Source organism: Sphingomonas sp. NPDC079357 (assembly GCF_044901155.1).
Lineage (GTDB): Bacteria > Pseudomonadota > Alphaproteobacteria > Sphingomonadales > Sphingomonadaceae > Sphingomonas.
This window is the reverse complement of sequence record NZ_JBJDOM010000001.1, coordinates 114,078-223,067: the sequence shown is the minus strand read 5'-3', so window position 1 is coordinate 223,067 and position 108,990 is coordinate 114,078. Positions and strand designations below refer to the sequence as shown.

Sequence of the window (108,990 nt, the reverse complement as noted above, 5' to 3'; positions counted from 1 at the left end):
TTCTTCATGCCCCGGACGGCAAGAAGAAGTGGGGCCCCGGATCAAGTCCGGGGCGACGAAGCACGGATCAATGCTCGCGGAACGACGACCAGAACGCGCCCACCAGCGGCTCCAGCGCGTAATCGAGCGCGGTGCGCTTGCGCAGCGGGATCAGCACCTGCGCGGGCATCCCGGGGCGCAGCTTGAACTGTTCGCCGCGGAATTTGGCGAGGACATGCAGCTCCTCGGGCGGCACGGTGATCTCGGCGGTGAAATAGCTGACGCCGGTCTTTTCGTCGGTGAAGCTGTCCGCCGACAGTCGCGTCATCGTGCCGCCCAACGGCGGGATGTCGCGTTCGTGGAGGCTCGGGAATTTGACCGTGGTGTGCTGCCCGACCTTCAGGTCGTCGGCGTCGTCGGGCGAGATGCGCGCCTGAATGCGCAGCGGGGCCTCTTCGGGGACGATGTCCATCAGCTTCTGCCCCGGCTGGATCACGCCGCCGGGGGTGAAGACGGTCAGTCCGACGACCGCGCCGGTCGCGGGGGCACGGATCTCGGTGCGCGCAAGCTGTTCGCGCGCCGCGCCCAGCTTCGGCATCAGCTCGCCGAGCCGGACCTCGACATCGCGCAGGTCGGCGGCGGTGCGTTCGGTGAAGGTGCGCTCGGCCTCGAGCCGCTGGATCTGGCTTTCGCGCGCCGCCTCACGGGTCTGCGCGACGCTGGCGGAATATTGCCCGCGCTGGCCCTGCAATTCGGCACGCATCCGTTCCAGCTCGCGGAGCCGGGTCTGCGAAACGAAGCCCTTGGCGGCGACAGGGCGCAGCGCGTCGAGCTGGGCGTCGAGCAGCTTCAACTGCTCCTGTGCGGACAGCACCTGCTCGCCATAGCCGCGGCCCTGTTCGTTCGACTGCGCGGCGCGCTGGCCGAGCGCGTCGCGCTGCGCGGTGAGCGTCGCGGTGCGTGCGTTGAGTTCGGTCTGCTGGAGTCGCATGGCGAGCGCGGCCTCGGCCCGATCCTCGGCGTTGAGCGTCGCGAATTCGCGTGGGGGCGCTATGTGCGACTGGCCGAGCTGTTCCGCCTGAAGCCGCGCGCGCTGCGCGAGCAGGCGGATGGTCTGCGACGCCAGCGCGCGCTCGCTGGCGAGCACCTCCGGCGAGCCGAGGCGGATCAGCAATTGCCCCTGCTGGACGCGTTGGCCGTCGCGGACGAAGATCTTGTCGACCACGCCGCCGTCGCGATGCTGGACGGCCTGGCGCTGCCCGGACACCGCGAGCACGCCCTCGGCATAGGCCGCTGCGTCGAGGCGCGCGAACGCGGCCCAGCCGAGGAAACCGATGAAGAACAGCGCCGCGACGATCAGACCGGTGCGGATGTCGCCGCGTGGATCAGCGGGCAGGTGGACCGCGTCGTCGCCGGTCAGGGCAGGGGGGGAGGCTAGGGGGAGGGTGGCCATGGCTCAGGCGCTCGCGCTGGGGGCGGTGATCGTGGTGGGCGTGCCGGGGCGCGGCACCGCGCGCGGGCGTTGCGGCGCGATCTTGGGCAATACCTCGTCGCGGGGGCCGAACATCTCCACGCGTCCGCCGCGCATCACCAGCAGTTTGTCGACGACGGGCAGGATGCCGAGCTTGTGGCTGACCACCAGGATCGTGTGCCCGGCCTTCTTGTAATGATCGATCGCGGCGAGCAGCGCGCTGTCACCCTCGGCATCGAGGTGCGCATTGGGTTCGTCGAGGATCAGCACCGCCGGATCGCCGAACATCGCGCGCGCCAAGGCGACGCGCTGCGCCTGACCCGCGGAAAGGCCACGCCCGCCGGGCTTCAGCTCGTGATCGAAGCCGCCGGGCAGTCGCTGGATCAGCTCGCGCGCGCGGGCGCGCTCGGCGGCCTTGATCGCGGCGGCGTCGATCGCGGCGGGATCATGCGCCAGCTCGGTGCGGAAGCGGGCGATGTTTTCCTTCACGGTGCCGGCGAACAGCGACGGGTCCTGCGGCAGATAGCCGATATGCTCGGCGAGCAATTCGGGGTCCCAGTCGGTCACGTCGGCGCCGTCGATGCGGACGCGGCCGCGATCGGGGCGGATCGCGCCGGCGATGATCCGGGCCAGCGTCGACTTGCCCGCACCGCTCGGCCCGACGATCGCGATCACCTCGCCGGCCGCGATCGGAAGCGAGACGTCGCTGACGATCGTGCCGTCGCGCGTGTCGTTAAAGAGCGTGACGTTCTCGAGCCGCAGCGCGCCCCTTGGGGCGGGAAGCTGGGTGACGACGCCGGTGGTCTGCGTTTCGGTCAGCAGCTTGTCGAGTCGCAGGTAGCTGCCATGCGCCTGCGCAATGCTCTTCCAGCTGCCGATCAGCATTTCGATCGGGGCCAGCGCGCGCGAGATCAGGAAGGACGCCGCGAAGATCGAGCCGCCCGATATCTGGTTGTCGATCGCCAGCAACGCGCCGAGCCCGAGCGCGAGGCTTTGCAGCGCGAGGCGGACGAACTTGGTGGCGGTCATGTAATTGCCGCCGGTGAAGCCGGCGCGGGTCTGGAGCGCCAGCATCGTCTCGCGATAGCGGAGTTGGCGCGTCACCATCGCGCGCCGCATCCCCAGCGCGCGAACCGCCTCGGCGCCGCCGAGCATCGACTCCTGGCTGGCGTAGCTGGTGGTCGCGGCAATCTGCGCCCGCTCAAGCGCGGTGCGCGTGCCCTTTTCGTTGCGCCAAGCGATCACGGGCAGGATCGTGCCCCCGACCAGCGCGACGATCCCGAGCACCGGATGAACGAGGAAGCAGACGGCGACATAGATCGGCGTCCAGGGCGCATCGAACAGCGCCAGCACGCCGGGCCCGCTCAGCGTCTGGCGGACGGTGTCGAACTCGCGCAGTGCCTGGCGGGCGACCGGCTGATCGGGGCGGCCAAGCGTGGCGTCGAGCAGCACGGGTGCGAGCGTCGCGTCGAGCCGGACCCCGGCGCGCACCAGCAACCGGGTGCGGATCCGGTCGAGCATCGACAAGGTGACGAGCGCGAACAGCAGCACCGCGGTCAGGAACCACAAGGTCAGCCGGCCGTGCGTCGGTACCACCCGATCATAGACCTGCAGCATGTACAGCGTCGGCGCGATGTAGAGGATGTTGACCAGCGCGCTGAACCCGAACGCCGCCACGATATGGCGGCGGCACAGCGACAGCGCCGCCCGCATCGGACCTTCGGCACCCGGATTCGTGGTTATCATCATGGAACCAACGCCTAGCATCAACGTTTCGTCAAAGCGACCGGGTACGTGCGGACTCCGTCAGCTGACTGAGTGGCCCCGTGCGACGGTTTGGTGATCCCTCTCCCGCCGCCCATATCGCAGAAATGGTTGAAGAAATTACTACCATTGCGACCGGCGGGAAGCGCCGGTGCGATGCGGGATCATCGCGGACATTCGGTATGTCGGGCATTTCGGCCAACCAGTCAGCGAATCGGTAACCCAGCGAAAATTCCGCCCTACTATTGCTAGTCAGTCGCAATCGCTGGTATAGCGGTGCGACGCGAGGGCAAGGGGAAGGTGGCGAATGCTGATGCAGCGGGTGGGACCGCCCATGACGTCGGCACCGCGCACGCGCCGCCTCCGCGGTGCTGCGCTGGCGATGGTGGCGCGCTGCTTCACGGCGTTCCTCGGCGGTTATGCACTCACCGCGATCGTCGCGACCCTGATCGCGCGACTGCTGCCGATCGCGCGAGTCGAAGCGACCGTCTGGGCGATGATTCCGGCCTTCCTGTTCTATGCGGTGGTCGGCCTGTGGTGCTTTCATGAGCCGCGGCTGTCGCGCGTTGCCGGCTGGGTGTGGGGCGCGACGATCGTTGCGGGCGGGGCGGTGTGGCTGCTGGGCACCCGTCCGTGATCCGTTCGCTGCGTCAGTCGATGGCGTGGATCCACAGCTGGCTGGGGCTGCTTGCCGGCTGGATCCTGTTTGCGATGTTCCTGACCGGCACCGCGAGCTATTTCCGTCCCGAAATCACGCGCTGGATGCAGCCCGAGCTGCCGATGAACCGTACCGCCCCCGCTGATGCGGCGCAGACTGCGGTCACCAGCTTGTCGCGTGATGGCATCACCGACCAACAATGGTTCATCCAGCTGCCGAACGACCGTGATGTCGTGACGCGCGTTTATGCAACACCGAAGCACGACACCCCCGACGCCGGGCCGGCCAAGCGGCGCAAGCGCGCGGCGGAGCAGGTGCTCGATCCCGCGACCGGCGCTCCGGTCCACGCGCGCGAAACGCGGGGCGGCGAGCATTTCTATCGCTTCCACTTCCAGTTGCAGCTGCCGCATCCGTGGGGGCGCTGGCTGGCGGGCATCTGCGCGATGTTCATGCTGGCGGCGATCATCTCGGGCGTGGTGACGCACAAGCGCATCTTCGCCGACTTCTTCACGTTGCGCTGGAACAAGGGGCAGCGCAGCTGGCTGGACGCGCACAACGTGTCGGCGGTGCTGGCGCTGCCGTATCATGCAGTCATCACCTACACCGGTCTGCTGACATTGGTGCTGATGTATCTTCCGTATCCCATTGCCATCAATTACAAACAGCCGCTGGATTTCGGGCGCGAGGCTTATGGTCTGCCGCGCGATGCCGAGGCGAGCGGGCGGGGCGCGTCACTGGTGCCGATCGCGCCGCTGGTGCGGGATGCCGAAGCCCGGCTGCGCATGCCGGCGGCGCGCGTCTTGGTGCAGCAGCCGGGCGATGCGGCGGCCATCGTCGCGGTCAGCGGTGCGGCCGACACGCGCCTGAACGCACGCGCGGGCACGGTCGTCTATTCGGGTGCGACGGGTGCACTGCTCCAGTCGCCAAGCGGCACCGGAGCCGCGGTATCGACAGCCGGCGTGATGCTGGGATTGCACATCGCGCATTTCGCGGCGCCCGCGTTGCGCTGGGTATTGTTCCTGCTTGGCCTGACCGGGGCGGCGATGGTCGGCACCGGATTGCTGCTGTGGACCGCGGCGCGGCGCAAGCCGGGCATGGCACCCATTTTCGGATTGCGGCTGGTCGAACGGTTGAACATCGCGACGATCGCCGGGCTGCCGCTTGGCATGGGGGCGTTCCTGCTTTCCAACCGCGTCATCCCCGCGGCGGCCGAGGGGCGTGCCGATGTCGAGGTAGCAACGATGTTCTACGTGTGGGGCGTTGCGGCGGTGCTGCAGTCGCTGCGCCCGGCCAAGCAGGCGTGGGCGATCCTTTTCGCGACCGGGTCCGTCGTTTACCTGGCGATCCCGATGGCGAATGCGCTGACCACGTCGCGGGGGCTGCTGGCATCGTGGCGAGCGGGTGACGGGCTGTTCATGGGCTTCGATCTCGCGATGCTCGGCATCGCGGCGCTGCTGGGGATCGCGGCCTGGCGCGCGGCACGGCCGCAGAAAGTGCGCGCTGCGCGACGGTTACAAGAGGTGGTGCATGTTTGAGGGTGTGGTTCTGTGTGCGCTGGCGTTCGTGCTGCTGGCCGCGGCGTCATACAAATTCCGTCGCGAGGCGGGGATCTCCGGAGAGCGCGCGGTGCGGGCGCTGCGTAGCGGCGCGGCGGTGCTGATCGCGCTGGCGCTCGTCCGGGTCGGTACGCCGCTGGACGGCGAGCGCTGGGTGCGGCTGCTGACCTGCGCGTCGATCGCGGCGGTGGCGGTGGTGCTGGCGCTGTCGATAGCACCCGGCGCGGTCTTCTATCCGGTCCGCCGGGTGCTTCGCCGCTCCTGATCCTGTATTAAGGCGATCGGCACGCGCGCCGATCAGGAGCGCGCCTGCCGCGGCACGGGCGCGGCGGCCTCCTCGTCGAGCACGCCGAGTTCACCACGGGCGCGGGCGCGGCGACCGTACACGAACTCGAACATCGGCGAACTCATCAGCGTCGTGGCGATCGCCATCAGCACCAGCATCGAGAACAACGCGGGCCCGATGATGCCGCGCGCCAGCCCGATGTTGATGATGATCAGCTCCATCAGCCCGCGCGCGTTCATCAGCGCGCCGACGCCCAGCGCGGTCGCATTGTCCTGACCGGTCAGCCGCGCCGCCGCCCAGCACGCGCCACCCTTTGCGACGACCGAAGCGACGAGCACGACCAGCGCGACACCGAACAGCGCCGGGTTGGCGACCAGCGCAAGCTGGGTATTGAGCCCGCTGAAGGTGAAAAAGCACGGGAGCAGCAGGAGGACGGTCAGCGGCTCGAGCTGGCGCTTCAGGCCGTCGGCAAAGGCGCCGCGCGGCATCGCCGCACCGAGCAGGAACCCGCCGAATACCGCGTGCATCCCGACCGCATCCATCGCGAAGGCGGCGAGCAGGAACAGCATCACGGCGATGCCCGTCTCGGTTTGACCCACGATCCCCGTCCGCTCGGCGCGGGCGCGCAGCGGGCGCAGCAGCCGCGGGCCGAAGCCGAGCACGACAACCGCGAACAGTGCCGCGCCGCCAATCGCCTTGATCGCGACGCCCGCACCGTCGCCGAACGTCGCCAGCACCACCGCCAGTACCGTCCAGGCACCGGCATCGTCGATCGCGCCCGACGAAAGCGACAGCGTGCCGAGCGGCGTGCCCGACAGGCCGCGCTCGTGAATGATGCGCGCTAGCATCGGAAAGGCGGTGATCGCGATGCACGCGCCGAGAAACAGCGCCGCCTGGGTCGCGGTGACGGTCGGTCCGAACAGACCGGGGATGGAGCGAAGCCAGGGGGCGAGCACGACCGCGACCGCGAACGGCGCGATCATGCCCGACAGCGAGACGGCGGCGGCGCTGCGCGCGTTGCTGCGGAAATGGTCGGCGCGGAAGCCGAGCCCGACGATGAACATGTAGAGGCCGACGCCGAGTTGCGCGACCGCATAGAGCAACCCGCGCGTCTCCGTCGGGAACAACAATGTCTGCCACTCGGGGGCGACCAGCCCGAGCAGCGACGGCCCGAGCAGCACGCCGGCGATCATCTCGCCCACGACCTGCGGCTGACCAAGATAGCGTTTCGCCAGCCACCCGACCGCGCGCGACACCGCGACGATCGCGAACAATTGCATGAAGAACAGCACGCTGAGCTGCGCCGGTGCCATGTCGAATCCTCCCCCGTTTTTCGAACGCTAACGGGTGAGGCGTGTGCGCTCAACGAGGATGTTGACGCTACCGGCCGCCCGCCCGGCGGTTCAGCGCGGCGACGCAGCTGGCGCGATCAATGCTGTTGCCGTCGCGCTGACGCGCATCGACCCAGGTGACGTGCGGCTCGGCGCGGTCGGGGGTGGGGTAGAGATAGGCGTCAAGGATGCAGATCGCGCTGGAGAATTGCAGCTTGCGGGCGGCGCCCTCGCGGACATCGGCGTCGGGTTGCCCGAAGGTGCGCGTCAGATGCGCGGCATCTTGTCCCATCACCGCCTCCAGCCCCAGCGTCGGCAGCGCGACCGGGATCGCGCGCGCCACGGCGGGGCGTTGTGCGGTGGTCGTGGCGCATCCCGCCAGCACGGGCAGGAGGAGCAGCGCGGCAGAGGCGAGGGGCTTCATCGGCGGGTTCCGTGGAATAGGTGCGTCGCCATCGCCGCGCCCAGTACGGGCGCGAGGATGTTGAGCAGCGGAACCACGAACAGCCCGGTCGCGGCAAGTCCCAGCACGAAGCGCCGACCGGCGGTCACCGCGCGCCAGTCTCGCATCGCCGCAGCCGGCAGGTGGCGCGCCGCGACCATCTCCCCGAGGTCGCGCCCGAGCAGCCAGCCGTTGACGACGAAGAACGCCGCGGCGGTACCGACGCCGGTGACGAGCAGCGCGACATAGACCGGCGCTGCCAGCAGGTTGACCGCGATGAACCGCCCCGCCGAGGCGAGCCCCATCCGCAACCCGCGCGCCAGCGAGACGGCGCGCGCACCCGCCAGCGCCTGCGGGTAATGCCGCCGCTCGACCGCCGCGACGATCGTGTCGGCGAACAGTCCGACGACCAGCATCGCCACCCCGCGAAACAGCAGCCAGCCGCCGAGCACGGTCAGCAACGTCGCGGCGAACCCGGCGAGCGCGCCGTGCCAGACGATGCCGTTCAGCGCCGTGTCGATCAGCCACCACGCGCCGGCGCCGAGCGCGACGAAGATGCCAAGCGTGATCGCCAGCGACAGTGCGAGCACCCGCAGGATCGCGGGGTCGCCGAGTTGCTGCACCGAAAGCCAGAACGCGCGCGCCATCGCCGGGGGATGCGCCACGCTTGCCCGTTGCGCAAGTGACGGACGCGCTCTAGTCGGGCGCTTTCCGCGCTTCCAGGAAGTACGAACTTGACCGAACCCCGCTATGACGTGGTCGCGATCGGCAATGCCATCGTCGACATCCTTTCGCCCGCCGCCGATGCGTTCATCGCCGACAACGGCATGACCAAGGGCGCGATGGCGCTGGTCTTCTCGCCGGAGGAAGCCGACGCGCTCTATGCCAAGATGGGGCCGGGACAGGAAGTGTCGGGCGGGTCGGCGGCGAATACGATCGCGGGGATGGCGGCGTTGGGCAGCCAGTGCGCGTTCATCGGGCAGGTCGCCGATGACCAGCTCGGCGAGGTGTTCGCGCACGACATTCGCGCGGCGGGCATCCGCTTCGACACCGCCGCGCGGGCGGGGGCGCCGACCACCGGCCGCTGCCTGATCTTCGTGACGCCCGACGGGCAGCGCACGATGAACACCTTCCTCGGCGCCTCGCACTATCTGCCGGCCGAGGCGCTGGACGCCGGGCTGATCGCGGACGCGCGCTATCTGTATCTCGAAGGCTATTTGTGGGACCCGGAAGAGCCGCGCGCCGCAATGCGCGCCGCGATCGACATCGCGCGTGGGGCCGGGCGCAAGATCGCCTTCACGCTGTCGGCCGAGTTCGTGATCGACCGGCATCGTGACGCCTTTCACGCGCTGATCGATCAGGGGCTGATCGACGTGCTGTTCGCCAATGAGACCGAGATCATGTTCCTGACGCAGACCGATACGGTCGACGCGGCGGTGGCGGCGGTGCAGGGCAAGGTGCCGCTGGTCGTCGTCACGCTGGCGGAGCGCGGCGCGATGGCGGTGGCGGGCGAAGAGCGCACGGTGGTGCCTGCGCAGCCGATCGACAAGGTGGTCGACACGACCGGCGCGGGCGACCTGTTCGCGGCGGGCTTCCTCCACGGGCAGGCGCAGGGCAAGTCGCTGGAGGCGTCGCTGACGCTCGGTGCGATCTGCGCGGCCGAGGTGATCCAGCATTTCGGCGCGCGGCCGATCGTCGACCTGAAGGCGATCACCGCCGGGGTTTAATCGGCGATCCGTCTCGCCGCCCCTGCCTGCGCGGGAGCGACGATTGGGGTAGCGGTTCTCAAGCGCACGCCGATCTGCCACAGGCCCGCGCGTGACTTCGCTGCCGATCCATGCCGTCCTGCCCGACCTGCTCGCTACGCTGCGCGAGCGGTCGTCGGCGGTGCTTGTCGCTCCGCCGGGGGCGGGGAAGACCACTGCGGTCGCCCCGGCGCTGATCGGTGAGCCGTGGTGTACCGGGGAAGTGCTGGTCACCAGCCCCCGCCGGCTGGCCGCGCGCGCGGCGGCGGAGCGGATGGCGGCGCAGGCGGACGAGTCGGTCGGGCGCACCTTCGGCTATGCGACGCGGCTCGATACCAAACGCTCGGCGGCGACGCGCGTCACCGTGGTGACTGAGGGCATCCTGACCGCGCGGTTGCAGGACGATCCCGAACTGAACGGCGTCTCCGCGATCCTGTTCGATGAGGTTCACGAGCGCAGCCTCGACGGCGATTTCGGCCTGGCGCTGGCGCTGGATGCGCAGGGCGGGTTGCGCCCCGATCTGCGCGTGGTGGCGATGTCGGCGACGCTGGACGGCGCGCGGTTCGCGGCGCTGATGGACGATGCGCGGTTGATCGAGAGCGAAGGCCGCAGCCATCCGCTCGAGTTGCGGCACATCGGGCGCGCTGCCGAGGCGCGGATCGAGGATGCGATGGCGGCGGCGGTGCGGCGCGCGCTGGCCGAGGAGACGGGCGGGGTGCTTGCCTTCCTGCCGGGCGTCGCCGAGATCGAGCGTACTGCCGAGCGCGTCGGCGATCTGCCCGGCGTGCGGCTCCACCGACTGCACGGCAGCCTCGACCCTGCGGCGCAGCGCGCGGCGATCCGCGCCGAGTCCGATGGCGCGCGCAAGCTGGTGCTGGCGACCTCGATCGCGGAGACGAGCCTGACGCTCGACGGCATCCGCGTGGTGATCGACAGCGGGCTGGCGCGCCGCCCGCGCTACGATCGCGCTGCGGGGATGACGCGGCTGGTGACCGAGCGTGCGAGCCAGGCAGCGGCGACGCAGCGCGCCGGTCGCGCAGCGCGGCAGGGCCCGGGGGTCGCCTATCGGCTGTGGGAGGCGGCGGCGACCGCCGGCATCCCTCGTTTCGATCCGCCCGAGATCCTGGAGGCCGATCTGTCGGCGCTGGTGCTGGCGTGTGCGTTGTGGGGCGTCGCCGATCCGCGCGCGCTGCGCTGGATCGACGCGCCGCCGGCGGTGGCGATCGACGAGGCGCGCGCGCGGCTTTCGGCGCTGGGGGCGATCGACGGCGACGGGCGTCCGACCGCGCATGGTCGCCGGATCGCGCGGCTGCCGATGACGCCGCGGCTGGCGCACATGCTGCTGCGCGCGGGCGACAAGCGGCTCGCAGCGGAGATCGCGGTGCTGTTGCAGGAGCGTGGGCTGGGCGGGCAGGATGCCGACCTTGAACTGCGGCTGCGACGCTGGCGGGGCGATCGCTCGCCGAAGGCGGAGACTGCGCGCGGGCTGGCGAAGCGCTGGGCGGCGATGGCGGGGCACGACGGCAGCGGCGACACGATCGCGGCGTGCGTGGCGCTGGCCTTCCCCGACCGGGTGGCGCGGCGCCGCGATGCGAGCGGCGAGCGCTGGGTCTCGGCGGGCGGGCGCGGGTTCCGGCTTGATGCGACGTCGTCGCTGGCGCGCGCCGAATGGCTGGCGGTCGCGGAAACACAGGGGATGGCGGCGGGGGCGCGCATCCTGTCGGGCGCGGCGATCGATGCCGCCGAGGTCGAGACGCTGTTCGCAGAGCGGATCGAGACGCGGCGGACCGCGGTGTTCGATCCGGCGACCGGCGGCGTCCAGCCGCTGCGCGAACGGCGCATCGGCGCCATCCGCGTGTCAAGCGGCCCGGATAGTCAGGCGGACCCGGCGGTGGTGGCGGCGGCGCTGGTCGAGGGGGTGCGCGTGCATGGCGTCGATCTGCTGCCATGGTCGGAGGGCGCGCGGGCGCTGCGGACGCGTGCGGCCTATGCGGGCGTAGCGCTCGACGATGCGGTGCTGACCGAGCGGCTCGACGAATGGTTGCCGGCGCTGGTGGCGGGCAAGCGGCGGCTCGATGCGGTCGCGCCGGGCGCGCTGACCGAGGCGCTGCGTGCGTTGCTCGGCTGGGACGCGCTGCGCCAGATCGACCGGCTCGCGCCGGCCGATTTTACCAGCCCGGCGGGATCGACCCACGCGATCGACTATGCCGCCGAGGCGGGACCGACCGTCGAGTTGCGCGTGCAGGCGTTGTTCGGGCTGGCCGAGCATCCGGTGGTCGGCGAGCGGCGCGTGCCGCTGGTGCTGTCGCTGACCTCACCGGCCGGGCGTCCGATTCAGACGACGCGCGACCTGCCCGGCTTCTGGCAGGGGAGCTGGCGCGACGTCGCGCGCGAGATGCGGGGGCGCTATCCGCGGCATCCGTGGCCGGATGACCCCGCCGCGGCCGCGCCGACGCTGCGGACGAAGAACGCGGATGCGCGACGGAACAGGTGACCTGCCTTCCGGTGAGGCGGCGACGCTTGCCGGATCGTCGTCAAGGTGCTGGATCTGGGCGCAGTCGCACCATGCTTGCCCGCGTCGTGGGGCGATCGTACATCCGGCGGCGTAAGGGAGAGGACGACCATGCGGCGTTTGATAATGGCAGTTTCGATCCTTGCGGCGGGATGTTCGGCGCAGACAGCGGTGCCGGTGGCGAACGATGCCTATGTTCGTCTGGCGGCGGTGCCGGGACGGCCGGCGGCGGGCTATTTTGGGCTGCGCGGCGGGGCGAAGGACACCACGCTGGTAGGTGTTGAAGCGCCGGGGGCATCGCGTGCCGAGATGCACGGCAGCCGGATGACCGCCAACGGCATGGTGACGATGGAATCGCTGGCGAAGGTGCCAGTGCCGGCGAAGACCGAGGTCGCTTTCGCGCCGGGCGGTCGACACGTGATGCTGTTCGATCTGCCGCAGAGCGTGCGGGCGGGGTCGCTGATGCCGTTGACGCTGCGCTTCGCCGATGGTGCGGCGGCGAAGCTGGAGGCGAAGGTAATCGCGGCGGGCGATGTCGCCCCGGAGTGAGCCGGGGCTCCGGCCAGTGGATGAGGCGCTGAGCGGAGCCCCGGCGGCTGGTCGCTTCGTTCTGACGCTTCTCGCCGAGCTTGCGATCGCCGCCGTCCTTGCGGTAATTGTGCTTCATTACGCAAGTCGTGAGACGATCGACGTGATGGCGGCGCTGGGCATCGCCGTTCCGATCGTGATCGGCGGATCGTCGATCGTTTGGCTGGAGTTGTCCTGCCATTGGCGAGCCGGGTACAGCCCGGTCGGGCTGCTATTGGAGATCGCCTTGTGATCGCGCGACGCTGTCTCACCGACGGCGAGGTCGCGCTGGCGCGCTCGATGTACGGCGGCGCGATCGACTATTCCGCAGTGTCGCTGGCGAACCGCAAATGGGCGTTCTTCCAGCCGCGCGACGTGGTGATGGCGCCGCGCGGCTGCATCCACTTTCACCCGCGCGGCGATTTGTGGTGTGAGGACTTTGCCGCCGCTTCGCTCGATCGGCAGGGGCTGTTCATCCATGAGCTGTGCCATATCTGGCAGCACCAGCGTGGTGTCTTCCTGCCGTTGAAGCGCCATCCCTTCTGTCGTTACGATTATGCGATCCGGCCCGGCTGGCGGCTGGAGCGCTATGGCATCGAGCAGCAGGCCGAAATCGTCCGTCACGCCTTTCTGTTGCGGCATGGTGCAATCGTGCCGGGCGCGCCGGCGCTGGCACGCTATGAGACTATTCTTCCGTTCGGAGATCACGCGTGAGCATCTGGCATTCCCCCCTCGATCTCGATGCGATGACCGCTGCCTGTGCCGGGTCGATGCCGGGCCTGCTCGGGATCACGTTCGTCGACGCCGGGGACGACTGGTTGCGGGCGCGGATGCCGGTCGATCAGCGGACCCGGCAGCCGTATGGGCGGCTTCACGGCGGCGCCTCGGTCGCGCTGGCCGAGACAGTGGCGTCGGTCGCGGCGATGGCGACGCTTGATCCGGCTATTGCCGCCGCGGTCGGCATGGAGATCAACGCCAACCATCTGCGCCCGGTCGGCGAGGGGTTCGTCTATGCGACCGCGATCAGCGAGGCGCGTGGGCGGACGTCGCAGGTGTGGACGATCCGCGTGACCGACGAGGCGGAGCGGCTGGTGTGCCTCGCGCGGATGACCGCGGCGGTGATCGCGGCGGGGCGGGGTGGGGTGGGGTGACCCCGCCGCGTCCGTCACCGCCGCGCTGACGGTTTACTTCAGCAGCACCAGTTCCTCGGCCATCGTCGGGTGGAGCGCGACGGTGGCGTCGAACTGCGCCTTGGTCAGCCCGGCCTTTACCGCGACCGCGGCGGCCTGGATGATTTCGGGGACGTCGGGGCCGATCATGTGGATGCCGACGACGCGATCGGTTTCACCATCGCAGACCATCTTGTAGAGCGCGCGCTCGTCACGGTCGGCGAGGACGTTCTTCATCGGGCGGAAGTCCGACGAATAGACCTTCACCGAGCCGAGCTTCTGCCGCGCCTGCGCCTCGGTCAAGCCGACGCCGGCGAGCGGCGGGTGGCTGAACACCGCCGAGGGGACGCAGTCGTAATCGACCTTGGTCGACTTGCCGCCGTACATATTGTCGGCGAACGCCTGCCCCTCCCGGATCGCGATCGGGGTGAGCTGGATACGATTGGTGACGTCGCCGACCGCGTAGATCGACGCGCAGGTCGAGCGGTTGTCGTCATCGACCTTGATCGCGCCGTGATCGTCGAGCTCGACCCCGGCGGTCTCCAGCCCGAGGCCATGGGTGTTGGGCTTGCGCCCCGTGGCGAACATGACGAGGTCGACCGTCACCGGCTCATGATTGGACATATGGACGGTCAGGCAGCCGTCCTCGCCCTTGTCGATCCCCTGGAAGGCGGCGTCGAAGCGGAACTCGAGTCCCTTCATCATGCTGATCTGAAGGAGCCGGTCGCGGATCTGCAGGTCGTAGCCGCGCAGGATTTCCTTCGTGCGGTTCATCAGGATGACGTGCGCGCCGAGTTGATGGAAGACGCCCGCGAATTCATTGGCGATATAGCCCGCCCCCGCGATCAGGATGCGCTTGGGGATGCCGTCAAGATGGAACGCCTCGTTTGACGTGATGCCGTGTTCGTGGCCGGGGCATTCCGGAATGGCGGGATGCGCGCCGACCGCGATCAGGATCGTCTTCGCGGTCTTCTTCGTGCCGTCGGCGAGCGTGACCTCGTTGGGGCCGGAGACGATGGCGCGCTGGTGGATGATCTCCGCGCCCGAGCTTTCGATCGTGGTGGTGTACGCCTTGTTGATGCGATCCACCTCCTTCAGCACATTGTCGCGTAGCCGCGGCCAGCTGAACGCGCAGTCATCAGGCACGTCCCAGCCGAAGTGACGCGCATCGCGCAGATCCTCGGCGAAGTGCGCGCCGTAGACGAGCAGCTTCTTGGGCACGCAGCCGCGGATCACGCAGGTGCCCCCGACGCGATATTCCTCCGCCACTGCCACCTTCGCGCCGTGCGCCGCCGAAACGCGCGCCGCGCGCGTGCCGCCGGAGCCTGCGCCGATGACGAAAAGGTCGTAGTCGAAGTCGGACATGAACAGGCTCCGTTGGGCGCGAATGTTGCGAATGTTGAGACGATCGCGCGTTGCATTTGGGTGGTGAACCAGCGGCACGCCGGATGGTGCCGCTGTTAGCAGGACGGGGCGGAGTAGGACAGGTGAGGTGTCAGGTCATGGCGGAGCGAAGGCCGAGATGTTCGACAAAGGGATCGAAATCGCGGTCGCTGTAGAGAAGCGGGATGTCGTCGATGATGCAGCGCGTGGCGATCAATGTGTCGATCGTCTTGCGGATCGTGATGCCGAGCGCGCGCAGCGTCTGGTAGTTGCGGGCGGCCTGGATGGCGACCGGCTCCGACACGACGGCGAGGCGATCGAACAGGACCAGCCGGGCCCGCTTGCGCTCGAAGTCACGACGGTCGCGTGTCCCTTGCAGCACCTCGGTCAGAACGAGGTCGCCGACCAGCAATCTGTCCGCTCGTGCCGTGATCTCGCGCAACGCTCTGATCTGTAGCGTGTCACGATCGGCGAAAAGGTCGATCCAGACACTGGTGTCGACGAAAACGTTCACGCGGCCGGAATATATTTGCTGGTGCGCATGTCGTCGAGATCGCCTTCCCAACCGCTGCCGCGCAGCTCCTCCAGCGCGCGAAGTTGCCGTTTGATTCGCACAACTTCCTCGAGTGCTTTCGTCACGGCTTCGCGCTTGGTCTTTACACCCAGCGCTTCAATGGCTTCCGCCATGAGCGCGTCGTCGATGTCGATATTGGTCCGCATGTGTATGGCTCCGCAGAGCCATACACATAATCGGCGTCGCGTGCTTATGCCAGACCGGCGCGCGCGATCAGATCGGTGGTGGAGGGGTCAAAGTCGCCGCCGCCCTTCGCCGCGGCCTTGGCCATTTCCTTGCCCAGCTCGACGCCGAACTGGTCGAAGGAATTAATGCCGAGCAGCACGCCGTTCACGAACACGCGATGCTCGTAAAAGGCGATCAGCGCACCGAGCGTGCGCGCGTCGAGCCGGTCGAGCAGCAGGGTCGAGGACGGCCGGTCGCCGGGATAGCTGCGCGCGGGATCGTCGACCTGCTTGCCCTTCATCAGCGCCGCGCCCTGCGCGAAGGCGTTGAGCAGCAGCTGGCGATGATGCTCTGCGGGGAGCGTGTCGCCCGCCTCGATCACGGCGAGGAACTCGACGGGGACGAGGTGCGTGCCCTGATGGAGCAGCTGGAACACCGCATGCTGCGCGTCGGTGCCGACGCCGCCCCAGGTGATCGCCGCGGTGGGGCGGCCGACCGGCTGACCGTCGACCGTCACACCCTTGCCGTTCGACTCCATCTCGAGTTGCTGGAGATAGCTCGGGAGCAGCCGCAGCCGTTCGTCATAGGCGAAGGGTGCGCGGGTCTCGGCATGGCGGACCTGCGTGTAATAAAGGTCGGCGAAGGCGGCGAGCGCGGGGGCGTTCTCGTGCAGCGCGGTCAGGCGGAAGTGGCGATCCATTTCCGCCGCGCCATCGAGCAATTCCTCGAACTGTTCCCAGCCGAGCTTGATTGCCGCCGGAAAGCCGATCGACGACCACAGCGAATATCGTCCGCCGACCCCTTCGGAGAAGGGCAGGATGCGCGTCTCGTCGACACCCCATTCGATCGCCTTTTCGGGCGAGGCGGTCAGCGCGATGACGCGACCATAGGGATCCTCGACGCCCGCACCGGTCATCCACGCGATGACGCTTTCGGCGTTCATCATCGTCTCGGTGGTGGTGAAGGTCTTGGAGGCGACAACCAGCAACGTGGTGGCGGGATCGAAGCGGTCGAACACGTCGTCGAGCGCCATGCCGTCGACGTTCGAGACGATCGCGACGTCATAGCGGTCGCTGTCGCGGCCGAGCGCGTCGATCAGCAGGTGCGGCCCGAGCGCCGAGCCGCCGATCCCGACGTGGAGGACGCTGCGGATCGGGCCGAAGGCGTCGGCCTCGATGGCGTCGATCACCGCGCGCATCCGCGCGTGATAGGAAGCGGCGCGCGCGACGCTCTCGTCCTGGCCCTCGCCGCGCTCGGCGGTGTGCTCGACCGGGCGATCCTCGGTGACATTGACGTTCCGGCCGCCGAACATCGCCTCGCGCTTGCCGGCGAGATCGGTTTCCTTCGCCAGCGCCTCGAACGCGGCGACCGCATCGGAGGTCAAATGCGTCTTCGACCAGTCGAAGTGGATGCCGGCGACGTCGAGCGACAGCTTCGCCAGTCGCTCCGGATCGTTTGCGAACAGTGTCTCCAGCCGCTCCTTCGGGAGCGCTTCGATCTTCGACCAATCCGCCATGTGCGTCTTCCTTCCGAGCAATTGCGGGTCACAACCGTTCGCGCAAGCCAAGGCTCCGCTTGACGAAGGCGAGCGGTTGCGCGACGCGGTGCTTCATGGCCACCCCTGCTGCCCCCGGCAAGCCCGCGCGTTCCGAAACCGGCGAGACGGTCCGCTTCCTTCTGAAGCTGGCGTTGTTCGTGTTCATCCTGCGCAGCTTCATTTTCTCGCCCTTCTCGATCCCGTCCGAATCGATGCTCCCGCGCCTTCTGATCGGTGACTATCTGTTCGTGTCGAAGTGGAATTACGGCTATTCGCGCTGGTCGCTGCCGGGCGGTATCCCGCTGATCCCGGGCCGGATCTTCGCGAGCACCCCGACGCGCGGCGATACGGTGGTGTTCCGCTCGCTGGGGCCGGACGATCATGACGTCATCAAGCGCGTGATCGGACTGCCCGGCGACACGATCCAGATGCAGAATGGGCAGCTGTTCCTCAACGGCAAGGCAATTCCGAAGCAGCGCGTCGCCGACTTCATCGTCCCGCTGACGCCCAATTTTCCGGCCGAGAAATGCGGCGCGCAGTTCCAGGACGTCGACAAGGCGGGGCAGCCGATCTGCCGCTATCCGCGCTTCCGCGAGACGTTGCCGGGTGGGCGCAGCTATGAGGTGCTCGATCAGGGCAATCTGCCGATCGCCGACGACACCGACCTGTACACCGTGCCCGCTGGCGATGTGTTCCTGATGGGCGACAATCGCGATGACAGCGCCGACAGCCGCTTCGCGCCGCCGGAAGGCATGGGCTATATCCCGATGGAGCGGATTCAGGGCAAGGCGCTGGTGACCTTCTGGTCGACCGACGGCTCGGCGGAATGGATCAAACCGTGGACCTGGGTGTCGGCGGCGCGGTTCAGCCGGATCGGGCACGGCTTCTGAGCGTGAGCGACGACGTCGCTTCATGGGTGAGCGAGGTACTGGGGGTCCGGCCGGAGGACCCCGAGCTGTTCAGGCGGGCGCTGACGCATTCGAGCCACACCGGCGAAAGCTACGAGCGGCTCGAATTCCTCGGCGACCGCGTGCTCGGGCTTATCATGGCCGAGTGGTTGAGCGAGGTCTTTCCCGACGAGCCCGAAGGTCAATTGTCGAAGCGCTTCAACGCGCTGGTAACGGGTGCGGTGTGCGCGGAGGTTGCGCGCGGGATCGGCGCGGTGGCGCATGTCCGGCTCGGCAAGCAGGCACGCGATGATGGCGCGCAGCATGGCGACAATCTCCTCGGCGACGTGATGGAGGCGCTGCTCGGCGCGCTGTATCGCACCGCCGGGCTCGATGCGGCGCGCGCTGCGGTGCGGCGGCTGTGGGCGGATCGCATCCACAGCGACGACAAGGCCCCGCAGCACCCGAAGTCGGCGTTGCAGGAATGGGCGGCGGCGAACCGGCGCGCGGTGCCCGGATACGAATTGCTCGACCGGTCCGGGCCGGGGCACGCGCCGCGCTTCAAGGTGCGGGTAACGGTCGGCAAGGACGAGGTGAGCGCAGAGGGCGCGAGCAAGCAGGAGGCGGAGACCGCGGCTGCGCAGGTGCTGCTGGAAGTGCTGAGCGCGCAGGCGGCGCCACGGCGCAAGCGACGGCGGTAGGTCCGACGGTCGCGATAAGGGCCCGAACGTCATTTTACGCTATAGAGTAGAATAACCTGCCTGCTTTTCCTGCCTCATTTTCAATGAGGAAGGAGAGACAGGGAGTGGACGGTCATGGCGCTGATCATCCGGGCGATCAGGACAAAACACCAGAGGTGGAGACGCTTGAGCGTGTCTAGGGGTTCGTGCCCGCCGTCACGATCCGCCGGATCGCTGCCGTTGGCCACTGAGTGCAGCAGGTAGAAATTGCGAAGGGCAGTCGGGCCTTCGCGCGAGGCCGCCGGGTTGCCGCTGACACTCGCCCGAACATGGAAAAGGGCGAGGCCATCCGGCCCCGCCCTTTCTCCCCGCACGAAACGCAACTGGTGCGGTCCGGTCGCCTGGTGCTCCCTTGGCGACCGGAAACTCGTTCGTCAGCGCATCAGAAGTGCGCGACGATGCCCAGCGTCGGGCGGAAGCTGTTCGTCCAGCCGAAGCTCGACACTTCACCGCGCAGACGGATGCCCGAGTTGCTGGTGATGCCGCCCAGACCGATGTCCTTCGGGCCGACCTCGAAGCCGATGCCGTAGGTCACGTCATGGAAGTCACGCGTGGTGTCGACACGCTTGTCGAAGTTGACCCACTGGTAGCCGACCTTGCCGTAGATCAGGCCGCTGTCGCCCGCGCGGAAGCCGAAGCGGCCGGCGGCGCCATACTGCCAGTCGATATCGCCCGATACGCCCTTGGCGACATTGCCCTCGGCGCCGACGAACACCGGCCCGAGCGGAATGTTCACGCCGGCGAGACCTTCGACCAGCGAGCCGTTCAGCTTGTTCTGGCGCGGGGCACCCGGAACGCTGTCGCTCTGAAACTCTTCCCAGCCGCCACGAACGGCGACGTAGGGCTCGATCCCGAACGCGCGCGTGCCATCCGGCGCCGTCGCGGTCGTGGTGTCGGTGGTCGACATGTCCTGCGCGAGCGAGGGGGTGGCGACGAACGCGGCGGATGCGGCAACGGCCGCAAGAACGAGCTTACGCATAATAGAACCTCAATACAGTTTCGTTGCCCGGTTTGTCGCAGCACCAGATGCGGCCGGGCCGGGGACTGCTCTAACCACGCCTCCCCGGCTTGGTTGCGCGGAAAAGCGCCAGTCTGGCATTGAAAATTCTTACTGTTGCGCAAAAGTCACGCAATCTGGCGAGAACATGAACGATCGTGCCGCATCGCGGCCACACTCCATGATAGTCGCCGCAAAGAGGCCTTATTGCTACGGCTCGCGGGCGCGACGGGTCGGCGCGTGGAAGTCCGCGGGCTTGTCGGCGATCCAGCGCAGGAAGCGACTCAGCGCCGGGATGGCGCGGATGGCGTCCAGTGTTCCGGCACGAGCGAGCGTGGCATTGTCGGCAGCGGCATGGATGGCGCGATGGCAGATCGGGTGCAGCGGTGCGGTATCGGTTCCACCTTCGCTGCGCGGAATGACATGGTGCCATTCGGTACGGGTGCCGAGCGGACGACCACACAGGGCGCAGGTGACGGGCGCGACGTCAGCCTGCTGCGCAAGCGCCGCGGCTTCGGCGAGCCCGGCCTTGCGCCTTATGCGTCCGACCATGCCGTGGCCGTCGGGCGCGACAGAATGAAAAGTGCGGATGCCATCATCATTGCCGCGACGGCCGCGGCAAGCGGCCAGTGCGGGCGACCGGTGGCGACAAAGATCGCATAGCCGACGGTGATGCCGATGCAGGCGAGCCACTTGGCCCTGCGTGGGATGGCGCGCTCACGTCGCCACGCCCGCAGCGTCGGGCCAAAGCGCGGATGGTCGAGCAGCCAAGCCTCAAGGCGCGGCGACGAGCGTGCGAAGCAACCAGCGGCGAGGATCAGGAAGATCGTGGTCGGCATCAGCGGCAACAGCGCGCCGACGACGCCGAGCGCGACGAAGAAGAAGCCGATCGCCAGCCAGCCGTAGCGGGCGGCGGCGTGGAGGCGACCGGGCTTGATCGGGTCGGCGGGGAGATCGGTCGCCATCGTCTCAGTTCCTCCGTGGTGCGAGGGGAACGTCTCTGGTGGTGGAACGGTGCCGTGATGGGGGCGTAGCGATCGCCAACACCATCATTCCGGCGCAGGCGGGAATCCAGAACCTCCGACGTTCCGGCTCAATCGCCGGACCTGCGCGTCTGGATCCCCGCCTGCGCGAGTATGACGGATTGTGCATTGAATTTCGTCACTCGGCCCCGAGCCGGAGTTCCGCTTCTTCAACTTCGGTCGGGCGAGAGAAGCGGGGCGCCGGATCAGGTTCGGGGCGACGGAAGCGTCCTTACTCCTCGCCCGTCGCACTGGCCGGCTTCGCGCCGGCGCCGTGCGCGTCGCTGCTGATCGGCGAGAGGGTGAAGCCATAGCGCAGCGGCGCGACCTTGATGCGATATTGCTCGAGCGGACGACCCCAGTCGCTCCATTGCGTGTCACCACCGATGCCGGATTGCACCGCATCGACCAGCAGGCTGCCGTTCGCGCCGGGAACGATGTCGGTGCTCTTGCGCGTGCCGGGGGTGCGGCGGTTCAGCTCGGTGTACGGGAAGGCCAGCGCATTCATCGACAGCGGCTGGTCGCCGGTGACGCGCAGCCCGCCGTCGGACCCCCGCACCAGCTCCATCCAGCGCACGTCGACCTTGTTGCCGGTCTCCTGCGGGCGGAGATAATCGTGGTTCTGCGCCGCGATGTCGCCGCGCCACAGACCGATCGGGGCCGAGGTTTTGCGGTCGCTGTAGCTTTCATGCGGCCCGCGCCCGTACCATTGCACAATCTGGTAGTCGCGCGGGGTGACGTAGGACAGGCCGACGCGCAACGGGTCGCCGAGCGTCGTGTCGAGCGGCTGGAAGTCGCCGGTCACCGCGACGCTGCCGTCCGCCGCCATCTGGTAGCGGGTCGAGAAGCGCGCGACATTGCCGCCGGTCAGCCAGCGCACCGTCACCGCCGCGCCGCCGCCCGGCAGCTTCTGCGTGTCGATGCCCTCGACGACGCGCTCGTCAGTGGCGCGCTGCCACGGCACGTTGCGCTTCTCGCTGCCGACGCCAAGGTCGTTGTCGGTCAGCGCGCGGGTGAAGTTGGGTGCGCCGCCCGACAGCAGCATACGCCCGCCGGTCGCATAGCGATCGACCAGCCCGGTCTTGCGGTCGATCACCAGCTCGGTGTCGCCCGCCGAGAGACGGACGGTGCCGCCGCGATTGTCAAGCTTGACCGGGCCGTTGTCCGCCGCCGCGACGGTGGCCGGCATCGCGCCGAGCGGGAATTGCTCCCAGCCAACCAGCGTCCCCGCGGCGACGCCGGGGGCGGTGCCGGCCTTGGCGCGGTAGCTGACGGTGAGGAAATATTCGGCATCGGGGCGGCGGGTGAAGCCGGTCGGGGCGAGCGCGACGCGCGCGCTCTGATGCGCGGCGACGGTCGGGGCCGCCAGCGTGCCGCGCGCGACCGCGACGCCGTTCTCCAGCACTTCCCAGCTATAGTCATACGCATCCGCGCCGAGGAAGTCGTGGCGGTTGGCGACGGTCAGCTGGCCGGCGTTGGCATCGTAACCGGTGAACTGGACCGGGGCGTAGACCTTGCGGACCTCGTACAGCTGCGGGTTTGGAGTACGATCGGCCTGGAGCATGCCGTCGCCGAATTCGATGTCGCCGCCGGGGTTGGGGCCGTATTCCCCGCCGTCGCCCCAATAGCGGCGCCCGTCCTTGGTATAGCGATACATCGCCTGATCGACCCAGTCCCACGCGAAGCCGCCCTGCAGCTTGTCGGGGTGGGCGTAGATCGTGTCCCAATATTCCTTCAGGTTGCCGCCCGAATTGCCCATCATGTGCGCATATTCGCACTGGATCATCGGTTGCTTGTAATTCCAGTTGGTCGCGTAATCCTCCATCTTGGCGACCGGATCGTACATCGGCGCGTAGATGTCGGCGAACCAGTTCGGGCGGTGCTGCTGCACGCCTTCATAGGTACCCCAGCCGAGATAGCTGATCAGGCGGCCCGGATCGCGCTGCTTGGCGGCGGTGCCGGCGGTGGCGAAGTTGGGCCCGATCCCCGCCTCGTTGCCGAGCGACCAGAAGATGATCGAGGGATGGTTCTTGTCGCGCTCGACCATGTTGAGCACGCGGTCGACATGCGCCGACTGCCACGCCTTGTCGAAGCCGAGCTGGTAGACGCTGCGCTGACGGGGGTTGTTGTTGCCCGCCTCCATATAGGCGTGGCTCTCGATATTGGCCTCGTCCATGACGTACAGGCCGTAGCGATCGGCGAGTTCGTAGAGATACGGGTCGTTCGGATAGTGCGAGGTGCGCAGCGCGTTGATGTTGTTGCGCTTCATCAGCTGAATGTCGTGCTCCATCGACTCGCGGCTGACGACGTGGAAGGTTTCGGGATCGTGTTCGTGGCGGTTGACGCCGCGGATCGTGATCGGCTTGCCGTTGACGCTGACCAAACCGTTTTTCATCTCGACGGTGCGGAAGCCGATCCGCTGATAGGTCGACTGGATGATCGCGCCCTTGGCATCATACAGCTCGACGAGCAGCATGTAGAGGTTGGGCGTCTCGGCGCTCCACGGCTTGACGCCGCCGACGGTGGCAGAGAGCGTTGTCTTGCGATCGGCGTCACCGGCGGCGAGCGGCGCGCGGCCCTGCGACACGATGCGGTCACCGTCCATCAACACGTAGCGCGCGCTGACCGCCGCGCCCGGCGCGACGGACAGGTCGACCGCGAGCTTGCCATCACGGTAGTTCTCGTCGAGCCCGGCGTGGACGAAGAAGTCGCGGATGCGCGTCTTCGGCGCGGCCATCAGGTATACCTCGCGCTCGATCCCCGAGACGCGCCAGAAATCCTGATCCTCGAGATAGCTGCCGTCCGACCAGCGGAAGACCTGGATCGCGACGGTGTTCGCGCCCGGCTTGACGAAGCGCGTGACGTCGAACTCGGAGGGGAGCTTGCTGTCCTCCGAATAGCCGACCTGCTGACCGTTGACCCACACCTTATAGGCCGAACCGGCCGCGCCGATGTGCAGCACCACGTCCTGCCCCGACCAGCCGGCGGGCAGGTCGATCGTGCGGCGGTACGAGCCGACCGGGTTGGTGGCGTGCGGGATCAGCGGGCGGTTGGCGGGGAAGGGGTAGGTAATGTTGTTGTAGCGCGGCTGGTCATAGCCCTCGGTCTGCCAGTCGGCGGGGACCTTGATCGTCTTCCACTGCGAGGCGTCGAAATCGGGGCGCTCGAAACCGGTCGGGAGCTTGTCCGCGTCGGGCGAGAAGCTGAACTGCCACTGGCCGTTCAGCGACAGAAAGCGCTTCGATTCCGTACGATGACCCGCGAGCGCCTTGTCGCGCGTCTCGAACGGGAAGCCGGTGGCGTGCGCCGGCATCCGGCCGATATAGTTGACGCCAGGATTTTCCCAGTCGGGACGCTGCGGGTCGATCTGCGGCTGGAGCGGAACGGCGGGGCCGCTCTGCGCGGCGGCATGGCCCGAAACGCTGGCGAGTAACGCGGCGACAAGAACGGCGCTCCGGCGCTGGCCGACGTGATGCACGGATAATCCTCCCGATTAAGTCATTTTGTAAGACAAGTATCGGGTGGCTCCGCCTTTGCCAAGAGCGTGTGCGGGTTGACGGCGAACGCGCTTTGCGGTCCCTGTGCGCGACCGGGCCGCGCGGGGCGGACGATGCGGACGGAGCACGATCTTTTGAACACGACCTTGCTGCGCGGCGTGCTGGTGGGCGGACTGGCCGGGCTGTTGTTCGGCTTCGATACGGCGGTGATCGCCGGGACGACCGAGGGCATCCGCACCGCCTTCGCGCTCGATGCCAGCGGCGTGGGTATCACCGTGTCGGCGGCCTTGTGGGGGACGCTGGCGGGAGCGTTGCTCGCCGGGTTGCCGGGCGATCGCTATGGCGCGCGCAACGCGCTCAAGGGGATCGCGCTGCTCTATTGCCTGTCGGGGCTGGGGTGCCTGATCGCGTGGAGCTGGCCGGCGCTGATCATGTTCCGGGTGATGGCGGGGCTGGCGGTCGGCGCCTCATCGGTGCTGGCGCCGGTCTATCTTGCCGAGATCGCGCCGGCCGAGCGACGCGGATTGATGGTGGGAACGTTCCAGCTCAACATCGTGCTGGGAATTCTCGCCGCCTATCTGAGCAATGCGATCGTCGGCAGCTTCGATCTGGGCGCGGGCGACTGGCAGGTGAAGCTGGGCGTCAGCGCGGTGCCGGCGCTGTTGCTTCTGTCGTTGATGTTCACGATTCCCGACAGCCCGCGCTGGCTGGCGGCGAAGGGGCGCGAGGATGAGGCCGAAGACGTGCTGGTGCGGTTGGGCGTCGCCGATCCGCGCCGCGAGCTGGACAGCTATGCGCGCGCCGCCGCGGCGGTGGCGGTGGGCAGCGCGCCGCGGCTGTCGTGGGCGCGGCATCGCAAGCCGATCCTGCTCGCCTTCGCGGTGGCGTCGTTCAACCAGCTCTCGGGGATCAATGCGATCCTCTATTACCTCAACGATATCTTCGCGGCGGCGGGGTATGATGCGGTGTCGGCAGACCGGCAGGCGGTGACGATCGGGCTGTGCAATTTCGTGTTCACCGCGCTGGCGTTGCTGGTGATCGACAGGCTGGGGCGGCGGACGCTGCTGCTGATCGGGTCGGTGGGGCTGACGGCGGCGCTGGGCGGGACCGCAACGGTGTTCCTGACCGGGCAGGGGCAGCACTATCTGCTCGCGTTGCTGATCGCGTTCATCGCCTTTTTCGCGTTCAGTCAGGGCGCGGTGATCTGGGTCTATATCAGCGAGATCTTCCCGACGGACGTGCGGGCGCGCGGGCAGGCGCTCGGTTCTTCGACCCATTGGGCGATGGATGCGGTGATCGCCATGGCGTTCCCGGTGATCGCGGCGCACACGCGCGGACTGCCGTTCGTGGTATTCGCCGCGATGATGGCGGTGCAATTCGTGGTGGTGTGGGTGTTCTTCCCCGAGACCAAGCAGCGCTCGCTGGAAGCGATCGGCGCTGTTTGATATATTGATAATCATTCGCATCTAGCGTAAGGCTTACCTGGTCATGGAGGATCAGGGATGAGTGTCGTCGCGCTTCCGTCATCGTCGCCCGCGCGCGGCATGCTATGTCTGTTGCCGACGCTGGCGCGCGGCTGGCGCGCGGCGCGGGATCGTCATGCCTGTACGCAGCAGCGGCTGCACCGCTTGCTCGCACCGCATGGGGCCGGGATGCTGGCACCGGTGTTCGACAGCCTGATGACCTTGTTCGAAGTGGCGCTCGGGCGCGACTTCATGGTCGGGACGGAGGCGGCGCTTTCGACGGACGAGCGGATGTTGATCGACCTGCTCGACGGATCGCGGCCGCAGCGGGCGTGCATCAACTGCCCGGAGGGTGCGGCGCGCGCGCTGCATTGCTCGATCTGTTCGACGCGGATCATGCTGGCGATGGTGGGATGACGAACCCGGCGGATCGTCATCGCTTCACCGCGCGGGCGATGACCACAGCGGCGCTCAGTCAAGCTTCGGTTGAAGCTGCGCGCTGATCGTGCCGACCGCATCGCGGAGCAGCGCGCGGGTTTCATCGAGGGATACGCGTGCCGCCCGGCCGGCTACGAACGGTACTGTCAGCGCCGCGCGCGCCATGCCATGTTCGATAATGGGTGCCGACAGATCCGTGATCCCCTCCAGCATCGGGCTGGGCGTAACGGCATCGCCGACGGCGACCAGCGCATCGAGTTGCCCGTCGATCGCCGGGTCAACCTCGCCGCCGGATTCCCGGATGTCCGCCATCATCGCCGCGCGGATCGGTGCGGACTGAAAGGCGAGTAGTACCCGTCCCGAGTTCGAGCGATGGAGCGGGCGGCGATAGCCGACGCGTACCGCGAAGCCAGACAGACCGGGCGCCTCGACCCCGGCGATCACCACCATCTCCGCGCCCGAGGCGACAGCGAGGTGGCAGCTTTGTCCCGTGGCGCGGGCGAGCCCCTGCATCACCGGCAACGCGGTGACGGTGAGGTCACGCACCGGTGGCCGCCCCATGCCGAGCGCGAACAACCGGTTGGTGAGCCGGTAGCCGTCATCATCACGCGCGATATAGCGGTGCTCCTCGAGCACCTGAAGCATTCGGAAAATCTCGCCCACCGAGCGGCCAAGCGCTCCGGAAATATCCGACATCGTCAACGCTTGTTCGGATGTGGCGAGAAGTTCCAGTATTTCCAGCCCTTTCTTGAGGGCTGGCGCCTGGTAGCGGGGCGGGTTCGTCATGGTCGCCGTACCTAGCCGTCCCCACAGCTAGGCGCCAGCGCGAGCCGCATCGCGTCAATAAAAGCATTTTTCACATTTCAATTATCATACCAGCCGCTTAGATTGCAGCGCCGGCGATAAAACGACAGGGTGGCGCCGAGAGAGGAAGCTTGCATGTTCCAGCACTTGTCTCCGCGCGAGGCGCCGCTCGACAGGGATGGCGAGACGTTGCCGATGTTCGGCATGGGGACGGCGGCGATCGGGAATCTCTACCGGGCGATCGACGATGCAACGGCCGAAGCGACCGTATCGGCAGCGATCGACGCAGGACTGCAATATTTCGACACCGCGCCGCATTATGGCTTTGGACTGGCAGAGCGGCGATTGGGTGCGGCACTGGCGCGGTGCGATCCGCAGCGGATGTGCGCGGTTTCCACCAAGGTCGGGCGGCTGCTCGCGCCGACCGACGTGGCGGGTACGCGGCACGGCTTCGTCGATGCCGATTCGTTCGAGCCGGTGTTCGACTATACGGGGGACGGGGTGCGTCGTTCGTTCGATGCGAGCCTGGCGCGGTTGCAACGTGACCGGGTGGACGTGTTGCTGGCACACGATCTCGGGCAGCTGACGCATGGCAATGCGCACGAGCGGCACTTCGGCGCGTTTTTCGACGGTGGCTATGCGGCCATGGTGGCGTTGCGCGACGCAGGTGCCGTCGGCGCGATCGGCATCGGGGTCAACGAGGTTGCGGTGTGCGAAGAGGTGCTCGACCGCGTGCCGCTCGACGTCATCCTGCTCGCGGGGCGCTATACGTTGCTCGATCGCAGCGCGAAGTCCTTACTCGATCGCTGCGCCGCGCAGGGCGTGCGCGTCATCATCGGTGGCGCCTATAACAGTGGTATCCTGGCGCGCGATCCACGGGAGGCCGATCCGGCGCAGTCGCACTACGATTATGCGAAGCCGCCCGCCGCGCTCGTCGAACGGACGCGGCGGTTGGCGAAAGCGTGCGCGCTTGCCGGCGTGTCATTGCCCGCGGCTGCGATCCAGTTTCCGTTGCAGCATCCGGCAGTGGCGTGCGTGCTCGCCGGGCTCGGCTCGCCGGCGGAGGTCGCGGACCTATGCGAGCGGATCGCCGTGCCGATCCCCGACGATCTGTGGCCGGCGCTGGAGGCGCGCGCGCCGCAGCAACTGATCCTGCTTCACCCCGACGACAATGTGATGATCTGCGTCGCGCCGATCGCGGCGGGCGACCTGCTGCCGGTGTCGGGGGGGACGATCCCGGCGCGCGAGGGCGTGACGGTCGGGCACAAGATCGCGCGACACCCGCTGAAAGCAGGCGACAAGGTCATCAAATATGGCGCGCCGATCGGGTCGATGACCGACGCCGCGGCGGCCGGACAATGGGTCCATATGCACAATATGAAGAGCGACTATATCGCCAGCCACACGCGCAGCACCGTGACGGAGCAGCGCGCATGATCGCGGCATGGCAGCGCGCCGACGGGCGCAAGGGCATCCGCAATACCGTCGCGGTCGCCTATCTGGTCGAGTGCGCGCATCACGTGGCGCGCAAGATCGTCGACAAGGCCGATGACGCCGACGTGCACCTGATCGGCTTTCCCGGCTGCTATCCCAATGCCTATGCCGCGCGGGTGATGGAGGCGGTGACGACGCATCCCAACGTCGGCGGCGTGGTGATCGTGTCGCTGGGCTGCGAGAGCTTCGATCGCGAGCGGTTGCAGCAGGTGATCCGCGACAGCGGGCGTCCGGTCGAGCTGTACGTGATCCAGCAGACCGGCGGCACCGCGGCGACGATCGCCGCCGGGCTGGAGGCGGTCGCGCGCGTCAAGGCGCAGATCGCCGACGTGCCGCGCGTGGCGATGCGCGTCGACGAGCTGATCGTCGGAACGATCTGCGGCGGGTCGGACGGAACGAGCGGGATCACCGCCAACCCCGCGGTCGGGCGCGCCTTCGACCGGCTGGTGGCGGACGGCGCGACCTGCATCTTCGAGGAGACCGGCGAGCTGGTCGGGTGCGAGGGGATCATGGCCGATCGCGCGCTGACCCCCGAGCTGGGCGAGGAGATCGTCGCCTGCGTCCGCAAGGCCGAGGAATATTACACGATCATGGGCTTCGGCAGCTTTGCGCCCGGCAATGCCGAGGGCGGGCTGACGACGCAGGAAGAGAAGTCGATGGGGGCCTATTCCAAATCGGGATCGTCGCTGATCAGCGGGATCATCAAGCCCGGCGACGTGCCGCCGGCGGGCGGACTGTATCTGCTCGACGTCGTGCCGGACGGCGAGCCGCGCTTCGGCTTCCCGAACATCTCCGACAATGCCGAGATCGTCGAAATGATCGCGTGCGGGTGTCACCTGACGCTGTTTACGACGGGGCGCGGCTCGGTGGTTGGGTCGGCGATCGCGCCGGTCATCAAGATCTGCGCCAACCCCGAGACGGCGCGGCGGCTGGCGGCTGACATGGACATCAATGCCGGGCGCATCCTCGAAGGTGAGGCGACGCTCGACGAGGTCGGCACCGAGATCGTCGATGTCATCATGGCGGTGGCCGGCGGACAGCCGAGCGTGTCCGAGGCGCTGGGGCACCGCGAATTCATCCTGACCTACAAGGCGTTCGATCCGGTGGGACCGGCGTGCCTGCCGGTCGCTGCACGGAGCTGAACAATGGAAGGCCGGTTGAAGGGCAAAGTCGCGCTGATCACCGCGGCGGGCAACGGGATCGGGCGCGCTGCCGCGCTACGCTATGCCGCGGAGGGTGCGCGGGTGATCGCGACCGATATCGATGCGGGCGCGCTGGCGGGGCTGGACCGGTGCGAGCAGCACGCGCTCGACGTCACCGACGCGGCGCAGATCGCGGCGCTGGTCGGTGAGATCGGGCGGATCGACGTGCTCGCGAATATCGCGGGGATCGTTCACGCGGGGACGATCCTCGACATGAGCGATGCTGAGTGGGATCAGGCGATTGCGATCAACATGACCGCGATGATGCGGACGATCCGCGCTGTGCTGCCGGGGATGCTGGCGGCGGGCGGCGGCGCGATCGTCAACATGTCGTCGATCGCCAGCTCGGTGAAGGGCATCCCCAACCGCTTCGCCTATACCGCGACCAAGGCGGGGGTGATCGGGATCACCAAAGCGGTCGCGGCTGACTTCGTCGGGCAGGGCATCCGCTGCAACGCGATCTGTCCGGGGACGGTCGACACGCCGTCGCTCCAGCAGCGGCTGCGCGATACCGGCGACTATGAGGCGGCGCAACAGGCGTTTATCGCGCGGCAACCGATGGGGCGGCTGGGGCGCGCGGAAGAGATTGCGGCGCTGGTCGCCTATCTGGGCAGCGACGACGCCGCCTTCACGACCGGCGCGGTGCATGTCATCGACGGCGGCTGGGTCAATTGAGGAAAAGCGCATGAAGCTGGTACGTTACGGGGCGTTGGGCGCCGAGAAGCCGGGGATGGTCGATGCCGACGGTCAGGTCCGTGACCTGTCGGCGCATGTCGCGGATATCGCGGGGGCGGCGCTAAGTGATGCCGAGCTGGCGCGGCTCGCCGCGATCGATCCGGCGTCGCTGCCGGTGGTCGCGGTCGACCGCTATGGCCCGTGCGTCGGCGCGGTCGGCAAGTTCCTGTGCATCGGGCTCAACTATTCGGACCACGCCGCAGAGACCGGCGCCACCGTGCCGACCGAGCCGGTGATCTTCACCAAGGCAACCAGCGCGATCATCGGCCCCGACGACAATGTCGAAATCCCGAAGGGCTCGACCAAGACCGACTGGGAGGTCGAACTGGGGATCGTGATCGGCACCGAAGCCCGCTACGTCGACGAGGCCGATGCCGAGCGGCATATCGCGGGCTATTGCGTCATCAACGACGTATCGGAGCGCGCCTTTCAGCTTGAGCGGCAGGGGACGTGGGACAAGGGCAAGGGCTGCGACACGTTCGGGCCGATCGGGCCGTGGCTGGTGACGCGCGACGAGGTTGCCGATCCGACCGCGCTGGGCATGTGGCTGGAGGTCAACGGGCATCGCTATCAGGACGGGTCGACGTCGACGATGGTCTACAAGCCGGCGTTTCTCGTCAGCTATGTCAGCCAGTTCATGTCGCTGCAGCCAGGTGACGTGATCTCGACCGGCACCCCGCCGGGCGTCGGCATGGGCCAGAAGCCGCCGGTGTTCCTGAAGGCGGGCGATGTGATGGAATTGGGGATCGAAGGGCTGGGGCAGCAGCGCCAGAGCGTCGTGGCGTACAAGGCGTGACCGAGCGCCACGTCCTGCTGGTCGATATCGCCGACGAGCCCCAGGCGGTGGCGGCCTATGAGGCGTGGCATGCCGCCGGGGCGGTCCCCGCGCCGATCGTCGCGAGTATCCGGGCGGCGGGGATCGTGGCGATGGACATCTATCGCACCGGCGGTCGGCTGGTGATGGTGATGGAAACCGACGCGACCTTCGACGCCGCGCGCAAGGCGGCGGCGGATGCTGCAGATCCCGAAGTGCAGGCGTGGGAGGCGAAGATGGACGCCTATCAGCGACGTCTGCCGTGGGCCGAACCAGGGATTAAGTGGGTCGCGGCGCGGCGCATTTTCTCGCTGGCGGAGCAGTAGTTCACCCGTCGTCCCGGACCTGATCCGCCACCCCGCTTTTTGCGGCCCGCGTGATGAAGAAGCGGGGTTCCGGGGCGAGCCCGGGACGATCGGAGTTTACCGTCACCCCCGCAGGCGCCCCTCCAGCAAATCAAGCTCGCGGGTCAGCTTGCGGCCGGTCTCGCTGCCGATTGCGCGGGCGCGCTCCAGCCGAAACACCTCCTCGCGCTCCGCCCGGATCGCCGCCAGCCGCAGAAGTTGATCGATGCGCTCGTTCTGCTGGATCACCGCCAGTTCGGGCTCGCCGTCGACGCGGACGCGAATACGCTCGCGGTACAGGTCCATGATCCGTGTCGCCGCCTCGGCATAGACGTCGACGTCGTCGCGGTCGCGCGACAGGTCGTGTTGCGCGCCGTCGACCGCTCGGATCGCGGCGCGCGCCGCTGCGACACGGGCGCGATTTTCCTCCCCTTGTTTCGAGGGCTCGGGCGGGAGGGCAAGGCCACGTAGCACCAGCGGCAGCCCAATGCTTGCCGCGACCAGCGAGACGATGATGACGCCGGCGGCAAGTGCGACCGCGAGATCGCGCGCCGGGAAGGGCGATCCGTCGCTCAGCGCGAGCGGCAACGTGAGAACGCCGGCCAGCGTGATCACCCCGCGCACCCCGGCGAGCGACATTGCGGCAAACACGCGCCAATCCGGGCTGCGCAACGGGGAATCGTCCACCCCGCGCCGCAGCACCGTCAACCGGAATGACACCCACACCCACAAGAAACGCAGGCCGGCGAGCACCGCGACAATCGCCAGCACGTACAGCGCCAGCCACCACGGGCTGTCATGGTTGGTCAGCTTCACGGTCTCGCGCGCGCCGGCGATGATGCCTGGCAATTGCTCACCGAGCAGCACGAAGATGATGCCGTTGAGCGCGAACTGGATCGTGTCCCACACCGAATTGCGGCGCATTCGCGTGGCGGGAAGCGCCTGTCGGGACAGCTCCGCGAAGGTCATCGTCACGCCCGCCGCGACGACCGCGAGGATGCCGGAGGCGTGGACATGCTCGGCGGCGATATAGGCGATGAACGGGATCAGCAGGCTGACCAGAACCTGTGACCCGGTATCCTCGCCGAAGCGGCGCGATACCCACGCCTTTGCACGTGTGATCGACAGCGTCGTGACGACGCCGATCGCGATCCCCGCTGCCGCAAGCCAGATGAAGCTGGCGGCGGCATCAGCGAGCGAGAAGGCGCCGGTGAGCGCGGCGGCGATCGCGAAGCGCAGGCAGACGAGCCCCGACGCGTCGTTGAGCAGCGCCTCGCCTTCGAGGATGTGCATCATGCGGCGTGGGATCGGTACACGTGCGGCGATCGCGGACACCGCAATCGGATCGGTCGGCGAGACGACGGCGGCAAGCGCGAATGACACCGCGAGCGGCATCGCGGGGATCAGCCAGTCGATGAAGAAGCCGACGCCGACGACGGTGGTCAGGACCAGCCCGAGCGCCAATTCGACGACGGCCGGCACGTCCTTTAGCAGTTCGTCCTTGGGGATGCGCCAGCCGTCGATGAACAGCAAGGGCGGCAGGAAGACGATCAAAAAGACTTCAGGGTCGAGCGTTACGCGCAGGTCCGCCGCCATGCCGATCGCTGCGCCGAAGGCGATCTGGACGAGGGGAGCTGGGATATTGATCGGGAGAATGCGCGTGATCGCGCCGCTGACGACGACGGCGAAGAGTAACAACAGGACGACCGAGACGACTTCCAAGGCGAGCAACCTCCTTCGAGACGCGAATGGAGGGGAGATCGCCGGAAGTGGCGCGAGGCGCAACCGCTCATAGCGCTGATCTGGGTCGATGCGACGTTTTGTCTCGGGAACGCCACGTTGTTGCGAGTGCAACGAAGGAACCCAGGGTCGGATCAGGACGCCTTGGATTGCTTCGCTGCGCTCGCAACGAAGGTGTCACCCCAGATCAAGTCCGGGGCGACGGAAGGCTCAGCTCATCAGTTCGACCGCCATCGCAACGCCTTCGCCGCCGCCGATGCACAGCGACGCCACGCCGCGCCGCTGGCCAGTGGTCTGCAGCCCGCCAAGCAAGGTGGCGAGAATGCGTGCGCCCGAGGCGCCGATCGGATGGCCGAGCGCGCACGCGCCGCCGTTGATGTTCAGCTTCTCGTGATCGAGCGCGAGCTCTTGCATCGCCACCATCGCGACGCACGCGAACGCCTCGTTGACTTCCCACAGGTCGACGTCGCCGACTGACCAGCCCGTCTTCTCAAGCGCCTTGCGCATCGCGGGGACGGGCGCGGTGGTGAAGCGCGCCGGGGCGTGGGCGTGCGCGGCGTGGCTGACGATCCGTGCTACGGGTGTGATCCCGAGCTTTTCGGCGACCGACAGGCGGGTCAGGACCAGCGCCGCAGCGCCGTCGGAAATCGACGAGGCATTGGCGGCGGTTACGGTGCCGTCCTTGCTGAAGGCGGGGCGGAGCGACGGGATCTTGGCGGGATCGCTCTTGGTCGGCTGCTCATCGGTCGCGACGGTGACGACGCCCTTCCGCCCCTTTACCTCGACCGCGACGATCTCGCGATCGAATGCGCCCGACGCCTGCGCCTTCTGCGCGCGGGTCAGCGACGCGATCGCGAATTCGTCCTGCGCCTCGCGCGTGAATTGATACTCGCGCGCGGTGTCGTCGGCGAAGACGCCCATCGCGGTGCCGGTCTGATAGGCATCCTCGAGCCCGTCGAGCGCCATATGGTCGAACAGCCGGTCATGCCCGAAGCGCGCGCCGCCGCGATGCGCCTTCGAGAGATACGGCGCGTTGGTCATGCTCTCCATGCCGCCCGCGACCAGCAGGTCGATCGAGCCCGCGCCCAGCGCCTCGGCACCGAGGATCGCGGCCTGCATCCCCGATCCGCAAACCTTGTTGAGCGTCGTCGCCTCGACATGCTCGCCAAGGCCCGCGCCGATCGCGGCCTGTCGTGCCGGTGCCTGGCCGACACCCGCCGACAGAACATTGCCCATATAGATCCGCTCGATCGCGGCGGCATCGACACCGGCGCGCTCGACCGCGGCCCTCACCGCCGCCGCGCCCAGTTCGCTGGCCGACAAAGCGGCGAGACTGCCTTGCATCGAGCCCATCGGGGTGCGCGCATAGGACAGGATGACGATGGGATCGGTAGCCATGATTCCGCGGTTCCTCGCTTGATCTCGATCGGCGTGTAAGCGCTCGTGCGGCAGGGCGCAAACGACTACGCCAACCTTTATGCCGCCTCTCCACGAAGCCCTGAAATGGTATGCGGCAGCAAGCGGCGTCGCGGCGGCGTTCATGGTGTCGCTCGACAACGGTCGGCGCGTGACGGGCTGGGGGATGGCGATCTTCGTCACATCGTCGATCGCGTGGATTACCGGCGCGTGGCTGACCGGCGACGAGCCGCTGGGCGCGCAGAATTGCGTGCTGCTCGGCATCAACAGTTTCGGCGTGTATCGGTACCTGATTCGCAAGCAGGGCTGAGACGGTGGATGTGGGTGACGGCGTTTGGCGTGCTGGGTGCCATCATCGGCAGCTTTCTGGCCACGATCGCGATCCGCTGGCCACAGGGACGATCGGTAAAATACGGGCGTTCGTCGTGTGACGGTTGCACCAGAACCTTGCGCGGGAGCGAGTTGGTGCCGCTTTGGTCGTGGCTGGTCACGCGCGGGCGATGCCGGACATGCGGCGCAAGGATCGATCCGCTCCACCCGCTGATCGAGGCCGGCTGTGCGCTGGTCGGCATGGCGGCAGCGCTGGTCGCCCCGCCGGCGATCGCGCTGGCGGGTGCAGCGTTCGGATGGCTGTTGCTGGTTCTGGCGGTGATGGACGCGCGTGACTTCTGGCTGCCCGATCCGCTTGTGACGGCGCTGGCGCTGGTCGCGGCGGCGGGGGCGTGGGTCGCGCCACCTGCGCTCGGCGAGCGACTGATCGGCGCGGCCGGTGGGTTTGCGGTGCTGTGGGCGATCGGCGCGGGCTATCGACGCTGGCGCAGGCGCGAGGGGCTGGGCGGGGGTGATCCGAAGTTGTTTGGCGCGATCGGGCTCGCGCTCGGGTGGCGAATGCTGCCGGCGGTGCTGCTGGTGGCAGGGCTGGTCGGTCTCGGCTGGGTGGTGTTCCAGAAGGCACGCGGGCAGGCGGTCGCCGCCGACGACGCGCTGCCGCTCGGGACGCTGCTGGCGATCGCGGCTTACCCGGCGTGGCTGCTCATGGTAGGCATGGCGGCATGAAGTTCGCGTTTCTGCTGCTCGCGGCGCAGGTGGCCGCGCCATCCTCCGGTATCGACGGACTGCCGATCGGCGCGCTGCCGCAACAGGCGCTGCCGGCGCGGGGCTGTGCCGCCTATCTCTTCTCGACCGGCACGACGCGAACGCTGGCGGCGATGGCGACCGCCGACCCGGGAACACTGCGGCTGTCCGTCGACGGCAAGATGATCGACCTGCCGCGTACCGGGGCGACCGGCAACGCACAGCTCGGCCTCAACGCGGAGAGCGTCTACCGGCTGGGCGATATCGTCGCGACGGTGCAGATGACCGTGGAGTTGCGGCAAAACCTGACCGCGGGGGCGGCGGTGCCGGTGGCAACGCTGCGGCTGGATCGCGACGGTCGCGACACGGTGGTGGTGCCGCTCGCGGGGCTGGTCGGCTGCGCCGGCTAGCCAGAAACGAAAGCGCCCGGCGGAACGTGTCCACCGGGCGCCACCTTGCTCAGCCTAGTGCGAGGAGGTGATTTCCTCCTTCAACCGCAGTTTCTGCTTCTTCAGTTCCGCAAGCACGATCGTATCGGGCACGGGACGTTGCGACTCGGCGGCAATCCGCTGGTCGATCGTCGCATGCTTGGCCTCCAGGGCCGAGATGTGCGCGGTCTGCATGGCAGTCTCCTTCGTGGTTGAGAGGGAAAGGAAGGAAATCACGAAATGGGACATATGTCCCGTGACTTTTGCTTTCACGCGATCATCTGCGACTTTCGTACGACGGGTCGCGTCGATCGGATGCGGCGGCTATGCAGGCGCGACTCGGGGGCGGGAGTGCGGGCGATGAACGACATGGGCGATGATGCGGCGGTCGCGACGCGGCTGGAGACGTTGCGCGTCGAGCATCGCGACCTCGATGCCGCGATTGCCGCACTGGCGGAAGGCGGCGCGTCCGACCAGTTGCAGCTCATGCGGCTAAAGAAGCGCAAGCTGCGGCTGCGCGACGAGATCGCGCTGCTCGAGGATCAGATGATCCCCGATATCATCGCCTGACGGGCAGCACCAAAAACGGTGCATTTCGGGACGGTTTGACGGGTTCCCGACGATGGAAACGTGATGAACGCGCTTGGCGGTCGCCGACCGGTCGTGGCAAGGACGCCGACATGGCCGAGCACGCGCATGATCCACGATTGCACCGCCGCCTGATCGATTCCTTCTACACGGAGGCGATGGTGCTGGCCGACGAGGCGCGGCATTATTTCGACGAAGGCGGACGCGTGGAGCGTGAGGCGCTGCCGCCGATGGAGCGCGTGGCGTTCAGTTGCGAGTCGCTGAAGGTGACGACGCGTCTGATGCACGTCATCGCCTGGCTTCTGACGCAACGCGCGATCGCGGCGGGTGAGCTGCCGGCGGCTCAGGCGCTCGATCCCACCCGACGGCTGGGGGAGTCGCCGGCCAGCGACCTGGACATGCTCGCACGCTTTCCGGCGCAGGCGCGCGGGCTGATCGGCGGCAGCATCGATCTGCACCGGCGTGTCGCGCTGCTGGATGCGGCGCACGCGCGCGAGATGCCGGTCGTCAGCCCGGCGCGCTCGATGCTCGACCGGCTCGCAACCGCTTTCTAGGGTCGCTCGGGCGCATCAGCGCGCCATCAATCGCTCGCGTGCGGCGCGATATTCTTCGGCCAGTTGCGCGACCCGCTCCGCGGCGGGAAGGATCGTCTCGATCGCGCCGATGCCCTGGCCCGAGCCCCAGATGTCGCGCCATGCCTTCGCCGCGCCGCCCGAGGCGAAGCTCATCGTCTTCAGATCACCCTGCGGCAGATTGTCGGGGTCGAGCCCGGCGGCGACGATCGAGGCGCGCAGGTAATTGCCGTGGACGCCGGTGAACAGGTCGGAATAGACGATGTCCGCGGCACGTCCATCGACGATCGCCTGCTTGTACCGTGCGTCGGCATTGGCCTCGTCGGTAGCGATGAACGCCGAACCGATATAGGCGAAGTCCGCGCCCATCGCCTGCGCCGCCAGCACCGCGTCACCGCTGGCGATCGCACCCGACAGCGCCAGCGGGCCGTCGAACCACGTGCGGATTTCCTGCACCAGCGCGAAGGGCGAGAGCCGGCCGGCATGCCCCCCCGCGCCGGCCGCGACCGCGATCAGCCCGTCGGCGCCTTTCTCAACCGCCTTGTGTGCGAAGCGATCGTCGATGACGTCATGGAGCGTGATCCCGCCCCAGGCGTGAACCGCCTGGTTGAGTTCCTCGCGCGCGCCAAGCGAGGTGATCGTGATCGGCACCTTCCACTTGGCGCAGACCGCCAGATCGGCCTCCAGCCGGTCATTGGACTTGTGGACGATCTGGTTGACCGCGAAGGGCGCGGCGGGGGCATCGGGATGCACGCGGTCGTGGGCGGCGAGTTCCTCGGTAATGCGCTGGAGCCATTCGTCGAGCATCGCGGCGGGGCGCGCGTTGAGCGCCGGGAACGACCCCACGATCCCCGCCTTGCACTGCGCGATCACCAGATCCGGGTTGGAGATGATGAACAGCGGCGAGCCGATGATCGGCAGGCGCAGGTGCGACAGGAGCGGGGGGATCGACATGGCAACGGGTTATGTGGGGCGAGTCAGGGTGTGGCAAGGTTGACGCCACGTCACGCCAGACAGGTTTTTCGTCATGCCGCGCAATTGAGAACGCAGAACCGCTGACGTTGCGGTTCTCGGGAAGACCTGCGCGTCTGGTGCCCGCCCGGGCCGGGAGGACGGATGGACTATTCCACCCGTTCCAACCCCTCGGCTGCTGCTTGCGCATTGGCGACATAGTGCGCCGCCGACACCCTGAGCCCCGCGATGGTCGCATCATCCAGCTCGCGCACCACGCGCGCCGGGCTGCCGACGATCAGCGAGCGTGGCGGGAAGACTTTGCCTTCGGTGACCAGCGCGCCGGCGCCGACGATACAGTCCGCCCCGATTACCGCGCGGTTGAGGACGATCGCACCCATACCGATCAGCGTGCGGTCGCCGATCGTGCAGCCATGAAGCACCGCGTGATGGCCGATCGTACATTCCGTGCCGATCGTCAGCGGCGCGCCGGGATCGGAATGAAGCATCGCGCCTTCCTGCACGTTGCTGCGCGCGCCGACCGTTATCGTGGTGTTGTCGCCGCGGATCACCGCACCGAACCAAATACCGACATGCTCGCCGAGCACGACGTCGCCGATCACATCGGCGCTGGGCGCCACCCAGGCGGAGGCGGGTCGGGTCGGGCGGTGACCCTTGAAGGCATAGAGCGGCATCGCTTCTCTCCCTGATGTCCCGTCGCGACACATGGACGCCGACGGTCGGCTGTAGCCGGAATCGTAAACAGCGCGTTAAGACCTGGCTATGCAACGCCGATTGGTCCTGACGAACGAGGGTGCCGGACACCCCTTCCGCCGCACCCTGCCGCCGCCGCCCGTCGCTACGGAGGCGGAGACCGGGGATCATGACGTGCGACTGTTCCTGCTCAGCTTCGCGGCGTTCTTCGTCACCTTCTCGACGATGATCTTCTAGGCGCTCAGTCGCAGGCGCGGTGCAGCCGCTGCGCGATCATCGCCGATACCACGCACATTCCCGCTACCAGCAGCAACAGCTGCGACGGCGTGACGCCGAGCGCGGTGATCCCGGCGACCGCAATCGAGCCGAACGTCATCGCGCCCGCGTTGACGACATTGTTCGCCGCAACGGTCCGCGCGGTATGGTCCTTGGTGACGGTCGTCGTCAGGAAGGCGTAAAGCGGCACCACGAACATCCCGCCGAAGATCGCGACGCCCAGCAGCGCGAGCAATACCAGCACCGCATGCGGCTGGCGGATGAAGGCGGCCATGTCGAACAGATGCCCTTCGGGTGCAGCGGTCCACAGCCCGACCACCCACCAGAACGCCAGTACCGTCAGGCCCATCGCAATCACTGACGCGGGCGAGAAGCGTGCTGAAATCTGCCCCTTCAACATCAGGTTGATGACCACCGATCCGATCGCGACGCCAATCGAGAACACCGCCAGCACGAGACTGGCGACGCTGGCATCGGCGGTCAGCACGTTCTTTACCAATGGCGGGAAGACGATGATCAGCACCGACCCGATCGTCCAGAAGAAGCTGATCGCGCAGATCGCCAGGAAAAGACGCGGGATGTGCATCGTCTCGGCGATCAGCCGCCATGAGGCACGGATCGGGTTGTAGTCCAGCACCAGCTTCGGCCCGAGCCGCGGCGCAGGCGGCACCGCGCGCGCGGTCAGCCAGCCGAGCAGCGCGACCGCGAGCGTCAGCACGGTGACGAGCAAAGGCGATTTGTAGACGAAGCCGGCCAGGATCGTGCCGAGCAGGATCGACAGATACGTCCCCGCCTCGACCAGCCCGGTGCCGCCGAGCACATCGTCCTCGTCGAGATGCTGCGGCAGGATCGCATATTTGATCGGGCCAAAGAAGGTCGAGTGCACGCCGAGCCCGGTGACCGCAGCGAGCATCAACACCAGCGGCAGCGTCACCGCGCCGGTGCGCGCCAGCATCAGCCCGGCTCCGCCGACCGCCATGATCGCGATCTCGACCGTCTTCACCAACCGGATGATCCGTGCCTTGTCGCTCGAGTCGGCGAGCTGCCCGGACAAGGCGGAGAGTACGAAGAACGGCAGGATGAACAGCGCCGCGGTCAGCGCGTTGAAGAAGCTCTCCTGCGTTTCGTCGGCGAAGATCTCATAGGTGGCGAACAGCACCATCGAGGTCTTGAACAGGTTGTCGTTGAAGGCGCCGAGGAATTGCGTGGTGAACAGCGGCAGAAAACGCCGCCGCTTGAGGAGCCCGAGGGCATTGATCATAACGCGGGACCGGGCCCCCGGATTGTTGGCAATTCGCCGAGCCATAGCGGCTGGACCGTCACGATCCAACGTTGATTTTCGTGTGACAGGCGCTTGCGCTGCCCGCGTGACAGGTCCACGTCGCCACCATGCTGTCCCTGCCCAACATCCTGACGCTGTCGCGGATCGTCGCGGTGCCGCTGCTGGTGGCATTCCTCTGGTGGCCGAGCTGGCGGTTCGGGTTCGGGGTCGCCTTCGGCCTCTACTGCCTGATGGGGATCACGGATTATTTCGACGGCTATCTGGCGCGCGCGCAGGGGACGGTATCGAAGCTGGGCGTGTTCCTCGATCCGATCGCCGACAAGATCATGGTCGCGGCGGTGATCCTGATGCTGGTCGGCACGCGGCACGACGATGTCGCCGCGATCACAGGGGTGCATATCATCGCCGCGCTGGTGATCCTGCTGCGCGAGATCGCGGTCAGCGGGTTGCGCGAGTTCCTTGCCGGGCTGCAGGTGTCGCTGCCGGTGTCGCGGCTGGCAAAGTGGAAGACGACGTTGCAGCTCGTCTCGCTGGGCGGGCTGATCCTTTCGGGGGCGTTGCCGGGTGAGGGGTGGATCAAGGTGGCGAGCCTGGCCAGCCTGTGGGGCGCGGCGGCGCTGACGATCGTGACCGGCTGGGATTATCTGCGGGTCGGTTTGAAACACATGGACTGAGGGGGCAGAGCCCTCCGCTGTTTGTACCGAGGAGAGGCTTAGTTTGTCGAAGCCTCGTCTCCACGAATGCTTCGAGACGGCATTTCGACAGGCGCAATGCCTCCTCAGCAGGAACGGAACGTTGGGACGCCGATGAAACTACTCTATTTCGCCTGGGTGCGCGAACGGATCGGCCTAGCCGAGGAAGACGTTGCGCCGCCGTCCGACATCGCCACCGTCGCCGATCTGGTCGCGTGGCTCGTCCCGCGCAGCGCGGGTCATGCCGCCGCCTTCGCCGATCCGGCGCGGCTGCGTGCCGCGGTGGATCAAGCGTTCGTGCCGCTCGACACGTCGATCGCGGGCGCGCGCGAGGTCGCGATCTTCCCGCCGGTGACGGGCGGATGATCCGCATCCTCGTCGCGCGCGATCCCATCGACATCGCCGGCGAGTTCGCCCGGCTGGAGCAGGACGGGGCGGTGGCGACCTTCACCGGGCTGGTGCGCGCCGACGACGGCGTCGCGACGCTGGAGCTGGAACATTATCCGGGGGCGACCGAGGCGGCGCTGACGCAATTGGCGGAGGATGCGACCGCGCGCTGGTCGCTGACGGCGGCGACGATCGTCCATCGCGTCGGCGCGATGGCGCCGGGCGAGCGGATCGTGTTCGTCGGTACCTGTTCCGCCCATCGCGCGGCGGCGCTCGACGCCTGTGCGTTTCTGATCGACCGGCTCAAGACCGATGCACCGTTCTGGAAGCGCGAGACCGTCGACGGCGTCTCGCGCTGGGTCGAGGCGCGCGCCGCCGACGATGACGCGGCGGCGCGCTGGCGCTGATTACCGCGGCAATTCCCAGCGGATACGATCGGTGAATGTGCCGGCGATCGCCGTCCCGGAATCGTCGCGCGCCGGCGTGAAGCGGGCACGGCGCTGGTAGAGGCGGCACGTCGCCTGATCCAGCGAGGCATGGCCGCTGGGCGCGGTCACCGTGCAGGATTCAACGCGGCCGTCGGCACCGATTCGCATCGAAATGCCGACCACTCCTTCCTCTTCGGCGCGCAACGCCGAGGGCGGATAGTCGTCGGTGCTGATCCAGTCATTGCGGTTGCCGCGCGCGAGCACGCCGCTGGCCTTGCTGACCGTTGCGGGTTGCGCGGGCGGGTCAACCGTCACGGTGCCGCTGCCGAAGTCGACCGGCGGCATCGGCGGCGTGATGACCACCACGTTGTCGCTGTTGGTCCGAGTGGTCACGACCGGTGTGACGGTAGTGAGTGGTGGCGTGGTCGTGGCCGGCTGTTGTGGCGCGACTTTCTCGAGCTTGGGCGGCGTCATCTCGGGAGGCGGCGGGGTTTCGATCGGAATGTTGGTGGTGATGAACGGCTTCGACACCGACTGGACGAAGCTGGCCGCCATGCCGCTGATGAAGACATAGCCGATCAGGCCGTGGATTGCGGCGACACCCGCGATCGTGGTGAAGCGCCGTGAATTGTCGATCCGATTTGCATAGGCCATGCGACCAACCTCCCGACCGGAGGCGCCACGACGGACACATTGCCCGACGAACGACGAGCTCCAGATCGCGATGCTGCGCCGACTGCGACTGCGCGTCAATCGCGGCGGTGATTCATTCAGGCCGCCGCCTTCAGCACCTCGCCGAGCAGGTGAAAGTCGCGTTCGCGCGGGGAAGCGCGGCGCCAGACCAGCGCCAGCGTACGGACCGGCGCGGCGGCGTCGAGCGGTCGTGCGACGACCCTGGTGTGATCGAGGATGCCGGCGTCGAGCGCGATCTTGGGCAGCATCGTAACACCCAGCCCATTGTCGACCATCTGCACCATCGTATGCAGCGAGGTGCCGAGCATCGTCGCCTCGGCGCGCAGCTCGGCGCGGTTGCACGCCGCCAGCGCATGTTCCTTCAGGCAATGCCCGTCCTCGAGCAGCAGCAGCCGTGTTTCGTCGATCTCGTCGGGGCGCACCGCCGACAGATCGGAGGGCATTTCGCCTTCCGGGAAGGCGAGGAACAGCCGGTCGTCGAACAGCTTGAGCGCCGTCACCTCGCCGCAGGCGTAGGGCAGCGCGAGCAACACGCAATCGGTGCGGCCGTTGTGCAGTGCCTCGCACGCCGGGCCGCTGGGTTCCTCGCGGAGATAGAGCTTCAGATCGGGATAGTCGCGCCGCAGTCGCGGCAATATGCGCGGGAGCAGGAACGGGGCGATGGTCGGAATCACGCTCAGCCGCATCTCACCCGACAGGGGGCGACCGGCGGCGCGGGCGAGATCACCCAGTTCCTCCGCTTCGCGCAGCACGACTCGCGCCTTGGTCGCGATCTGCTCGCCGAGCGGGGTGAAGCGCACGACGCGCCGGGTGCGCTCGACCAACGTCACGCCGATCAGCGTCTCCAGCTCACGCAAGCCCGCCGACAGCGTCGACTGGGTGACGAAACACGCTTCGGCCGCACGCCCGAAATGACCGTGATCCTTCAGCGCGACGAGATATTGCAATTGCTTGAGCGTCGGCAGGTAGGTTGCGGCCATTCATCGTCTCCGTCGATCACCGGGGATGGAATAGACGATTTGCTCGATCAAGCGAAGCCCCCTATATCAGCTTTGCAACGAGAGGCGGCGCGGCGACGCGGCCCCGGCAGAGAGGATGACTGGAACTCCGCATTCACAACAGGAGCCAGACATGCTGACCATCGGCGATACCTTCCCCGCCATCACCGTCCCCGTCCAGCAGGGCACGAGCGCGCTGCCGAACGGCGAGACGCTTGACCTGACCACTGCCTATCCGGGCAAGTGGAAGGTGCTGTTCTACTGGCCGAAGGACTTCACTTTCGTCTGCCCGACCGAGATCGTCGGCTACAGCCAGATCAAGGGCGACTTCGAGGATCGTGACGCGGTTTTGATCGGCGCGTCGACCGATACCGCGCACGTCCACCTCGCCTGGCGCAAGTCGGACCCGGATCTGGCCGCCGCCGACTTCCCGTGGCTGGCGGACAATGGCCGCAAGCTGGCCGACGCGCTGGGCATCGTCGACAAGAACGAGCATGTCGCGTTCCGCGCCACGTTCATCGTCGATCCCGACAATGTCATCCAGGCGGTGCAGGTCAATGGCCTGAATGTCGGTCGTAACCCGGCCGAGACGCTGCGTGTGCTCGATGCGCTGCAGACCGACGAACTGTGCCCGTGCAACTGGAACAAGGGCGACGACGTCCTGCAGGTCGCGGCCTGACATCTTACTCCCTCTCCCCGCCGGGGAGAGGGCCGGGGTGAGGGGCCGGGGGCTCATCGAGGCCATCCTCTCTGCGAGACATCTGCCCCTCACCCAACCCTCTCCCCGACGGGGAGAGGGCTTGTCTCGCGTGCGCCCTAACGAAAGAGAAACATGGCTCTCAAGGAATTCGCGGGCACGTTGCCCGATTTTGCCAAGGACATCCGCCTCAACGTCGGCTCGCTGCTGAACGAGACGGTGCTCAACGACCAGCGCAAGTATGGCACGTTGCTCGCCTGCGCGCATGGATCGGGCTACAAGCCGCTGGTCGAGGCGACCGAGGCCGAGGTCGCGGACAAGCTGTCGCCCGAGGCGGCGACCGCGGCGCGCGCCGCGGCGGCGGTGATGGCGATGAACAACGTCTATTATCGTTTCACCCACCTCGCCAGCAACGAGGAATATAGCCGGATGCCGGCCAAGCTGCGCATGAACGTGATCGGGGCGCCGGGGATCGACAAGGTCGATTTCGAGCTGTTCAGCCTGGCGGTCAGCGCGATGAACGGCTGTGGCATGTGCATCGACAGCCATGAGCAGGTGCTGAAGAAGGCAGGGGTTACCGCCGAGGTGATCCACACCGCGGCGCGCATCGCCTCGGTGATGAAGGCCGTCGCGACGGTCCACGCGGTCAGCGCTTAATCGACGGCGTCATCCCCGCCGTTGCGGGGATGACGGGCGTGTCGGTTACATCAACACCGCGCGGACGAAGCCATAGGTGCTGGTGATCGTCAGGACGGTTCCGACCATCACCAGCATCACCTTCATCGGGATGCGCTTGGCAAAGAACGCGCCGAGCGGCGCGGCGAACACGCCACCGATCAGCAGACCGACGGTGGCGGTCGCGAAATCCTTGATTCCGAGATTGTAGATGAACGTCGCCGAGACGACGGCGGTGAGGAAGAACTCGACCGCGCTCACCGTTCCGACGACCTTGCGCGGCTCGACGCCCTGCACCAGCAGGTTCGAGGTGACGATCGGCCCCCAGCCACCGCCGCCTGCCGCATCCATGAAGCCGCCGAGCAGCCCGAGCGGCTCGACCACCTTGGGCTTGCTGACCTTGGGCGGGAACATGAGCCCGCGCACCAGCAGATAGATGCCGATGATGACGAGATAGGCGAGCACGAAGGGCTTTACGACCGCGCCGTCGATGTTGGTCAGGACATAGGCCCCGGCCACCCCGCCGATAACCCCGGGAACGAGCAGGCGGAGGAACAATCCCTTGTCGATGTTGCCGGTGATGGCGTGGCTGAGACCGGAAATGGCGGTCGTGAAGGTCTCGACAATATGGACGTTGGCGGAGGCGCGCGCCGGGGGCAGCCCGATGACCGCGACCAGCAGGGTATTGCAGATGACGCCGAACGCCATGCCGAGGGCCCCGTCGACCAACTGCGCGCCGAAGCCCACGGCGATGAAGGGCCACAATGCCGAAAAATCCAGATGCGTCAGCGCTTCCATCCAATCTCCCCAGCGCGATCGTCGGATCGCTCGCGCTCTTCATGGGTCATATCCCATAAGCGCAATAGGAAAATACGGTTTCTCGATTGATAGCGCTGCTTATGGAAACGCGCGTCATGACGCTCTATCTTGCGGCGAGAAGAAAAGGGAACGCGGATGTCGCGACTGACCAAGTATCTGGATTCGATCCGTGCGCGTGATCCGGCGCCACATTCGCGTCTTGAAGTACTGACCTATCCGGGCGTGTGGGCGCTGGCATGGCACCGGGTCGCGAACCGCCTGTACCGTGCCGGTTTTTACCTGCCGGCACGGATCGTGAATCATTTTTCGCGTGCGTTGACCGCGATCGATATCCATCCCGGTGCCACGATCGGGCGCAATTTCTTCATCGACCATGGCTTCGTCGTGATCGGCGAGACCGCGGAAATCGGTGATGACGTCACCATCTATCAATGCGTGACGCTCGGCGGCACCAGCCCCGACAATGGCGTTGCGGGCAAGCGCCATCCGACGATCGCAAACGGTGCGATCATCGGATCGGGCGCGCAGGTGCTGGGGCCAATCACGGTCGGGCCGCGCGCGCGGGTTGGGGCCAATGCGGTGGTCACGCGCGACGTGCCGGCGGGTGCGGTGATGGTCGGGATACCGGCGCGGCCTACAGTGGTGGAGGGGGGAGCTGCGCCGGAGCCGCGCTTCGTTCCTTACGGCACGCCCTGCCGCGAGCTGTTCGACCCGGCGACGCAAAAGGTCGAAGCGCTGCGTTGTGAATTGGAAGCGATGAAGAAGCGGCTGGACGCGCTGATCGAGGAGCAGCAGGACGGAAGGCCGGCGCAGGAGCGTGACCGCGCCTGATGGGGATTGTCACACCCTTTCCGGGCGGTGCCGGCCAGCCGGGCCAGGTGGCGTTCGACCGCGCGGAACTGATGCGTATCCTTGATCTCTATGGCCGCATGGTCGCGGCGGGGCATTGGCGCGATTACGCGATCGATCTGGGACGCGAAGCCGCGGTGTTCTCGGCGTTTCGTCGCGCGACAGAGCGACCGGAGTTCCGGGTCGAAAAACGGCCTGCGCTGCGCAATCGACAGGGCATGTGGGCGCTGGTCGGTGAGGCGGGGCAGGTGGTGCGGCGCGGGCATGAACTCGGGCCGGTGCTCGCCCCCGTCGAGCGGCGACTGATGAAGCTCGTCGAAGAATAGCTTCCGCTCGCAGCGCCGCTACCGTGTGGACTGCAGTGTCTGACCGATCAGCATTGCCTGTTCGGTGCCGGACCCAGGGACGATCTCGCCGGTACGATCGGTGATCGCAGCCCAGCGGTGCGCCACGCCTTCGGGTGAGAGGTCGTCGCCTTCGAGTGCCACGCCGGGCGTGAGCGTGATGTAGCTCGCCTGCACCACGCCAGCGCCCGCGCCGACGATCTGCCCGGATGGCGCGTGCTCGCTGACCAGATAGAGTGCGGCGGGGGCGACCTTTTCGGGAGCAAAGGCGACGAAGGCGGCATCGGGGAACAGTCCCTCGGTCATACGGGTGCCGGCAGTTGGCGCGATTGTGTTGACGCGGATGTCGTTCCTTGCGCCCTCCAGATGGAGCGTGCGCGCGAGGCCTGCGATGCCGAGCTTGGCAGCGGCGTAATTGGCCTGCCCGAAATTGCCGAACAGTCCGGAAGATGACGAGGTCATCAGCACGCGGCCGTAGTTCTGGGCGCGGAACGTCTCCCAGCACGCCTTGGTGGCATAGGCGCTGCCGAGCAGGTGAACCTGCACGACGAAAGCGAAGTCGGCCGGGTCCATCTTGGCGAACGACTTGTCACGCAGCACGCCGGCGTTGTTGATGAGGATATGGACGCTGCCCCATGCCTCGGTGACCCGCGCGACCATCTCGACCATCTGATCGTAATCGGCGACGCTGGCGCCGTTTGCCATTGCGGTGCCGCCGGCGGCGCGAATTTCCTCGACAACGGTCAGTGCGGCATCGGAAGCGCCTTGGCCGCTGCGATCGGCGCCGAGATCGTTGACGACGACACGCGCGCCGCGCCTGGCGAGTTCGAGCGCATAATGTCGTCCCAGGCCGCCACCTGCTCCGGTGACGATGGCGACGCGATCATCGAAACGGATCGACATGGAAAAGGCGCTCCCTCCTGAACGGACGAAGCGCCTTCCATACCTAATCATCGAACGGGTGCAATGCCCGTCCGAACCCTATCGGCTTAGCGGCGGCGGCGCGGCGCCTTGCGCGCGTCGCTGGCCTGCATGCAGCCGTCATACTGACCCTTCTTGCAGATCGGGTAGCTTTCCTTGGCGGCGGGTGCCGGGAACGCCTGCGACGGCGAAGGAGCGGGCTGGAAGCGGACGGTCGCGCCCGGCTGCGGCGTGCCCGAAACGGCCGGCTGCGACGGCTGGTAGCCCCCGGCGCTTTCGGTACCCATGCTGCCACCCGACTGCGGCGTCATCGCGCCACCGGCCGGCGGGGTCATCGGCGCGTTGGCTTCGGGGGCGGGAGCCGCGGGATCGGCCTGCGTCATCGGTGCCGTGGCGTCGGTCTGCGGTGCGGCGGCCGGGTCGGCGGACATGCTCGGGTCCGCGGTTGTGGCCGGCGCTGCGCCGGTATCAGGCGCGGTCGTGGTCGTCTGCGGGGTATCCTGCGCGATCGCCATCGTCGGGATGGCAATCACGGCCGCTGCCGCGAGAAGAATGGCCTTCATCTTGTCTTTCTCCTGCCGTGTGCGTTCGGTCAGAAACGCGGTTTTATCACGCGGTCCGGGCAACGCCCCACGACAGAAAAAAGGTCCATTGTTGCGAAAGCGAAAAGACTCAGTTTCCGGTGTCGAGCGCGTAACCCGCTGATCTTACGGTGCGAATGATGTCCGGGCGGCCACCTTCGTTGATCGCCTTGCGTAGGCGGCGGATATGGACGTCGACCGTACGGCTTTCGATATCGCTGTCATGCCCCCAGACACTGTCGAGCAGGCGTTCCCGCGAGAAGACGTGACCGGGATGTTCGAGGAAATGCTTGAGCAGTCGGAATTCCGTCGGCCCGAGCGCGACCACGTCGCCGCCGCGGCGCACCTTGTGGCCGACCGTGTCCATTTCCAGATCGGCGTAGGTGAGCTGCTCGCCGGCCAGTGCGGGACGCACGCGGCGCAACACCGCGCCGACACGTGCCACCAATTCGCGCGGCGAGAACGGCTTGGTGACGTAATCATCCGCGCCGGTTTCAAGCCCGCGGACGCGATCTTCCTCCTCACCGCGCGCGGTGAGCATGATGATCGGCACGTTCTGGGTCTCGGCGGCGCGCCGCAGCCGACGACAGACCTCGATTCCCGAGATACCCTCGACCATCCAATCGAGCAGCACGATGTCGGGCGGTGTTTCGCGGGCGAGCAGCAACGCCTCCTCGCCGTCGATCGTGTGCTGAACGTCGAAATGCTCGCGGGTGAAATGCCACACCAGCAGCTCGGCGAGGCTGGCGTCGTCCTCCACCAGCAACATGCGGGCCTTGGCCATCAATCAACTCCTCTTTCGCGTTCCACGAGCCGCACCCCGGTTGCGGCAAAATAGACCATCTCGGCGACGTTGGTGGCGTGATCGCCGATCCGCTCGAGATTCTTGGCGACGAACAGCAATTGCGCGCATTCGCTGATCGTCTTCGGGTTTTCGACCATGAAGGTGACCAAGGTGCGAAAGATGCTGTCGTAGAAATCATCGAGCGCATTGTCGCGCTCGCACACCGCCAGCGCCGCTTCGGGATCGCGCGCGGCGAAGGCGTTGAGGACGTCATGCACCATCGCGGCGGCCATCCGACCCATGGCGGGGAGGATCGACAAGGGCTCAATCCGATGCTCGCTTTCGATCCGCGGCACGCGGCGCGCGATGTTTTTGGCATAATCGCCGATCCGTTCGATCACGCTGGCGATCTTCAGCGCGGCGACCACTTCGCGCAGGTCGTCGGCCATCGGCGCGCGCAAGGCGATGATGCGGACCGCGGTGCGCTCGACCTCGGTTTCCATTGCGTCAATACGCTTGTCGTCGGCGGCAATCCGCGCGGCGAGCGTGGCGTCGCCGCGTTGCAGCGCGATCATCGCGTCGGCGATCGCGCTTTCGGCAAGTCCGCCCATCTGCGAGATCAGCCCGCGCAACTGGCCAATGTCCTTGTCGAACGCCTTGACCGTATGTTCCTGCGTATTGCCCATGCCTGCGATCCTTAGCCGTAGCGGCCTGTGATATAGTCCTTCGTGCGATCCTGCCGTGGGTTCGTGAAGATATCCGACGTGTCGCCGTATTCGACGAGCTGTCCGAGGTGGAAGAAGGCGGTCCGCTGGCTGACGCGCGCGGCCTGCTGCATGTTGTGGGTCACGATCACGATCGCGTAGCGGCCGCGCAGTTCATGGATCAATTCCTCGATCTTCGCGGTGGCGATCGGATCGAGCGCGGAGCACGGCTCGTCCATCAGGATCACCTCCGGGTCGACCGCGATCGCACGTGCGATGCACAGCCGCTGCTGCTGGCCGCCCGACAAAGCCGTGCCACTGTCGGAAAGGCGGTCCTTGACCTCGGCCCACAGCCCGGCGCGGGTCAGCGAACGTTCGACGATCTGCGCCAGATCGGCCTTGGAACGTGCGAGCCCGTGAATGCGCGGGCCGTAGGCGACATTCTCGAAGATCGATTTGGGGAAGGGATTGGGCTTCTGGAAGACCATGCCGACACGGGCGCGCAGCTGCACGACATCCATCGCCTTGGCGTAGATGTCCTCGCCGTCAAGCCGCACGTCGCCCTCGACCCGCGCGCCGGGGATCGTGTCGTTCATACGGTTGAGCGTGCGCAGGAATGTCGACTTGCCGCAGCCCGACGGGCCGATGAATGCGGTGACGTCCTCGCGCCGCACGTTGATCGACACGTCGCGGATCGCCTGCTTGCGCCCGTAAAAGACGTTGACGCCGGTGGCAGTCATTTTCGGCGCGGCGTTGCTCATTTCCAGCGGGTCTCGAAACGGTTGCGAAGGTAGATGGCGAGGCCGTTCATGGTGAGCAGCACCACCAGCAGGACGATGATCGCGGCGGAGGTCTTCTCGACGAAGCCGGTCTGCACGTCGTCGGACCACAAGAAGATCTGCACCGGCAGCACGGTGGCGGGATCGGTCAGGCGACCGGGCGGGGCGGCGATGAACGCGCGCATCCCGATCATCAGCAGCGGCGCGGTCTCGCCGAGCGCGCGCGCCATGCCGATGATCGTGCCGGTCAGAATGCCGGGCAATGCGAGCGGCAGGACGTGGTGGAAGACGACCTGGATCGGCGAGGCACCGAGCGCGCGGGCGGCGTCGCGGATCGACGGCGGCACGGCGGTGATCGCGTTACGCCCGGCGATGACGATCACCGGCATCGTCATCAGCGCGAGCGTCAGCCCGCCGACGACCGCGCCGGAGCGCGGCATGTGGAACGTGCCGAGGAACACCGCCAAACCCAGCAATCCGAAGATGATCGACGGCACCGCGGCAAGATTGTTGATTGAGACCTCAATCAAATCGGTCCAGCGGTTTCGCGGTGCATATTCCTCCAGGTACAAGGCCGAGAGCACCCCTATCGGGAAGGCAAGTGCCAGCGTGACGATCATCGTCAGCAGCGAACCCTTGAGCGCGCCCCAGATACCGGCGCGGGTTGGGTCGGTGGCGTCAGCGCCGGTGAAGAAGCTGACGTTCAGCCCACGCGACAGATGCGCGCCGAGTGCCGCGACGACGGCCTCGCTCTCCTGAGTCCCGACGCCCTTGTACGCCATGTCAATCCCGGTCGCGACCGGGACGTCGATCGTGGTGGGGGTGGCAAGCACTTGCGGGTCGCGCTTGATGGCATCGCGGACGCGGAGCCATGCGCCGTCCGACAGCAGCGTGGCGCCGCCCTGCGTGGGGTAGGCGCGATCGGCGGCGGCATCGACCGCATTCTCCAGCCCGGCCCCCGCCAGCGCGAGATCTGCCGTGGTGCCGGAGAGCTGCGCGGGGCTGACGACGACGCGCGTACGAAGGTCGAGCGGGAGCGCGAGGCGGGTTTCGGTGAAGCCGCTTGCCCCCTGCACGATCATCGTGGCGAGCAGATAAACGAGGAACGCCGCCGAGGCGAACACCGCTGCCGCGCCCATCAGGCGAAAACGACGCTCTGCCGCATAGCGACGACGGATGCGGCGCTGCATCTCGGGCGTCTGCCAGTCGGTCGGCTGGCGCGGGGAGGGGGCGGCGCGCCTATTCATAGGCTTCGCGGTAGCGGCGCACGACGATCAACGCGACAACGTTGAGCAGCAACGTGATGACGAACAGCGTCAGCCCGAGCGCGAAGGCGGCGAGCGTCTTGGCCGAATCGAACTCGGCTTCGCCGGTGAGCAGATCAACGATCTGCTTGGTGACGGTGGTGGTGCTGGCAAACGGGTTGAGCGTCAGCGAAGCGACCCCCGATGCGGCCATGACGACGATCATCGTCTCGCCGATCGCGCGGCTGACCGCGAGCAGCACGCCGCCGACCACGCCGGGCAACGCGGCCGGGACGAGCACGTGGCGGATCGTCTCCGAACTGGTCGCACCCATCGCCAGGCTGCCGTCGCGCATCGAGGCGGGAACCGCGGAAAGCGAGTCATCGGCCATCGAGGAGACGAACGGGATGATCATCACCCCCATTACCACCCCTGCAGCCAGCGCGCTTTCCGACGACGCCCAGCGGACGCCGAGCGCGACGCCGAGGTCGCGAACGGCGGGCGCAACGGTCAGCGCGGCGAAATAGCCGTAGACCACGGTCGGTACGCCCGCGAGGATCTCCAGCATCGGCTTTATCCAGCGGCGGGTGGTCTGATGGGCATATTGGGTCAGGTAGATTGCGCTCATCAGCCCAAGCGGGACAGCGACCGCCATGGCGATGATAGCACCGATGAAGAACGTGCCCCAGAACAAGGGTATCGCGCCCAGTGAAGCGCCGGGATCGCGGGCGTCGATCACCTGCGGGCTCCAGTGCGTGCCGAACAGGAATTGCGTGATTGGGACGATCTGGAAGAAGCGCGCGCTCTCGACCAGCAGCGAGGCGATAATTCCGACCGTCGTGAGAATCGCGATCAGCGAGGCGACGAGCAGCAGCCCCATCACGACCCGCTCCACCTGCGATCGCGCGGAGAACCCAGGACGCACGCGGAGGAAGGCGACCGCCCCCCCTGAAAAGGCGAGCAGCAGCGCGATCGTGGTGGCGGTCCAGTCGTAGCGCGACTGCGCCGCGGCATAAGCGGGAGCGAGCCGTTCCGATAACGGATGAAATGCCCCCCAGGCGTCGCCATTGGCAAGATTGCGGGCTTCCGACAGGATCGCGGCGCGGTCGAGCCCCGGCGGCGGCAGCGCCGCGGCCATCGGGGTGGCGAGGACCGCATCGGTGACCAGCGCCGGCGCGACCGAATGCCAGATCGCGAGGAACACCAGCGCGGGCAGCAGCGTCCACATCGCCACGTACCAACCGTGATGCTGGGGCAGCGAGCTGAACCGGCGCGCCGGGCTGCTGCGGAAGCGTGCGGCGCGGGCGCGGGCAACGACCCAGCCGATCAGGCCGAGTGCCGCGATCAGGAACAGGAGCGCTAGCGCCGACATCAGTGCAGCTCGCGTGGATCAAGCGCCGTTTCGTTGGCGATGATCGCGGCGGCGCGACGCTGGACCGGCAGCGGCGCGGCGATCAGCCCGCGCTTTACCAACGGACCACTCGTCCCCCACAGGACAGCGTATTGGCGTAGGAACGCGCGCAGACCGGGGATGGCGCGCAGATGGGCCTTCTTGACGTAAATGTACAGCGGACGCGCGCCCGGGTAGGCGCCGCTGGCGATGGTCGCATAGGTGGGGGCGACGCCGTTCAGCGGCACGCCGCGCACGACGCCGGCATTCTGCTCCAGATAGCCATAGCCGAAGATGCCGAGCGCATTGGGATTCGAGCGCAGCTTCTGGACGATCAGATTGTCGTTCTCGCCGGCATCGACATAGGCGCCGTCCTCGCGGAGCCGCTGGCAGCGGGTGGCGAAGGCGTTGGGATCGCGTTCGTGCAGTCCGATCGTATCGGGCTCGACCGCTTCGCAGCCTTTGGCGAGGACCAGCTCGGCAAGCGCGTCACGGGTGCCGCTGGTCGCGGGCGGACCATAGACCTGGATCGGGGTCGCGGGCAGCGCCGGATTAACGTCGCGCCACAGCCGCGCCCGGTTGCGCTGGCCGAGCGGAGCGGCGGCGAGCGCGCGGTAGATGTCGGCCGGTGTCAGCGCCATGCCCGGTCCTTGCAGCGCCTCGGCAAAGGCGATGCCGTCGATGCCGATCTGTACCTCAAGGATCTGGTCGACCCCGCGACGCGCGCATTCGGCATATTCGCCGCGTCGCAGGCGGCGGGAGGCGTCGACAAGATCGGGGTGCGCGGCACCGATCCCGGCACAGAACAAGCGGATACCCGCGCCGGTGCCGGTCGATTCGATCACTGGCGGGCGGGCGTGCGGCGTGGTGGCAAGGAAGCGCTCTGCCACGATCGTCGTAAATGGGTAGACGGTGGAGGATCCGACCGCGCGGATCTGGTCACGCGAACCTGCGCCGCCGCCCGCCGCCTGATCGACGCACGCCGCCAGCCCGCCCGCCAACGCGAGCGGCAGCATGGCTGCAAGCGCCTGAACGAAGCGCGACATGGATCCCCCGCACGGGCGTTCGCCAACACGGCAGCCCTCATGCAGCGCGCCGTGTGACATAGAGGTTACGCCTTCATGACAGCGGCTTCGGCGCTGGCGCCGGAAGGGTTACCGTCACGCGCGTGCCGACGCCGACGGTGCTGGCGATGTCGAGCCGCCCGCGATGGCGTTCGACGATGTGCTTCACGATCGCAAGGCCAAGACCGGTGCCCCCGATCGAGCGGCTGCGGCCTGGATCGACGCGGTAGAAGCGCTCGGTCAGGCGCGGCAGATGCTCGGGCGGGATCCCGTCGCCGTGATCCGCGACGCGCAAACAGACATTCTGCGCCTGCGTCCAGAGTGTTACCTCGACGGGGGTGCCGGCGCGGCCGTATTTCATCGCGTTGCCGATCAGATTGTGGATCAGCTGTGATAACTGGATCGGATCGCCGGTGACGGGCGGCAGGTCGTCGGCGATATCGAGATGGATGTCCTCGCCACGATCGCCATGCGTCGTGATAAGCGCGTCGCACGCCTCTTGGGTGAGGTCGGCGAGGTCGACCGCCGCGCGCAGTTCGCGGAACTTCTCGGCCTCGATCCGCGACAGGCTCATCAGATCCTCGACCAGCCGCTCCATGCGCCGCGCCTCGTCGAAGACGATCGCGAGGAAGCGCTTGCGCAAGCCCGGATCGTCGCCAGCCTCGTCGGCCAGCGTCTCGACATAGCCGAGGATCGAGGCGAGCGGTGTGCGCAGTTCGTGGCTGGCGTTGGCGACGAAATCGACGCGCATCTTTTCGGCGGCGTGCTGCCCGGTGCGATCGACCAGCTGCACCAGCCGCGCATCCTCGCCGATCGGCGCGGCGCGCATCTCCCACCGTTGATCGAGCGTGCCGATCCCGACGAGGTCGACCGGCTGGGTCGCACCCTCGGCCAGATGCGCGGCGGCGCCGGGGTGGCGGATCGCGACCCGCGCGTCCTCGCCGACGATATGTGCGCCCAGCAGCGTCCTCGCCGCGACATTGGCCAGCGCGACCCTGCCGCCGCGCAGCACCAGCACCGGTTCCGCCACCGCTTCGACGATCGCGGTCGCGGGCAGATCGTGCGGGGTGGTGGGTGTTTCATCTTCCCCGGCGGTCTGCTCTTCGGGGATGGTGGCGATGATGACGACGAGTGCCGCGCCCCCGGCAAGCGCGGCAAGCGCCGCCTGACCGTCATGCGAGAGCAGCAGGACCACCGCCGCGGTAGCGACGGCAATCGCCACCGCCAGCCAGGCACGCAAGGGAATTTCGTCGATCACGCCTGTCGGGATAGCGCAGCCGTGTTACGAAAGGCAGAGCGTTTCAGCGTCGCCGTGCGCCGCGTCCGATCCGCACCACCACGAGCACGCCGATGATGATCGTCGTGTCCGCCACCCAGTCCATGATATCGCAGTCGCGGTGCAGCGCGGGGATCGACTGCAACACCTCGATCATCGCCCCGAGGAACGACAAACGTTCGCCAATCCGCAACAACGATCCGTGGGGGAAGGAGAGCACCGACAGCAGGGTCAGCGTGCCGAACGCCGCCATATGCTGCCATTTATCCCCGACCTCGACGATCTGCACCGGATGCGGCATCAGCGCCATGCCCACCGCGAAGCACGTCGCGACGATCAGCGCGAAAAACCAGGGAACGCGCACTTCGGTCATGCCAGTCGCTCCAGCGCGGGGACCAGGTCGGCGAAGCTGTCGATCACCAGCTCGGCTCCGAGTTCCTCGACCGGTTGCATCAGGAAGCCGAACGAACAGGCGATCGCAGGCAACCCGGCAGCGTGCGCGGCCGTGATGTCGTAGATCGAATCGCCGACGAACGCCGCGCGTCCGCCGCCACAGCGTTCCACCATTGCGTCGATCGGCAGCCGCGAGGGCTTGCCGTTGCCCGGCCCCATCGTGTCCCCGCCGATGATCGTCGCGAAGCGATCGGCGAGGTCGAGTTCGGCCAGGATCTGACGGGCGAGCGCCTCGAGTTTGTTGGTGACGATCGCCACCGTCACGCCTCGTGCGGCAAGCTCGTCGAGCGCATCGAGCGCGTGCGGAAAGGGGCGGGTGAGAACGGCGATGTTTGCTTCGTAATGGTCGAGCAAGCGGCGCTGCAGCACGTCGAGTTCCGCATCGGTGCAGCCGCCGGTCGCCGCCATGCCCTGCGCGAGCATATGGCGCGCGCCGCCGCCGATCATCGGCTTGACCTGCTCGACCGAGAGCGTCGGGCGGCCGGCGCTGGCGAGCGCATGGTTGAGCGCCGCGGCGAGATCGCCGGACGTATCGAGCAGGGTACCGTCGAGATCGAACCCGACGATGCGAAAGGGGAAGTTAGCCATGGATTGCGCGGGTTGCCGTGCGATACTGGAATTGGCAAGCAAAGGGTGGCAGGGCGGGGCCATGTCGAGCCGTAACATCGCCGTCGTCGTCCTCGCCGCGGGCAAGGGCACCCGCATGAAATCCGACCTGCACAAGGTACTGCACCCGATCGCGGGACGACCGATGCTGTTGCACCTGCTCGCCACTGCCGCGACGGTGTTGCCCGAGCGGACGGTGGTGGTGACGGGGGCCGGGCGCGAGCAGGTCGAGGCGGCGGTGACGCCGCTCGGGGCGAAGATCGCGGTGCAGGGTGAACAGCTCGGTACCGGTCATGCGGTGATGCAGGCGCGCGAAGCGCTGGCGGGGTTCGCGGGCGACGTGCTGATCCTCTACGGCGACGTGCCGCTGGTGCGCGCGGAGACGATGCGGGCGATGCTCGACCGGCTCGACGCCGACGATGCGCCCGCCGTCGTGGTGCTGGGGTTTCGTCCTGCGGATGCAGGCGCTTACGGGCGGCTGATCGTCGCCGAAGGCGGCGACCGCCTGGAAAAGATCGTCGAGTTCAAGGATGCCGACGCCGCCGAGCGCGCAGTGACCTTGTGCAACTCCGGGCTGATGGCGGCACGCGGCGAGTTGCTGTTCGACCTGCTCGCGCGGCTCGGCAACGACAATGCGGCGGGCGAATATTATCTCACCGACGTGGTCGAGCTGTCGGGGGCGGCGGTGGTGGTCGAGGCGAGCGCCGACGAGGTGACCGGCGTCAACAGCCGCGGTGAACTCGCGGCGGTCGAGGCGATGTGGCAGCAGACGCGGCGCGCGCAGGCGATGGCGGACGGCGCGACGCTGATTGCACCGGAAACCGTGTGGTTCGCGCATGATACGGTGCTGGGGCGCGACGTGACGATCGAGCCGAACGTGGTGTTCGGCCCCGGCGTGTCGGTCGCCGATGGCGCCACGATCCGCGCGTTCAGCCATCTGGAGGGGGCGACGATCGGGGGGCGCGCGGATGTCGGCCCTTATGCGCGGCTCCGGCCTGGGGCGGTGCTGGCCGAGGCGGCCAAGGTCGGCAATTTCGTCGAGATCAAGAAGGCGACCGTTGGGGTCGGTGCGAAGGTCAACCACCTGTCGTACATCGGCGATGCGGAGGTTGGCGCGCGCGCGAACATCGGCGCGGGGACGATCACCTGCAATTACGACGGCTTTTTCAAGTATCGCACCGTGATCGGCGAGGGCGCGTTCGTGGGATCGAACAGCGCGCTGGTCGCGCCGGTGACGGTCGGGGCGGGGGCGATCGTCGGGGCAGGTTCCGTTGTTGTCCGCGATGTTACGGCAGATTCACTTGCCTTGGCGCGCGGCCGGCAGGAAGAGCGCGGTGGTTGGGCGAAGCGCTTTCGCGATGCGATGACGGCCAAGAAGAAGGGCGAGAAGTAAGATGTGCGGTATCGTCGGAATCCTCGGCCACGACGATGTGGCCGATCGCCTGCTCGACGGGCTGAAGCGGCTGGAATATCGCGGTTATGACTCCGCCGGGATCGCGACGATCGTCGATGGCGCGATCGAGCGGCGGCGCGCGTCGGGCAAGCTGGTCAACCTCGGCAAGGAGCTCGCCGCGCATCCTTTGCCCGGCACCACCGGGATCGCGCACACCCGCTGGGCGACCCACGGCGGGCCGACCACCAACAACGCGCACCCGCACGCGACGGACGAAGTTGCGGTCGTTCACAACGGGATCATCGAGAACTTTAAGACTCTGCGTGAAGAGTTGCAGGCGCGCGGGCGCGTCTTCACCAGCGAGACCGACACCGAGGTCGTCGCGCACCTGATCAGCGAGCAGGTCGAGGGCGGCAAGTCGCCGACCGAGGCGGTGCGCGAGGTGCTGCCGCGGCTGCACGGTGCGTTTGCGCTGGCGATTCTGTTCCGCAGCCACCCGGAACTGCTGATCGGCGCGCGGCTGGGGTCGCCGCTGGTGGTCGGCTATGGCGATGATGAGACATATCTTGGCTCGGACGCGCTGGCGCTGGCGCCGCTGACGCAGCGGATCGCCTATCTGGAAGAGGGCGACTGGGTGGTCTGCGCGCGCGACGACACGCAGGTGTACGATCGCGACAACCAGCCGGTCGAGCGGCCGGTGACGATCTCGGGCGTCACCGGGGCGTTGATCGACAAGGGCAATCATCGCCACTTCATGCAGAAGGAGATTTACGAACAGCCGATCGTGGTCGCGCAGACGCTGCGCAGCTATCTTCAGCGGTTCGAGGGCAAGATCGTGCTGCCGATCCCCGACTTCGACCTGTCGGGCATCAAGCGCGTCACGATCGTGGCATGCGGGACGAGCTTCTACGCCGGGATGGTCGCCAAATACTGGTTCGAGCAGTTCGCGCGCGTGCCGGTTGACCTGGATGTCGCGAGCGAGTTCCGTTACCGCGCGCCAGTGATGGAAGAGGGTGGATTAGCTTTATTTATCAGTCAGTCAGGCGAGACTGCTGATACATTGGCAGCACTCCGCCACGCGCGTGCGGAGAAGCAAACGATCGCCGTCGTCGTCAACGTGCCGACCAGCACGATGGCGCGCGAGGCGGACCTGCTGCTGCCCACCCATGCCGGGCCGGAGATCGGCGTGGCTTCGACCAAGGCCTTCTCTTGCCAGCTTGCCGTACTGGCGGCGCTGGCGGCGAACCTTGCGAAAGCGAAGGGGCGGCTGAGCGAGAGCGAGGAACGTAGCATCGTCAGGCAGCTCGCCGAGGCACCTGCCGCGATCAACGGTGCGCTGGCCTATGACGAGTCGATCGAGGCGATTGCCGGGGTGATCGCGGGGGCGCGCGATGTGCTGTATCTGGGGCGCGGGACCGATTACCCGCTGGCGCTCGAGGGTGCACTAAAGTTGAAGGAAATCAGCTACATCCATGCCGAAGGTTATGCGGCGGGTGAGATGAAGCACGGGCCAATCGCGTTGATCGACGAGAATGTTCCTGTCGTTGTAATCGCGCCTTCCGGGCCATTGTTCGACAAGACCGTGAGCAACATGCAGGAAGTTCAGGCGCGCGGCGGAAAAGTTTTGCTCATCAGCGACTATGACGGGGTCGAGGCGGCGGGTGACGGCTGCGTCGCGACGATCACGATGCCGAAGGTCCACCCGCTGATCGCGCCGATTGTCTATGCGGTGCCGGTGCAATTGCTCGCGTATCACGTTGCGGTCGCGAAGGGGACCGATGTCGACCAGCCGCGCAATCTCGCCAAGAGCGTAACGGTCGAATAAACTTAGCGAAAATGCAGCACGCCGTCGTCGAGGCGGCGGCGCATCGTCAGTGCATCGCGGATATAATTTTGCTGCACGCGCCACGGCACGCGCTTGCCCTGGCGAGGGAGCCATTCGGCAACACGTTGAATGTAGCCGGAATTGAGGTCGAGGAGGGGAGTGGTGGCTTGCTCCGCGGCTTCAGGGACGGGAGTGGCGACGGTGGCGCGGGTTGCGTTCATGTGGTCGAGCAGGCGGGCGACGAAGCGGGCGCTGAGGTCGCTGCGCAGCGTCCAGGAGGCGTTCGTATAACCCGTTGAAAAGGCCATGTTCGGCACGTCGCTGAGCATCGCGCCCTTGTAGACGAGGTGGCGGTGCGGTTCGATCAGGCGGCCGTCGACCGAGAGGGCGGTGCCGCCCATCAGCTTGAGGCGGAGGCCGGTGGCGGTGCCGATCACGTCGGCGGGAATAATATCGCCTGATGTCAGCCGAATACCGTCCGAAGTGAAGCGATCGATGGTGTCGGTGACGATTGTCGCGCGGCGGTCGCGGAGGACAGTGAACAGGTCGCTGTCGGGGACGAGGCATAGCCGCTGATCCCATGGATTGTAGTTCGGCGTCAGATGCTTGGCGAGGTCATAGCCGTCGCCGAGCGCGGCGCGTTGTTGCCTGGCGATCTGGCGCTTCACCCATTCGGGGCGGCGGCGCGCGAGCGTGTAGCTGCCGACGCCGTAAGCGATACTTTTCCAGCGGGTTAGCGTGTCGGCGAGCCGCGCCGGGAGGAAGCGGTGAAGTGCGGCGGCGAGGCGGTCGCGGGCGGGCATGGCGACGATAAACGTCGGGGAACGCTGGAGCATCGTGACGTGCGCCGCGCCTTGCGCGACCAGCGCCGGGACGAGGGTGACGGCGGTGGCGCCGGAACCGATCACCACCACGCGCCGCCCGGTGACGGAAAGGTCGTCCGGCCATGCCTGCGGGTGCACGATGCGGCCCGAAAATACCCCCATGCCCGGCCATTCGGGCGCATGACCGCGCGCATAATCGTAATAGCCGGCGCACAAAAACAGGAAACGGCACGTCAATCGCGCGGAAACGCCGTCGACCTCGTAGCTGACGGTCCAGCGCGCTTCGGCGCTCGACCAATCGGCGGCGACGACGCGATGGCGGAAGCGGACGTGGCGGTCGATGCCGAAGGTGCGGGCGGTATCGTGGAGGTAGGCGAGGATGTCGGCACCATCCGCGATCGTCTTCTCGCCGCGCCACGGATGGAAGGGGAAGCCGAGCGTCGTCATGTCCGAGTCCGAGCGGATGCCGGGATAGCGGAACAGGTCCCAGGTGCCGCCGATCGCGTCACGGGCCTCGAAGATCGCCCAGCGCCGGTCGGGACGGTTTTGGCCGATCCGATAGGCCGCGCCGATCCCCGACAGGCCGGCGCCGACGATCAGCACGTCGAGATGCTCGTTCATGCCGCCCCCTTACGGGCGCGGACCGGGGCTTGTCATCACGAGCGGAGGCGGACGCCGATCCACAATGTGCGCGGGGTGGCGCGCTCGACGACGCCGGTGCCACTGATCCCCGCCTCGACGCGCGCGTCAAAGACATTTTCGGCGCGTGCCTCGATCGAGATGCGGCGGGTGAGCGGGAGCGCGGCATAGCCGTCGAGCGTCGTTGCCGCGGCGAGGGTGCGGCTGTTCTGATCGTCCTCGAACTGCGCAGCGCTGTGGCGGAGCGTTGCGGAGAACGCTGCGTCCTGCTGGCGCCAGCCGAATGCGGTCGAGACCAGATCGCGCGGAGTCTGCGCGGGGCGCAGGTCGTCGAGCGGGGCGGCGCTGCCGGAGGCGCGGACGTGCGGGTTCACATGGCTCCACGAGGCGCTGGCGAACCACGGGCCGTGATCCCAGCGCGCGTCCAGCTCGACGCCGGTCGACTCGATCGCGTCGAGGTTCTGCCGGACGCGGTAGGTGCCGCCGGCCGCGACGAAGCCGACGCCGGGAAAGGTGCCGGGGCCGCGCCCGGCGGTGACGTTGCTGATCGCGTCGGTGAGGCGGTTCCAGAACAGCGTGCCGGTCAGGCTGACGCCGCCGACCGGGACGAGCGTCACGCCGCCGTCGACGCCGGTCAGCCGCTCGGGCGAGAGCAAGGCGTTGGCGGCGACCGCGTCGGTGCCGACGCGGAACGGCCGATAGAGTTCGTTGAGCGTTGGGAGTCGCCAGCCACGGTAGGCGGAGGTGCGCAGCGTCAGTGGCGGCGCGATCGTCCACGCCGCCCCGGCGCGTCCGATCCATTCGGTGCCGCTGCGGTCGGCGAAGTCGCTGGTGGTGAGCGCCGCGCCCGTGGCGAGCGCGACCTCGCGCAGGCTGCCGTCGGTGAGCTGCCAGCGATCGACGCGTCCGCCGAGTGTCAGCGTCAGCGCGCCGGCGGTGAGCGTGCCGTCGCCGAACAGGCCCCAGGTGAGCGCCGCGCCGCCTGCGACGCGGCGGCGGGTCGGAAGCGCGGCGACATAGGTGTAGTGTTCCTGCGTCCGCCCTTCGACACGGCGGATGTCGGCGCCGAAGCGCAGGTCGCGGCCGGTGCCAATTCGCGGTGCGAGTTCGATCCGGCCGCCGAGGCCGGTCGCGGGGGTGTTGTACTGGTCGAGCGTCTGCGTCGCGGTCTGACGCGCGGCGTCGACGCTTGCGAATTGCGAGGCGAAGGCGCGGGTCTGGAGATAGGCGAGCGCCGACCAGCCGAGTGCGCCGCGCCCGACGAGGCGCAGGCTGGCGTCCGCACCCTCGCTGCGGTTGGCGGTGAAGGCGGTGCCGCGCTCGCGCGTGTCGGTGAAGCCGGAGACGTTCGCCTGCAACTCGGTGGAGGGCGCGACGGTGACGACGGTGCGTACGGCGGCGGAGAATTGCTCGTAGGGGGCGGGGCGGTCGGCGGGGCCGCGTTGTCCCGCGACCGTGGGGATGAAGCCATCGCCGCGCGCATAGGCGGCGGAGAGCGTCGCGAAGCCTGCGCCGCGTTCGAGCAGTGCCGAGCCGGTGGCGTCCAATGAATCGCGACTCCCGTAGGCGAGGTCGGCGGCGAGCGCCGGCTGGTCGCGCGGGCCGCTGCTGTCGATCTCGACCGTTCCCGCCAGCGCGCCGGGACCGAAATAGCCGCTGCCGCCGCCGCGCGTGACGCGGATCGCGCCGATCCGGTCGGTCGCATAGGCAGGGAACGGCACCCAGCCGCCGAACGGATCGGTCTGCGGCACGCCGTCGAGGATCAGCAGCGCACGGCTGGAGGCGTTGCCGCCGATCCCGCGCAGCGAGATGCCCTGGCTGGTCGGGTTCGCCGAGCGCGAGTCGGCACGGCGGAATTGCTGGAGCCCGGCGACGTCGGCGAGGACGCTTTCGAGCCGGTTGCTCGCATTCTCACGAATTCGTGCGGCGTCGAGCGTCACGACCGAGGCGGCCTTGTCGCCGGGGCGCGGGGCGAGCCCGCGGCCGCGCACGACCACCTCCTCGCCCTCCTGCGCGGCGGCCGGGGCAGTGAGCGTGCCGGCGAGCAGCAGGGCGATGGACAGATGCTTCATGTAACGTCTCCGGGCGGCAGCGCCGGTCAGGTCGCTGCTGCCGTGGGGAAAATGTCGAGCCGCGCGGCGAAGGCGGAGAAGAGCGTCGGCCATGCCGCGGCGGGCGTGCCGGCGGGGAGGCGGACGCCGAAGCCGTGGCCGCCCTTGTCGAAGGCGTGCAGTTCGGACGGGCGCTGCGCCGCGAGAAGCGCCTGATAGAGCGCGAGGCTGTTGGCGATCGGCACCAGCCCGTCGTCGCTGGCGTGCGCGAGGAAGATCGGCGCGGTCTGCGCATCGACATGGCGTTCGACCGAGGCGGCGCGGCGCGTGGCTTCGTCCGAGGGCGTGCCGAGGAGATTGTCGCGCGAGCCGACGTGGGTGAACGGTTCTGAGAGCGACACGACCGGGTAGATCAGCCCGGCGAGATCGGGGCGCGCCGACAGCCGGTCGTTGGCGTCGACCGGCGCGTAGGTACGCTCGGCATGGCGGGTGGCGAGGCTGCCGGCGAGGTGCCCGCCCGCCGAAAAGCCGATGACCGCAACGCGCTTCGCGTCGACGCCGAAGCGGGCGGCGTTGGCGCGGATCAGCCGCAACCCGCGTTGGGCGTCCTGCAGCGGCACCAGCGCACGGTCGCGCCAGCCCTCGCCGGGCAGGCGGTAGGTGAGGATGAAGCACGTGACTCCGCGCGCGTTCAGCCAGCGCGCCTGTTCCTCGCCCTCATTGTCGAAGGCGAGAAAGCCGTAGCCACCGCCGGGGATCAGCATCACCGCCGCGCCGTTCGGCTGTGCCGGGCGGCGGACGGTGAGCGTCGGCATCGCGATGCCGGTCAGCCAGCGATCGTTGAAGCCGGAAGTCTTCGAGCGTTGCTCGACCTTGCGGGTCGGCAGGGTGGCGGGAGCGCCGGGGGGCGAGCCGGGCCAGAGCGGAAGCGTCTCGTCGCCCGGCTGCGCGGCGACGATCGCGGGTGCGAGCGGGGCGGCGGCGAAGGCGGCGAGCAACGTGCGGCGGGTGGGGGCGTCGATCGTCGCGGCCATGCTATCTCTCTCCGAGGATTATCGCGCTTCGCTTAGGGTTTGTGCGTGGTGGCAACAAGGTTGTGATGGTGGAAGACGTCATCCCGGACGCTTCGACAAGCTCAGGAAAGCCTTGATCGCGAAATTCGCTTCCTCACGTGGCGGGGGAAGGAGCGGGGCCCCGGATCAGGTCATCTGTGACCGCTATCATCAAAATGTGCGGGAATGACTTACCTGCGGCAAGGTTGGTGCTAAGCAGGGCGAATGACGGGGGAGAGACGCAAGCGACGCTCGGGCGTGCCGACGATCGCCGATGTGGCACAGCTGGCCGGCGTGTCGCAGATGACGGTGTCGCGCGTCATCAATGCCGAGGGCAATGTTCGCGCCGAGACGCGCGAGACCGTCAATGCGGCGATCCGGCAGCTCGATTATTCGCCCAACCCGGCGGCGCGGCGGCTGGCGGGAGCGGCGCAGCTGCGGATCGGCCTGTTGTTCAGCAACCCCAGCGAATCGTATCTGAGCGCGTTCCTGCTCGGCAGCCTCGATCAGGCGGGACGGTCCGATATCCAGCTGATCGTGCAGAAATGCGAGCTGGACGATCATGAGGGCGATGTCGCGGCGCGGTTGATCGAGGGCGGGATCGACGGCGTGATCCTGCCGCCACCATTATGCGATTCGCCCGTGGTGCTCGACGTGCTGCTGGCGGCGGGCATCCCGACGGTCGCGGTGGCGACCAGCGCGCCGCCGCCGCAGGTCGGGGCGGTCGCGATCGACGACCGCGGCGCGGCGGAGGCGATGACCGCGCATCTGCTCGCACTGGGGCACCGCCGGATCGGTTTCATCCGCGGCAACGACAATATCCATGCCAGCGCCGAGCGGCTGGCCGGATATCGCGCGGCGCTGATCGCGGCGGGGCAGGCGCCGGACGAGAGGCTGATCGCGCAGGGACTGTTCGATTACCGCTCCGGACTGACGGCGGCCGAGCACTTGCTCGACATGCCCGAGCCGCCGACCGCGATCTTTGCAAGCAACGACGATATGGCGGCGGCATCGGTAGCGGTGGCGCATCGCCGCGGGCTGGACGTGCCGCGCGACCTGACGGTGTGCGGGTTCGACGACAGTGCGCTGGCGACGACGATCTGGCCCGAGCTGACCACGATCCGCCAGCCGATCGCGGACATGAGCCGCGCCGCCATCGAGCTGCTGGCCGGGATGCTGGCCGATCGTCGCGAGACCGGGCGTGGCAACGCGAAGCAGGTGACGCTGGACTATACGCTGGTGCGGCGGGGATCCGACGCACCGCCGGGTCCTCTGACTGCCGAACGGGGTCGCTGAACCGCGCGGCGCGTGATAGCGCGCGCGGCGGTGATCGGGCGGTCGGTGAGTGGGCGTGGAGGTTCGACGGTGAGTGACGGCGTGGCAGCGGGGCGCGGCTGAGATGGGCGCGATCGCCGGGCTGTTTCACCCCTCGACCCCAAAGCCGGTCGATCCGGCGCGCGTCCGCTCAATGGCGGCGGCAATGGCGCATCGCGGGCCGGACGGCGCGGGCGAATGGACCGCGCCGGGGGTCGGCTTCGCGCATCGACGGCTGGCGATCGTCGGCGGGGCGGCGGCGACGCAGCCGGTCGCGACCCCGGACCTGCGCTATGCCGCGATGCTTGACGGCACGATCCTGAACCACGCGGCGCTACGCGCGGAGCTGCGCGCGCTGGGGCATCGCTTCGTCGGCGAGGGCGATGCGGAGGTGGTGCTGCATGGCTTTGCGGCGTGGGGGCCGGCGGTGCTCGATCGGCTGGACGGCGCCTTCGCGATCGCGGTGCACGATGCGGCGACGCAGACGCTGTTTCTCGCGCGCGACCGGTTGGGGGCCAAGCCGCTGCATCTGACGATGCTGCCCGATGGTGCACTGATCTTTGCCTCCGAGCTGAAGGGGCTGCTCGCGCACCCGCTGCTGCGGCGCGCGCCCGACGCGGCGGCGGTCGGGGATTACCTGACGCTGAGCTATGTGCCCGACGATGCCTGCGTGATCGCCGGGGTCGAGAAGCTGGCGGCGGGGCATTTCCTGCTGGTCGAGCGGGCGCGACCGTTGCGTGGGGCGCGGCGCTGGTGGGGCTTGCCCGGCGGTGGGGACGCACCGGGCGAGGCGTTGCTGGGCGAACTGCGCGCCGCGACGGCACGGGGGGCAAGCGGGGAACGGCCGGTGGCGCTGCTGCTTGGCGGTCTCGGCGATGCGGCGGTGGTCGCGCTGGCGGCGGAGGCGAGCGCGAGGGCGGTCTCGACCGTCGGCGTCGGGGACGACACCGGGGTGTCGGCGCGGTTCGCCACCGCGCACCGTCGCGCCGCGCTCGATGACCTGCCGGCGTTGCTCACCGATCTGGTCGCCGCCTTCGACGAACCATGCGGCGACCCGGCGGCGCTGACGGCGATGGCCGCGGCGCGCGGAAGTGGGCCGGTGGTGATGTCGGGGGCGGGCGCATCCGTAATGATGGAGGGCGCCCGCTGGCGGCGTTTCGCTCGGCGCGAGCGCTGGCGGCGCTGGCGTTGGACGCTGCCGGGGCTGGGTGAGGCGGCCGTGGACTATGCGCTGGCGGTCGGCGCTGCGAATCCGGGTGCGGTGTGGAGCGCGGCGGGCGGGCAGCAGGTGCCGCAGCGGTTCGCGGCGGCGTGGGGTGGGGGTGATCCGCTGGATGCCGCGCTGCGCACCGATCTAGCGACGCGCCTGCCCGGACAGGTGCTGACGATCGCGGATCGCGTCGGAATGGCGGCGGGCGCGGAATGGCGGACGCCGTTCGCCGATCCGAAGCTGGTGACGTTCGTGCTGTCGTTGCCGGCCGGGGTGCGGGGAGCGCGGACATCGCCGCTGGTCGGCGCGATGGCGCGGCACTTGCCGGCGATGCCCGTTACCGCGCCGCCGCCGCCGGTCTCGCAATGGCTGCGCGGGCCGCTGCGCGCGGAGGTGGCGCAACTGGAGCGGTCGCGGTTCCTGGCCGAGCTGGGCTGGTTCGACACCGCGCACATCGCCGCGTCTATCGAGCGGCACCGCGGTGGCGATGACGGGCACGCTGCGCTGTTGTGGCGGGTGCTGGTGCTCGAGCGAAGCCTTACCCGGTTGTTTGGCTCGCCAGCGTCCGCTTGATGAACAGGTCGAACAGTTGCGGCCAATGCGAGCCGGGAAGCTCGGGCGGGAGATAGGCGGGGCCGAAGCCGTGACCGCCTTCCTGAAAGAAATGTGCCTCGACCGCCACGCGCGCTGCCTGACAGGCGGCGAGCATCGCCATCGGCTGCGCGGCGGGGACGATCGGATCGTCAAGCGCGTGGGTGATGAAGATCGGCGGGGTGTCGCGATTGACGCGCCGGTCGGTGTCGAACCGCGCCGCACCGAGCGCGCCGACGCGCATCCTGTCGCCGGTGATGATCGGATAGACGAGGCCGGCATAAGCAGGGCGCGCGGGTAGCTCGTCGGCGGCGTCGAGCGGCGCGTAGACGGGATCGGCAAAGGCGGTGGCGATGCTGGCGGCGAGCAGGCCGCCGGCCGAAAAGCCGACCACGCCGAGCTTTGCCGGGTCGATCGCGAAATCGGCCGCGCGCGCGCGGATCAGCCGCATCGCACGCTGCGCATCCTGCAGCGGTACGTCCTGCGGCTCCAGCCAGCCCTCGCCGGGGAGGCGATAGGCGAGGACGAAGACCGTCACGCCGAGCGGGTTGAAGGTGCGCGCGACGTTGATGCCTTCGTTCTCGACCGACAGGTAGCGGTAGCCGCCGCCGGGGAGCGACAGCAACGCCCGGCCATCGGGTTTCGCCGGGCGGTAGACGCCGACAACAGGCGCGGCGACGCCGCTGAGATGGAGTTCGCGGCGCGGGGGCTGGCCGCTCATCTCGTTATTGGGTGTCGGAAGGTGGCGCGGGCTGTTGGGCGGTCGTTTGGGCCAGAGCGGGAAATGCTCGCGCGGGGGCCAAACGGTCGCTTCCTGCGCGGTGGCTGGCGATGTCATCGCGAGGGTGGCAAGGCCCGCCGCTCCGCCGATCACTGCGCGCCGGTCGATTGGCATCCATGTCCCTCCGTTGTTTCGGAAGGCGTTATGGCAGGGATGGGGGAGCGGGGGCAACCGTGCCCGCCAACGGGCCGGAACACGTCCGGGGCGACGAGTGAGGACAGGTCTTCGTCAAAGCCACGGGCGTCGGAGGTTCCGGATGTCCGACTTTGCGGGAAGGATGAGGGGGAGGAAACGGCTGCTTCCTCCCCTGCATCACATCACTTGGTGTCGAACAGCGTCGCCCACTTGCGGGTCGGGCGGTCCTTCCACAAACCGCGGTGGTAAGCGTCGGAAGCCAGCAGCGGCATCACCGAGCCGGCCTCGGCAAACACCATCTGCTCGATGCCGGTGTTGACCTTGCCCCAGCTCGCCGCTTCCTGCAGCGTCGAGGACGAGCACGCGCCGTCGCGGACGTCGGCGACGGTGATCTGCACCGCGTACTTGTGCACCTCGACATCCTCGTGGCCGAGGATTTCGGCGCAGACGACGGTGTCCTGGATAAAGTTCTTCGGCACGCCGCCGCCGATCATCAGCAGACCGGTGGTGCCCGCCTTGATCTTAATGTCGGTCAGCTCGCGGAAGTCCGCGACCGCGTCGATCATCAGATACGGCTTGCCTTCCTTGGCACGGTCGACCTGGTGCTTGACGAGGCCGAAGCCCGCCGAGCTGTCGACGAACGCCGGGCAGAAGATCGGCACATCATGCTCATAGGCGAGCTTGACGAGGCTGTTCTCCTTCTTGCCGTGCTCGACGAGATACTTGCCCATCTCGCGGATGAAGGCGCGCGACGAATAAGCCTTCGGCTCGATCGTATTGCAGATCTCGTAGATCGTGTGGTCGCAGTCCTGAAGCTGCTCCTCGTCGATGTACGTATCGTAGATGCGGTCGATGTAGAGCGAGCGCAGCGTGTCGTCATCGGGCACCTCGAGCGCCTGATAATGCTTGTGACCCAGGCCCTCGAAGAAATCCATGTCGACGATCGTCGCGCCGGTGGCGACGATCACGTCGACCATGTTGTTGCGCACCAGCTCGGCATAGAGGTCCATGCAGCCGCCGGCCGAGGTCGATCCGGCGATGACGAGGACGACGGTGCAATCCTTGTCGCCCAGCATCTGGTTGTAGATCTTCGTCGCGCGGCCGAGGTCGCGGCTGGTGAAGCTCATGTCGCTCATCGCGTCGACGATCGGGCGTGCGTCGAAGCTCTTGATGTCGATGTGCTTGACCTGCTTCGACAGCAGTTCCGCCTTGCGGTGGTCGTTGATCTTGGTGTCGGTCATGGGGGCTCCCACAGGGAAATACACGTCGTTCAATGGGGACGCGAAGACCCGAACGATGACGGCGTGCGGAACATCCGCACGCCGCCACCGGATCACTGAAGTCGTAAGGTTACAGCTTCACGACGTTGCCGGTAACCTGTCGCGGCAGTTCGATGTAGAGCGACTCCATCGGCTCGTCGGTGGCGACCACCGTCTCGTCCGAGGTGAAGCCGTTGAACGCGGTGCGCATCGCGGCGCCATAGGCGCCGAGCATCCCGATCTCGACATAGTCGCCGACCGTCACGTCCGCGGGCAGCGGGAACGGACCGGGCATATAGTCCATGTCGTCGCAGGTCGGACCCCACAGGCTGAACGCATGATCGCGGACCGTCGACTCCGGCTCGCGCAGCAGCGCGACCGGATAGCGCCAGCCGATGTGCGCCGCGTCGAACAGTGCGCCATAAGCGCCGTCGTTGATATACAGTTCCTCGCCGCGGCGACGCTCGACGCGCACCACGACCGAGCTGTACTCGGCGCTGAGCGCGCGTCCCGGCTCCGCCCAGAGTTCGGCCGAATAGCTGATCGGCAGGCTCTCGAACGCGCGGTGGATCGTCTCGAAATACCGCTCCAGCGGCGGGGGAGTCATGCCCGGGTAGACCGAGGGGAAACCGCCGCCCACGTCGATCACGTCGACCGTGACCGCCGCGCCGACGATCGCCTGACGCACGCGCTCCATCGCCTGCGCATAGGCATCCGGAGTCATCGCCTGCGAGCCGACGTGGAAGCAGATGCCGAGCGCATCGGCGACCTGGCGGGTCGCGATCAGCAACTCCTTCGACTCGTCCGGTGCGACGCCGAACTTGGCGCCGAGGCTGAGCTTCGAATGCTCCGACGAGACGCGCAGCCGCACGCAGAGCGTGAGGTCTGCCGCGCTGCGGGTGGCACGCACGATTTTCGCCAGCTCTTCCATGCTGTCGAGCGAAAAGGTGCGGACACCGTGCGTGAAATACGCCTCGGCAATCGCTTCCTCGGCCTTGACCGGGTGCATGAAGCACAGGGTCGCGTCCGGCAAGGTGCGGGCGACCAGACGGACCTCGGCGATCGAGGCGACGTCGTAGGTCGTCACACCATTGTCATAGAGCGTGCGTAGCAGCTCCGGGCTCGGGTTCGCCTTGACCGCATACATGGTCCGGCCCGGAAACTTCTCCGTAAAGAAGCGGGCGGCCCGTGCCGCGGCGTGCGGACGAACGATCGTCACCGGCTGAACCGGCTGACGAATAGCGATGTCGATGGCCCCGGCGACGGAATCGGCGGGAACGGTCGAGAGGGGCGCTAACCCCAGCGCGCGATGATGCTGGTGCAACTCAAGGGACCTCCAATTGCCTTGCGGCATACGGTGACAAAAAGCTGCCTTGCGGTTGGAAGTCCCATGGGGCAGCGGAGGCGCGAAATATGATCGCAGGACCCTAATGTAAAGTGTCCATTGCGACGAAAGGTGTATTTGTGACGATTACGCGACAACCGACCCGCGCAGGGGTTCGCGATGCTGCCGCCAAGGTTGCCGCAGTGCTGCCACCTTCCCCGATATTCAATCGTGAAATCAATGGGATCGACGTAACCTTTAAAGCTGAGTGTCTGCAACCGGTCGGCGCCTTCAAGGTGCGTGGCGCATGGCATCGGCTGACCGCGCTGAGCGAGGAATCGCGACCGCGCGGGGTCGTGGCCTTCTCGTCGGGCAACCACGCGCAGGGAATCGCCTGGGCGGCAAGGCGGCTGGGCATCCCGGCCACGGTGGTGATGCCGAGAGACGCGCCCGCCGCGAAGCGTGAGTCGACGCTCGCCCTCGGCGCGGAGGTGGTGCCGTATGACCGCGCCACCGAGTCGCGCGAAACGATCGCGGCGCGGCTGGCCGAGGCGCGCGGCGCGACGCTGGTACCGAGCTTCGACGATCCATGGGTGATCGAGGGGCAGGGCAGCGCCGGGGTCGAGGCGGCGGCGCAGATGGTGGCGGCGGGTCTCGGCGCGCCGCGGCATATCGTGAGCCCGTGCGGCGGCGGCGGGCTGGCGGCGGGACTCGCGCTGGCGCTGCCCGAGGCGCGGGTGACGGTGGTGGAGCCGGAGGGCTGGGACGACATGCGCCGCAGTCTGGAGGCAAGCTGGATCGAGCCGGTCGGCGACGCGCCGCCGCCGACCGCCTGCGACGCATTGCAGACGATGCGGGTTTCGCCGCTTACCTTCGACGTATTGTCGCGGCGCGATGCGACCGGGGTGGCGGTGAGCGAGGCGGAGGTGCGCGTCGCGCAGCGGTGGGTGGCGACGCAGTTGCGGCTGGTGGTGGAGCCGGGCGGGGCGGTGGCGCTCGCCGCGGTGCTGGCGGGGCGGGTCGCGGTCGAGCCGGGGATGCTGGTGATCCTGTCGGGCGGGAACGTCGACATGGAGAATTATGCGCGCGTGCTGGCGGGGGAGGTGGCATGAACGGAACGCTGACGGGGATTGCGGCGGTCGCACCGGCGGTGGCAATGTTGGCGGCGTTCGCGTGCGCGATCGGCGGAGGGTATCTGCTCGTCAAGCGGCGGCAGCGGCTGAAGGGTGTGCTGATGCTGGTGATGGCGGCGGTACTGGTGGGGAATGTGTTGATCTGGACGGTGTGACACCCGCGCGAATGTTGCGAATGTTGAGACGCTGGCGGGGGTGGCGCGGGCGGAGCGCTTGCGAAGGTTGAGGCAATCGCGGGGGTGAGGGCGCGGGGCAGGCATGACGGCCCGCAGATACGCCTTGTCGGAGCGTGTAGGACAGGCCGGCTGCGTGGAGGGGGAGCGATCCACCTGTGCCCGTCGAGCATGACCCGAGCGCCCGCTTCTTCTTCTCGGCGTCGACAAGAAGTGGGGCCCCGGATCAGGTCCGGGGCGACGGAGAAGGTGGCGTACCGGCTTTGCTTTCAGCGCCGCGGCGTCATTCGCGCTCGCCCCACCGCCAACGCCAGCCGCCGTCGGTCTTGAAGGCGGCGACGACCGCCAGCAACACCGCGGCGGTAAGGATCGTGGCGGTTCGTGCGCCATCGTCGAGGAAAATGTTCGCGAGCGTCAGGATCGCGAAGAAGAGCGCCAATAATGTCCAGCCCTGCCATGCGACCGGCATGCCCGCGCCGTAACCGTAGCGCTTCGGGGCGAACCATGGCTTTTGCGGGTGTGACGGCATCATATACCTCCGCTGACTTTATACCGCGGGGGCGGACGCGGGCAAAGCCCGCGTCGTCGGTCGGCGCGGCGCGCCGCCGGCCGGTGCGCCGCGGAACGCGGGCGCAGGCGGTCGCCTGCGCTTCCGCGCGGCTCACTTGATCGGCGAGTTCGGGTCCAGCCGCATGTCGAGGTAATTGTCGACCGATTTCATCAGGTCGTCCATCTCGTGCTCGAAGAAATGGTTGGCGCGCGGGATCACGTCGTGGTGGATCGTGATGTGCTTCTGCGTGCGCAGCTTGTCGACCAGCTTCTGCGAGGCAAGCGGGGTGGCGACCTCGTCCTCGGCGCCCTGGATGATGATCCCCGACGACGGGCATGGCGCAAGGAACGAGAAGTCGAACAGGTTCGCGGGCGGCGCAATCGAGATGAAGCCGCGAATCTCCGGGCGGCGCATCAGCAGCTGCATCGCGATCCACGCGCCGAAGCCGAAGCCCGCAACCCAGGTGGTCTGCGCCTCCTGATGGAAGCTCTGCACCCAGTCGAGCGCGGAGGCGGCGTCGGACAGCTCGCCGATGCCGTTGTCGAACGTGCCCTGGCTCTTGCCGACGCCGCGGAAGTTGAAGCGCAGCGTCGCGAAGCCGCGGCGCTGGAAGGTCTTGTACAGCTCCTGCACGATCTTGTTGTTCATCGTGCCGCCCGCGTTCGGGTGCGGGTGGAGGATCATCGCGACGGGAGCGCGCGGGCGCGGGGCGGGGGCGAAGCGCCCCTCGATGCGGCCTTCGGGTCCGGGAAAGATGACTTCTGGCATGATGACCTTGTGCTTTGGCAGGCAGCCGTTGGGGCCGGCGGGAAGCGCGCTATATAGGCCCGAACGCCGAAAATGGAATGTGTCTTGACCGAGCCGCTGTACCTCGACCACGCCGCGACGACTCCGATGACCCCTGCGGCCGTGCAGGCGGTGCGGGACGGGATGGCGATATGGGCCAACCCGTCCTCGCCGCACGCCGCCGGACGCGCGGCGCGCGCGGCGCTGGAGGCGGCGCGGGGGCGGATCGGCGCGGCTTATGGATGGACGGGCGAGGTGTTGCTGACGAGCGGGGCGAGCGAGTCGCTGGCGATCGCGCTCGGGCGTTGCACCGTGGCGCGGCGGATCGTGTCGGCGGTGGAGCATGACGCGGTGCTGCGCGCGGGCGGGCGCGCGGAGGTGCTGCCGGTCGACGCTTTGGGGCGGGTCGATGCGGGGGCGCTGGGCGACGTGGCGGGCGCGCTGGTGGCGGTGCAATGGTGCAACAGCGAGACCGGCGTGTTGCAGCCGATCGCGGAGATCGCGGCGGCGGTGCATGACGGGGGCGGGCTGTTGCTGGTCGATGCCGCGCAGATGCCCGCGTCGGATGCGCTGGCGGCGTTGGCGGACTTCGTGGCGGTGTCGGCGCACAAGCGCGGCGGGCCGCCGGGGACGGGGGCGCTGCTGGTGCGTGACGTCGCGACCTTGCATCCGAGCGGCGGGCAGGAGCGCGGCTATCGGCCGGGAACCGAGAATCTGCCCGGCGTGCTGGGACATGACGCGGCGCTGGCCGAGGGGGAGCCGGGTCATGGCGAGCGACGGGCGCGGCTCGATGATGCGATCCGGCGTTCGGGCGGGATCGTCGTGGCGGAGGACACCGCGCGGCATCCGGCGATCGGGGCGTACAGGATGCCGGGGGTCGCGTCGGCGGCGCAGCTGATCCGCTTCGACTTGGCCGGGATCGCGGTGTCGGCGGGGAGCGCCTGCGCGAGCGGGAGCCTCAAGCCAAGCCATGTGCTGCGCGCGATGGGGTGGAGCGAGGAGGCGTCGCGCGAGGTGGTGCGGGTGAGCTTCGGGCGGACGACGACGGATGCCGACGTCGAGCGCTTCATCGCGGCGTGGCGCGGGGTGGCGCGGGCGACCGGGCGGTTCGCGGCGTGACCTATCTCGATTATCAGGCGACGACGCCTTTGGCTCCCGAGGCGCTCGACGCGATGCTGCCGTGGCTGCGCGACCAGCACGCCAACCCGCACTCGCCGCATCGTGCCGGGCGTGCCGCGAAGGCGGCGGTGGAGGTGGCGCGCGCGCAGGTCGCGGCACTGCTGCCGGCCGGCGGACGGGTGGTGTTCACGAGCGGGGCGACCGAGGCGCTCAACTGGGCGATCAAGGGAGTCGGGGGCGCGATCGTGACGCAGGCGACCGAACATGCCGCGGTGCTCGATACCGTCGCGGCGAGCGGGCGCGCGAAGATGGTGCTGCCGGTCGATCGCGACGGGCGGGTCGCACCCGACGCCGCCGCGGCGGCGGTGCGCGAGACGGGCGCGCGGCTGGTCGCGGTGATGCTGGTCAATAACGAGATCGGGACGGTCCAGCCAATCGCGGAGATCGCGGCGGCGGTGAGGCCGCTCGGCGCGTTGTTGCTGTGCGATGCGGTACAGGGGTTCGGGCGCGTCGCGGTACCGGATGGGTGCGACATGGTCGCGATCTCCGCACACAAGATCTACGGGCCGAAGGGAATTGGCGCCTTGTGGGTGCGGGATGGCGTGACGCTCGCCCCGCTGTTGCATGGCGGCGATCAGGAGCTTGGGCGGTCGGGGACGTTGAGCCCGGCACTGTGCGCGGGCTTTGGAGCGGCGGCGGCATTGGCCAAGGCGCGGATGGTGGAGGATGGAGCAGAGGCGGCGCGATTGTTCGCGGTGGCGCAGGCGCGGCTGAGCGGGTGGACGCTCAACGGTTCGGACGAGGCACGCTGGCCGGGGAACCTGAGCGTGCGGCGCGACGGGCTGGATGTCGCGCGGTTGATGAGCGATGTGCGCGACGTGGCGTTCTCGGCCGGGTCGGCGTGCGCGAGCGGGTCGGGACGGACCAGCCACGTGCTGCGCGCAATCGGGCTGAACGATGCGCAGGCGCGATCGACGATCCGTATCGGCTTTGGGCGGTATACGCGCGAGGATGAACTGGCGTCGGCGCTCGACCGGCTGGTGGCAGCGGCGGATAAGCAGAAGGTGGCGGCATGAAGGTGCTTGTCGACGGCGAAGAGCTGGCGGCGAGCGCGGGCGAGCGGTTGCTCGACGTCGCGCGCCGCAACGGGCTGCCGCTGGAGGGAACGTGCAACGGCGATCTGGCATGCGCGACCTGTCATGTGATCGTCGATGCCGACTGGTTTGCGAAGCTGCCGGCGGCGCGCGAGGAGGAGGAGGACATGCTCGACCTCGTCGTCGACGCGCGGCGGACCAGCCGGCTGGCGTGCCAGATCGTGCTGACGCCGGAATTCGACAAGCTTTCTGTCAGCTTACCATAGGGTTCAGGGTCGGTGCAGTGCTCCCGGAGCATCTTGTCAAATAGGGCAGGGGATTTCGGGAGTAGAGCGTATGAAACTGATGACCTTGAGCTTCGCCGGCCTGATGGCGGCGATGACATTGGTTCCGACCGCGGCGACGGCACAGCCGGGACCGCGGCATGGCTGGGATGACCGTCGCGGCTGGGACGACCGTCGCGATGACCGTCGCGGGTATGACGATCGGCGCGGCTGGCGTGGTGACCGCGGCTGGCGCGGTGATCGCGGCTGGCGGGGCGACCGTGGCTGGCGGGGCGACCGTTATGCATGGAACGGCTACCGCGGTGCGCGTACGCAGACGGTGTGTCGCTGGGTAGACGGTTATTACGGGCCGGAGCGTCGCTGTTTCCGCGTACGTCGCTAACGGCGTGACGCTTTGACTTGATCGAGCCGCCCGGCTCCGCCATATGGCGCGCGGGAGTCGGGCGGACGTGGTCGTCGCCAACCTGGTCAGGTCCTGACGGAAGCAGCCACAACGATTTCGCCGCGGGTCGTTCCGGCTCCCACCGCGTAGACAGCGAGAGAGCGGCCATGCCGCTCCACGCTGGCAAGCGCGGCCGGCGGGGCGCAGCTCCGACCGATGACGCGGCTTTGCCGCGGCGGTTCTTATGACACAGCGGCGTCTGTTTGGCTGGCGAGCGGATCGCTAGACGGCACAGACATGGGCCCCTGCCTGCGCAGGGGCGACGGCTTGTTAAATCCGACGGTCGCTTTGCGGCGGGTGTTCCGGTGACGGCCGCCCCTCACCCCTGCCTTTCCCCCGAGGGGGAGAGGGAGGAGCGTCACGCTCGCTTTCGACAGGGAGAAGCCTTCGACAAGCCGCACGCGCGCTCCTATATCCGCGGGCAATGTCCGACTCTCTCGACCTCGGCACGCCGCCGCAGCCTGTGGCAAGCGCGCAGCCTTATCGCGTGCTGGCGCGCAAGTATCGGCCGCAGACGTTCGCCGCGCTGATCGGGCAGGACGCGATGGTCCAGACGCTCGGCAATGCGATCAAGCGCGACCGGATCGCGCACGCCTTTCTGCTGACGGGCGTGCGCGGGGTCGGCAAGACCTCGACCGCGCGGCTGATCGCCAAGGCGCTCAATTGCGTCGGCGCGGACGGGCAGGGTGGGCCGACGATCGATCCGTGCGGAATGTGCGAGCCGTGCCGTGCGATCGCCGAGGGGCGGCATATCGACGTGATCGAAATGGATGCCGCCAGCCACACCGGCATCGACGATGTCCGCGAGATCATCGAGGCGTCGCGCTATGCCGCGGTATCGGCACGCTACAAGATCTATATCATCGACGAAGTCCATATGCTGTCGAAGGCGGCGTTCAACGGGCTGCTCAAGACGCTGGAGGAACCGCCGGCGCATGTGAAATTCCTGTTCGCCACCACCGAGGTGAACAAGGTGCCGGTGACGGTGCTGTCGCGCTGCCAGCGGTTCGATTTGCGGCGCATCCCGGCGCAATTGCTTGCCGAGCATTTCGGGCGGGTGGTCGAGGCCGAGGGGGCGCAGGCCGATCCCGAGGCGCTGGCGCTGATCGCACGCGCCGCGGAAGGGTCGGCGCGCGACGGGCTGTCGATCCTCGATCAGGCGATCGCGCATGCCGATCTGGAGGGCGGCGGGGTGCGTGCCGAGGCGGTGCGCGAGATGCTCGGGCTGTCGGACCGCAATGCGGTGCGCGACCTGCTCGCGCTGGTGCTCGCGGCGGATGCGCCCGGCGCGCTGGCGGCGCTGCGGCGGCAATATGATCTGGGGGTCGATCCGCTCGGCGTGATGCGCGCTTTGCTCGAGGCGGTGCATGGCGTGACGCAGGTGAAGGTGGGCGCGCCGGACGATGCCGCGCAGCCGGCCGAGGAGCGTGCGGCCTATCGGGAGTGGGCGGGAAAGCTGTCGTTCCCGGCGCTGCACCGGCTGTGGCAATTGTTCCTGAAGGGGCATGAGGAGGTGGGGCGCGCGGCGCTGCCGATCGAAACCGCCGAGATGGCAATCCTGCGCGCGATCCATGCCTCGACCTTGCCCGATCCGGGCGAGCTGGCGCGGCGGCTGGCGGCGGGGGATGTGCCGGTGGCGGCGACGAGCGCGCCGGCGCCGCCGGCCGCGCCGCCGGCGCCGGAGGACCGTGCGCCAAAGGAATTCGCCGGCATGCTGGCGTTGCTTGATGAGCGCGGCAAGCTCGACCTGCTGGTGCGGCTGCGGCGCGGCGCGAGCGTGGTGCGCTATGCCCCGCCCGAAATCGTGTTCAGCGGGACGCGGCCGCTGTCGACCGATACGTTGACCGAGCTGGCGGCGGTGCTGCGCGAGGCGACGGGCACGCCGTGGAAACTGGCGATGGCCGATTTGCCCGGCGCGCCGACGATGTTCGAGGCCGAGCAGGACGTGGTGCAGGCGCGGCATGACGCGGCGCGCGCGCACCCGATCGTCGCCGCCGCCTTCGATGCGTTTCCGGGCGCCGAACTGATCGATCCGAAACCTGCGCAGAGGAGTATTACATGAAGGATCTCAACGACATTCTGGCGATGGCCCAGAACGTCCAAAACGAACTGCAAAAGGCGCAGGACAGCCTCGACACGATCGAGGTCGAAGGCGTCGCGGGCGGCGGGCTGGTGAAGATCAAGGCCTCGGCCAAGGGGCGGATCATCGCGGTCGCACTCGACGATTCGCTGATCGTGCCGTCCGAGAAGCAGATGCTGGAAGACCTGATCGCGGCGGCGCTGAACGATGCGCGCGCCAAGGCGGATGCGGCATCGTCGACCGAAATGTCGAAGATGACCAGCGGGCTGCCGTTGCCGCCGGGGTTCAAGCTGCCGTTCTGATTCGGCACATCGCCGATCCTTCCGGTAACGGAACATTGCTGCGGCGGTCGCATTCATGGCCTCATCCAACGAAAGGGAGAGAGCCATGAGTGACGATCGCGTAACGCAGACCCCGCACACCACGATCATTGAGCGCCGCAGCGGCGGTGGTGGCGGGTTGCTGATCGGGCTGGCGGTGCTGATCGTGGTGGCGGTTGCCGCCTATTTCATGATCGCGCGTGGCGACAGCGAGACCGCGAAGAACAATGCGATCACCTCGGCAGCGAAGAGCGTCGAGAGCACCGCGGACAAGGCCGGGTCGGCGATCGACGGGGCGGCTGACAAGAAGTGATCTGGTGATCCCGGATTCGATCCGAGGTCCCGCTTTTCATTCACGCCTGGAAGAGAAGCTGGGCCCCGGATCAAGTCCGAGGCGACGGATCAGAGTAGCGACCCCTGCCGGACGGTGCTTTCGCGCGGAGCCTGACGGAATGCGGCGGTGGGGTCCACATAGGGCAGGTCGGGGCGGCGGCCGGCGAACAGCTCGGCCAAAGTGATGATCTGCACCCGCGGATAGCTTTTTCCGGTCGCGGCGGCGGTGAAGCGGCCTGCAGCGGCGGCTTCCTTTTCCATCGGGCGCGAGGGGGCGACCTTGGTGACGAAGACCGCGGCGGCGGCCTTCTCACGGATCATCGCCGAATGGAGGTCGCGAATCATCGTCACGCCGACATGGTCGCCGCCCTTCACCGACACCAGCGCACGCTCGGTGCGGCGGCCATCGGGCTTGAAATAGATGATACCATCGACGCCGCCATCGGCCCCTTTCTTCCGGCTGGCGTAGGGCATGGCGTCGACCATCGAGACCGCCCACCATTGGAACTGATATTTGTCGCGGCGGGCGAGGTCTTCGGCGGAGGCGAGGTCGCGTGGCGTGCCTTCGACGGTAAAGGCGACGCCGGGGAAGGCGGCCTGCATCCGCTTCTCGATCAGCGAGATGGCGAGATGCGTGACGTCGATCCCGATCCATTGCCGGTCGAGCTTCTGCGCGGCGTGGACCGCGGTGCCGCAGCCGCAGAACGGGTCGAGCACGACGTCACCTTCGTTCGACGAGGCGGCGATGATCCGCTCCAGCAGGGCGAGCGGCTTTTGCGTCGGATAGCCGAGCCGCTCCTGCGCCTGTGAGTTGAGCGCGGGGATGTCGGCCCATAACGCCTGCACCGGCATCCCCTTCGCCTCGTCGAGATAGCGTTTGAGGCGGATGCCCCCGCTGCGCGTGAAGTGGAGCCGGCCTTCGGCGTCGAGGCGGCGCATCGTCTCCTCGGGCATCCGCCACAGCGAGGTTACGCCTTTATACTCGTAGGTGTAGCCGCCGCCCGACAGCCCCTTGGCGGTAAGGTTGTCGTCCATCCAGCGCCGACCGTCGGGGTCGCGCTGGCGAAAGCGCGCTTCATAGTCGGCATCATAGGCGGTGTAGGGCGGGTGCCAGACGTAATCGGCACCGCGCGTATAGAACAGCAGCGTATCGAGGTTGCGGCCCCAGCGTCCGCCGTCGGCGTGCGCGGTGGTGCGCTTCCAGATGACCTCATTGCGATAGCGCTCGGCCCCGAACACGCCGTCGAGCAGCAATTTGAGGTAATGGCTCGCGGTTGAATCGCAGTGAAGGTAGAGGCTTCCGGTCGGCTTGAGCACGCGGTGCAGCTCGATCACGCGCACCGCCATCATCGCCAGATACGCCATCATGTCGTTCTCGCCGAGGAACGTGCGCATTGCGTTGAGCAGGTCGAACGCCTTGGTGTGGCCGCTGCGCGCGACCTGATCGAAGGCGTCCTCGGCGCGGTCGTTCCAGCGCCACGTATCCTCGAAGGCTTCGATCTGGGCGTCGGCGCTGTCGCCGGTCGGCGAGCGAAAGAGGATGTTGTAGCTGGCGTTCGAGTTGAACGGCGGGTCGAGGTAGACGAGGTCGATCGAGGCATCGCCGATCTCGCGACGGAGGACGTCGAGGTTGTCGCCGTAATAGAGGTGGTTGGTGGGTCGGTTCGCGCTGGACATAAGCGCGACTGGAGCGGGGTGCGGCGGGGTTGTCGCGGTGAGGTGGGGCCGTTTTGACGGTAGGCGGCCGAATGCGGCAAGAATGGATCAATCTGCCACCAAGGTCATCCCCGCGGAGGCGGGGATTCAGAAACGCAGGTCTCGCGCCTTATCGGAGGACCGCGCGTCTGGATCCCCGCCTGCGCGGGAATGACGTTGGCGCGAGGCTCAGCCGTGGCCTGCCAAGGCCGCCAGCAGCAGCAGCGCGACGATGTTGGTGATCTTGATCATCGGATTGACCGCGGGGCCGGCGGTGTCCTTGTACGGATCGCCGACCGTGTCGCCGGTGACCGCGGCCTTGTGCGCCTCCGAACCCTTGCCGCCGTGGTTGCCGTCCTCGATGTACTTCTTGGCATTGTCCCATGCGCCGCCGCCGCTGGTCATCGACAGCGCGACGAACAGGCCGGAGACGATCACGCCGAGCAGCATCGCACCGAGCGCCGCGAAGCCGCTCGCCTGCCCGTCGACCGCGCGGACGATGAAGTAGAGCGCGATCGGCGATAGCACCGGGAGCAATGACGGCACGATCATCTCGCGGATCGCGGCGCGGGTGACGAGGTCGACGGTGCGGCCGTAATTCGGGCGGCTGGTGCCCTGCATGATGCCGGGATTGTCGCGGAATTGCTCGCGGACTTCCTCGACGACGGCACCGGCCGCACGACCGACCGCGGTCATCCCGAACGCGCCGAACAGATAGGGGAGCAGCGCGCCGAGCAGCAGCCCGACGATCACGTAGGGGTTGCTGAGCGAGAAATCGACGGTGAGATCGGGGAAGTAGGTTTTCAGGTCGGTGGTGTAGGCGCCGAAGAGCACTAGCGCGGCCAGTCCCGCCGAGCCGATCGCATAGCCCTTGGTCACTGCCTTGGTGGTGTTCCCGACCGCGTCGAGCGCGTCGGTGCGTTCGCGGACCTCGTCCTCCAGACCGGCCATTTCGGCGATGCCACCGGCATTGTCGGTGACAGGGCCGTAAGCGTCGAGCGCGACGACCATGCCGGCGAGCGCGAGCATCGCGGTCGCGGCGAAGGCGATGCCGATGATTCCCGCGAGCTTGTAGGCGGCGATCACCGCGATGACGATCACAATCGTCGGCAGCGCGGTTGCCTCAAGGCTGATCGCCAGGCCCTGGATGACGTTGGTGCCGTGGCCGGTTTCGCTCGCCTTGGCGATCGACTTGACCGGGCGATAGTTGGTGCCGGTGTAATATTCGGTGATCCAGACGATCAGCCCGGTCACGGCGAGCCCGATCATCATGCACCAGAACAGGTCGGTGCCGGTGAACGCCGTCGCGGCGGGAACGCCGGCGGTCGCGGCATCGGCGCTGCCGGTGGTGATCGCGTCGAAGGCGGCGTCGTGGTCGGCGTCGAGGAAGCCCGCGCCGCCGATTACCTTGTGCATGTCGCCGAGCGTCCATTGCGTCACCGCCCAGATCGCGGGCACCGACAGCAGCGCCGAGGTCCAGAAGCCCTTGTAGAGCGCGCCCATGATCGAGCCGCGCCCGAGCCGGACCATATAGGTGCCGATGATCGAGGTGATGATGCACACGCCCCCGATCGCGAGCGGCAGGCTCATCAGCCGCATCAGCTCGGCGGGGCTCGCCTGGATCAGCAGCGCGATCGACACCATCGTCACGCCGAGCGTCACGACATAGGTTTCGAACAGATCGGCGGCCATGCCCGCGCAGTCACCGACATTGTCGCCGACGTTGTCCGCGATCACCGCGGGGTTGCGGGGATCGTCCTCGGGGATGCCGGCCTCGACCTTGCCGACCAGATCGGCGCCGACGTCGGCGGCCTTGGTGAAGATCCCGCCGCCGAGCCGCGCGAAGATCGAGATCAGTGACGCGCCGAACGCCAGCGCGGTCAACGCCTCGATGATCGCGCGGTCGTTGGGGAGGAGGTTGGATGGGCCGGTGAGATACCAGAAGAACAGCGCGATCGCGAGCAGCCCGAGCCCGGCGACGAGCATGCCCGTAATCGCGCCGGAGCGGAACGCCATCGTCAGCCCGCCTTGCAGCGAGCCGCGTGCCGCCTCGGCGGTGCGGACGTTGGCGCGCACCGAGATGTTCATGCCGACGAAGCCCGCGAGCCCCGACAAAAGCGCGCCGATGACGAAGCCGATCGTCGACAACGTGCCCAGGGTGGCGAAGAGCACGACCGCGACGACGCCGCCGACGATCGCGATGGTGGTATATTGCCGCCCGAGATAGGCGCGTGCGCCCTCCTGGATGGCGGCGGCGATATCCTGCATCCGCTCGTTGCCCGGCGAAGCGGACAACACCTGTCGACTGGTCACGAAGCCATAGAGTACGGCGATCAGGCCGCAGACGATGGCAAGATAGACGATCGTCATGCCCTTCATCCCTCCTTGTGGCGCGTCCGGTCTGTCGCCGGTACGTCGCGCGGGAGGCGAGGCTAACAGGTGGCCGCGTCAGCGCAACCCGTGCTGGTAGCCGAGCGACGCGGGGAGCGGGACCGTTCGGCTATCCTGCGTCAACGTCAGCCCGGTGCCGGGTGCGAAGCTGCCGACGCGGGTGGCGGGGACGGGCAGCGCGCGGTCGACAGGGGCGGCGAACAGCAGCTCGTAGTCGTCGCCGGCAGTGGCGGCGGCGAGCGGGTCGGTGACGCCGGGCGCGAGCGGGACGGCGGCGAGGTCGATCGTGACCGCGAGCGCGCTGGCGGCGGCCATGCGCGCGGCGTCGATCAGCAGGCCGTCGGAGACGTCCATCATCGCATGGACCTGCCAGGCGAGCGCGCGGCCTTCGGCGAGGCGTGGGACCGGTCGGCGATAGCGGGCGAGCAGCACGGCGTCGCCGGTGCCGGCGCGGGCGATGGCGAGCCCGGCACCGGCGTCGCCGATCGTGCCGGTGACGTAAAGCGCGTCGCCGGCCTTCGCGCCCGAGCGCGGCGGGGCGGGGGCGTCGCGGCCGAAGGCAGTGACGGTGAGGATGCGGGGGGCGTTCGGGGGGAGCGTCACCGTATCGCCGCCAAGGAGCAGGCAGTCTAGTTCGGTCAGCACGCCGGCAAGGCCGTCGAGGAAGGCGGCGTCCCATGCCGCGTCGCGGAGCGGGTAGTTGAGGAGGATGCCTTCGACCAACGCGCCTTTGGCGGCGAGGTCGGAGAGGTTGGTGGCGACAAGCTTCCACGCGACATCTTGCGGCGGGTCGGTGGGGAGGAAGTGGATGCCCTCGACCAGCGTGTCGGTGGTGATGGTGAGGCCGGCGAGCGTGGCGGTGTCGTCGGTGAGCCCGCGCGCGCCGGGGTGGAGCGGGAGCGTGCGGAGACGGGCGAGGAAGTCGGCTTCGGTCATGTGATTACCGCCCGCCCACCATCGTCATCCCCGCGCAGGCGGGCATCCAGAATCTCTGACGTTTGTGACTTTTGCGAAGACCCGCGCGTCTGGATTCCCGCCTTCGCGGGAATGACGTTGGGACGGTGTCACTCATAGGCACCGCGGCGCATGACATAGTCGCGGGTCTCATAGGGTGCGGGCAGCCCCTCGACCCATGCGCCGTGGGCATGGGTGAGCGCGACCAGCTGCATCGGCTGCTCCGACGGCCAATATTGTACGCGCACCTCGTGGCGATGCAGGTCGCGGTTGGGCTCCATCATCACCCAGCCGAGCGGGCGTTCCGCGGTGGCGCGGGCACCGGCTGCGGACATTGCGGTGCGGATGCGGTCGCGTGAGGTGGCGGGAAGGTACTGCCAGACCACCGAGTGCATCAGCACGCGCGTGACGCCCTCCTCCTGCGGCTCGGCGAGGCGCGCCTCGACCCAGTCGGCGGCGTCGCCCTGCACCAGATCGACCGCGCGCGCGCGAACCATGTCGAGGGCAGAGGAAAGGCGCGCGAGGCGTTCGTGATTGTCGACCCAGACATAGCCGGCGAGCCGCTCCGCCTGCGCCGGATCGCGGACGTCGACCGGGGCGATGTCGACACCGCGGGTGCGGGTGATCTCGATCGGCGCGGCCGGTGGGGGCGGGCCGCGCCAGTCGGGGACGATCGCGAGCGGCGAGTCGGCAGGGCCGACGTGCACCCCGCCGAGATCGAAGCGCATTCGGTCGATCAGCAGGTTGAGCCCGGCGCTGGAGCCGATCTCCAGGACCTCGATGCGCGGACCGTGCGCGGCGGCGACGTGGAGCAGGCCGGTCATCAGCCCCGCCGAGCGCTGCGCCTCGTTGGTCTGCGGCGGGCCATCGAGCCACGGCAGCAGCGCGGCATCGTGGGTGGCGAGGATCGTCGCGAGCGTCGCGTCGTCGGCGGCGAAGGGGGCGGCGACGCCGCGGCGGGCAAGCGCGTGAAGACCGCCGACGATGCGCAGCACGGTCGCGTCGGCGACCGGCTCGCCCGGCCAGTCGAGCAGCCGTGCGCCGGTTGCGGTGTCGCGGGTCAGCACGCGGGCGAGCGCGCGGCACAAAGCGGCGGTCTGCGGCGCGGCCATCGCGTCGCAATATTGCGCCTGGACCTCGAAGGCGGCGCGGTTGGTCGACTCGTCTGCCATGCGCGCCTCATTGCGCCGGTCGCAGTGCCTTCGTAAAGCCGCGCGCATGTCCGAGCCGCCTATCCCCAACCCGATCGTCATCGCTGTTCCCAAGGGGCGCATCCTCGAAGAAGCCCTGCCGCTGCTCGCGCGCGCCGGGATCGTCCCCGAGCCGGCGTTCGGCGACGAGAAAAGCCGCGCGCTGCGCTTTCGCACCGATCGCGACGGGATCGAGCTGATCCGCGTCCGCGCGTTCGACGTCGCCACCTTCGTCGCGCATGGCGCGGCGCAACTGGGGATCGTCGGGTCGGACGTGCTCGCCGAGTTCGACTATGCCGAGCTGTATGCGCCGGTCGACCTGAACATCGGCCATTGCCGGCTCTCGATCGCCGAGCCCGCCGACATGGCGATGAACGACGATCCGCGCGGGTGGAGCCATGTGCGGGTCGCGACCAAATATCCGCACGTTACCGCGCAGCATTTTGCGCGCGCCGGGGTGCAGGCGGAGTGCATCAAGCTGAACGGCGCGATGGAGCTGGCACCGACGCTGGGGCTGGCCACGCGGATCGTCGATCTGGTGTCGTCGGGCAAGACGCTGAAGGAAAATGGGCTGGTTGAGGTGGAGCGGATCATGGAGGTGTCGGCGCGGTTGATCGTCAACCGGGCGGCGATGAAGACGCGCGCGCATGTCTTCCCGCTGGTCGAGGCGTTCCGCGCGGCGGTGGCGGCATGATCCGGCTCGACACGCAGGACGGCGATTTCGCGGCGCGCTTCGCGAGCCTCGTCGACGCGCGGCGCGAGGCGGCAAGCGACGTCGCGCGCGACGTGGCGACGATCGTGCGCGCGGTGCGCGACGAGGGCGATGCGGCGCTTCACGCCTTCACGCAGAAGCTGGACCGACATGACCTGAACGAGACCGGGTGGCGGGTCGATGCGGCGGCGTGCGCGGCGGCGTTCGACGGGCTGGAGCCGGAATTACGCGCGGCGCTGGAACTGGCGGCGACGCGCATCCGCGCCTATCACGAGAAGCAGCGGCCCGAGGACGTTAGCTACACCGATGCGGCGGGGGTGCGGCTCGGCGCACGGTGGCGCGCGGTCGACGCGGCGGGCGTCTATGTTCCGGGTGGGCGCGCGGCCTATCCCTCGACCTTGCTGATGAACGCGATCCCGGCGCGGGTCGCGGGGGTCGAGCGGCTGGTGGTGGTGACGCCGACACCGGACGGCGAAGTCAATCCGCTGGTGCTCGCTGCGGCACATCTCGTCGGGGCGGACGAGGTGTGGCGGGTCGGCGGCGCGCAGGCGGTTGCGGCGCTCGCCTATGGCACCGAGCGGATCGCGCGGGTCGATGTCGTGACCGGGCCGGGCAATGCGTGGGTCGCGGAGGCCAAAAGGCAGGTGTATGGCGTGGTCGGGATCGACATGGTCGCAGGGCCGAGCGAGATCGTCGTCGTCGCCGATGGCGCGAACGATCCCGAATGGATCGCCGCGGATCTGCTGAGCCAAGCCGAGCATGACACGACCACCCAGTCGATCCTGTTCACCGACGATGCCGCCTTTGCCGATCGGGTCGCCGAAGCGGTCGAACGGCAGTTGCAGGCATTGCCGACGCAGGCGGTCGCGCGGGTGGCATGGGAGGACAATGGCGCGATCGTGATCGTGCCGTCGCTGGAGGCGGCGATGCCGCTGGTCGACCGGCTCGCGCCCGAGCATGTCGAATTGGCGTGCGACGATCCGCAGGCGTTTTTTGACCTGTTGCGGCACGCCGGGTCGGCGTTCCTCGGGCGGCATACGCCGGAGGCGATCGGGGATTATGTCGCGGGGCCGAACCATGTGCTGCCGACCGGGCGTCGCGCGCGGTTCGCGAGCGGGCTGGGGGTGAGCGATTTCATGAAGCGGACCAGCTTCCTGCAACTCGACGAGACGGCGCTGAACGAGCTGGGGCCGGCGACGATCGCACTGGCGCGGGCAGAAGGGTTGCCAGCGCATGCGCAGTCGGTGGCGTTGCGGATACGGAGCAATCGATAGCGCAGCGTCGCCCCTGCCTGCGCAGGGGCGACAAGCGAGAGGGGCGGGCCCTCCCGCCTCAAATCACGCGCTGGCGAGTTCGGCTTTTTTGTTCAGCTTCTTCTCGGCGAGCGTCGTCAGCTTGTCGTCGGTGGCCTTTTCCTCGTTGAGCGTCGCCTGTAGCAGCGACACGACATTGTCGTGGCCGAGCTGCTTCGCCCAGGCAATCAGCGTGCCGTAGCGCGTGATCTCGTAATGCTCGACCGCCTGCGCCGAGGCGATCAGTGCCGCGTCGAGCACCGCCTTGTCGGCGATCTCGCCTGCGACCTCGTTGGCTTCCTTAATGATGCCGTCGATCGCCGGACAGGTGACCGCCTTCGCCTTCTGGTCGAGCGCCTCGAACACCTGTTCCAGTCGCGCAATCTGGCCTTCGGTTTCGCGAAGGTGGTTGTCGAAGCCCTTCTTCAGCTCGGGCGCGGTCGCCTTGTCGATCATCTTGGGCAGCGCCTTGGTGATCTGGTTCTCGGCATAATAAATGTCCTGCAACTGGTGCAGGAACAAATCCTCAAGCGTCGCGATATCTTTGGTGAACAGGCCCATGTTCCATCTCCTCAATTGAGCGTCGCTGACCGAACGAGAGGCCGACGCGAGCGTTGCGGACAAACTCGCTGATCGAGGTCAGTCGCGCGCCAGGGGGTGACGAGCGCGCGCTAAGCGACTATGGCGCGCGGCCTATGTCCCGCACCGCTGCTCGAACCAAGGCCCGCGCCGCCGCGCGCCTCGCCGCCGTCCAGGCGCTCTATCAGCATGAGATGGAGGGCACCGCCGTCCCCGTGCTGCTCCACGAATTCCACCAGCACCGGCTGGGCGCGACGATCGAGGATGTCGAATATGCCGAGGCCGACGTCACCTTCTTCGACGATCTGGTGACGGGCGTCACCGCGCGCGCCGGCGAGATCGACGTGCTGGTCGAGGGCAAGCTGAGTGCTGGCTGGACGCTGGAGCGGCTCGACAAGCCGATGAAGGCGATCCTGCGGGCGGGCGCCTACGAACTGCTGGCGCGCGCAGACGTGCCGGTGGGCGCGGCGATCAGCTCCTATGTCGATGTCGCGCACGCTTTCTATCAGAAGCGCGAGGCGGGGTTCGTCAACGGCCTGCTCGACGCGATCAGCAAGCAGGTCCGCGCCTGACCATGGGTGAGGTCGTCTCCTTCAAACAGGCGCGCAAGACCAGAGCGCGCGCCGCGAAGGAGACACAGGCCGCCGCCAACCGCGCCGCGTTCGGACGGACCAAGGCGGAGAAAGCCGCCGATGCCGTTGAGCAGGCGCGCAAGGACGCGCTGCTCGACGGCGCCAAACTCACGGATAGCTGACGGTCTTCGGGACCTCGGGCAGCGGGATCCATTCGCTGTCGTCGGGGACGCTGGCGAATTCGCCGGCCTTCCACGCGCGTTTGGCCTCGCGGATCGCGTCGCGCGAGGAGTGGACAAAATTCCACCATACATGCCGCGGGGTCGCGAACGCCGCGCCACCCGCCAGCATCGCTCGGCCGCCGTGCTGCGAGGAGAGCGTCGCGGCGATGCCGGGGCGCAGCACATAAAGTCGCTGCGGTTCGAGCGCGAGGCCGTCGAGCGTCGCGTCACCGCTGGCCAGATAGATCGCTCGTTCGTCGGTGCTGTCGTCGATCGGCACTGCCGCGCCGGGCGCGAGCACGATGTCGGCGTAGATCGTCTCGGCATAGGCCGTGACCGGCGAGGTCGCGCCCCAGAGCGAACCCATCACGACGCGGGCGGTCGCGCCATGCGCGTCGATCACCGGCATCTTTTCGGCGGCGACATGCTCGAAGGCGGGGGCGCGATCCTCCTGTCCGTCGGGGAGCGCGAGCCAGGTCTGAATGCCGTCGAGCCGCGGGCCATCGATGCGCACGTCGTCGGGCGAGCGTTCCGAGTGGACGATCCCCGCGCCGGCGGTCATCAGATTTACCGCGCCCGGCGTGATGCGGATGTCGCTGCCGAGCGAGTCGCGATGCTGGAAGGCGCCTTCAAACAGATAGGTGACGGTCGACAGCCCGATATGCGGGTGCGGACGCACGTCGACGCCGTTGCCGGGTGGAAGGTGCGCTGGCCCCATCTGATCGAAGAACAGGAACGGGCCGACCATCGTCCGATCACGATGCGGCAAGGTGCGATAGACCTTGAAGCCGCCAAGGTCGTGGGTGGCGGGCTCCAGCGTCTGCAGCACCAGATCGTCGCGGGTCGACATGCGCTTCCTCCGTCAGCGTTTCCGGCCGCTTAGCAGCGAAGTCGCGTGTGCGGAACCGGCCGGAACGGGGGCGGTTGAGCCGCCCGGATGATGATCCGCGGGAGAATCGATAATCATTATAAGAGGTTGATTGTTGGGCTGGGGCTGTTCTCGCTGGCGCTTGCCGGGAGTCGCTCGCCGCGCAACCGCGCGATCTGGGGCATGATCGCGTTCGTGGCGGCGACGACGGCGCTCGACATGCTGACCGCGCGCGGGCTGGACGGAGACACGGGCACGCCGTTGCCGGTGCGCGAGCCGGCATTGGCGTGACGGGAACGCGGACCCCGATGGAAGGGTTAGAGTGACCATGACCAAGAAAAAGCAGCAATCGCGCGCCGTGAAGGCGCAGGAAGCCCGGCGGACACGGGCGATCGTCGCAGCGAGCGCGGTCGGCGCGGTGATCGCTGGCGTGGGCGCGGCGTTCGGCATGGGATGGCTCGACCGCTTCCTGCCGACTGGCAATGCCGAGCATGATGCGCCGGATCTCGCGGCCGACGCGCCGACGCCCGGCTCCACGCGCGCGCCGGAGGCGTTCCGTCCCGATCCGACCGCGCCGGTGCCGGCGTCGGAGCGTGAAGGGCTGCGACCGGCGACCGGTCCGGCGCCGACGCTGGCGGCGACGCGTGGCGAGATGGCGAATCAGACAGGGTCGTCGAACGGGTGAGGGGTTGCACCCGCTGGTGCTGAGCCTGTCGAAGGACGTGCCATATCGCACGTCCGTCGACAGGCTCAGGGCGACCGGGTTTGGTCGCCCGTGTGAATTACCTTAGAACCACTGCATCACGGACGCCGAGAACGGCGTCCACCAGCCGACGCGGACCCCGGCGTTCGCGAGGCGGTCGCCGGTCCATGCGTTGCAAGTCCTGATCGCGTCGTAGCGGCCTGACGCGCGGTAGAAGGCGTCGTAGCTGGCATAGCCTCGTATCGCAGCACCGCTTGCGCGAGTGGCGCGGATCGTGGCGGCGAGGCGGCGGTATTCGTCAGGGCGTAAGACGACCGCGCGTGCGTCCGTCGTTACCTGCGGGCGGGGGATGTGTTCGACGTGGAGCAGCGTTTCGTCGCTGCCGAAAGCCGCGTGCAAAACGGTGGCAGGGCGCACATCCGACCAGGTCGGGGTGCCAAGGAAGAAATTTCGCTCGCCCCAGCCGACTGCGACATGGTCGTTCGCGGCATAGCGCGGGTCGGGAAGATCGGCGGCGGGGAAGTCGTCTCGCCAGTCGACGCCAGCGGCGACCTTGGGCATCACGATGCCGGTATGGACGCCATTGTCCTCGATCCAGATAGTCACCCCGCCCGTCGTCGGCGGCTGCCAGTCGCGATTGCGCGGGATCGTCGAAAGCGCGGTGCCGGCGAGCAGGTAGATGAAGGCAACGACCGCGAGCACGCCGAGCGCGCGTGCGGCAAGTGTCGCGATCCGTTTCACCGCCCGCGGCACCATGTCACAGGTCGAGCGCCCAGCCGTCGCGGCCCTTCGGATCGATCGGGCGGGTGGGGACGTAACGCTCCGCTCCGGCGGTCAGCCGCAGGATCGACCAGTCGCCACGACGATCGACCGCCTCGACCGTGCAGCCGCAGGCGGTGAACGCGCGCTCGACCTCGGCGCGCTGGGTTTCCAGCAACCCGGCGAGCACGATCGCGGCATGCGGCGTGGCGATCGCGGCAACTTCGGGGGCCATCGAGATCAGCGGGCCGGCGAGGATGTTGGCGATCAGCAGGTCGTAGGGCGCGCGCGCGGCGATCGCCTCCGACAAGGCACCGTCGGCGACGATCAGCTCGATGCCGTCGACATGGTTCGCGGCCATGTTCTCGCGGGTGACGTCGATCGCGGCGGGGTCGATGTCGGTGGCCGTGATCGACGCTGCGGGCCAGAGATGCGCGGCGGCGAAGGCGAGCAGTCCGGTGCCTGTGCCGAGATCGATCGCGTTGGTGACGGGACGGTCAGCCAGTCCGTCGAGCATCGCGAGGCAGCCCGAGGTGGTGGCGTGATGCCCGGTGCCGAAGGCTTGCCCGGCGTCGATCAGGAAGGCGCGGCCACCCTCGGGCGGATCGACCGGATGCGCGCTGGTGTGGACGACAAAGCGGCCCTCGCGGATCGGCTCGAGCCCGGCCTGGCTCATCGTCACCCAATCCTGCGCGGTGAGCGGGGTGACGGTCGGCACGGTGCCCGCCGCGCTCGGCACCAAAGCGGCGAGTGCGGCGAGCATCGCGGCATCGGGCTCATGCTCGCAATACGCGTCGAGCCGCCAATGCTCGCGGTCGTCCTCGACCTCCTCGGTGGTCATCAGCACCGCGTCGATCGCCAAATCGTCGGCGGCGTCGATCGCCTCCGCCTCGGCGCGGGTGCAGGGGAGGGTGACGCGCCAGCTGTCGATATCAGCGGACATAGCTGGCCCCGTTGATGTCGAGGACCGCGCCGGTCATCGACGGCGGGGCGTCGATCGCGCAGAAGCGCGCAAGCGTGGCGACTTCCTCGGGTTGCGCGACGCGGCCGAGCGGGATGTCGGCGAGCAATTTGTCGCCGCCGCGGCTGGCGAGATAATCGTCGGCCATGCCGGTCATCGTAAAACCCGGGCAGATCGCGAAGGCGAGAATATTGTCGCGGGCATAGCCGCGCGCGATCGTCTTGGTCATCGCGACCAGCCCGGCCTTGGCGGCGGCATAATGCCAGTGTGCGGGCGAGTCGCCGCGATAGGCGGCGCGGCTCGCGACGTTGATCAGCCGCCCGCCGCCATTGCCCTGCCAGTGGCGGACGGCGTGGCGCGAAAGCTGCGCGGCGGCGGTCAGGTTGATGCGCTGCGTCCGCTCCCAGCCGGCGAGCCAGTCGGCATCGTCGGCATCGAGCGGATTGGCCTCGAACACGCCCGCATTGTTGATGAGCACGTCGATCCGCCCGTCGAGCCGCTCAAGCGCCTCGGCCCAGAGCGCGTCGGGCGCGGCGGGGTCGGCAAAATCGACGGCGATGCCGCTGCTGGTGCCCTGTCCCGCGACCACCACGTCGGGGATCACGGCCAGCGCCTCGGCGATCGCGGCGCCGATGCCACGGCTCGCGCCGGTGATGAGGATGTTCGTCATGGCGGTGTCTGTAACGACACCGCGATGATCAGGCTACGTTGGCGAAGCCGTCCGCTTCGGCGCGCAGTGTCTCGAAACGCTGCGCGATCATCTCAAACGACTGGCCGAGTGAATCGACCTCGCCGGCGAGGGTTTGCGTGCCCGCCTGGATCGCGGCGATCGTGTGCGACATCGAGTCGGCGGTCAGTGCCGTTTCGTCCACCGCAGCCGTGATCGCGGTGACGGTGCGCGCCTGTTCGAACATCGAGTCGTTGATCTGCGTGGCGGCACCGCGCAGGTGCTCGATACTGGTCTGGATCGAGGCGGATTTCTCGACCGTCACGCGGGTCGCGGCCTGGATCGCGGCGATCTTGGCGGCGATGTCGTCGGTGGCGCGGGCCGTTTGGTTGGCGAGACTCTTCACCTCCTGCGCCACGACCGCGAAACCGCGGCCGGCATCACCGGCGCGCGCCGCCTCGATCGTCGCGTTGAGCGCGAGCATGTTGGTCTGCCCGGCGATGTCGCGGATCAGGCCGAGGATCGACTCGATCGACGTGGCGTGCTCGTCGAGCGCCGCCGACGCCGCCACAGCTCCCTCTGCCTGATCGATTGCGGCGGTAAGCGTACGGGTGGCGACCTGCATGTCCCGCTGAACGCTGCCGATCGCGTTGATCAGCCCGGCGGCGGTCGAAGCGGCATCGCGCATCGCCAGCGCCGACTGCTCGGCCGCGACCGAGACTTCGCGCGTCTTGTCGATCATGCCGCTCGCCGCCTCGCCGGTCGAGCGGGCGCGGTCGCGCACCACCCGGCCGCGTGCCGCAATCGAATCGATCCCCGTGCCGATCCGCGCGCGGAAGGCGGCGGCGTGCTCGGCGCGTTGCGCACGCGCGCGGGCAACACCGATCACGCCGAGCTGCGTGGTCAACAGATCGGATTCGAGCATCGCCAGGCGAAGCAGGGCGTTGCCCAGCAGCAGCAGGCGCGGCGTATCGTCGCCGACCGCCTCGGCGACGATCGCCGTAACCCGACAATGCGCTGCCGACAGGCTTGAGAGCAATGCGGTGAGCGGAATGCCCGCCTCCTGCGAATCGTCGACCTGCGAGGCGACCATCTCGTGCCACGCGGTGCCGAGCGGCTCGCGGTAGCGCAACTGCGTGTAGCGGACTGCAGTATTCACCCGCCGCTGTCGCTCAGCACCCGACAGGTCGCGAACGGGCGCCGGCACGTTGACGCGCGAAGATAGATGCGTCCAGAAATCCTGTGCGACTTCCGTCCAGGCACCCCGTGCGTCGAGGATCGTGGCGATTTGCGCGCAACTCTCGATCACGCAGCCGTCGGGATCGAAATCGCGCGCTCGCTCCGCAAGCGGACGTAGATCATGGTGGACGAGCGTGTTCACGGTGACGATCCCTCCGGAAGAACGTCAGGCCGCGACGCGGGTCGCGAAATTTCCGGCGCGGGTGTCGAGATCGCCCAGCCGGCTGGCGAGCGATTCGAAGCCGGTGCCAAGCTGATCGATCTCGCTGGCGACCGCTTCGGTATCGCTGCGGATCGTGGCGATGGTGTGCGACATCGAGTCGGCGGCGAGCGCGGTTTCATCGACCGCGGCAGTGATGGCAGTGACGGTCTGCGCCTGCGATTCCATTGCATTACGGATGCGAGTCGCGGAATCCTGCACCTCGGCTACCGTGTTGCGGATCGAGGCGGAGGTGTCGACCGTCACGCGGGTCGCGGCCTGGATCGCGGCGATCTTGGCAGCGATGTCGTCGGTGGCGCGCGCGGTCTGGTTGGCGAGGCTCTTTACCTCCTGCGCCACCACCGCGAAGCCTCGTCCGGCGTCGCCGGCACGCGCCGCCTCGATCGTCGCGTTGAGCGCGAGCAGGTTGGTCTGCCCGGCGATGTCGCGGATCAGGCCCAGGATCGACTCGATCGACTTGGCGTGATCGCTGAGCGCGCCCGAGACGGCGACCGCGTCGCCGGCCTGCGACGCAGCGCGTGTGGCGACGTCGGCGGCGACCTCGACCTCGGCGCGCGCGTCCTCGATCGCGCGGATCAGACCGGCGGCGGTGGAGGCCGCGTCGCGCATCGCGACGGCGGATTGTTCGGCGGCGGCGGCGACTTCGCTGGTCTTTCCCAGCATGCCGCGTGCCGAGGACGAGGCGACCGACGCCTGCGAACGCAGGCTGTGCCCCTCGTACGTTGTCGCCTCGACCGTTGCAGCGATCTCGTTGCGGAAATCGGCGGCCAGCTTGTCGCGGGCGCCCTGCGCGCTGTGCGTGCTGTATACCGAATAGATCGCGACGGTGATCTCACCTTCGAGCGCCGACAGCCGCATCAGCGTGTCGATAAGTTGAGGCAGGCGGACATCGTCCCGCGCCACCTTCGTCATCAGCACGCCCAGTGCGGCGCGGTCGCTGGCACTGATCATCGCCAGCAAGGCCATGGGCGAGACGTTGGCGGCATAGGCGGATGCCACCGAACGCTCGATCGACTCGATCCACGACCGCTCACGGGTGCGCAGAAAGCGATCTTCGAGGAACGCGACACCAAGGTCGATCATCCGCTCGTTTTCATAGGCGGCGTGATTGGCGGCAGTGCCGAAGCAGCGCTTCCAGTGCGACCAATAGGCACCGGCAATCGTGCGCGCTTCCGGGCGCAACGTTTCCCAGGCGTCACACGCGGCGCGCGTCAGCTCGCCGTCCAGATCGAACACGTTGAAACGTGCGTTGAGATCCAGCGCGGCGGCGACGGATCCGATCGGTGGCAAATCGTTGGGCAACACCTGCTCCGTGCACTATGGATGGACCGGCATCGGAGTAGCGCCGATCCGTTAACAGTGGGTTAGGGAGCCGCGCCGACTTTGCCGGAGCCGATCAGGCCACCGCGCTTGCATCGCGCGCGCCGTGGACGCATAGACCGCCGCAAACTCGCCAGCACCGGCCCATATTCAAGGAATTTCGCGCTTGGCCTCGAAACCCGCCCGCCCGCGCAGCCCGCATCTGTTCAGCGGACCCATGCAGTTGCACTATCGCTGGAGCCCGGCGATGACGGCGTCGATCATGCATCGCGCGACCGGTAGCGGCATGGCGACCGTCGGCACGCTGCTGCTGGTCTGGTGGCTGGCGGCGATCGCGGCGGGTCCGGCGGCCTATGGCGTCTTCCTCGACGTGTTCACCACCTCGACCGGGTCGCTGAACGTGCTGGGCTGGATCGTTGGCGTCGCGCTGACCTGGTCGGTGTTCCAGCATATGATGAGCGGCATCCGCCATCTGGTGATGGATACCGGCGCCGCGTTCGAGCTGAAGGTCAACCAGCGGCTGGCGTTGCTGACCTTCGTCGCCTCGACGCTGCTCACGGTCGCGTTCTGGCTTTATCTGGGGGTCAAGTAATGGGTACCGAGATCGGCCGCGTCCGCGGGCTGGGCAGCGCCGGGCATGGCGCGCAGCATTGGTGGCACCAGAAGCTGACGGCGGGCACCAACTTCCTGCTGATCGTCTGGTTGCTCGCGTCGATCGCGACGTTGCCGTCCTACGATCATGGTACCGTGCGGCTGTGGCTGCATTCGGCCTGGGCAGCGATCCCGATGACGTTGCTGATCGTCTCGGTTTTCTATCACTTCCGGCTCGGCCTCCAGGTGGTGATCGAGGATTATTCGCACAGGGAAAGCCGTTTCGTGCTGACCGTGCTCGTCAACGTCTTCACGCTGGCGACCGCCGGCATCGCCATCTTCTCGATCCTCAAGGTCGCTTTCGGAGCCACCGCCTGATGTCTGCCGACGCTTACAAGATCATCGATCACACCTATGACGCGGTCGTCGTGGGTGCGGGCGGCTCGGGGCTGCGCGCCACGATGGGCATCGCCGAGAGCGGGCTGAAGACCGCCTGCATCACCAAGGTGTTTCCGACCCGCAGCCATACCGTGGCGGCGCAGGGCGGGATCGCCGCCTCGCTGGGCAACAACACGCCGGACCATTGGTCGTGGCACATGTACGATACCGTCAAGGGCTCCGACTGGCTCGGCGACCAGGACGCGATCGAATATATGGTCCGCGAGGCGCCGGCTGCGGTCTACGAGCTGGAGCACGCCGGCGTGCCGTTCAGCCGCAACGACAATGGCACGATCTACCAGCGGCCGTTCGGCGGGCATATGCAGAACATGGGCGAGGGCCCGCCGGTGCAGCGCACCTGCGCCGCCGCCGACCGTACCGGCCACGCGATGCTTCACGCGCTTTACCAGCAGAGCCTGAAGTATGACGCCGACTTCTACGTCGAATATTTCGCGCTCGATCTCATTATGGAGAACGGCCAGTGCCGCGGCGTGATCGCCCTGTGCATGGAAGACGGGTCGATCCACCGTTTCCGCGCGCATGCGGTCGTGCTGGCAACCGGTGGCGGCGGGCGCGTCTACCAGTCGGCGACCTCGGCGCACACCTGCACCGGTGACGGCAACGGCATGGCGCTGCGCGCGGGTCTGGCATTGCAGGACATGGAATTCGTGCAGTTCCACCCGACCGGTATTTACGGCGCGGGCGTGCTCATCACCGAGGGCGCGCGCGGCGAGGGCGGGTATCTGACCAACTCCGAGGGCGAGCGCTTCATGGAGCGCTATGCCCCGTCCGCCAAGGATCTCGCCAGCCGTGACGTCGTCGCGCGCTCGATGGCGATGGAGATGCGCGAAGGGCGCGGTGTCGGCAAGGACAAGGACCACATCTATCTCCACCTCGACCATATCGATCCCAAGGTGCTGCACGAGCGGCTTCCCGGGATCACCGAGACGGGGAAGATCTTCGCGGGCGTCGACCTGACGCGGCAGCCGCTGCCGGTGACGCCGACGGTTCATTACAACATGGGCGGCATTCCGTGTAACTATCACGGCGAGGTCGTGCGGCTGAAGGATGGCGATCCGGATACGGTCGTGCCGGGGCTGTTCGCGGTCGGCGAGGCAGCGTGCGTGTCGGTGCACGGTGCGAACCGGCTCGGTTCGAACTCGCTGATCGATCTCGTCGTCTTCGGGCGCGCGACCGGCTTGCGGCTCAAGGAAATGCTTAAGCCGAATACGCCGCACAATCCGCTGCCCAAGGGCTCGGAAGAGATGGCGCTCGGCCGGCTCGACCACTTCCGCCATGCCAAGGGCGGCACGCCGACCGCCAAGCTGCGCGCGGAGATGCAGCGCACGATGCAGCGCCACTGCGCGGTCTTCCGCGACAGCGAGTTGCTGCGCGAGGGCGTCGGGAAGATCGAGACGATCTATCAGGGGATGAACGACGTCAGCGTCGCGGATCGTTCGCTGATCTGGAACACCGATCTGGTCGAGACGATGGAGCTGGACAATCTGATCGGCCAGGCGGTCGTGACGATGAAGAGCGCCGAGAATCGCAAGGAAAGCCGTGGCGCACACATGCACGAGGACTTCCCCGAGCGCGACGACGCGAACTGGATGAAGCACACGATCACCACCTTCGATGGATGGGGCGGCAAGGGGGGCGCGACAGCGATCGATTATCGCCCGGTGCACGATTACACGCTCACCGACGACGCCGAGTATATCAAGCCCAAGAAGCGGGTCTACTGAGGAACGACCGTCGCTCCGGCATACGTCCGGGGCGACGGGTTGTATGAGCTGCGGTGCGTGTCGCCGCCGCGACGGAGCGTGTGCGAAGGTGACGTTCCGACGGCCGCGTCGGCAGGACGCAGGATGCGGCGGAACTCGCGGCGCGTTCGCGGCTTGAGCGCGGCATGACCGATCAAAACGCCAACTCCTATCCGCTGCTCGCGGTCCCGCACATCCAGCTCCACGGTACCGTGGACGAGGTGATGTACGCCAATTTCAAGGATCAGCTTGCCGCCGCTCCCGGTGATGGGCCGATCGTGGTGTCGATCACGACGTTAGGCGGCGACCCTGAAATGGCGCGCGCGATGGGTGATTCAATCCGGCTGTTGCGCGACTATACCGGGCGCGAGGCGCTATTCCTCGGCAAGGTCGCGGTTTATTCGGCGGGGGCGACGTTCATGTCCGCATTCCCGGTCGACAAGCGTTTCCTGACGCGCAACTCGCGGATCATGATTCACGAGCGGCTGATGAACTCGACGATCCAGCTCTCCGGTCCGCTGAACACGCTGGCCCCCGTTCTGAAAGCCAAACTGAACGAGATCGAGGACTCGATCCGTATTCAGGAAGAAGGGTTTGCCGATCTGGTGCGCGGCAGCAAGGTATCACTGGAAGAGCTGAAGAAGCGCGCCCCCGACAACTGGTATATCGAGGCAGCCGAGGCGCGCGACCTCGGCCTCGTCCTCGACATCATCTGAGCGGTCACGCGAAGGCCGGCGCGCGGCGAAGCTGCTGATAGGCTGTGATCACCTTGCGTAGCGCGGCTTCGTGGCTGCGATCACCGCCGTTGCGATCGGGATGATAGCGGCGGACCAGCTCCGAATAGCGTTTGCGCAGCGCGCTACGATCGGCATCGTGCGGGAGACCTAGTGTTTCGAGGCTCCGTCGATCCTCGCCGGTGAGCGCGCGGCCGTCCGCCCGGGGAGCAGGGCGGGCGTATTTGGCGCCGATCGCGTCCAGCGGGTCGGTGAAGTCGGCCCAGCGCGGGCCCTGATCGCCCATCCGCGTTCGCGAGAAGGCGCGCGTCTCGCCTTCCCAGCCGGCCATCGGCCGCTGCGCCTGATGAATCTCATCGGCGGTCATGCCGTCGAAGTAATTGTAACCGGCGTTGAAGGCACGGACATGGTCGAGGCAGAACCAGCGGAACCGCGGCGGGCCGTCGTGCGCGCCGGCGCCCTCCAGCGGGGGTGCACGGAACTCACCCGGTTCGGTACAACCGGGATGCGCGCATGGTTTGTCAGAGTCCGCCATCCGTCCATGAAAACGCGTATGGGGTCGATCGTTTTGAGGCTTCACCACTCACTCGTCGCTTGACGCACAAGACGCGCTATATGGGGTGTCATGAACGACATCGCTACCGGCACGATCGCCGCCGAAATCACCCAGCGGCTGACCGCCGCGCTCGCCCCGACCCGGCTGGAGGTCATCAACGAAAGCGCGCAGCACCGCGGGCATCTCGGCGATGACGGCACCGGCGAGAGCCACTTCCGCGTCATCGTGGAAAGCGCGGCGTTCGTCGGGCAGTCGCGGGTGGCGCGGCAGCGGCTCGTGAACCGCGCGCTCGCGGACCTGCTCGCCGAGCGCATCCATGCGTTGGCGATCCAGACCACTGCGCCGGGCGAATGAGCTACGACCTGTGGTACTGGCCGACCATTCAGGGGCGCGGCGAGTTCGTGCGGCTGGTGCTGGAGGCGGCGAGTATCGACTATCGCGACCGGGCGCGCGAGGACGGGGTGGAAACGATGATGCGCGACATGGCGGCCCGCGGCCCGCGCGGGCCGTTCGCGCCGCCATATCTGGTCGCGGATGACGTGACCGTGGCCCAGGTCGCGGACATCTTGCTGTTCGTGCAGGATCGCCATGACATCGGCCCAAGTGACGCGCCGACGCGTTACTGGCTGCATCAACTGCAGTTGACGGTGGCCGATCTCGTCGCGGAGGTTCATGCGGTGCATCATCCCGTCGATCCGATGGCCTATTACGACGATCAGCGCGACGAGGCGGTGCGGGCGGCGGCGCAATTCCGTAACAGGCGCATCCCCAAATTCCTCGATCATTTCGAAGCGGCGGCTGGGGCCGAAGACGGTGCGTTCGTCACCGGCGCGGCGTGGAGCGGGTTCGATACGGCATTGTTCCAGATCGTCGAAGGGCTGCGCTACATGTTCCCGCGGCGGATGGCGGCGCTCGCCGGGTACTATCCGCGCCTGATGGCGCTACGCGACGCGGTCGCCGCGCTGCCCGCAATCGCCGCCTATCTGGCGAGTGACCGGCGGGTGGCGTTCAACACCGACGGCATCTTTCGTCATTATCCCGAACTGGACGGCGATTGAGGCGGGCGGGGTCGACGCAGGACCGGTTGTCCAGCAAGGGTCGACGGGCGGCCCACGTCTAACGTCCGACGGACGTGAAAAATCAAGACTGTTGTTTCTGACGTCGTGTGCGGCAGACACTTATTTCAAATAGCGAAGATCTGTAACCGGTGATCTTCTCTTAACCAACAAATCGTCAAGATCAGTGCCTGTTCAAAGGAAAGAGCGGGGGCGGAGATGACGATTGATCTCAAGCTTGGCGGGTATGCAAGCGTGAAAGCCGCGCTGGCATTGGCGGTGCCGATCGTCGCGATCGGTGGCGTTTCCTTATCGTTATCTTCGGAAAGCTCGGCACCGTCGGCCGGCGCGAGACTGTCCACTGAAGTCAGGGTCGTGGCCGCGACGACCGCAAGATCGCTGACGCCGTCCGGGGCTGCGCCGGTGGAAGTCCCGTTGATCGCGACGGTGGCCTTCGCGCAGACCCATGTTATCCCCGCGGAGGGGCTGTCCTGGACGTCGAGGGATGGCACCGCCAACCTTCACTTGATCGGCGATCGTCAGGCGTTGGCGCTGGTCCGGCTGGGCGTGGACGCGGCGATCGCCCCGGCGATCGAGGCGCGGCGCGATGGCGTGGTCCTCGGATCGATCGACCTTGCGGCGCCGTCGGACCTGCCGCCATCGGAAGGCGGCGGGACATCCTTTGCGTCGGACGCATGGAGCGCTGAGCTTCCGCGCGCGTGGATCAAGCCCGGAACAGAATTCGTCGTCACCGCCGCCAACTACGCTCCCTCAGCGCCGGTGGTACCGGTCGTGGGTGCGGACAGCTCGCTGACGTTGCGGGTTCTGCCCTTCTACCTGTTCGGCGGCAATGAAACGAATACGCAGCCGCTCGCGGCGGCGCAGCGACCCGACCCGGTGGTCGAGCGGGAGCTGGCGGCGAAATGGCCGGTCGCGCACCTGACGGTCGCGCCGCACCCGGCAGGTTTCGTGCGTTGGGATCATCTCGTCGTGTCACCCAACGAAGGCCGCCCCGCGTATGTCATGACGAATGCCGATCAGGAGCAGGGCGGTTTCGAATTGCTGGGGGCGGTGTTGGGGGTCCTGGGCGCGTTGCGCAGGGCGAACGGGGATAGCCGGACGGACAATCAATATTATGCCTCGCTTCTGCCGGTCGGCGCCGCCGGCACTTATCGCTGGTCGGGCGGCGGGCTGGGCACCGTGGGCGGCGGCATCGGTGCCGGCACCTACCGGTTCGGCAGCATCTTCTTCCACGAACAGGGTCATGCCTTCGGTCTGGGACACGCCGCGAAGGAGCCTGCCTATCCCTATCCAGCGGGAAGTCTGGCGGGCTCGGCGTGGGGATATGACGACGGCACGCGCCAGTTCCTGTCGCCTCTGGTACCCATGACGGCGGCCAATTACGCCGCATGCGCCCGGGATCACCAGACCGACGCGGCTGGGCGATGCTACAAGCAGGATCCGATGCAGAATGGCGCGGGCGATCAGGACCCGGCCTACCGCTTCGCCATGTTCTCGGACTACAATACCGCCCTGATGCAGCGCTGGTTCGAGGGAACAACGACCACCGACAAAGCGGGGCGTCCCGGCTATTCCCGCGGTCGCGTGTTCGCCGAACCGGACGGCTATTCGCGCTGGAACAGCATCACGCAATCGCGCGTGCCCCTGGAAGGGGACGTCACCGAAGATGCGGGGCTCTACGGCGTCAATCTCAACCTGCCGGTCGAGCGCGATGTGCCGGTGTACGCAATTGTCATCACCTATAGTCTGGCGGGGACGCCAGGCGCTTCGCAAATCTATCCGACGTTGCAGTTCAAGGGTAATCTGATCCGCGGTTTCGACCCGCTCAACGCGCAGGATCGTGCTGATATCGACATCAAGGGCGGCAAGTATCGCCAGTATTGCCAGAACAGTGGATGCGATTACACGCTGCGCGTCACCTATTCGGACGGCGTCGTCGCGTACCGGGTGCTGAAGGATGCGTTCCGCAGCTTCATCGGTGCCGACAAGCCGTTGCCCGCGCGGGCGAGCGACGCCGCCAGCGATGGCAGCTTCAGGACATGGGCGATCAACGTTCCGGGTCGGCGTCCGATCAGCAAGATCGAAGTGCTGGAAACGCCGATGGTGTGGCGCGGGCTGCCCGCCGCGCCCCGCGTGGTGCTGCAACGCTAAACGCCCCGGCGGCTAGCGGCTTTCGGGCGCGAAGGGGCGCGCAGCGCATGCCGCTCGCTCCCGCCCGAGACCTCGCTGATAGCGGGGCGACTTTGCACCCGATCGCGTGTAGCGCCGGGTGCATGAGCGCTTTTGACACCGCCGCCAGTCGGGCTAGATGGACATGTCCTGCCTGCCATCCGGTACCCTGAGCTTCTTCGACGTGTCCTTGCGTAACATTCTGGTCGTTCTGGCGACGATCGTGGTGCTGGCAGTGTCAGGCGTGGCGTTGCACCATCTGCTTGCCGGCATGGTCTGGAACAACGTCGTTACGGCCGTACACGCCATCCCTCGGGCTGCGCTCGCCGCCTCGGCGATGTTGACCGCGGCAAGCTATTTCATCCTGACCGGCTTCGACGTGCTCGCCCTGCGGCTGGTGGAGCGACGGGTGCCCTACAAGGTGACGGCCCTGGCGGCGTTCACCAGCTATATCTTCAGCCATAATCTCGGCTTTGCAGCGCTGACGGGGGGCGCGGCGCGCTATCGTATCTATGGCCGATACGGCGTTCCGCTGGGCGACGTCGGACAGATCATGATCGTCGCGGGCATCACCTTCTGGCTCGGCGCATTCCTGCTCCTCGGGCTGGCCTTCGTCATCATGCCGGACCTGCCGGCGATCGGTGATCGCGCCGTGCCGCCGGCGTTTCAGACTGCCGCCGGACTGGCGACTCTGGCGCTGCTGGCCGGCTATATGGTGTCGCTGAAGATCCTTGATGGCCGGTCGGTGCGGCTGTGGCGCTGGCAGGTGCATCTGCCGACGTGGCGGATGGCGATCGCCCAGTTCCTGCTCGGCACGCTCGACCTGCTGACCGCGACCGCGGTGCTGTTCGTGTTGCTTCCCGCGCCCGACATCGCGCTTTATCCTGCGGTGCTGGTCGGGTATCTGCTGGCGATCATCTCCAGTCTGCTCGTCCACGCGCCGGGCGGGCTCGGGGTGTTCGAGGTCGTGATGATCGCCGCCTTGCCACAGATCGATCGCACCGGCCTGGTCGCCGCGCTGCTGACGTTCCGGCTGGTCTATTATCTGATCCCGCTCGCGATCGGGGTCCTGCTGTTTGCCGGCCACGAGATCGTGACGCTGCGCCGTCCGCGCGCCGGCTGAACACATCTGGAGTTTTGATGACGACCTATACCAATGCGCAATGGCTGGAGGCCGCGTTTTTCGGCCTGTTGCAGGGGCTGACCGAGTTCCTGCCTGTCTCGTCCAGCGCGCATTTGCGGATCGCCGGCGCGCTGCTGCCGTCCGGCACCGATCCCGGCGCCGCCTTCACCGCGATCACCCAGATCGGGACCGAAGCCGCCGTGCTGTTATACTTTCGCCGCGACATCTGGCGTATCGCTCTGGCGTGGCTGACGGCGGTGCTGAAGCGACCCGCGACACTCTCGCCGGACGCACGGCTCGGCTGGCTCATCATTCTCGGCACCTTGCCGATCGCGATCCTCGGGCTGTTGCTCAAGCACCAGATCGAGGGCGGCCTGCGTAACCTCTATATCACGGCGGCAATGCTGATCGGCTTCGGACTGATCCTCGGCGCGGCAGACCGGATCGGCGCGCGGCGGCTGCCGCTGGAGCGGCTCGGCTGGGGGCATGGCTTGCTGCTGGGCTTTGCACAGGCGCTGGCGCTGGTACCGGGCGTGTCGCGGTCGGGGGGCACGATCAGTGCGGCGTTGCTGCTGGGCTATACCCGCGAGGCGGCGGCGCGCTATTCGTTCCTGCTGGCCGTTCCGGCGGTGCTGGCGTCCGGGTTTTTCGAGCTGATCGACAGCCTGCACAAGCCGAACCCGATCGGCGGCGGCCCGACGTTCCTCGCAACCATCATCGCCTTCGCGGTCGGCTATGCGGTGATCGTGGGCTTCCTGCGTCTGCTGCGGACCCGCAGTTTCCTGCCGTTCGTCCTGTACCGGGTGGCGGCGGGTGCCGCGGTGCTGCTGATGCTGGCGAATGGCGTCATCCCGGCGCGGTAACGGCGCATGATACGTGGTTTGTTCGCGCTGGCGGCGGCGCTGGCGAGCGCCGGCTGCACCGCGCTGCCGCCGGCGCGAATGGCGCTGGCCATGTCAGCCGGCACGCCGGCGCCGGAGATCGTCACCGACAGCAAGCGCGGCCGGGCGAGCACCACGATCGATGTCCTGAGCTTCAATGTCGAAGGCCTTGCCTGGCCCGCGCGACGCGGGCGGGCATCGTCGCTGGCGCACATTGGACGGATTCTCGCGGAGCTGAACGCACGCGGCACGGCTCCCGAAATCATTCTGGTGCAGGAGATGTTCAGTCCGGCGGCGGTACGGGCGCTGGCGCGGGCCGGCTACCCGTATCGCGTGTGGGGGCCGACACGGACGCAGCGGCGGACCTCCGTCGCGGTCGGGCGCATGCCGGGGCCGCGTCGCTGGGGCAAGGGCGAGACCGGTTTCCATCTGGTCGGGTCGGGACTGGCGATCCTCAGCCGTTATCCGATCGTCGCCGCCGACGCGGAGCCGTTCGGTAGCCGCCACTGTGCCGGCTTCGACTGTTTGAGCAACAAGGGTGCGCAGCACGCGCGCATCATGGTGCCGGGCGTGCCGACCGCGATCGACCTGTTCAACACCCACCTGAACTCCCAGGCGGAATCGCGCGTCCCCGCGGAGCGGCATGGCGTCGCCCAGCGCCTGCAGCGTGCCGACCTGGTCGGCTTTCTGTCGGCAGCCGGATCGGAACGTCTGCCCGCGATCGTCGGCGGCGACTTCAACATGGCGGGCACGCCGGATCGGCTCGGCAAGCTGGAGGCGGCGCTGTCGCGTTACACGATGGTGCATCGGTTCTGTGCGGCGTCCGGATCGCCATGCGATGTACGCCTGTCGTGGGACGGCGACGAACCATGGGTCGATACCGAGGACCTTCAGCTGTTCCGGTCCGGTGCCGAGGTCAGCGCGACGCCGGTGGCGATCGCGGCGATGTTCGATGGAACCGCCGGCCAACCGCGCCTGTCGGACCATGACGGATTGCGGGTGCGCTATCGGCTGGAGTGGCAGGTCGACTAAGAGCGGGCGCGACCGGGGCGGATGGCGACAGCGGCTGCCGTCGCTCCACCCCGACCACGCTGGCGCTTACCAGGCCTTGCTGACGATGAAGCGTACGCTGCGCCCGAAAATCGGGCGACCGTAGATCGCATCGCGCGTCGTCTGGCCATCAAGCTGGTCGGTGCGCGGGTTGCCCTCCGTCAGCCCCTTGTTGTTGAAGATGTTATCGCCGACCACCTGGAACTGGAAACCATTGTGGGTGAGCGTCCCGCCCAGACCGAAGGTGTTGTACGACGGCAGCCGGGTCCGGTTGAACAGATCGACATAGCGGAGCCCGACATATTCATAGCGGCCATACACCTCGACCCGATCGCCGCCGGCATCAAACGAGAAGGTCGGGCGGACATTGCCGAAGACCTTGGGCTCGCGAATGATCTGGTTGCCGTTGACCGCCGCCGGATCGGCGCCGGAGCTGTTCTGCAGATTCTTGTACTGCGGATCCTGATAGGTGAACGATCCCGACACGAAGAACCAGCGCGTCGGTGCCAACGTGCCGTCGACCTCGACACCCTTCACCTCGGCCTGGCCGATAAACGGCACGGCCTGATCATTGCGGCCGGTCAACGGGTTAAACGCGACGAACGAAGCGTTAAACGGATCAAACTTAGTGTAAAAGCCGGTCAGATACAGATAATTGCGCCCGAACGATGCCTTTAGCCCGGCTTCGTACTGATCGGCCTGCGTCTTCACCAGCACCGGATTGATGTTGTAATAGCTCGACGATTGCGGTGGCACTTCAAGGTGTGAGGCGCGCACATAGCCGCCGAAATGGTCGCTGACGTCGTAATTGACGCCGAGCGTCCAATTGGTCGCGGTGGGATTGTCCTTGCGCGACTGACGGCCGCCATCAAAGGTGCGGACCGCATTGTCGGCCAGCGTGGTCGGATCGCCGAGGTTCACGCCGTTGGTGGGTGTGGTCAGCCCGTAGCCGTCGATATGATACCATTCTTGGCGGATGCCGCCGTCGACGCGCAGCCCCGGCACCACTTCCCACGTGTCGTTCGCGTAGAGCGAGTAGACGGTCGAATCCACGTCACCCTGGTTGAGCGTCGTGCCATAACGCAGCACACCCTTGTCGGTGACAGAGCCGAGCACGTTGTTGTTGGCGTCATAGGCGACCAGATCGAGCGTGCGGGGCTGGCCCCGCACCTCCATCAGATAATCCTGATAGACGGCCTTGTTCGTCAGCCCATAGGCCGAGGCATAGCCGCCGATGCGCAGGTCGTGCGTACCGAGTCCGGTCTCGAACTTGCGTGTGACGCTGACGTCGCCCTGACCCGAATAGAAGCTAGAGCCCACACCACGATATTGTGCCTGCACCACGAGCCCCGAGGCGCCGTAAGGGTCGTAGGCGGTGGCGCCGTTGCTGCCCGACAGCGCATAGCCCAGCCGCGCGACCGGGGTGGCGGTGGTGCCGAACGCGGTGGTAGCGGCGGCGCGGAAGCCGTTGGCGAAGGTGGTGGCGTCCACCGGGTTCGAGGTCGAATAGAGCGCGTCGAAATTCAGTCGCCCCTTGGTATAACCGCCGCGCACCGCAAGCTGCCAGCCGCCGAACTCGGCATCGTACTGGATGCCGATATTGCCATATTCCATGTGACGACCGTCGGCCAGGTCGCGAGTCTCGCTCTGCGTCACGCCTGCCGCATCGCGATACTTCAGCGTCACGCCGCGGAACGCCGGCGAGTTGAGCGTGCCATGGAAGAAGTCGATGAACGGATCGAGCGATACCGACGGGTTGCGCGGATCGGCGACCGGGATCGGCAGATAGAAGGTGTTATGGTCGTTAAGGTAGTTAACGCTGACCCGCACCGAGCCATTGTCGAGGTCGTGCTTGATATTGGCGCGTATCTGCCCGCCGCGATCGTTGGGGAAGCCATTGTCGCGCTGCCCGCCGTCACGGCGCAGGAAGCCGCCGATAGCGTAATAGGTCCGCTCACCCAGCGGGCCGGATTGCATCGCATCGAGGCGGTAGAGATCGGTGGTGCCGATCGTCATCTGGACCTTGCCGCGCGGCGTCTCGGTGCCGGTGACGGTGATGTTGTTGACGATCGCCGCCGCCTGGCTGGCGAAGATCGGCGCGGGGCCGCCACGGACCACCTCGACCCGCTCGGTCATCAGGTCGAAACGGTTGAGGCTGTCGCCGCGGAAAAAATTGCCGTTGATGTCGTGGAACAGCGGAAGGCCGTCCTGCTGGAACACCGCATAGCCGTCATCGGTGGGGATGCCGCGGATGCGGGTCACGTTCTGCACTTCGCCGCCGGTGGCCTCGACCTGGATGCCGGGCAGCTTTCCGAGAAGGTCGGCGAAGTTGAGCGGGGCGAGACGCTTCACGTCCTCCTGTCCTAGGGAATTGACCGCATAGGAAACGTCGAAACGCCGCTGACGCCGTGCTGAACCGGTGACGATGATGTCCGATCCGACTGCATCATCCGCGGCGTCCGCGCCCTCGGCCTGCGCCGTCGTGGTCGAAGTGGCGGTCGGCTGGGTTGGGGGCGGGGTGGTGGTCTGCGCGGCGGCAATGCCGACCGACAA

At 67.7% G+C, this 108,990-nt stretch carries 117 protein-coding genes and 1 other RNA gene (1 of these 118 cut by a window edge); 61 read left to right on the top strand and 57 right to left on the bottom strand.

Annotation, left to right across the window (positions count from 1 at the left end; all coding sequences use genetic code 11):
• Positions 1-67: 67 nt before the first annotated feature.
• Both ACI2JO_RS01050 and ACI2JO_RS01045 read right to left on the bottom strand, forming a co-directional pair.
• On the bottom strand, positions 68-1,432 hold the full coding sequence (locus ACI2JO_RS01050) for an HlyD family type I secretion periplasmic adaptor subunit (protein ID WP_404718909.1): 1,365 nt from the start codon (positions 1,430-1,432) through the stop codon (positions 68-70).
• Between the two features lie 3 nt (positions 1,433-1,435).
• Positions 1,436-3,199 (bottom strand): type I secretion system permease/ATPase, encoded by a 1,764-nt coding sequence (locus ACI2JO_RS01045; protein WP_404718908.1) that lies wholly within the window; start codon positions 3,197-3,199, stop codon positions 1,436-1,438.
• A gap of 349 nt (positions 3,200-3,548) precedes the next feature.
• Here ACI2JO_RS01045 and ACI2JO_RS01040 point away from each other — a divergent pair, with 349 nt between their 5' ends.
• The 3 genes from ACI2JO_RS01040 to ACI2JO_RS01030 are packed head-to-tail and all read left to right on the top strand — an operon-like array spanning position 3,549 to position 5,693.
• Entirely contained in the window at positions 3,549-3,851 is a 303-nt protein-coding gene (locus ACI2JO_RS01040) for a hypothetical protein (protein ID WP_404718907.1), read from the top strand.
• Entirely contained in the window at positions 3,848-5,407 is a 1,560-nt protein-coding gene (locus ACI2JO_RS01035) for a PepSY domain-containing protein (protein WP_404718906.1), read from the top strand. Before ACI2JO_RS01040 ends, ACI2JO_RS01035 begins: the two co-directional genes overlap by 4 nt.
• Positions 5,400-5,693 (top strand): hypothetical protein, encoded by a 294-nt coding sequence (locus tag ACI2JO_RS01030; RefSeq protein WP_404718905.1) that lies wholly within the window; start codon positions 5,400-5,402, stop codon positions 5,691-5,693. Before ACI2JO_RS01035 ends, ACI2JO_RS01030 begins: the two co-directional genes overlap by 8 nt.
• Positions 5,694-5,725: 32 nt before the next feature.
• Here the strand turns inward: ACI2JO_RS01030 and ACI2JO_RS01025 are convergent, their stop codons facing one another.
• The 3 genes from ACI2JO_RS01025 to ACI2JO_RS01015 all read right to left on the bottom strand — a co-directional run bounded on the left by ACI2JO_RS01025 (position 5,726) and on the right by ACI2JO_RS01015 (position 8,134).
• Positions 5,726-7,027 (bottom strand): cation:proton antiporter, encoded by a 1,302-nt coding sequence (locus ACI2JO_RS01025; protein WP_404718904.1) that lies wholly within the window; start codon positions 7,025-7,027, stop codon positions 5,726-5,728.
• 67 nt (positions 7,028-7,094) lie between these two features.
• The gene (locus ACI2JO_RS01020; protein WP_404718903.1) at positions 7,095-7,469 is read right to left on the bottom strand and encodes a hypothetical protein; all 375 of its coding nucleotides are present in this window, start codon (positions 7,467-7,469) and stop codon (positions 7,095-7,097) included.
• A complete protein-coding gene (locus ACI2JO_RS01015; RefSeq protein WP_404720299.1) occupies positions 7,466-8,134 on the bottom strand; it encodes an EI24 domain-containing protein in 669 nt (222 codons plus the stop codon). Before ACI2JO_RS01015 ends, ACI2JO_RS01020 begins: the two co-directional genes overlap by 4 nt.
• Before the next feature lie 87 nt (positions 8,135-8,221).
• Here ACI2JO_RS01015 and ACI2JO_RS01010 point away from each other — a divergent pair, with 87 nt between their 5' ends.
• The 6 genes from ACI2JO_RS01010 to ACI2JO_RS00985 all read left to right on the top strand — a co-directional run bounded on the left by ACI2JO_RS01010 (position 8,222) and on the right by ACI2JO_RS00985 (position 13,462).
• Positions 8,222-9,214 carry an adenosine kinase gene (locus ACI2JO_RS01010; RefSeq protein ID WP_404718902.1) on the top strand — a complete coding sequence of 331 codons (993 nt, stop codon included), beginning with the start codon at positions 8,222-8,224 and terminating at the stop codon, positions 9,212-9,214.
• Between the two features lie 91 nt (positions 9,215-9,305).
• Entirely contained in the window at positions 9,306-11,726 is a 2,421-nt protein-coding gene (hrpB, locus tag ACI2JO_RS01005) for an ATP-dependent helicase HrpB (protein ID WP_404718901.1), read from the top strand.
• A 144-nt stretch (positions 11,727-11,870) separates the two neighbouring features.
• Positions 11,871-12,293, top strand: coding sequence for a copper chaperone PCu(A)C (locus ACI2JO_RS01000; RefSeq protein WP_404718900.1), 423 nt, complete (start codon positions 11,871-11,873; stop codon positions 12,291-12,293).
• Complete coding sequence (locus ACI2JO_RS00995) at positions 12,277-12,564, top strand: hypothetical protein (RefSeq protein ID WP_404718899.1); 288 nt, start codon at positions 12,277-12,279, stop codon at positions 12,562-12,564. Before ACI2JO_RS01000 ends, ACI2JO_RS00995 begins: the two co-directional genes overlap by 17 nt.
• Before the next feature lie 47 nt (positions 12,565-12,611).
• Complete coding sequence (locus ACI2JO_RS00990) at positions 12,612-13,025, top strand: vgr related protein (protein ID WP_404720298.1); 414 nt, start codon at positions 12,612-12,614, stop codon at positions 13,023-13,025.
• On the top strand, positions 13,022-13,462 hold the full coding sequence (locus ACI2JO_RS00985; RefSeq protein ID WP_404718898.1) for a hotdog fold thioesterase: 441 nt from the start codon (positions 13,022-13,024) through the stop codon (positions 13,460-13,462). Before ACI2JO_RS00990 ends, ACI2JO_RS00985 begins: the two co-directional genes overlap by 4 nt.
• Before the next feature lie 33 nt (positions 13,463-13,495).
• Here the strand turns inward: ACI2JO_RS00985 and gorA are convergent, their stop codons facing one another.
• The 4 genes from gorA to pgi form a co-directional block, all read right to left on the bottom strand.
• Entirely contained in the window at positions 13,496-14,845 is a 1,350-nt protein-coding gene (gene gorA / locus ACI2JO_RS00980) for a glutathione-disulfide reductase (RefSeq protein ID WP_404718897.1), read from the bottom strand.
• A gap of 130 nt (positions 14,846-14,975) precedes the next feature.
• Positions 14,976-15,377, bottom strand: a complete 402-nt coding sequence (locus ACI2JO_RS00975; RefSeq protein WP_404718896.1) for a PIN domain-containing protein — start codon at positions 15,375-15,377, stop codon at positions 14,976-14,978.
• Positions 15,374-15,583, bottom strand: coding sequence for a type II toxin-antitoxin system VapB family antitoxin (locus tag ACI2JO_RS00970; RefSeq protein WP_404718895.1), 210 nt, complete (start codon positions 15,581-15,583; stop codon positions 15,374-15,376). Before ACI2JO_RS00970 ends, ACI2JO_RS00975 begins: the two co-directional genes overlap by 4 nt.
• Before the next feature lie 44 nt (positions 15,584-15,627).
• Positions 15,628-17,118: a glucose-6-phosphate isomerase gene (gene pgi, locus ACI2JO_RS00965; RefSeq protein WP_404718894.1), complete on the bottom strand. Its 1,491-nt coding sequence runs from the start codon at positions 17,116-17,118 to the stop codon at positions 15,628-15,630.
• 95 nt (positions 17,119-17,213) lie between these two features.
• Here pgi and lepB point away from each other — a divergent pair, with 95 nt between their 5' ends.
• The gene (lepB, locus tag ACI2JO_RS00960) at positions 17,214-18,029 is read left to right on the top strand and encodes a signal peptidase I (protein ID WP_404718893.1); all 816 of its coding nucleotides are present in this window, start codon (positions 17,214-17,216) and stop codon (positions 18,027-18,029) included.
• A gap of 2 nt (positions 18,030-18,031) precedes the next feature.
• Positions 18,032-18,727 carry a ribonuclease III gene (gene rnc, locus ACI2JO_RS00955; protein ID WP_404718892.1) on the top strand — a complete coding sequence of 232 codons (696 nt, stop codon included), beginning with the start codon at positions 18,032-18,034 and terminating at the stop codon, positions 18,725-18,727.
• Positions 18,728-18,807: 80 nt separating this feature from the next.
• Here the strand turns inward: rnc and ACI2JO_RS00950 are convergent, their stop codons facing one another.
• From ACI2JO_RS00950 to ACI2JO_RS00930, 5 genes are all read right to left on the bottom strand, one after another.
• The gene (locus ACI2JO_RS00950; protein WP_404718891.1) at positions 18,808-19,089 is read right to left on the bottom strand and encodes a hypothetical protein; all 282 of its coding nucleotides are present in this window, start codon (positions 19,087-19,089) and stop codon (positions 18,808-18,810) included.
• Positions 19,090-19,148: 59 nt separating this feature from the next.
• The gene (locus tag ACI2JO_RS00945; protein ID WP_404718890.1) at positions 19,149-19,745 is read right to left on the bottom strand and encodes an opacity protein; all 597 of its coding nucleotides are present in this window, start codon (positions 19,743-19,745) and stop codon (positions 19,149-19,151) included.
• A gap of 228 nt (positions 19,746-19,973) precedes the next feature.
• Positions 19,974-20,315 carry an HNH endonuclease gene (locus ACI2JO_RS00940; RefSeq protein ID WP_404718889.1) on the bottom strand — a complete coding sequence of 114 codons (342 nt, stop codon included), beginning with the start codon at positions 20,313-20,315 and terminating at the stop codon, positions 19,974-19,976.
• Positions 20,300-20,728 carry a YbaN family protein gene (locus ACI2JO_RS00935; RefSeq protein ID WP_404718888.1) on the bottom strand — a complete coding sequence of 143 codons (429 nt, stop codon included), beginning with the start codon at positions 20,726-20,728 and terminating at the stop codon, positions 20,300-20,302. Before ACI2JO_RS00935 ends, ACI2JO_RS00940 begins: the two co-directional genes overlap by 16 nt.
• Positions 20,729-21,017: 289 nt before the next feature.
• Positions 21,018-24,263 (bottom strand): glycoside hydrolase family 2 TIM barrel-domain containing protein, encoded by a 3,246-nt coding sequence (locus ACI2JO_RS00930; protein WP_404718887.1) that lies wholly within the window; start codon positions 24,261-24,263, stop codon positions 21,018-21,020.
• 153 nt (positions 24,264-24,416) lie between these two features.
• Here ACI2JO_RS00930 and ACI2JO_RS00925 point away from each other — a divergent pair, with 153 nt between their 5' ends.
• Complete coding sequence (locus ACI2JO_RS00925; RefSeq protein WP_404718886.1) at positions 24,417-25,727, top strand: sugar porter family MFS transporter; 1,311 nt, start codon at positions 24,417-24,419, stop codon at positions 25,725-25,727.
• 57 nt (positions 25,728-25,784) lie between these two features.
• Positions 25,785-26,162, top strand: coding sequence for a hypothetical protein (locus tag ACI2JO_RS00920; RefSeq protein WP_404718885.1), 378 nt, complete (start codon positions 25,785-25,787; stop codon positions 26,160-26,162).
• Between the two features lie 54 nt (positions 26,163-26,216).
• Here ACI2JO_RS00920 and ACI2JO_RS00915 read toward each other — a convergent pair whose 3' ends face one another.
• The gene (locus ACI2JO_RS00915) at positions 26,217-26,969 is read right to left on the bottom strand and encodes an IclR family transcriptional regulator (protein ID WP_404718884.1); all 753 of its coding nucleotides are present in this window, start codon (positions 26,967-26,969) and stop codon (positions 26,217-26,219) included.
• Positions 26,970-27,122: 153 nt separating this feature from the next.
• Between ACI2JO_RS00915 and ACI2JO_RS00910 the strand changes: the two genes are divergently transcribed.
• Genes ACI2JO_RS00910 through ACI2JO_RS00890 form a run of 5 tightly spaced genes read left to right on the top strand, consistent with a single transcriptional unit; the run spans position 27,123 to position 31,558 of the window.
• Positions 27,123-28,424: an aldo/keto reductase gene (locus tag ACI2JO_RS00910; RefSeq protein ID WP_404718883.1), complete on the top strand. Its 1,302-nt coding sequence runs from the start codon at positions 27,123-27,125 to the stop codon at positions 28,422-28,424.
• Entirely contained in the window at positions 28,421-29,623 is a 1,203-nt protein-coding gene (locus ACI2JO_RS00905) for a UxaA family hydrolase (protein WP_404718882.1), read from the top strand. The genes ACI2JO_RS00910 and ACI2JO_RS00905 overlap by 4 nt, the downstream gene beginning before the upstream one ends.
• A 3-nt stretch (positions 29,624-29,626) precedes the next feature.
• Entirely contained in the window at positions 29,627-30,358 is a 732-nt protein-coding gene (locus ACI2JO_RS00900) for an SDR family oxidoreductase (RefSeq protein ID WP_404718881.1), read from the top strand.
• Positions 30,359-30,368: 10 nt separating this feature from the next.
• Complete coding sequence (locus ACI2JO_RS00895) at positions 30,369-31,214, top strand: fumarylacetoacetate hydrolase family protein (protein ID WP_404718880.1); 846 nt, start codon at positions 30,369-30,371, stop codon at positions 31,212-31,214.
• Positions 31,211-31,558: an L-rhamnose mutarotase gene (locus ACI2JO_RS00890; protein WP_404718879.1), complete on the top strand. Its 348-nt coding sequence runs from the start codon at positions 31,211-31,213 to the stop codon at positions 31,556-31,558. The genes ACI2JO_RS00895 and ACI2JO_RS00890 overlap by 4 nt, the downstream gene beginning before the upstream one ends.
• A 102-nt stretch (positions 31,559-31,660) precedes the next feature.
• On the opposite strand, the gene ACI2JO_RS00885 is transcribed toward ACI2JO_RS00890, so the two are convergent.
• Positions 31,661-33,298, bottom strand: a complete 1,638-nt coding sequence (locus tag ACI2JO_RS00885) for a Na+/H+ antiporter (protein WP_404718878.1) — start codon at positions 33,296-33,298, stop codon at positions 31,661-31,663.
• Between the two features lie 228 nt (positions 33,299-33,526).
• On the bottom strand, positions 33,527-34,714 hold the full coding sequence (locus ACI2JO_RS00880) for a thiolase family protein (RefSeq protein ID WP_404718877.1): 1,188 nt from the start codon (positions 34,712-34,714) through the stop codon (positions 33,527-33,529).
• Positions 34,715-34,793: 79 nt separating this feature from the next.
• Here ACI2JO_RS00880 and ACI2JO_RS00875 point away from each other — a divergent pair, with 79 nt between their 5' ends.
• The 3 genes from ACI2JO_RS00875 to ACI2JO_RS00865 are packed head-to-tail and all read left to right on the top strand — an operon-like array spanning position 34,794 to position 36,216.
• On the top strand, positions 34,794-35,042 hold the full coding sequence (locus ACI2JO_RS00875) for a hypothetical protein (protein WP_404718876.1): 249 nt from the start codon (positions 34,794-34,796) through the stop codon (positions 35,040-35,042).
• 8 nt (positions 35,043-35,050) lie between these two features.
• On the top strand, positions 35,051-35,788 hold the full coding sequence (locus tag ACI2JO_RS00870) for a prepilin peptidase (protein WP_404718875.1): 738 nt from the start codon (positions 35,051-35,053) through the stop codon (positions 35,786-35,788).
• Positions 35,785-36,216, top strand: a complete 432-nt coding sequence (locus ACI2JO_RS00865; RefSeq protein WP_404718874.1) for a hypothetical protein — start codon at positions 35,785-35,787, stop codon at positions 36,214-36,216. Before ACI2JO_RS00870 ends, ACI2JO_RS00865 begins: the two co-directional genes overlap by 4 nt.
• 54 nt (positions 36,217-36,270) lie before the next feature.
• Here ACI2JO_RS00865 and ACI2JO_RS00860 read toward each other — a convergent pair whose 3' ends face one another.
• Positions 36,271-36,429 carry a YdcH family protein gene (locus ACI2JO_RS00860; RefSeq protein WP_159759275.1) on the bottom strand — a complete coding sequence of 53 codons (159 nt, stop codon included), beginning with the start codon at positions 36,427-36,429 and terminating at the stop codon, positions 36,271-36,273.
• 165 nt (positions 36,430-36,594) lie between these two features.
• Here ACI2JO_RS00860 and ACI2JO_RS00855 point away from each other — a divergent pair, with 165 nt between their 5' ends.
• Positions 36,595-36,804, top strand: a complete 210-nt coding sequence (locus ACI2JO_RS00855; RefSeq protein WP_404718873.1) for a DUF465 domain-containing protein — start codon at positions 36,595-36,597, stop codon at positions 36,802-36,804.
• Between the two features lie 110 nt (positions 36,805-36,914).
• Positions 36,915-37,376 (top strand): DUF1465 family protein, encoded by a 462-nt coding sequence (locus ACI2JO_RS00850; protein WP_404718872.1) that lies wholly within the window; start codon positions 36,915-36,917, stop codon positions 37,374-37,376.
• Between the two features lie 15 nt (positions 37,377-37,391).
• Here the strand turns inward: ACI2JO_RS00850 and ACI2JO_RS00845 are convergent, their stop codons facing one another.
• Together ACI2JO_RS00845 and ACI2JO_RS00840 are read right to left on the bottom strand one after the other, a co-directional pair.
• Positions 37,392-38,348 carry an NAD(P)H-dependent flavin oxidoreductase gene (locus ACI2JO_RS00845; RefSeq protein ID WP_404718871.1) on the bottom strand — a complete coding sequence of 319 codons (957 nt, stop codon included), beginning with the start codon at positions 38,346-38,348 and terminating at the stop codon, positions 37,392-37,394.
• A gap of 167 nt (positions 38,349-38,515) precedes the next feature.
• Positions 38,516-39,040 carry a gamma carbonic anhydrase family protein gene (locus tag ACI2JO_RS00840; RefSeq protein ID WP_404718870.1) on the bottom strand — a complete coding sequence of 175 codons (525 nt, stop codon included), beginning with the start codon at positions 39,038-39,040 and terminating at the stop codon, positions 38,516-38,518.
• 88 nt (positions 39,041-39,128) lie between these two features.
• Here ACI2JO_RS00840 and ACI2JO_RS00835 point away from each other — a divergent pair, with 88 nt between their 5' ends.
• Positions 39,129-39,296, top strand: a complete 168-nt coding sequence (locus tag ACI2JO_RS00835; RefSeq protein WP_404718869.1) for a hypothetical protein — start codon at positions 39,129-39,131, stop codon at positions 39,294-39,296.
• A 4-nt stretch (positions 39,297-39,300) separates the two neighbouring features.
• Here ACI2JO_RS00835 and ACI2JO_RS00830 read toward each other — a convergent pair whose 3' ends face one another.
• Positions 39,301-40,596, bottom strand: a complete 1,296-nt coding sequence (locus ACI2JO_RS00830) for an MFS transporter (protein ID WP_404718868.1) — start codon at positions 40,594-40,596, stop codon at positions 39,301-39,303.
• A gap of 128 nt (positions 40,597-40,724) precedes the next feature.
• On the opposite strand from ACI2JO_RS00830, the gene pgsA reads away from it, so the two are divergent.
• From pgsA to ACI2JO_RS00815, 3 genes are all read left to right on the top strand, one after another.
• On the top strand, positions 40,725-41,291 hold the full coding sequence (gene pgsA, locus ACI2JO_RS00825; RefSeq protein WP_404718867.1) for a CDP-diacylglycerol--glycerol-3-phosphate 3-phosphatidyltransferase: 567 nt from the start codon (positions 40,725-40,727) through the stop codon (positions 41,289-41,291).
• Between the two features lie 132 nt (positions 41,292-41,423).
• On the top strand, positions 41,424-41,675 hold the full coding sequence (gene moaD / locus ACI2JO_RS00820; RefSeq protein WP_404718866.1) for a molybdopterin converting factor subunit 1: 252 nt from the start codon (positions 41,424-41,426) through the stop codon (positions 41,673-41,675).
• Complete coding sequence (locus ACI2JO_RS00815; RefSeq protein WP_404718865.1) at positions 41,672-42,103, top strand: molybdenum cofactor biosynthesis protein MoaE; 432 nt, start codon at positions 41,672-41,674, stop codon at positions 42,101-42,103. Before moaD ends, ACI2JO_RS00815 begins: the two co-directional genes overlap by 4 nt.
• On the opposite strand, the gene ACI2JO_RS00810 is transcribed toward ACI2JO_RS00815, so the two are convergent.
• A complete protein-coding gene (locus ACI2JO_RS00810; RefSeq protein ID WP_404718864.1) occupies positions 42,104-42,778 on the bottom strand; it encodes an energy transducer TonB in 675 nt (224 codons plus the stop codon).
• Between the two features lie 116 nt (positions 42,779-42,894).
• Positions 42,895-43,797, bottom strand: a complete 903-nt coding sequence (locus tag ACI2JO_RS00805) for a hydrogen peroxide-inducible genes activator (protein ID WP_404718863.1) — start codon at positions 43,795-43,797, stop codon at positions 42,895-42,897.
• Between the two features lie 151 nt (positions 43,798-43,948).
• On the opposite strand from ACI2JO_RS00805, the gene ACI2JO_RS00800 reads away from it, so the two are divergent.
• Together ACI2JO_RS00800 and ACI2JO_RS00795 are read left to right on the top strand one after the other, a co-directional pair.
• Positions 43,949-44,494 carry a peroxiredoxin gene (locus tag ACI2JO_RS00800; protein WP_184032813.1) on the top strand — a complete coding sequence of 182 codons (546 nt, stop codon included), beginning with the start codon at positions 43,949-43,951 and terminating at the stop codon, positions 44,492-44,494.
• A gap of 153 nt (positions 44,495-44,647) precedes the next feature.
• Positions 44,648-45,169 carry a carboxymuconolactone decarboxylase family protein gene (locus ACI2JO_RS00795; protein WP_404718862.1) on the top strand — a complete coding sequence of 174 codons (522 nt, stop codon included), beginning with the start codon at positions 44,648-44,650 and terminating at the stop codon, positions 45,167-45,169.
• Positions 45,170-45,214: 45 nt separating this feature from the next.
• On the opposite strand, the gene ACI2JO_RS00790 is transcribed toward ACI2JO_RS00795, so the two are convergent.
• A complete protein-coding gene (locus ACI2JO_RS00790) occupies positions 45,215-45,985 on the bottom strand; it encodes a sulfite exporter TauE/SafE family protein (protein WP_404718861.1) in 771 nt (256 codons plus the stop codon).
• Between the two features lie 156 nt (positions 45,986-46,141).
• On the opposite strand from ACI2JO_RS00790, the gene epsC reads away from it, so the two are divergent.
• Positions 46,142-46,837: a serine O-acetyltransferase EpsC gene (epsC, locus tag ACI2JO_RS00785; RefSeq protein ID WP_404718860.1), complete on the top strand. Its 696-nt coding sequence runs from the start codon at positions 46,142-46,144 to the stop codon at positions 46,835-46,837.
• Complete coding sequence (locus ACI2JO_RS00780; RefSeq protein ID WP_404718859.1) at positions 46,837-47,181, top strand: DUF2794 domain-containing protein; 345 nt, start codon at positions 46,837-46,839, stop codon at positions 47,179-47,181. The genes epsC and ACI2JO_RS00780 overlap by 1 nt, the downstream gene beginning before the upstream one ends.
• An 18-nt stretch (positions 47,182-47,199) precedes the next feature.
• Here the strand turns inward: ACI2JO_RS00780 and ACI2JO_RS00775 are convergent, their stop codons facing one another.
• The 11 genes from ACI2JO_RS00775 to ACI2JO_RS00725 all read right to left on the bottom strand — a co-directional run bounded on the left by ACI2JO_RS00775 (position 47,200) and on the right by ACI2JO_RS00725 (position 56,983).
• On the bottom strand, positions 47,200-48,102 hold the full coding sequence (locus tag ACI2JO_RS00775) for an SDR family NAD(P)-dependent oxidoreductase (RefSeq protein ID WP_404718858.1): 903 nt from the start codon (positions 48,100-48,102) through the stop codon (positions 47,200-47,202).
• A gap of 86 nt (positions 48,103-48,188) precedes the next feature.
• Positions 48,189-48,683 (bottom strand): hypothetical protein, encoded by a 495-nt coding sequence (locus ACI2JO_RS00770; RefSeq protein WP_404718857.1) that lies wholly within the window; start codon positions 48,681-48,683, stop codon positions 48,189-48,191.
• Positions 48,684-48,792: 109 nt separating this feature from the next.
• A complete protein-coding gene (gene phoB, locus ACI2JO_RS00765; protein ID WP_404718856.1) occupies positions 48,793-49,485 on the bottom strand; it encodes a phosphate regulon transcriptional regulator PhoB in 693 nt (230 codons plus the stop codon).
• Positions 49,485-50,171 (bottom strand): phosphate signaling complex protein PhoU, encoded by a 687-nt coding sequence (gene phoU / locus ACI2JO_RS00760; RefSeq protein ID WP_404718855.1) that lies wholly within the window; start codon positions 50,169-50,171, stop codon positions 49,485-49,487. The genes phoB and phoU overlap by 1 nt, the downstream gene beginning before the upstream one ends.
• A gap of 11 nt (positions 50,172-50,182) precedes the next feature.
• Positions 50,183-50,950, bottom strand: a complete 768-nt coding sequence (gene pstB, locus ACI2JO_RS00755) for a phosphate ABC transporter ATP-binding protein PstB (RefSeq protein WP_404718854.1) — start codon at positions 50,948-50,950, stop codon at positions 50,183-50,185.
• Complete coding sequence (gene pstA, locus ACI2JO_RS00750) at positions 50,947-52,215, bottom strand: phosphate ABC transporter permease PstA (RefSeq protein ID WP_404718853.1); 1,269 nt, start codon at positions 52,213-52,215, stop codon at positions 50,947-50,949. Before pstA ends, pstB begins: the two co-directional genes overlap by 4 nt.
• Entirely contained in the window at positions 52,208-53,584 is a 1,377-nt protein-coding gene (gene pstC / locus ACI2JO_RS00745) for a phosphate ABC transporter permease subunit PstC (RefSeq protein ID WP_404718852.1), read from the bottom strand. Before pstC ends, pstA begins: the two co-directional genes overlap by 8 nt.
• The gene (locus ACI2JO_RS00740; RefSeq protein WP_404718851.1) at positions 53,584-54,648 is read right to left on the bottom strand and encodes a substrate-binding domain-containing protein; all 1,065 of its coding nucleotides are present in this window, start codon (positions 54,646-54,648) and stop codon (positions 53,584-53,586) included. The genes pstC and ACI2JO_RS00740 overlap by 1 nt, the downstream gene beginning before the upstream one ends.
• Positions 54,649-54,721: 73 nt before the next feature.
• Positions 54,722-55,924, bottom strand: coding sequence for an ATP-binding protein (locus ACI2JO_RS00735; RefSeq protein WP_404718850.1), 1,203 nt, complete (start codon positions 55,922-55,924; stop codon positions 54,722-54,724).
• Between the two features lie 43 nt (positions 55,925-55,967).
• Entirely contained in the window at positions 55,968-56,315 is a 348-nt protein-coding gene (locus ACI2JO_RS00730; RefSeq protein WP_404718849.1) for a hypothetical protein, read from the bottom strand.
• Positions 56,312-56,983 carry an HAD-IA family hydrolase gene (locus ACI2JO_RS00725; protein ID WP_404718848.1) on the bottom strand — a complete coding sequence of 224 codons (672 nt, stop codon included), beginning with the start codon at positions 56,981-56,983 and terminating at the stop codon, positions 56,312-56,314. Before ACI2JO_RS00725 ends, ACI2JO_RS00730 begins: the two co-directional genes overlap by 4 nt.
• A gap of 61 nt (positions 56,984-57,044) precedes the next feature.
• Between ACI2JO_RS00725 and glmU the strand changes: the two genes are divergently transcribed.
• Together glmU and glmS are read left to right on the top strand one after the other, a co-directional pair.
• Complete coding sequence (gene glmU, locus ACI2JO_RS00720) at positions 57,045-58,394, top strand: bifunctional UDP-N-acetylglucosamine diphosphorylase/glucosamine-1-phosphate N-acetyltransferase GlmU (protein WP_404718847.1); 1,350 nt, start codon at positions 57,045-57,047, stop codon at positions 58,392-58,394.
• Between the two features lies 1 nt (position 58,395).
• Positions 58,396-60,219: a glutamine--fructose-6-phosphate transaminase (isomerizing) gene (gene glmS / locus ACI2JO_RS00715; RefSeq protein WP_404718846.1), complete on the top strand. Its 1,824-nt coding sequence runs from the start codon at positions 58,396-58,398 to the stop codon at positions 60,217-60,219.
• A gap of 2 nt (positions 60,220-60,221) precedes the next feature.
• Here glmS and ACI2JO_RS00710 read toward each other — a convergent pair whose 3' ends face one another.
• Genes ACI2JO_RS00710 through ACI2JO_RS00700 form a run of 3 tightly spaced genes read right to left on the bottom strand, consistent with a single transcriptional unit; the run spans position 60,222 to position 64,767 of the window.
• Complete coding sequence (locus ACI2JO_RS00710; protein WP_404718845.1) at positions 60,222-61,664, bottom strand: flavin-containing monooxygenase; 1,443 nt, start codon at positions 61,662-61,664, stop codon at positions 60,222-60,224.
• A gap of 35 nt (positions 61,665-61,699) precedes the next feature.
• Positions 61,700-63,754 carry a TonB-dependent receptor gene (locus ACI2JO_RS00705; RefSeq protein WP_404718844.1) on the bottom strand — a complete coding sequence of 685 codons (2,055 nt, stop codon included), beginning with the start codon at positions 63,752-63,754 and terminating at the stop codon, positions 61,700-61,702.
• 26 nt (positions 63,755-63,780) lie between these two features.
• Positions 63,781-64,767, bottom strand: a complete 987-nt coding sequence (locus tag ACI2JO_RS00700) for an alpha/beta hydrolase (RefSeq protein WP_404718843.1) — start codon at positions 64,765-64,767, stop codon at positions 63,781-63,783.
• Positions 64,768-65,010: 243 nt separating this feature from the next.
• Here ACI2JO_RS00700 and ACI2JO_RS00695 point away from each other — a divergent pair, with 243 nt between their 5' ends.
• The gene (locus ACI2JO_RS00695; RefSeq protein WP_404718842.1) at positions 65,011-66,081 is read left to right on the top strand and encodes a LacI family DNA-binding transcriptional regulator; all 1,071 of its coding nucleotides are present in this window, start codon (positions 65,011-65,013) and stop codon (positions 66,079-66,081) included.
• 73 nt (positions 66,082-66,154) lie between these two features.
• On the top strand, positions 66,155-67,882 hold the full coding sequence (locus ACI2JO_RS00690; RefSeq protein ID WP_404718841.1) for an asparagine synthetase B family protein: 1,728 nt from the start codon (positions 66,155-66,157) through the stop codon (positions 67,880-67,882).
• Here ACI2JO_RS00690 and ACI2JO_RS00685 read toward each other — a convergent pair.
• From ACI2JO_RS00685 to ACI2JO_RS00675, 3 genes are all read right to left on the bottom strand, one after another.
• Positions 67,848-68,795, bottom strand: coding sequence for an alpha/beta hydrolase (locus ACI2JO_RS00685; RefSeq protein WP_404718840.1), 948 nt, complete (start codon positions 68,793-68,795; stop codon positions 67,848-67,850). The genes ACI2JO_RS00690 and ACI2JO_RS00685 overlap by 35 nt on opposite strands.
• A 203-nt stretch (positions 68,796-68,998) precedes the next feature.
• Positions 68,999-70,057, bottom strand: coding sequence for a deoxyhypusine synthase (locus ACI2JO_RS00680; protein ID WP_404718839.1), 1,059 nt, complete (start codon positions 70,055-70,057; stop codon positions 68,999-69,001).
• Between the two features lie 109 nt (positions 70,058-70,166).
• Positions 70,167-71,399: a type III PLP-dependent enzyme gene (locus tag ACI2JO_RS00675; RefSeq protein ID WP_404718838.1), complete on the bottom strand. Its 1,233-nt coding sequence runs from the start codon at positions 71,397-71,399 to the stop codon at positions 70,167-70,169.
• Positions 71,400-71,539: 140 nt separating this feature from the next.
• On the opposite strand from ACI2JO_RS00675, the gene ACI2JO_RS00670 reads away from it, so the two are divergent.
• Together ACI2JO_RS00670 and ACI2JO_RS00665 are read left to right on the top strand one after the other, a co-directional pair.
• Complete coding sequence (locus tag ACI2JO_RS00670) at positions 71,540-72,511, top strand: threonine/serine dehydratase (protein ID WP_404718837.1); 972 nt, start codon at positions 71,540-71,542, stop codon at positions 72,509-72,511.
• Positions 72,508-72,687, top strand: a complete 180-nt coding sequence (locus tag ACI2JO_RS00665) for a hypothetical protein (protein WP_404718836.1) — start codon at positions 72,508-72,510, stop codon at positions 72,685-72,687. The genes ACI2JO_RS00670 and ACI2JO_RS00665 overlap by 4 nt, the downstream gene beginning before the upstream one ends.
• A gap of 301 nt (positions 72,688-72,988) precedes the next feature.
• Here ACI2JO_RS00665 and ACI2JO_RS00660 read toward each other — a convergent pair whose 3' ends face one another.
• Positions 72,989-73,234, bottom strand: a complete 246-nt coding sequence (locus tag ACI2JO_RS00660; RefSeq protein ID WP_404718835.1) for a hypothetical protein — start codon at positions 73,232-73,234, stop codon at positions 72,989-72,991.
• A 132-nt stretch (positions 73,235-73,366) separates the two neighbouring features.
• Positions 73,367-74,023 (bottom strand): alpha/beta hydrolase, encoded by a 657-nt coding sequence (locus ACI2JO_RS00655; RefSeq protein WP_028965652.1) that lies wholly within the window; start codon positions 74,021-74,023, stop codon positions 73,367-73,369.
• A gap of 84 nt (positions 74,024-74,107) precedes the next feature.
• Between ACI2JO_RS00655 and ACI2JO_RS00650 the strand changes: the two genes are divergently transcribed.
• The 8 genes from ACI2JO_RS00650 to ACI2JO_RS00615 all read left to right on the top strand — a co-directional run bounded on the left by ACI2JO_RS00650 (position 74,108) and on the right by ACI2JO_RS00615 (position 79,693).
• Positions 74,108-75,160 carry a cysteine desulfurase family protein gene (locus tag ACI2JO_RS00650; RefSeq protein ID WP_404718834.1) on the top strand — a complete coding sequence of 351 codons (1,053 nt, stop codon included), beginning with the start codon at positions 74,108-74,110 and terminating at the stop codon, positions 75,158-75,160.
• On the top strand, positions 75,157-76,236 hold the full coding sequence (locus ACI2JO_RS00645; protein WP_404718833.1) for a cysteine desulfurase family protein: 1,080 nt from the start codon (positions 75,157-75,159) through the stop codon (positions 76,234-76,236). The genes ACI2JO_RS00650 and ACI2JO_RS00645 overlap by 4 nt, the downstream gene beginning before the upstream one ends.
• On the top strand, positions 76,233-76,520 hold the full coding sequence (locus ACI2JO_RS00640) for a 2Fe-2S iron-sulfur cluster-binding protein (protein ID WP_404718832.1): 288 nt from the start codon (positions 76,233-76,235) through the stop codon (positions 76,518-76,520). Before ACI2JO_RS00645 ends, ACI2JO_RS00640 begins: the two co-directional genes overlap by 4 nt.
• 70 nt (positions 76,521-76,590) lie before the next feature.
• Positions 76,591-76,920 (top strand): hypothetical protein, encoded by a 330-nt coding sequence (locus ACI2JO_RS00635; RefSeq protein WP_404718831.1) that lies wholly within the window; start codon positions 76,591-76,593, stop codon positions 76,918-76,920.
• Between the two features lie 49 nt (positions 76,921-76,969).
• Positions 76,970-77,067, top strand: an RNA gene (gene ffs / locus ACI2JO_RS00630) — signal recognition particle sRNA small type.
• 337 nt (positions 77,068-77,404) lie between these two features.
• Positions 77,405-79,042 (top strand): DNA polymerase III subunit gamma/tau, encoded by a 1,638-nt coding sequence (locus ACI2JO_RS00625; protein WP_404718830.1) that lies wholly within the window; start codon positions 77,405-77,407, stop codon positions 79,040-79,042.
• Complete coding sequence (locus ACI2JO_RS00620; protein ID WP_404718829.1) at positions 79,039-79,362, top strand: YbaB/EbfC family nucleoid-associated protein; 324 nt, start codon at positions 79,039-79,041, stop codon at positions 79,360-79,362. The genes ACI2JO_RS00625 and ACI2JO_RS00620 overlap by 4 nt, the downstream gene beginning before the upstream one ends.
• 85 nt (positions 79,363-79,447) lie before the next feature.
• Positions 79,448-79,693 carry a hypothetical protein gene (locus ACI2JO_RS00615; RefSeq protein ID WP_404718828.1) on the top strand — a complete coding sequence of 82 codons (246 nt, stop codon included), beginning with the start codon at positions 79,448-79,450 and terminating at the stop codon, positions 79,691-79,693.
• Positions 79,694-79,782: 89 nt separating this feature from the next.
• Here the strand turns inward: ACI2JO_RS00615 and ACI2JO_RS00610 are convergent, their stop codons facing one another.
• The 4 genes from ACI2JO_RS00610 to ACI2JO_RS00595 all read right to left on the bottom strand — a co-directional run bounded on the left by ACI2JO_RS00610 (position 79,783) and on the right by ACI2JO_RS00595 (position 85,925).
• The gene (locus ACI2JO_RS00610) at positions 79,783-81,390 is read right to left on the bottom strand and encodes a DNA methyltransferase (protein WP_404718827.1); all 1,608 of its coding nucleotides are present in this window, start codon (positions 81,388-81,390) and stop codon (positions 79,783-79,785) included.
• Positions 81,391-81,597: 207 nt separating this feature from the next.
• The gene (locus ACI2JO_RS00605; RefSeq protein WP_404718826.1) at positions 81,598-83,778 is read right to left on the bottom strand and encodes a sodium-translocating pyrophosphatase; all 2,181 of its coding nucleotides are present in this window, start codon (positions 83,776-83,778) and stop codon (positions 81,598-81,600) included.
• 78 nt (positions 83,779-83,856) lie between these two features.
• On the bottom strand, positions 83,857-84,735 hold the full coding sequence (thiL, locus tag ACI2JO_RS00600; protein ID WP_404718825.1) for a thiamine-phosphate kinase: 879 nt from the start codon (positions 84,733-84,735) through the stop codon (positions 83,857-83,859).
• A 128-nt stretch (positions 84,736-84,863) separates the two neighbouring features.
• Entirely contained in the window at positions 84,864-85,925 is a 1,062-nt protein-coding gene (locus tag ACI2JO_RS00595) for a DUF2332 domain-containing protein (protein ID WP_404718824.1), read from the bottom strand.
• A 46-nt stretch (positions 85,926-85,971) separates the two neighbouring features.
• On the opposite strand from ACI2JO_RS00595, the gene hisG reads away from it, so the two are divergent.
• Together hisG and hisD are read left to right on the top strand one after the other, a co-directional pair.
• A complete protein-coding gene (gene hisG / locus ACI2JO_RS00590) occupies positions 85,972-86,637 on the top strand; it encodes an ATP phosphoribosyltransferase (protein WP_404718823.1) in 666 nt (221 codons plus the stop codon).
• The gene (gene hisD / locus ACI2JO_RS00585) at positions 86,634-87,929 is read left to right on the top strand and encodes a histidinol dehydrogenase (RefSeq protein ID WP_404718822.1); all 1,296 of its coding nucleotides are present in this window, start codon (positions 86,634-86,636) and stop codon (positions 87,927-87,929) included. The genes hisG and hisD overlap by 4 nt, the downstream gene beginning before the upstream one ends.
• A 63-nt stretch (positions 87,930-87,992) precedes the next feature.
• Here the strand turns inward: hisD and ACI2JO_RS00580 are convergent, their stop codons facing one another.
• Positions 87,993-88,508 carry a ferritin-like domain-containing protein gene (locus tag ACI2JO_RS00580; protein ID WP_404718821.1) on the bottom strand — a complete coding sequence of 172 codons (516 nt, stop codon included), beginning with the start codon at positions 88,506-88,508 and terminating at the stop codon, positions 87,993-87,995.
• Between the two features lie 134 nt (positions 88,509-88,642).
• Here ACI2JO_RS00580 and nusB point away from each other — a divergent pair, with 134 nt between their 5' ends.
• Both nusB and ACI2JO_RS00570 read left to right on the top strand, forming a co-directional pair.
• Positions 88,643-89,098, top strand: coding sequence for a transcription antitermination factor NusB (nusB, locus tag ACI2JO_RS00575; RefSeq protein WP_404718820.1), 456 nt, complete (start codon positions 88,643-88,645; stop codon positions 89,096-89,098).
• Between the two features lie 2 nt (positions 89,099-89,100).
• Positions 89,101-89,280 (top strand): DUF4169 family protein, encoded by a 180-nt coding sequence (locus tag ACI2JO_RS00570; protein ID WP_404718819.1) that lies wholly within the window; start codon positions 89,101-89,103, stop codon positions 89,278-89,280.
• Here ACI2JO_RS00570 and ACI2JO_RS00565 read toward each other — a convergent pair.
• Entirely contained in the window at positions 89,267-90,169 is a 903-nt protein-coding gene (locus tag ACI2JO_RS00565) for a pirin family protein (RefSeq protein WP_404718818.1), read from the bottom strand. The genes ACI2JO_RS00570 and ACI2JO_RS00565 overlap by 14 nt on opposite strands.
• A gap of 90 nt (positions 90,170-90,259) precedes the next feature.
• On the opposite strand from ACI2JO_RS00565, the gene ACI2JO_RS00560 reads away from it, so the two are divergent.
• Positions 90,260-90,478, top strand: a complete 219-nt coding sequence (locus ACI2JO_RS00560) for a hypothetical protein (protein ID WP_404718817.1) — start codon at positions 90,260-90,262, stop codon at positions 90,476-90,478.
• A gap of 37 nt (positions 90,479-90,515) precedes the next feature.
• Complete coding sequence (locus ACI2JO_RS00555; protein ID WP_159760654.1) at positions 90,516-90,872, top strand: hypothetical protein; 357 nt, start codon at positions 90,516-90,518, stop codon at positions 90,870-90,872.
• Between the two features lie 102 nt (positions 90,873-90,974).
• On the opposite strand, the gene ACI2JO_RS00550 is transcribed toward ACI2JO_RS00555, so the two are convergent.
• Genes ACI2JO_RS00550 through ACI2JO_RS00530 form a run of 5 tightly spaced genes read right to left on the bottom strand, consistent with a single transcriptional unit; the run spans position 90,975 to position 96,038 of the window.
• On the bottom strand, positions 90,975-91,631 hold the full coding sequence (locus ACI2JO_RS00550; RefSeq protein WP_404718816.1) for a TIGR02117 family protein: 657 nt from the start codon (positions 91,629-91,631) through the stop codon (positions 90,975-90,977).
• A gap of 16 nt (positions 91,632-91,647) precedes the next feature.
• Positions 91,648-92,592, bottom strand: coding sequence for a 50S ribosomal protein L11 methyltransferase (locus tag ACI2JO_RS00545; RefSeq protein ID WP_404718815.1), 945 nt, complete (start codon positions 92,590-92,592; stop codon positions 91,648-91,650).
• Complete coding sequence (locus tag ACI2JO_RS00540) at positions 92,582-93,280, bottom strand: SDR family NAD(P)-dependent oxidoreductase (protein ID WP_404718814.1); 699 nt, start codon at positions 93,278-93,280, stop codon at positions 92,582-92,584. Before ACI2JO_RS00540 ends, ACI2JO_RS00545 begins: the two co-directional genes overlap by 11 nt.
• 28 nt (positions 93,281-93,308) lie before the next feature.
• On the bottom strand, positions 93,309-94,658 hold the full coding sequence (locus ACI2JO_RS00535) for a methyl-accepting chemotaxis protein (RefSeq protein ID WP_404718813.1): 1,350 nt from the start codon (positions 94,656-94,658) through the stop codon (positions 93,309-93,311).
• A gap of 24 nt (positions 94,659-94,682) precedes the next feature.
• Positions 94,683-96,038, bottom strand: coding sequence for a methyl-accepting chemotaxis protein (locus ACI2JO_RS00530; RefSeq protein ID WP_404718812.1), 1,356 nt, complete (start codon positions 96,036-96,038; stop codon positions 94,683-94,685).
• Positions 96,039-96,222: 184 nt separating this feature from the next.
• On the opposite strand from ACI2JO_RS00530, the gene sdhC reads away from it, so the two are divergent.
• The 4 genes from sdhC to ACI2JO_RS00510 all read left to right on the top strand — a co-directional run bounded on the left by sdhC (position 96,223) and on the right by ACI2JO_RS00510 (position 99,564).
• Positions 96,223-96,648, top strand: coding sequence for a succinate dehydrogenase, cytochrome b556 subunit (gene sdhC, locus ACI2JO_RS00525; protein ID WP_404718811.1), 426 nt, complete (start codon positions 96,223-96,225; stop codon positions 96,646-96,648).
• The gene (gene sdhD, locus ACI2JO_RS00520; RefSeq protein ID WP_404718810.1) at positions 96,648-97,025 is read left to right on the top strand and encodes a succinate dehydrogenase, hydrophobic membrane anchor protein; all 378 of its coding nucleotides are present in this window, start codon (positions 96,648-96,650) and stop codon (positions 97,023-97,025) included. Before sdhC ends, sdhD begins: the two co-directional genes overlap by 1 nt.
• Positions 97,025-98,830, top strand: a complete 1,806-nt coding sequence (gene sdhA / locus ACI2JO_RS00515) for a succinate dehydrogenase flavoprotein subunit (protein ID WP_404718809.1) — start codon at positions 97,025-97,027, stop codon at positions 98,828-98,830. The genes sdhD and sdhA overlap by 1 nt, the downstream gene beginning before the upstream one ends.
• Before the next feature lie 164 nt (positions 98,831-98,994).
• On the top strand, positions 98,995-99,564 hold the full coding sequence (locus ACI2JO_RS00510) for a ClpP family protease (protein WP_404718808.1): 570 nt from the start codon (positions 98,995-98,997) through the stop codon (positions 99,562-99,564).
• A 4-nt stretch (positions 99,565-99,568) separates the two neighbouring features.
• On the opposite strand, the gene ACI2JO_RS00505 is transcribed toward ACI2JO_RS00510, so the two are convergent.
• Positions 99,569-100,117 (bottom strand): J domain-containing protein, encoded by a 549-nt coding sequence (locus tag ACI2JO_RS00505; RefSeq protein WP_404718807.1) that lies wholly within the window; start codon positions 100,115-100,117, stop codon positions 99,569-99,571.
• Between the two features lie 90 nt (positions 100,118-100,207).
• On the opposite strand from ACI2JO_RS00505, the gene ACI2JO_RS00500 reads away from it, so the two are divergent.
• Complete coding sequence (locus ACI2JO_RS00500) at positions 100,208-100,492, top strand: BolA family protein (RefSeq protein ID WP_404718806.1); 285 nt, start codon at positions 100,208-100,210, stop codon at positions 100,490-100,492.
• A complete protein-coding gene (locus ACI2JO_RS00495; RefSeq protein WP_404718805.1) occupies positions 100,489-101,196 on the top strand; it encodes a glutathione S-transferase family protein in 708 nt (235 codons plus the stop codon). Before ACI2JO_RS00500 ends, ACI2JO_RS00495 begins: the two co-directional genes overlap by 4 nt.
• A 125-nt stretch (positions 101,197-101,321) precedes the next feature.
• Here ACI2JO_RS00495 and ACI2JO_RS00490 read toward each other — a convergent pair whose 3' ends face one another.
• Complete coding sequence (locus ACI2JO_RS00490; RefSeq protein WP_404718804.1) at positions 101,322-101,705, bottom strand: hypothetical protein; 384 nt, start codon at positions 101,703-101,705, stop codon at positions 101,322-101,324.
• A 13-nt stretch (positions 101,706-101,718) separates the two neighbouring features.
• Between ACI2JO_RS00490 and ACI2JO_RS00485 the strand changes: the two genes are divergently transcribed.
• The 4 genes from ACI2JO_RS00485 (at position 101,719) to ACI2JO_RS00470 (ending at position 106,419) form a co-directional block, all read left to right on the top strand.
• The gene (locus tag ACI2JO_RS00485) at positions 101,719-103,365 is read left to right on the top strand and encodes a M66 family metalloprotease (RefSeq protein ID WP_404718803.1); all 1,647 of its coding nucleotides are present in this window, start codon (positions 101,719-101,721) and stop codon (positions 103,363-103,365) included.
• A gap of 208 nt (positions 103,366-103,573) precedes the next feature.
• A complete protein-coding gene (locus tag ACI2JO_RS00480; protein WP_404718802.1) occupies positions 103,574-104,506 on the top strand; it encodes a lysylphosphatidylglycerol synthase domain-containing protein in 933 nt (310 codons plus the stop codon).
• 17 nt (positions 104,507-104,523) lie between these two features.
• The gene (locus ACI2JO_RS00475) at positions 104,524-105,369 is read left to right on the top strand and encodes an undecaprenyl-diphosphate phosphatase (protein WP_404718801.1); all 846 of its coding nucleotides are present in this window, start codon (positions 104,524-104,526) and stop codon (positions 105,367-105,369) included.
• Positions 105,370-105,375: 6 nt separating this feature from the next.
• Positions 105,376-106,419, top strand: a complete 1,044-nt coding sequence (locus ACI2JO_RS00470) for an endonuclease/exonuclease/phosphatase family protein (RefSeq protein WP_404718800.1) — start codon at positions 105,376-105,378, stop codon at positions 106,417-106,419.
• 66 nt (positions 106,420-106,485) lie between these two features.
• Here ACI2JO_RS00470 and ACI2JO_RS00465 read toward each other — a convergent pair whose 3' ends face one another.
• Positions 106,486-108,990, bottom strand: the 3' portion of a protein-coding gene (locus tag ACI2JO_RS00465; protein WP_404720297.1) for a TonB-dependent receptor. Its footprint extends 15 nt past the window's final position; the window shows 2,505 of its 2,520 coding nt (coding positions 16-2,520); its start codon lies off the right edge, out of view; its stop codon occupies positions 106,486-106,488.

What these genes read in the sequence shown, in the direction of transcription:
- ACI2JO_RS00850 (WP_404718872.1), top strand. Translation starts at nt 36,915, where the DNA reads ATGGCCGAGCACGCGCATGATCCACGATTGCACCGCCGCCTGATCGAT.
- ACI2JO_RS00775 (WP_404718858.1), bottom strand. Translation starts at nt 48,102, where the DNA reads ATGTCGATCCGTTTCGATGATCGCGTCGCCATCGTCACCGGAGCAGGT.
- ACI2JO_RS01025 (WP_404718904.1), bottom strand. Translation starts at nt 7,027, where the DNA reads ATGGCACCGGCGCAGCTCAGCGTGCTGTTCTTCATGCAATTGTTCGCG.
- ACI2JO_RS00655 (WP_028965652.1), bottom strand. Translation starts at nt 74,023, where the DNA reads ATGCCAGAAGTCATCTTTCCCGGACCCGAAGGCCGCATCGAGGGGCGC.
- pgi (WP_404718894.1), bottom strand. Translation starts at nt 17,118, where the DNA reads ATGGCGGATTGGTCGAAGATCGAAGCGCTCCCGAAGGAGCGGCTGGAG.
- glmU (WP_404718847.1), top strand. Translation starts at nt 57,045, where the DNA reads ATGTCGAGCCGTAACATCGCCGTCGTCGTCCTCGCCGCGGGCAAGGGC.
- ACI2JO_RS00700 (WP_404718843.1), bottom strand. Translation starts at nt 64,767, where the DNA reads ATGGCCGCGACGATCGACGCCCCCACCCGCCGCACGTTGCTCGCCGCC.
- ACI2JO_RS00635 (WP_404718831.1), top strand. Translation starts at nt 76,591, where the DNA reads ATGAAACTGATGACCTTGAGCTTCGCCGGCCTGATGGCGGCGATGACA.
- ACI2JO_RS00695 (WP_404718842.1), top strand. Translation starts at nt 65,011, where the DNA reads ATGACGGGGGAGAGACGCAAGCGACGCTCGGGCGTGCCGACGATCGCC.
- ACI2JO_RS00835 (WP_404718869.1), top strand. Translation starts at nt 39,129, where the DNA reads ATGCAACGCCGATTGGTCCTGACGAACGAGGGTGCCGGACACCCCTTC.
- ACI2JO_RS00880 (WP_404718877.1), bottom strand. Translation starts at nt 34,714, where the DNA reads ATGGCTACCGATCCCATCGTCATCCTGTCCTATGCGCGCACCCCGATG.
- ACI2JO_RS00770 (WP_404718857.1), bottom strand. Translation starts at nt 48,683, where the DNA reads ATGAAGGCCATTCTTCTCGCGGCAGCGGCCGTGATTGCCATCCCGACG.
- ACI2JO_RS00660 (WP_404718835.1), bottom strand. Translation starts at nt 73,234, where the DNA reads ATGCCGTCACACCCGCAAAAGCCATGGTTCGCCCCGAAGCGCTACGGT.
- ACI2JO_RS00470 (WP_404718800.1), top strand. Translation starts at nt 105,376, where the DNA reads ATGATACGTGGTTTGTTCGCGCTGGCGGCGGCGCTGGCGAGCGCCGGC.
- ACI2JO_RS00560 (WP_404718817.1), top strand. Translation starts at nt 90,260, where the DNA reads ATGATCCGCGGGAGAATCGATAATCATTATAAGAGGTTGATTGTTGGG.
- ACI2JO_RS00605 (WP_404718826.1), bottom strand. Translation starts at nt 83,778, where the DNA reads ATGACGATCGTCTATCTTGCCATCGTCTGCGGCCTGATCGCCGTACTC.
- ACI2JO_RS00900 (WP_404718881.1), top strand. Translation starts at nt 29,627, where the DNA reads ATGGAAGGCCGGTTGAAGGGCAAAGTCGCGCTGATCACCGCGGCGGGC.
- ACI2JO_RS00685 (WP_404718840.1), bottom strand. Translation starts at nt 68,795, where the DNA reads ATGCCAATCGACCGGCGCGCAGTGATCGGCGGAGCGGCGGGCCTTGCC.
- ACI2JO_RS00845 (WP_404718871.1), bottom strand. Translation starts at nt 38,348, where the DNA reads ATGTCGATCCCCCCGCTCCTGTCGCACCTGCGCCTGCCGATCATCGGC.
- ACI2JO_RS01000 (WP_404718900.1), top strand. Translation starts at nt 11,871, where the DNA reads ATGGCAGTTTCGATCCTTGCGGCGGGATGTTCGGCGCAGACAGCGGTG.
- ACI2JO_RS00640 (WP_404718832.1), top strand. Translation starts at nt 76,233, where the DNA reads ATGAAGGTGCTTGTCGACGGCGAAGAGCTGGCGGCGAGCGCGGGCGAG.
- ACI2JO_RS00860 (WP_159759275.1), bottom strand. Translation starts at nt 36,429, where the DNA reads ATGCAGACCGCGCACATCTCGGCCCTGGAGGCCAAGCATGCGACGATC.
- ACI2JO_RS00970 (WP_404718895.1), bottom strand. Translation starts at nt 15,583, where the DNA reads ATGCGGACCAATATCGACATCGACGACGCGCTCATGGCGGAAGCCATT.
- ACI2JO_RS00475 (WP_404718801.1), top strand. Translation starts at nt 104,524, where the DNA reads ATGACGACCTATACCAATGCGCAATGGCTGGAGGCCGCGTTTTTCGGC.
- hisD (WP_404718822.1), top strand. Translation starts at nt 86,634, where the DNA reads ATGATCCGGCTCGACACGCAGGACGGCGATTTCGCGGCGCGCTTCGCG.
- ACI2JO_RS01020 (WP_404718903.1), bottom strand. Translation starts at nt 7,469, where the DNA reads ATGAAGCCCCTCGCCTCTGCCGCGCTGCTCCTCCTGCCCGTGCTGGCG.
- ACI2JO_RS00545 (WP_404718815.1), bottom strand. Translation starts at nt 92,592, where the DNA reads ATGTCCGCTGATATCGACAGCTGGCGCGTCACCCTCCCCTGCACCCGC.
- ACI2JO_RS01040 (WP_404718907.1), top strand. Translation starts at nt 3,549, where the DNA reads ATGACGTCGGCACCGCGCACGCGCCGCCTCCGCGGTGCTGCGCTGGCG.
- ACI2JO_RS00945 (WP_404718890.1), bottom strand. Translation starts at nt 19,745, where the DNA reads ATGCGTAAGCTCGTTCTTGCGGCCGTTGCCGCATCCGCCGCGTTCGTC.
- thiL (WP_404718825.1), bottom strand. Translation starts at nt 84,735, where the DNA reads ATGACCGAAGCCGACTTCCTCGCCCGTCTCCGCACGCTCCCGCTCCAC.
- pstC (WP_404718852.1), bottom strand. Translation starts at nt 53,584, where the DNA reads ATGTCGGCGCTAGCGCTCCTGTTCCTGATCGCGGCACTCGGCCTGATC.
- phoU (WP_404718855.1), bottom strand. Translation starts at nt 50,171, where the DNA reads ATGGGCAATACGCAGGAACATACGGTCAAGGCGTTCGACAAGGACATT.
- sdhA (WP_404718809.1), top strand. Translation starts at nt 97,025, where the DNA reads ATGTCTGCCGACGCTTACAAGATCATCGATCACACCTATGACGCGGTC.
- ACI2JO_RS00840 (WP_404718870.1), bottom strand. Translation starts at nt 39,040, where the DNA reads ATGCCGCTCTATGCCTTCAAGGGTCACCGCCCGACCCGACCCGCCTCC.
- ACI2JO_RS00915 (WP_404718884.1), bottom strand. Translation starts at nt 26,969, where the DNA reads ATGACGAACCCGCCCCGCTACCAGGCGCCAGCCCTCAAGAAAGGGCTG.
- ACI2JO_RS00940 (WP_404718889.1), bottom strand. Translation starts at nt 20,315, where the DNA reads ATGGTCGGACGCATAAGGCGCAAGGCCGGGCTCGCCGAAGCCGCGGCG.
- ACI2JO_RS00740 (WP_404718851.1), bottom strand. Translation starts at nt 54,648, where the DNA reads ATGTCGCGCTTCGTTCAGGCGCTTGCAGCCATGCTGCCGCTCGCGTTG.
- ACI2JO_RS00615 (WP_404718828.1), top strand. Translation starts at nt 79,448, where the DNA reads ATGAGTGACGATCGCGTAACGCAGACCCCGCACACCACGATCATTGAG.
- ACI2JO_RS00805 (WP_404718863.1), bottom strand. Translation starts at nt 43,797, where the DNA reads ATGGCCGCAACCTACCTGCCGACGCTCAAGCAATTGCAATATCTCGTC.
- ACI2JO_RS00565 (WP_404718818.1), bottom strand. Translation starts at nt 90,169, where the DNA reads ATGTCGACCCGCGACGATCTGGTGCTGCAGACGCTGGAGCCCGCCACC.
- pstA (WP_404718853.1), bottom strand. Translation starts at nt 52,215, where the DNA reads ATGAATAGGCGCGCCGCCCCCTCCCCGCGCCAGCCGACCGACTGGCAG.
- ACI2JO_RS00895 (WP_404718880.1), top strand. Translation starts at nt 30,369, where the DNA reads ATGAAGCTGGTACGTTACGGGGCGTTGGGCGCCGAGAAGCCGGGGATG.
- pstB (WP_404718854.1), bottom strand. Translation starts at nt 50,950, where the DNA reads ATGAGCAACGCCGCGCCGAAAATGACTGCCACCGGCGTCAACGTCTTT.
- ACI2JO_RS01045 (WP_404718908.1), bottom strand. Translation starts at nt 3,199, where the DNA reads ATGATGATAACCACGAATCCGGGTGCCGAAGGTCCGATGCGGGCGGCG.
- ACI2JO_RS00795 (WP_404718862.1), top strand. Translation starts at nt 44,648, where the DNA reads ATGGCTCTCAAGGAATTCGCGGGCACGTTGCCCGATTTTGCCAAGGAC.
- ACI2JO_RS00790 (WP_404718861.1), bottom strand. Translation starts at nt 45,985, where the DNA reads ATGGAAGCGCTGACGCATCTGGATTTTTCGGCATTGTGGCCCTTCATC.
- ACI2JO_RS00505 (WP_404718807.1), bottom strand. Translation starts at nt 100,117, where the DNA reads ATGGCGGACTCTGACAAACCATGCGCGCATCCCGGTTGTACCGAACCG.
- epsC (WP_404718860.1), top strand. Translation starts at nt 46,142, where the DNA reads ATGTCGCGACTGACCAAGTATCTGGATTCGATCCGTGCGCGTGATCCG.
- ACI2JO_RS00580 (WP_404718821.1), bottom strand. Translation starts at nt 88,508, where the DNA reads ATGGGCCTGTTCACCAAAGATATCGCGACGCTTGAGGATTTGTTCCTG.
- ACI2JO_RS00910 (WP_404718883.1), top strand. Translation starts at nt 27,123, where the DNA reads ATGTTCCAGCACTTGTCTCCGCGCGAGGCGCCGCTCGACAGGGATGGC.
- ACI2JO_RS01030 (WP_404718905.1), top strand. Translation starts at nt 5,400, where the DNA reads ATGTTTGAGGGTGTGGTTCTGTGTGCGCTGGCGTTCGTGCTGCTGGCC.
- ACI2JO_RS00855 (WP_404718873.1), top strand. Translation starts at nt 36,595, where the DNA reads ATGAACGACATGGGCGATGATGCGGCGGTCGCGACGCGGCTGGAGACG.
- phoB (WP_404718856.1), bottom strand. Translation starts at nt 49,485, where the DNA reads ATGGCCAAGGCCCGCATGTTGCTGGTGGAGGACGACGCCAGCCTCGCC.
- ACI2JO_RS00610 (WP_404718827.1), bottom strand. Translation starts at nt 81,390, where the DNA reads ATGTCCAGCGCGAACCGACCCACCAACCACCTCTATTACGGCGACAAC.
- gorA (WP_404718897.1), bottom strand. Translation starts at nt 14,845, where the DNA reads ATGTCCGACTTCGACTACGACCTTTTCGTCATCGGCGCAGGCTCCGGC.
- ACI2JO_RS00620 (WP_404718829.1), top strand. Translation starts at nt 79,039, where the DNA reads ATGAAGGATCTCAACGACATTCTGGCGATGGCCCAGAACGTCCAAAAC.
- ACI2JO_RS00870 (WP_404718875.1), top strand. Translation starts at nt 35,051, where the DNA reads ATGTGGGTGACGGCGTTTGGCGTGCTGGGTGCCATCATCGGCAGCTTT.
- ACI2JO_RS00920 (WP_404718885.1), top strand. Translation starts at nt 25,785, where the DNA reads ATGAGTGTCGTCGCGCTTCCGTCATCGTCGCCCGCGCGCGGCATGCTA.
- ACI2JO_RS00725 (WP_404718848.1), bottom strand. Translation starts at nt 56,983, where the DNA reads ATGGCTAACTTCCCCTTTCGCATCGTCGGGTTCGATCTCGACGGTACC.
- ACI2JO_RS01050 (WP_404718909.1), bottom strand. Translation starts at nt 1,432, where the DNA reads ATGGCCACCCTCCCCCTAGCCTCCCCCCCTGCCCTGACCGGCGACGAC.
- ACI2JO_RS00830 (WP_404718868.1), bottom strand. Translation starts at nt 40,596, where the DNA reads ATGATCAATGCCCTCGGGCTCCTCAAGCGGCGGCGTTTTCTGCCGCTG.
- ACI2JO_RS00935 (WP_404718888.1), bottom strand. Translation starts at nt 20,728, where the DNA reads ATGGCGACCGATCTCCCCGCCGACCCGATCAAGCCCGGTCGCCTCCAC.
- ACI2JO_RS00710 (WP_404718845.1), bottom strand. Translation starts at nt 61,664, where the DNA reads ATGAACGAGCATCTCGACGTGCTGATCGTCGGCGCCGGCCTGTCGGGG.
- glmS (WP_404718846.1), top strand. Translation starts at nt 58,396, where the DNA reads ATGTGCGGTATCGTCGGAATCCTCGGCCACGACGATGTGGCCGATCGC.
- sdhD (WP_404718810.1), top strand. Translation starts at nt 96,648, where the DNA reads ATGGGTACCGAGATCGGCCGCGTCCGCGGGCTGGGCAGCGCCGGGCAT.
- pgsA (WP_404718867.1), top strand. Translation starts at nt 40,725, where the DNA reads ATGCTGTCCCTGCCCAACATCCTGACGCTGTCGCGGATCGTCGCGGTG.
- ACI2JO_RS00680 (WP_404718839.1), bottom strand. Translation starts at nt 70,057, where the DNA reads ATGACCGACACCAAGATCAACGACCACCGCAAGGCGGAACTGCTGTCG.
- ACI2JO_RS00865 (WP_404718874.1), top strand. Translation starts at nt 35,785, where the DNA reads ATGAAGTTCGCGTTTCTGCTGCTCGCGGCGCAGGTGGCCGCGCCATCC.
- ACI2JO_RS00625 (WP_404718830.1), top strand. Translation starts at nt 77,405, where the DNA reads ATGTCCGACTCTCTCGACCTCGGCACGCCGCCGCAGCCTGTGGCAAGC.
- ACI2JO_RS00705 (WP_404718844.1), bottom strand. Translation starts at nt 63,754, where the DNA reads ATGAAGCATCTGTCCATCGCCCTGCTGCTCGCCGGCACGCTCACTGCC.
- ACI2JO_RS00905 (WP_404718882.1), top strand. Translation starts at nt 28,421, where the DNA reads ATGATCGCGGCATGGCAGCGCGCCGACGGGCGCAAGGGCATCCGCAAT.
- ACI2JO_RS00555 (WP_159760654.1), top strand. Translation starts at nt 90,516, where the DNA reads ATGACCAAGAAAAAGCAGCAATCGCGCGCCGTGAAGGCGCAGGAAGCC.
- ACI2JO_RS01015 (WP_404720299.1), bottom strand. Translation starts at nt 8,134, where the DNA reads ATGGCGCGCGCGTTCTGGCTTTCGGTGCAGCAACTCGGCGACCCCGCG.
- ACI2JO_RS00995 (WP_404718899.1), top strand. Translation starts at nt 12,277, where the DNA reads ATGTCGCCCCGGAGTGAGCCGGGGCTCCGGCCAGTGGATGAGGCGCTG.
- ACI2JO_RS00570 (WP_404718819.1), top strand. Translation starts at nt 89,101, where the DNA reads ATGGGTGAGGTCGTCTCCTTCAAACAGGCGCGCAAGACCAGAGCGCGC.
- ACI2JO_RS00815 (WP_404718865.1), top strand. Translation starts at nt 41,672, where the DNA reads ATGATCCGCATCCTCGTCGCGCGCGATCCCATCGACATCGCCGGCGAG.
- ACI2JO_RS00595 (WP_404718824.1), bottom strand. Translation starts at nt 85,925, where the DNA reads ATGGCAGACGAGTCGACCAACCGCGCCGCCTTCGAGGTCCAGGCGCAA.
- ACI2JO_RS00800 (WP_184032813.1), top strand. Translation starts at nt 43,949, where the DNA reads ATGCTGACCATCGGCGATACCTTCCCCGCCATCACCGTCCCCGTCCAG.
- ACI2JO_RS00500 (WP_404718806.1), top strand. Translation starts at nt 100,208, where the DNA reads ATGAACGACATCGCTACCGGCACGATCGCCGCCGAAATCACCCAGCGG.
- moaD (WP_404718866.1), top strand. Translation starts at nt 41,424, where the DNA reads ATGAAACTACTCTATTTCGCCTGGGTGCGCGAACGGATCGGCCTAGCC.
- ACI2JO_RS00810 (WP_404718864.1), bottom strand. Translation starts at nt 42,778, where the DNA reads ATGGCCTATGCAAATCGGATCGACAATTCACGGCGCTTCACCACGATC.
- hisG (WP_404718823.1), top strand. Translation starts at nt 85,972, where the DNA reads ATGTCCGAGCCGCCTATCCCCAACCCGATCGTCATCGCTGTTCCCAAG.
- ACI2JO_RS00990 (WP_404720298.1), top strand. Translation starts at nt 12,612, where the DNA reads ATGTACGGCGGCGCGATCGACTATTCCGCAGTGTCGCTGGCGAACCGC.
- ACI2JO_RS00540 (WP_404718814.1), bottom strand. Translation starts at nt 93,280, where the DNA reads ATGACGAACATCCTCATCACCGGCGCGAGCCGTGGCATCGGCGCCGCG.
- ACI2JO_RS00510 (WP_404718808.1), top strand. Translation starts at nt 98,995, where the DNA reads ATGACCGATCAAAACGCCAACTCCTATCCGCTGCTCGCGGTCCCGCAC.
- lepB (WP_404718893.1), top strand. Translation starts at nt 17,214, where the DNA reads ATGGCCACCCCTGCTGCCCCCGGCAAGCCCGCGCGTTCCGAAACCGGC.
- ACI2JO_RS00780 (WP_404718859.1), top strand. Translation starts at nt 46,837, where the DNA reads ATGGGGATTGTCACACCCTTTCCGGGCGGTGCCGGCCAGCCGGGCCAG.
- nusB (WP_404718820.1), top strand. Translation starts at nt 88,643, where the DNA reads ATGTCCCGCACCGCTGCTCGAACCAAGGCCCGCGCCGCCGCGCGCCTC.
- ACI2JO_RS00730 (WP_404718849.1), bottom strand. Translation starts at nt 56,315, where the DNA reads ATGACCGAAGTGCGCGTTCCCTGGTTTTTCGCGCTGATCGTCGCGACG.
- ACI2JO_RS00665 (WP_404718836.1), top strand. Translation starts at nt 72,508, where the DNA reads ATGAACGGAACGCTGACGGGGATTGCGGCGGTCGCACCGGCGGTGGCA.
- ACI2JO_RS00875 (WP_404718876.1), top strand. Translation starts at nt 34,794, where the DNA reads ATGCCGCCTCTCCACGAAGCCCTGAAATGGTATGCGGCAGCAAGCGGC.
- ACI2JO_RS00495 (WP_404718805.1), top strand. Translation starts at nt 100,489, where the DNA reads ATGAGCTACGACCTGTGGTACTGGCCGACCATTCAGGGGCGCGGCGAG.